Annotated in this window: 104 protein-coding genes, 2 tRNA genes, 2 pseudogenes and 1 riboswitch (1 of these 109 only partly in view); of the genes and pseudogenes, 55 read left to right on the top strand and 53 right to left on the bottom strand. The window is 70.9% G+C overall.

The window, feature by feature from the left end:
- The 3 genes from J3486_RS33635 to J3486_RS33625 all read left to right on the top strand — a co-directional run.
- Positions 1–577, top strand: the 3' portion of a protein-coding gene (locus J3486_RS33635; RefSeq protein ID WP_207827367.1) for a TetR/AcrR family transcriptional regulator. It extends 149 nt beyond the left edge of the window; only the last 577 of its 726 coding nucleotides appear in the window; its start codon lies beyond the left edge, outside the window; its stop codon occupies positions 575–577.
- A gap of 106 nt (positions 578–683) precedes the next feature.
- Positions 684–1,043, top strand: coding sequence for a hypothetical protein (locus J3486_RS45050; RefSeq protein ID WP_307805038.1), 360 nt, complete (start codon positions 684–686; stop codon positions 1,041–1,043).
- A 137-nt stretch (positions 1,044–1,180) separates the two neighbouring features.
- On the top strand, positions 1,181–2,317 hold the full coding sequence (locus tag J3486_RS33625) for a C40 family peptidase (protein WP_207827591.1): 1,137 nt from the start codon (positions 1,181–1,183) through the stop codon (positions 2,315–2,317).
- A gap of 516 nt (positions 2,318–2,833) precedes the next feature.
- On the opposite strand, the gene J3486_RS33620 is transcribed toward J3486_RS33625, so the two are convergent.
- From J3486_RS33620 to J3486_RS33600, 5 genes are read right to left on the bottom strand one after another with little or no spacing between them, the layout of a single operon-like run.
- Positions 2,834–4,090 (bottom strand): styrene monooxygenase/indole monooxygenase family protein, encoded by a 1,257-nt coding sequence (locus J3486_RS33620; protein ID WP_207827365.1) that lies wholly within the window; start codon positions 4,088–4,090, stop codon positions 2,834–2,836.
- A 34-nt stretch (positions 4,091–4,124) separates the two neighbouring features.
- Positions 4,125–4,754 carry an ATP/GTP-binding protein gene (locus J3486_RS33615; protein ID WP_207827364.1) on the bottom strand — a complete coding sequence of 210 codons (630 nt, stop codon included), beginning with the start codon at positions 4,752–4,754 and terminating at the stop codon, positions 4,125–4,127.
- Complete coding sequence (locus J3486_RS33610; protein ID WP_207827362.1) at positions 4,735–5,151, bottom strand: DUF742 domain-containing protein; 417 nt, start codon at positions 5,149–5,151, stop codon at positions 4,735–4,737. Before J3486_RS33610 ends, J3486_RS33615 begins: the two co-directional genes overlap by 20 nt.
- Entirely contained in the window at positions 5,148–5,642 is a 495-nt protein-coding gene (locus J3486_RS33605; protein ID WP_207827360.1) for a roadblock/LC7 domain-containing protein, read from the bottom strand. The genes J3486_RS33610 and J3486_RS33605 overlap by 4 nt, the downstream gene beginning before the upstream one ends.
- The gene (locus J3486_RS33600) at positions 5,639–8,371 is read right to left on the bottom strand and encodes a nitrate- and nitrite sensing domain-containing protein (RefSeq protein ID WP_374194802.1); all 2,733 of its coding nucleotides are present in this window, start codon (positions 8,369–8,371) and stop codon (positions 5,639–5,641) included. Before J3486_RS33600 ends, J3486_RS33605 begins: the two co-directional genes overlap by 4 nt.
- A 518-nt stretch (positions 8,372–8,889) precedes the next feature.
- On the opposite strand from J3486_RS33600, the gene J3486_RS33595 reads away from it, so the two are divergent.
- Complete coding sequence (locus tag J3486_RS33595) at positions 8,890–9,678, top strand: protein phosphatase 2C domain-containing protein (RefSeq protein WP_207827354.1); 789 nt, start codon at positions 8,890–8,892, stop codon at positions 9,676–9,678.
- Between the two features lie 12 nt (positions 9,679–9,690).
- Here the strand turns inward: J3486_RS33595 and J3486_RS33590 are convergent, their stop codons facing one another.
- On the bottom strand, positions 9,691–10,197 hold the full coding sequence (locus J3486_RS33590) for a MarR family winged helix-turn-helix transcriptional regulator (protein WP_374194805.1): 507 nt from the start codon (positions 10,195–10,197) through the stop codon (positions 9,691–9,693).
- 358 nt (positions 10,198–10,555) lie between these two features.
- Between J3486_RS33590 and J3486_RS33585 the strand changes: the two genes are divergently transcribed.
- The gene (locus tag J3486_RS33585) at positions 10,556–11,386 is read left to right on the top strand and encodes a lysozyme (protein WP_207827350.1); all 831 of its coding nucleotides are present in this window, start codon (positions 10,556–10,558) and stop codon (positions 11,384–11,386) included.
- 77 nt (positions 11,387–11,463) lie between these two features.
- Here the strand turns inward: J3486_RS33585 and J3486_RS33580 are convergent, their stop codons facing one another.
- Positions 11,464–14,316 carry a M4 family metallopeptidase gene (locus J3486_RS33580; RefSeq protein ID WP_307805037.1) on the bottom strand — a complete coding sequence of 951 codons (2,853 nt, stop codon included), beginning with the start codon at positions 14,314–14,316 and terminating at the stop codon, positions 11,464–11,466.
- A gap of 150 nt (positions 14,317–14,466) precedes the next feature.
- Between J3486_RS33580 and J3486_RS33575 the strand changes: the two genes are divergently transcribed.
- Positions 14,467–15,480 carry a helix-turn-helix transcriptional regulator gene (locus J3486_RS33575; protein WP_207827346.1) on the top strand — a complete coding sequence of 338 codons (1,014 nt, stop codon included), beginning with the start codon at positions 14,467–14,469 and terminating at the stop codon, positions 15,478–15,480.
- A gap of 88 nt (positions 15,481–15,568) precedes the next feature.
- On the opposite strand, the gene lon is transcribed toward J3486_RS33575, so the two are convergent.
- Positions 15,569–17,980 (bottom strand): endopeptidase La, encoded by a 2,412-nt coding sequence (gene lon / locus J3486_RS33570; protein WP_207827344.1) that lies wholly within the window; start codon positions 17,978–17,980, stop codon positions 15,569–15,571.
- A gap of 162 nt (positions 17,981–18,142) precedes the next feature.
- Between lon and J3486_RS33565 the strand changes: the two genes are divergently transcribed.
- Positions 18,143–18,796: a GNAT family N-acetyltransferase gene (locus J3486_RS33565; protein ID WP_207827341.1), complete on the top strand. Its 654-nt coding sequence runs from the start codon at positions 18,143–18,145 to the stop codon at positions 18,794–18,796.
- A 112-nt stretch (positions 18,797–18,908) separates the two neighbouring features.
- Positions 18,909–19,883 (top strand): annotated as a pseudogene (locus J3486_RS33560) (DUF3626 domain-containing protein); the annotation flags it as partial.
- Positions 19,884–19,911: 28 nt separating this feature from the next.
- Here J3486_RS33560 and J3486_RS33555 read toward each other — a convergent pair.
- Positions 19,912–20,712, bottom strand: coding sequence for a rhomboid-like protein (locus J3486_RS33555; RefSeq protein ID WP_374194801.1), 801 nt, complete (start codon positions 20,710–20,712; stop codon positions 19,912–19,914).
- A gap of 229 nt (positions 20,713–20,941) precedes the next feature.
- Here J3486_RS33555 and J3486_RS33550 point away from each other — a divergent pair, with 229 nt between their 5' ends.
- The 5 genes from J3486_RS33550 to J3486_RS33530 all read left to right on the top strand — a co-directional run bounded on the left by J3486_RS33550 (position 20,942) and on the right by J3486_RS33530 (position 27,897).
- Positions 20,942–21,628, top strand: a complete 687-nt coding sequence (locus J3486_RS33550) for a spermidine synthase (RefSeq protein WP_207827336.1) — start codon at positions 20,942–20,944, stop codon at positions 21,626–21,628.
- 94 nt (positions 21,629–21,722) lie between these two features.
- The gene (locus tag J3486_RS33545; RefSeq protein WP_207827334.1) at positions 21,723–22,460 is read left to right on the top strand and encodes a response regulator transcription factor; all 738 of its coding nucleotides are present in this window, start codon (positions 21,723–21,725) and stop codon (positions 22,458–22,460) included.
- Positions 22,457–23,599: a cell wall metabolism sensor histidine kinase WalK gene (locus J3486_RS33540; RefSeq protein ID WP_229379021.1), complete on the top strand. Its 1,143-nt coding sequence runs from the start codon at positions 22,457–22,459 to the stop codon at positions 23,597–23,599. The genes J3486_RS33545 and J3486_RS33540 overlap by 4 nt, the downstream gene beginning before the upstream one ends.
- Before the next feature lie 240 nt (positions 23,600–23,839).
- Positions 23,840–27,643 carry a multifunctional oxoglutarate decarboxylase/oxoglutarate dehydrogenase thiamine pyrophosphate-binding subunit/dihydrolipoyllysine-residue succinyltransferase subunit gene (locus J3486_RS33535; protein WP_207827333.1) on the top strand — a complete coding sequence of 1,268 codons (3,804 nt, stop codon included), beginning with the start codon at positions 23,840–23,842 and terminating at the stop codon, positions 27,641–27,643.
- Positions 27,644–27,711: 68 nt separating this feature from the next.
- Positions 27,712–27,897, top strand: coding sequence for a DUF6104 family protein (locus J3486_RS33530; protein WP_043224942.1), 186 nt, complete (start codon positions 27,712–27,714; stop codon positions 27,895–27,897).
- Positions 27,898–27,963: 66 nt separating this feature from the next.
- Here the strand turns inward: J3486_RS33530 and J3486_RS33525 are convergent, their stop codons facing one another.
- Complete coding sequence (locus J3486_RS33525; RefSeq protein ID WP_207827331.1) at positions 27,964–28,779, bottom strand: hypothetical protein; 816 nt, start codon at positions 28,777–28,779, stop codon at positions 27,964–27,966.
- A gap of 176 nt (positions 28,780–28,955) precedes the next feature.
- Here J3486_RS33525 and J3486_RS33520 point away from each other — a divergent pair, with 176 nt between their 5' ends.
- Both J3486_RS33520 and J3486_RS33515 read left to right on the top strand, forming a co-directional pair.
- Complete coding sequence (locus J3486_RS33520) at positions 28,956–29,855, top strand: DUF4097 family beta strand repeat-containing protein (RefSeq protein ID WP_207827329.1); 900 nt, start codon at positions 28,956–28,958, stop codon at positions 29,853–29,855.
- A gap of 1 nt (position 29,856) precedes the next feature.
- On the top strand, positions 29,857–30,879 hold the full coding sequence (locus J3486_RS33515; RefSeq protein ID WP_207827327.1) for a PadR family transcriptional regulator: 1,023 nt from the start codon (positions 29,857–29,859) through the stop codon (positions 30,877–30,879).
- A gap of 18 nt (positions 30,880–30,897) precedes the next feature.
- Here J3486_RS33515 and J3486_RS33510 read toward each other — a convergent pair whose 3' ends face one another.
- From J3486_RS33510 to J3486_RS33490, 5 genes are all read right to left on the bottom strand, one after another.
- The gene (locus J3486_RS33510) at positions 30,898–31,965 is read right to left on the bottom strand and encodes an SDR family NAD(P)-dependent oxidoreductase (protein ID WP_207827325.1); all 1,068 of its coding nucleotides are present in this window, start codon (positions 31,963–31,965) and stop codon (positions 30,898–30,900) included.
- 144 nt (positions 31,966–32,109) lie between these two features.
- A complete protein-coding gene (locus J3486_RS33505; protein WP_207827587.1) occupies positions 32,110–32,664 on the bottom strand; it encodes a Clp protease N-terminal domain-containing protein in 555 nt (184 codons plus the stop codon).
- The gene (locus J3486_RS33500; RefSeq protein ID WP_207827323.1) at positions 32,664–32,873 is read right to left on the bottom strand and encodes a helix-turn-helix domain-containing protein; all 210 of its coding nucleotides are present in this window, start codon (positions 32,871–32,873) and stop codon (positions 32,664–32,666) included. Before J3486_RS33500 ends, J3486_RS33505 begins: the two co-directional genes overlap by 1 nt.
- Positions 32,874–32,984: 111 nt before the next feature.
- A complete protein-coding gene (locus J3486_RS33495; RefSeq protein ID WP_207827321.1) occupies positions 32,985–33,947 on the bottom strand; it encodes a zinc-binding dehydrogenase in 963 nt (320 codons plus the stop codon).
- Positions 33,948–34,021: 74 nt separating this feature from the next.
- Complete coding sequence (locus tag J3486_RS33490) at positions 34,022–34,900, bottom strand: MBL fold metallo-hydrolase (protein ID WP_207827319.1); 879 nt, start codon at positions 34,898–34,900, stop codon at positions 34,022–34,024.
- Positions 34,901–35,074: 174 nt separating this feature from the next.
- Between J3486_RS33490 and J3486_RS33485 the strand changes: the two genes are divergently transcribed.
- Positions 35,075–35,503 carry a MarR family winged helix-turn-helix transcriptional regulator gene (locus tag J3486_RS33485; RefSeq protein WP_207827317.1) on the top strand — a complete coding sequence of 143 codons (429 nt, stop codon included), beginning with the start codon at positions 35,075–35,077 and terminating at the stop codon, positions 35,501–35,503.
- Between the two features lie 83 nt (positions 35,504–35,586).
- Here the strand turns inward: J3486_RS33485 and J3486_RS33480 are convergent, their stop codons facing one another.
- Complete coding sequence (locus J3486_RS33480) at positions 35,587–36,801, bottom strand: NADP-dependent malic enzyme (protein WP_207827315.1); 1,215 nt, start codon at positions 36,799–36,801, stop codon at positions 35,587–35,589.
- Between the two features lie 580 nt (positions 36,802–37,381).
- Between J3486_RS33480 and J3486_RS33475 the strand changes: the two genes are divergently transcribed.
- From J3486_RS33475 to J3486_RS33465, 3 genes are read left to right on the top strand one after another with little or no spacing between them, the layout of a single operon-like run.
- Positions 37,382–38,356: an ABC transporter substrate-binding protein gene (locus J3486_RS33475; RefSeq protein ID WP_207827313.1), complete on the top strand. Its 975-nt coding sequence runs from the start codon at positions 37,382–37,384 to the stop codon at positions 38,354–38,356.
- Between the two features lie 45 nt (positions 38,357–38,401).
- Positions 38,402–39,349 (top strand): amino acid ABC transporter permease, encoded by a 948-nt coding sequence (locus J3486_RS33470; protein WP_207827311.1) that lies wholly within the window; start codon positions 38,402–38,404, stop codon positions 39,347–39,349.
- Positions 39,350–39,363: 14 nt separating this feature from the next.
- On the top strand, positions 39,364–40,116 hold the full coding sequence (locus J3486_RS33465; RefSeq protein ID WP_207827585.1) for an amino acid ABC transporter ATP-binding protein: 753 nt from the start codon (positions 39,364–39,366) through the stop codon (positions 40,114–40,116).
- Positions 40,117–40,289: 173 nt separating this feature from the next.
- Here J3486_RS33465 and J3486_RS33460 read toward each other — a convergent pair whose 3' ends face one another.
- Positions 40,290–41,057, bottom strand: a complete 768-nt coding sequence (locus tag J3486_RS33460; protein WP_207827309.1) for a trans-aconitate 2-methyltransferase — start codon at positions 41,055–41,057, stop codon at positions 40,290–40,292.
- Positions 41,058–41,168: 111 nt separating this feature from the next.
- Here J3486_RS33460 and J3486_RS33455 point away from each other — a divergent pair, with 111 nt between their 5' ends.
- Positions 41,169–41,801 (top strand): ABATE domain-containing protein, encoded by a 633-nt coding sequence (locus tag J3486_RS33455; protein WP_207827307.1) that lies wholly within the window; start codon positions 41,169–41,171, stop codon positions 41,799–41,801.
- On the opposite strand, the gene sodX is transcribed toward J3486_RS33455, so the two are convergent.
- Positions 41,702–42,151 (bottom strand): nickel-type superoxide dismutase maturation protease, encoded by a 450-nt coding sequence (gene sodX, locus J3486_RS33450; protein WP_207827305.1) that lies wholly within the window; start codon positions 42,149–42,151, stop codon positions 41,702–41,704. The two genes, J3486_RS33455 and sodX, sit on opposite strands and share 100 nt — an antisense overlap.
- A gap of 156 nt (positions 42,152–42,307) precedes the next feature.
- Between sodX and sodN the strand changes: the two genes are divergently transcribed.
- The gene (gene sodN / locus J3486_RS33445) at positions 42,308–42,703 is read left to right on the top strand and encodes a superoxide dismutase, Ni (RefSeq protein ID WP_207827303.1); all 396 of its coding nucleotides are present in this window, start codon (positions 42,308–42,310) and stop codon (positions 42,701–42,703) included.
- Positions 42,704–42,713: 10 nt separating this feature from the next.
- On the opposite strand, the gene J3486_RS33440 is transcribed toward sodN, so the two are convergent.
- Complete coding sequence (locus tag J3486_RS33440) at positions 42,714–43,604, bottom strand: ATP-grasp domain-containing protein (RefSeq protein WP_207827301.1); 891 nt, start codon at positions 43,602–43,604, stop codon at positions 42,714–42,716.
- A 67-nt stretch (positions 43,605–43,671) separates the two neighbouring features.
- On the opposite strand from J3486_RS33440, the gene J3486_RS33435 reads away from it, so the two are divergent.
- A complete protein-coding gene (locus tag J3486_RS33435) occupies positions 43,672–44,511 on the top strand; it encodes a hypothetical protein (protein WP_207827299.1) in 840 nt (279 codons plus the stop codon).
- Between the two features lie 57 nt (positions 44,512–44,568).
- Here J3486_RS33435 and J3486_RS33430 read toward each other — a convergent pair whose 3' ends face one another.
- The 4 genes and pseudogenes from J3486_RS33430 to J3486_RS33415 all read right to left on the bottom strand — a co-directional run bounded on the left by J3486_RS33430 (position 44,569) and on the right by J3486_RS33415 (position 46,589).
- On the bottom strand, positions 44,569–45,009 hold the full coding sequence (locus tag J3486_RS33430) for a group II truncated hemoglobin (protein WP_207827297.1): 441 nt from the start codon (positions 45,007–45,009) through the stop codon (positions 44,569–44,571).
- A 61-nt stretch (positions 45,010–45,070) separates the two neighbouring features.
- Positions 45,071–45,622 carry a sugar O-acetyltransferase gene (locus J3486_RS33425; protein WP_207827584.1) on the bottom strand — a complete coding sequence of 184 codons (552 nt, stop codon included), beginning with the start codon at positions 45,620–45,622 and terminating at the stop codon, positions 45,071–45,073.
- A 54-nt stretch (positions 45,623–45,676) separates the two neighbouring features.
- Positions 45,677–45,976 (bottom strand): annotated as a pseudogene (locus J3486_RS33420) (DUF952 domain-containing protein); the annotation flags it as partial.
- A gap of 25 nt (positions 45,977–46,001) precedes the next feature.
- Positions 46,002–46,589 carry a dihydrofolate reductase family protein gene (locus tag J3486_RS33415; protein ID WP_207827295.1) on the bottom strand — a complete coding sequence of 196 codons (588 nt, stop codon included), beginning with the start codon at positions 46,587–46,589 and terminating at the stop codon, positions 46,002–46,004.
- A 121-nt stretch (positions 46,590–46,710) separates the two neighbouring features.
- On the opposite strand from J3486_RS33415, the gene J3486_RS33410 reads away from it, so the two are divergent.
- Entirely contained in the window at positions 46,711–47,301 is a 591-nt protein-coding gene (locus J3486_RS33410; RefSeq protein ID WP_207827293.1) for a TetR/AcrR family transcriptional regulator, read from the top strand.
- Positions 47,302–47,337: 36 nt separating this feature from the next.
- On the opposite strand, the gene J3486_RS33405 is transcribed toward J3486_RS33410, so the two are convergent.
- From J3486_RS33405 to J3486_RS33395, 3 genes are all read right to left on the bottom strand, one after another.
- A complete protein-coding gene (locus J3486_RS33405) occupies positions 47,338–47,949 on the bottom strand; it encodes a GNAT family N-acetyltransferase (protein WP_207827291.1) in 612 nt (203 codons plus the stop codon).
- A 342-nt stretch (positions 47,950–48,291) separates the two neighbouring features.
- Positions 48,292–49,362, bottom strand: coding sequence for a family 2 encapsulin nanocompartment cargo protein polyprenyl transferase (locus J3486_RS33400; RefSeq protein WP_207827289.1), 1,071 nt, complete (start codon positions 49,360–49,362; stop codon positions 48,292–48,294).
- A gap of 117 nt (positions 49,363–49,479) precedes the next feature.
- Positions 49,480–50,892 (bottom strand): family 2B encapsulin nanocompartment shell protein, encoded by a 1,413-nt coding sequence (locus J3486_RS33395; RefSeq protein ID WP_207827287.1) that lies wholly within the window; start codon positions 50,890–50,892, stop codon positions 49,480–49,482.
- A 291-nt stretch (positions 50,893–51,183) separates the two neighbouring features.
- On the opposite strand from J3486_RS33395, the gene J3486_RS33390 reads away from it, so the two are divergent.
- The 3 genes from J3486_RS33390 to J3486_RS33380 all read left to right on the top strand — a co-directional run bounded on the left by J3486_RS33390 (position 51,184) and on the right by J3486_RS33380 (position 53,111).
- On the top strand, positions 51,184–51,417 hold the full coding sequence (locus tag J3486_RS33390; RefSeq protein ID WP_207827283.1) for a hypothetical protein: 234 nt from the start codon (positions 51,184–51,186) through the stop codon (positions 51,415–51,417).
- Between the two features lie 157 nt (positions 51,418–51,574).
- Positions 51,575–52,165: an N-acetylmuramoyl-L-alanine amidase gene (locus J3486_RS33385; RefSeq protein WP_207827280.1), complete on the top strand. Its 591-nt coding sequence runs from the start codon at positions 51,575–51,577 to the stop codon at positions 52,163–52,165.
- A 25-nt stretch (positions 52,166–52,190) separates the two neighbouring features.
- Positions 52,191–53,111, top strand: coding sequence for a 1-aminocyclopropane-1-carboxylate deaminase/D-cysteine desulfhydrase (locus tag J3486_RS33380; protein WP_207827278.1), 921 nt, complete (start codon positions 52,191–52,193; stop codon positions 53,109–53,111).
- 339 nt (positions 53,112–53,450) lie between these two features.
- Here the strand turns inward: J3486_RS33380 and J3486_RS33375 are convergent, their stop codons facing one another.
- A complete protein-coding gene (locus J3486_RS33375; protein WP_207827276.1) occupies positions 53,451–55,049 on the bottom strand; it encodes a Na+/H+ antiporter in 1,599 nt (532 codons plus the stop codon).
- A 51-nt stretch (positions 55,050–55,100) separates the two neighbouring features.
- Between J3486_RS33375 and J3486_RS33370 the strand changes: the two genes are divergently transcribed.
- The 3 genes from J3486_RS33370 (at position 55,101) to J3486_RS33360 (ending at position 57,067) form a co-directional block, all read left to right on the top strand.
- Positions 55,101–55,361 (top strand): UBP-type zinc finger domain-containing protein, encoded by a 261-nt coding sequence (locus J3486_RS33370; protein ID WP_207827274.1) that lies wholly within the window; start codon positions 55,101–55,103, stop codon positions 55,359–55,361.
- A gap of 264 nt (positions 55,362–55,625) precedes the next feature.
- Positions 55,626–56,039: an anti-sigma regulatory factor gene (locus tag J3486_RS33365; protein WP_207827272.1), complete on the top strand. Its 414-nt coding sequence runs from the start codon at positions 55,626–55,628 to the stop codon at positions 56,037–56,039.
- Positions 56,039–57,067 (top strand): RNA polymerase sigma factor SigF, encoded by a 1,029-nt coding sequence (locus tag J3486_RS33360; RefSeq protein WP_229379018.1) that lies wholly within the window; start codon positions 56,039–56,041, stop codon positions 57,065–57,067. Before J3486_RS33365 ends, J3486_RS33360 begins: the two co-directional genes overlap by 1 nt.
- 79 nt (positions 57,068–57,146) lie before the next feature.
- Here J3486_RS33360 and J3486_RS33355 read toward each other — a convergent pair whose 3' ends face one another.
- Complete coding sequence (locus J3486_RS33355) at positions 57,147–57,599, bottom strand: hypothetical protein (protein ID WP_207827268.1); 453 nt, start codon at positions 57,597–57,599, stop codon at positions 57,147–57,149.
- Between the two features lie 146 nt (positions 57,600–57,745).
- Here J3486_RS33355 and J3486_RS33350 point away from each other — a divergent pair, with 146 nt between their 5' ends.
- Together J3486_RS33350 and J3486_RS33345 are read left to right on the top strand one after the other, a co-directional pair.
- Entirely contained in the window at positions 57,746–58,714 is a 969-nt protein-coding gene (locus J3486_RS33350; RefSeq protein WP_207827266.1) for a diacylglycerol kinase family protein, read from the top strand.
- A gap of 319 nt (positions 58,715–59,033) precedes the next feature.
- Positions 59,034–59,291 (top strand): WhiB family transcriptional regulator, encoded by a 258-nt coding sequence (locus tag J3486_RS33345; protein WP_016639615.1) that lies wholly within the window; start codon positions 59,034–59,036, stop codon positions 59,289–59,291.
- A 220-nt stretch (positions 59,292–59,511) separates the two neighbouring features.
- Here J3486_RS33345 and J3486_RS33340 read toward each other — a convergent pair whose 3' ends face one another.
- Together J3486_RS33340 and J3486_RS33335 are read right to left on the bottom strand one after the other, a co-directional pair.
- On the bottom strand, positions 59,512–60,978 hold the full coding sequence (locus J3486_RS33340) for a sensor histidine kinase (protein WP_207827582.1): 1,467 nt from the start codon (positions 60,976–60,978) through the stop codon (positions 59,512–59,514).
- 316 nt (positions 60,979–61,294) lie between these two features.
- Positions 61,295–61,936 carry a TetR/AcrR family transcriptional regulator gene (locus J3486_RS33335; RefSeq protein ID WP_207827264.1) on the bottom strand — a complete coding sequence of 214 codons (642 nt, stop codon included), beginning with the start codon at positions 61,934–61,936 and terminating at the stop codon, positions 61,295–61,297.
- Positions 61,937–62,032: 96 nt separating this feature from the next.
- On the opposite strand from J3486_RS33335, the gene J3486_RS33330 reads away from it, so the two are divergent.
- The gene (locus J3486_RS33330; protein ID WP_207827262.1) at positions 62,033–62,794 is read left to right on the top strand and encodes an SDR family oxidoreductase; all 762 of its coding nucleotides are present in this window, start codon (positions 62,033–62,035) and stop codon (positions 62,792–62,794) included.
- Positions 62,795–62,822: 28 nt separating this feature from the next.
- Here J3486_RS33330 and J3486_RS33325 read toward each other — a convergent pair whose 3' ends face one another.
- Positions 62,823–63,848, bottom strand: coding sequence for an SIS domain-containing protein (locus J3486_RS33325; RefSeq protein ID WP_374194804.1), 1,026 nt, complete (start codon positions 63,846–63,848; stop codon positions 62,823–62,825).
- A gap of 360 nt (positions 63,849–64,208) precedes the next feature.
- Between J3486_RS33325 and nagB the strand changes: the two genes are divergently transcribed.
- Positions 64,209–64,994, top strand: coding sequence for a glucosamine-6-phosphate deaminase (gene nagB / locus J3486_RS33320; protein WP_207827258.1), 786 nt, complete (start codon positions 64,209–64,211; stop codon positions 64,992–64,994).
- A 114-nt stretch (positions 64,995–65,108) separates the two neighbouring features.
- Here nagB and J3486_RS33315 read toward each other — a convergent pair whose 3' ends face one another.
- The 4 genes from J3486_RS33315 to J3486_RS33300 all read right to left on the bottom strand — a co-directional run bounded on the left by J3486_RS33315 (position 65,109) and on the right by J3486_RS33300 (position 69,826).
- Positions 65,109–66,605 (bottom strand): glycoside hydrolase family 3 protein, encoded by a 1,497-nt coding sequence (locus J3486_RS33315; RefSeq protein ID WP_207827256.1) that lies wholly within the window; start codon positions 66,603–66,605, stop codon positions 65,109–65,111.
- A 9-nt stretch (positions 66,606–66,614) separates the two neighbouring features.
- Positions 66,615–67,445 (bottom strand): carbohydrate ABC transporter permease, encoded by an 831-nt coding sequence (locus J3486_RS33310; protein WP_207827254.1) that lies wholly within the window; start codon positions 67,443–67,445, stop codon positions 66,615–66,617.
- A complete protein-coding gene (locus J3486_RS33305; RefSeq protein ID WP_207827252.1) occupies positions 67,442–68,446 on the bottom strand; it encodes a carbohydrate ABC transporter permease in 1,005 nt (334 codons plus the stop codon). The genes J3486_RS33310 and J3486_RS33305 overlap by 4 nt, the downstream gene beginning before the upstream one ends.
- A gap of 102 nt (positions 68,447–68,548) precedes the next feature.
- Positions 68,549–69,826, bottom strand: a complete 1,278-nt coding sequence (locus J3486_RS33300) for an extracellular solute-binding protein (protein ID WP_207827250.1) — start codon at positions 69,824–69,826, stop codon at positions 68,549–68,551.
- A 420-nt stretch (positions 69,827–70,246) separates the two neighbouring features.
- Here J3486_RS33300 and J3486_RS33295 point away from each other — a divergent pair, with 420 nt between their 5' ends.
- From J3486_RS33295 to J3486_RS33265, 7 genes are all read left to right on the top strand, one after another.
- The gene (locus tag J3486_RS33295; RefSeq protein WP_207827249.1) at positions 70,247–71,011 is read left to right on the top strand and encodes a GntR family transcriptional regulator; all 765 of its coding nucleotides are present in this window, start codon (positions 70,247–70,249) and stop codon (positions 71,009–71,011) included.
- A 105-nt stretch (positions 71,012–71,116) separates the two neighbouring features.
- A complete protein-coding gene (locus J3486_RS33290) occupies positions 71,117–73,270 on the top strand; it encodes a carbon starvation CstA family protein (RefSeq protein ID WP_307805036.1) in 2,154 nt (717 codons plus the stop codon).
- Entirely contained in the window at positions 73,263–73,442 is a 180-nt protein-coding gene (locus tag J3486_RS33285; protein WP_374194800.1) for a YbdD/YjiX family protein, read from the top strand. The genes J3486_RS33290 and J3486_RS33285 overlap by 8 nt, the downstream gene beginning before the upstream one ends.
- A 119-nt stretch (positions 73,443–73,561) precedes the next feature.
- Positions 73,562–73,834: a DUF3311 domain-containing protein gene (locus J3486_RS33280; protein ID WP_207827244.1), complete on the top strand. Its 273-nt coding sequence runs from the start codon at positions 73,562–73,564 to the stop codon at positions 73,832–73,834.
- The gene (gene mctP / locus J3486_RS33275; RefSeq protein WP_207827242.1) at positions 73,831–75,453 is read left to right on the top strand and encodes a monocarboxylate uptake permease MctP; all 1,623 of its coding nucleotides are present in this window, start codon (positions 73,831–73,833) and stop codon (positions 75,451–75,453) included. The genes J3486_RS33280 and mctP overlap by 4 nt, the downstream gene beginning before the upstream one ends.
- Before the next feature lie 119 nt (positions 75,454–75,572).
- Positions 75,573–76,553 carry a nucleoside hydrolase gene (locus tag J3486_RS33270; protein WP_207827240.1) on the top strand — a complete coding sequence of 327 codons (981 nt, stop codon included), beginning with the start codon at positions 75,573–75,575 and terminating at the stop codon, positions 76,551–76,553.
- Entirely contained in the window at positions 76,550–77,083 is a 534-nt protein-coding gene (locus tag J3486_RS33265) for a GNAT family N-acetyltransferase (RefSeq protein WP_207827238.1), read from the top strand. Before J3486_RS33270 ends, J3486_RS33265 begins: the two co-directional genes overlap by 4 nt.
- Here the strand turns inward: J3486_RS33265 and J3486_RS33260 are convergent.
- Entirely contained in the window at positions 77,073–77,873 is an 801-nt protein-coding gene (locus J3486_RS33260; protein WP_207827236.1) for a hypothetical protein, read from the bottom strand. The two genes, J3486_RS33265 and J3486_RS33260, sit on opposite strands and share 11 nt — an antisense overlap.
- Before the next feature lie 83 nt (positions 77,874–77,956).
- A riboswitch (cobalamin riboswitch) is annotated at positions 77,957–78,100 on the top strand.
- Positions 78,101–78,226: 126 nt separating this feature from the next.
- Here J3486_RS33260 and J3486_RS33255 point away from each other — a divergent pair.
- Genes J3486_RS33255 through J3486_RS33245 form a run of 3 tightly spaced genes read left to right on the top strand, consistent with a single transcriptional unit; the run spans position 78,227 to position 82,501 of the window.
- The gene (locus J3486_RS33255) at positions 78,227–80,590 is read left to right on the top strand and encodes a ribonucleoside-diphosphate reductase subunit alpha (RefSeq protein WP_207827234.1); all 2,364 of its coding nucleotides are present in this window, start codon (positions 78,227–78,229) and stop codon (positions 80,588–80,590) included.
- On the top strand, positions 80,590–81,615 hold the full coding sequence (locus tag J3486_RS33250) for a ribonucleotide-diphosphate reductase subunit beta (protein ID WP_207827232.1): 1,026 nt from the start codon (positions 80,590–80,592) through the stop codon (positions 81,613–81,615). The genes J3486_RS33255 and J3486_RS33250 overlap by 1 nt, the downstream gene beginning before the upstream one ends.
- A gap of 55 nt (positions 81,616–81,670) precedes the next feature.
- On the top strand, positions 81,671–82,501 hold the full coding sequence (locus J3486_RS33245; RefSeq protein ID WP_207827230.1) for a bifunctional 2-polyprenyl-6-hydroxyphenol methylase/3-demethylubiquinol 3-O-methyltransferase UbiG: 831 nt from the start codon (positions 81,671–81,673) through the stop codon (positions 82,499–82,501).
- On the opposite strand, the gene J3486_RS33240 is transcribed toward J3486_RS33245, so the two are convergent.
- Positions 82,483–82,641, bottom strand: coding sequence for a hypothetical protein (locus tag J3486_RS33240; protein WP_207827227.1), 159 nt, complete (start codon positions 82,639–82,641; stop codon positions 82,483–82,485). The genes J3486_RS33245 and J3486_RS33240 overlap by 19 nt on opposite strands.
- 94 nt (positions 82,642–82,735) lie before the next feature.
- On the opposite strand from J3486_RS33240, the gene J3486_RS33235 reads away from it, so the two are divergent.
- Positions 82,736–83,698 carry a GlxA family transcriptional regulator gene (locus J3486_RS33235; RefSeq protein WP_207827226.1) on the top strand — a complete coding sequence of 321 codons (963 nt, stop codon included), beginning with the start codon at positions 82,736–82,738 and terminating at the stop codon, positions 83,696–83,698.
- Here the strand turns inward: J3486_RS33235 and J3486_RS33230 are convergent, their stop codons facing one another.
- The 10 genes from J3486_RS33230 to J3486_RS33185 form a co-directional block, all read right to left on the bottom strand.
- Positions 83,699–85,090: a cytochrome P450 gene (locus tag J3486_RS33230; RefSeq protein ID WP_207827224.1), complete on the bottom strand. Its 1,392-nt coding sequence runs from the start codon at positions 85,088–85,090 to the stop codon at positions 83,699–83,701.
- Entirely contained in the window at positions 85,087–86,172 is a 1,086-nt protein-coding gene (locus J3486_RS33225) for a multidrug MFS transporter (RefSeq protein ID WP_207827222.1), read from the bottom strand. The genes J3486_RS33230 and J3486_RS33225 overlap by 4 nt, the downstream gene beginning before the upstream one ends.
- A 305-nt stretch (positions 86,173–86,477) precedes the next feature.
- Complete coding sequence (gene def, locus J3486_RS33220) at positions 86,478–87,128, bottom strand: peptide deformylase (protein ID WP_207827219.1); 651 nt, start codon at positions 87,126–87,128, stop codon at positions 86,478–86,480.
- Positions 87,129–87,270: 142 nt separating this feature from the next.
- Positions 87,271–88,251: a hypothetical protein gene (locus J3486_RS33215; RefSeq protein ID WP_207827217.1), complete on the bottom strand. Its 981-nt coding sequence runs from the start codon at positions 88,249–88,251 to the stop codon at positions 87,271–87,273.
- Positions 88,252–88,409: 158 nt separating this feature from the next.
- The gene (locus tag J3486_RS33210; protein WP_229379033.1) at positions 88,410–89,588 is read right to left on the bottom strand and encodes an HD-GYP domain-containing protein; all 1,179 of its coding nucleotides are present in this window, start codon (positions 89,586–89,588) and stop codon (positions 88,410–88,412) included.
- Positions 89,589–89,731: 143 nt separating this feature from the next.
- Positions 89,732–91,075: an HD-GYP domain-containing protein gene (locus tag J3486_RS33205; RefSeq protein ID WP_207827215.1), complete on the bottom strand. Its 1,344-nt coding sequence runs from the start codon at positions 91,073–91,075 to the stop codon at positions 89,732–89,734.
- A gap of 231 nt (positions 91,076–91,306) precedes the next feature.
- Complete coding sequence (gene rsrA, locus J3486_RS33200) at positions 91,307–91,597, bottom strand: mycothiol system anti-sigma-R factor (protein WP_207827212.1); 291 nt, start codon at positions 91,595–91,597, stop codon at positions 91,307–91,309.
- A complete protein-coding gene (gene sigR, locus J3486_RS33195) occupies positions 91,594–92,268 on the bottom strand; it encodes an RNA polymerase sigma factor SigR (protein WP_207827210.1) in 675 nt (224 codons plus the stop codon). Before sigR ends, rsrA begins: the two co-directional genes overlap by 4 nt.
- A 244-nt stretch (positions 92,269–92,512) precedes the next feature.
- Positions 92,513–93,160 (bottom strand): alpha/beta family hydrolase, encoded by a 648-nt coding sequence (locus J3486_RS33190; protein WP_207827201.1) that lies wholly within the window; start codon positions 93,158–93,160, stop codon positions 92,513–92,515.
- A gap of 174 nt (positions 93,161–93,334) precedes the next feature.
- On the bottom strand, positions 93,335–94,150 hold the full coding sequence (locus J3486_RS33185; RefSeq protein WP_207827199.1) for an SOS response-associated peptidase: 816 nt from the start codon (positions 94,148–94,150) through the stop codon (positions 93,335–93,337).
- Positions 94,151–94,203: 53 nt separating this feature from the next.
- Between J3486_RS33185 and J3486_RS33180 the strand changes: the two genes are divergently transcribed.
- The 4 genes from J3486_RS33180 to J3486_RS33165 all read left to right on the top strand — a co-directional run bounded on the left by J3486_RS33180 (position 94,204) and on the right by J3486_RS33165 (position 97,714).
- Positions 94,204–94,905 carry a M50 family metallopeptidase gene (locus J3486_RS33180; protein WP_207827197.1) on the top strand — a complete coding sequence of 234 codons (702 nt, stop codon included), beginning with the start codon at positions 94,204–94,206 and terminating at the stop codon, positions 94,903–94,905.
- A gap of 36 nt (positions 94,906–94,941) precedes the next feature.
- Positions 94,942–96,267 (top strand): 3-phosphoshikimate 1-carboxyvinyltransferase, encoded by a 1,326-nt coding sequence (gene aroA, locus J3486_RS33175; protein WP_207827194.1) that lies wholly within the window; start codon positions 94,942–94,944, stop codon positions 96,265–96,267.
- Positions 96,268–96,282: 15 nt separating this feature from the next.
- Positions 96,283–97,293: a ribosome small subunit-dependent GTPase A gene (gene rsgA / locus J3486_RS33170; protein ID WP_207827192.1), complete on the top strand. Its 1,011-nt coding sequence runs from the start codon at positions 96,283–96,285 to the stop codon at positions 97,291–97,293.
- A 97-nt stretch (positions 97,294–97,390) separates the two neighbouring features.
- The gene (locus J3486_RS33165) at positions 97,391–97,714 is read left to right on the top strand and encodes a multidrug efflux SMR transporter (RefSeq protein WP_207827190.1); all 324 of its coding nucleotides are present in this window, start codon (positions 97,391–97,393) and stop codon (positions 97,712–97,714) included.
- Positions 97,715–97,940: 226 nt separating this feature from the next.
- Here J3486_RS33165 and J3486_RS33160 read toward each other — a convergent pair whose 3' ends face one another.
- On the bottom strand, positions 97,941–98,531 hold the full coding sequence (locus J3486_RS33160) for a TetR/AcrR family transcriptional regulator (RefSeq protein ID WP_207827169.1): 591 nt from the start codon (positions 98,529–98,531) through the stop codon (positions 97,941–97,943).
- A gap of 154 nt (positions 98,532–98,685) precedes the next feature.
- Between J3486_RS33160 and hisN the strand changes: the two genes are divergently transcribed.
- Together hisN and J3486_RS33150 are read left to right on the top strand one after the other, a co-directional pair.
- Complete coding sequence (gene hisN, locus J3486_RS33155) at positions 98,686–99,483, top strand: histidinol-phosphatase (protein WP_207827168.1); 798 nt, start codon at positions 98,686–98,688, stop codon at positions 99,481–99,483.
- A 184-nt stretch (positions 99,484–99,667) separates the two neighbouring features.
- Entirely contained in the window at positions 99,668–100,069 is a 402-nt protein-coding gene (locus J3486_RS33150) for a cyclic nucleotide-binding/CBS domain-containing protein (RefSeq protein WP_207827166.1), read from the top strand.
- A 192-nt stretch (positions 100,070–100,261) separates the two neighbouring features.
- Here J3486_RS33150 and katG read toward each other — a convergent pair whose 3' ends face one another.
- Entirely contained in the window at positions 100,262–102,478 is a 2,217-nt protein-coding gene (gene katG, locus J3486_RS33145) for a catalase/peroxidase HPI (protein ID WP_207827157.1), read from the bottom strand.
- A 136-nt stretch (positions 102,479–102,614) separates the two neighbouring features.
- On the opposite strand from katG, the gene J3486_RS33140 reads away from it, so the two are divergent.
- The 4 genes from J3486_RS33140 to J3486_RS33125 all read left to right on the top strand — a co-directional run bounded on the left by J3486_RS33140 (position 102,615) and on the right by J3486_RS33125 (position 106,434).
- Positions 102,615–103,034, top strand: coding sequence for a Fur family transcriptional regulator (locus J3486_RS33140; protein ID WP_207827155.1), 420 nt, complete (start codon positions 102,615–102,617; stop codon positions 103,032–103,034).
- A 507-nt stretch (positions 103,035–103,541) separates the two neighbouring features.
- On the top strand, positions 103,542–104,300 hold the full coding sequence (locus tag J3486_RS33135) for an ABC transporter ATP-binding protein (RefSeq protein ID WP_207827153.1): 759 nt from the start codon (positions 103,542–103,544) through the stop codon (positions 104,298–104,300).
- Positions 104,297–105,187 (top strand): ABC transporter permease, encoded by an 891-nt coding sequence (locus J3486_RS33130; protein WP_207827151.1) that lies wholly within the window; start codon positions 104,297–104,299, stop codon positions 105,185–105,187. The genes J3486_RS33135 and J3486_RS33130 overlap by 4 nt, the downstream gene beginning before the upstream one ends.
- Before the next feature lie 122 nt (positions 105,188–105,309).
- A complete protein-coding gene (locus tag J3486_RS33125) occupies positions 105,310–106,434 on the top strand; it encodes an ABC transporter substrate-binding protein (protein ID WP_207827576.1) in 1,125 nt (374 codons plus the stop codon).
- 46 nt (positions 106,435–106,480) lie between these two features.
- Here J3486_RS33125 and J3486_RS33120 read toward each other — a convergent pair.
- From J3486_RS33120 to J3486_RS33105, 4 genes are all read right to left on the bottom strand, one after another.
- A tRNA-Met gene (locus tag J3486_RS33120) sits at positions 106,481–106,554 on the bottom strand.
- 254 nt (positions 106,555–106,808) lie between these two features.
- Positions 106,809–108,605, bottom strand: a complete 1,797-nt coding sequence (locus J3486_RS33115; RefSeq protein ID WP_207827149.1) for a tetratricopeptide repeat protein — start codon at positions 108,603–108,605, stop codon at positions 106,809–106,811.
- A gap of 272 nt (positions 108,606–108,877) precedes the next feature.
- Positions 108,878–108,951, bottom strand: a tRNA-Met gene (locus tag J3486_RS33110).
- A gap of 42 nt (positions 108,952–108,993) precedes the next feature.
- On the bottom strand, positions 108,994–111,963 hold the full coding sequence (locus tag J3486_RS33105; protein ID WP_229379031.1) for a UPF0182 family protein: 2,970 nt from the start codon (positions 111,961–111,963) through the stop codon (positions 108,994–108,996).
- 140 nt (positions 111,964–112,103) lie between these two features.
- Between J3486_RS33105 and J3486_RS33100 the strand changes: the two genes are divergently transcribed.
- Positions 112,104–112,646, top strand: a complete 543-nt coding sequence (locus J3486_RS33100) for a PPA1309 family protein (protein ID WP_207827147.1) — start codon at positions 112,104–112,106, stop codon at positions 112,644–112,646.
- Positions 112,647–112,689: the final 43 nt, after the last annotated feature.

Here is a 112,689-nt window from a genome sequence, read left to right as displayed (position 1 = left end):
CCGCCCCCTCGTCTACCGCTACTTCCCCGGCGGCAAGCAGCAGCTGTACGAGGCCGCACTGCGCTCCGCCGCGGACGAACTGGAGCAGTGCTTCGCCGAGCCCCCCGAGGGCTCGCTCACCGCCCGGCTGACCCGCGCCCTCGACCGCTATCTCGCCTTCGTCGACCAGCACGACATGGGCTTCGCGGCGCTGCTCCAGGGCGGCAGCGTCGTGGAGACCTCGCGGACCACGGCGATCGTGGACGAGGTGCGGCGGGCCGCGGCCGACCACATCCTGGACCACCTCGGCCAGGCCGAACCGGGCCCGCGCCTGCGGATGACCGTCCGGATGTGGATCACCGCGGTGGAGGCGGCCTCCCTGATCTGGCTCGACGAGGAGAAGCACCCGCCGCTGGAGGAGCTGCGGGACGGGCTGGTCGACCAGTTCATGGCGGTGCTCGTGGCCACCGCGGCCCGGGACACCCAGACCGCGGACGTCGTCCGCCACGCCCTCACCCTGGAGACCCCGGACGGTCCGGTCGGCGAGCTGGCACGGCGGGTGCTGCCCGTGGTGAGTGACGCGGCGCATCTGTTGTGACCACGGACGGCACTGCCACCCTCCAGGTCCACGAGACCGTCGCCGTCCCCGGGTACCTGACGGATCTCCTGGAGCCGTGACGGCGCCCACCGGGGACACTGGTGAGGTGAAGAGCGAAGACATCCCGTTCGTCGGTGGCCCCCTCGACGGGCGCAGCCTGCCCGTCCTGGTCACCGCCACCGGCAATCCGCCCAAGGTCTACAAGGTCCCGGTGCCGGATCCCGACGGCGGGACCGGCACCGTGCTCGTGTACGTGCGCGAGCCCGTGCCCGGCGGCAAGGCCGTGCAGCTCGTGAAGTGGCAGTACGCGTATCGGCCTGACGGCAAGGTCGAGCGGTCCGTGAAGTGGCCGTGGTCGAAGAAGGACGGGCAGGACCGGAAGGGCGAGGAAGTAGAGGAAGCAGGGGACCGCCCGGAGAGCGGGGAGAGCGCGGGGAGCGGGGAGGGCACGGGCGCCTCCGCGTAAAGGCGGCTCGCCGCGCGGCCCCCTCAAGGGATGCAGGTGTTGGGCCGATTCGCGCAGCCTTCCATGCGGACGGAGTGCCGCCGGTTCATGTTCACGGTGCGGGCCGGTACCGGGCCGCCCGCACCGGAGGTGACGTGGTGTCAGGCAGGTTGTTGCGGTGGGTGTGCACGGCGGCCGTCGCGGGGGCGCTGCTCGCGCCGGGGCCTGCGGGCGCGGCGCCCGAGCCGGGGCCCGACGGGGAGAACCGTTCCGTCGCCGAACTCCTGACGGAGCTTCAGGGGCTGTACCGCCAGGCCGAGGAGGCCACGGAGGCGTACAACACGACGGCCGAGGAGCTCAAGGGGCGCCGCAAGGAGGCCGACGCCCTGGACGGGAAGCTGGCGAAGGCGCGCGGCGCGCTGTACCGCAGCCGGCTCGCGGCGGGGCGGCTCGCCCGGCAGCAGTACCAGGGGCGCAGTGAGATCTCCCCCTACGTACAGCTGCTGCTGGCCCGCGATCCACAGCACGCCGTCGACCAGGGACATGTGATCCGGCGGGCCCAGCGCGAGCAGGAGGCGACCGTGGACCGCCTGGTGCGCGGGGAGAAGCAGGCCGACGAGCTGGCGACGCGGGCGCAGGGCGCGCTCGACGAGCAGTTGCAGCTCGCCGACCGGCAGAAGAAGGACCGGGACACGGTGCAGGCCCGCCTGAAGGAGGTCGAGGAGCTGCTGGCCTCGCTCAGCGCGGAGCAGCTCGCGCAGCTGACGCGTCTTGAGGACGCCGGGACGGCCGACGCGCAGCGGGCGTTCATGGCGTCGGGGGCGCTCAGTTCGGCGGGGCGGGCGCCGTCGAAGGCCGGGGACGCGGCGCTCGCGTACGCGGTCCGGCAGATCGGGAAGCCGTATGTGTGGGGCGCCGAGGGGCCCGCGTCCTTCGACTGTTCGGGGCTGACGTCGCAGGCGTGGGCGCGTGCGGGGCGGGTGATTCCGCGGACGTCGCAGGAGCAGTGGGCGCGGTTGCCGCGCGTGCCGTTGAGTGAGCTGCGGCCCGGGGACCTCGTCGTGTACTTCCCGAAGGCGACGCATGTGGCGATGTACCTCGGGGACGGGATGGTGGTGCAGGCGCCGCGGCCCGGGGCGCGGGTGAAGGTGTCGCCGATCGCCGCGAATCCGTTGCTCGGGGCGGTGCGGCCGGATCCGGGGGCGGTGGCGATGTCCGGGTACCGGGCGCCTGTCTTGCCTCCGGATGCCCTGTCGGGCCAGGACACGGGCTACGCCGCCGGCTCGGCCCCGTAGGGGGCGCGGGGCGGCGTGCGCCGAGGCCGTGGCGGAGCCGCGCGCCTCCAGAAACGCGGGGCCCCGTGCGCCGAGACCGCAACGCAGCCACGCGCCTCCAGAAACGCGGAGCCCCCTGCGACGAGACCGCAACGCAGCCACGCGCCTCCAGGGGGCGCGGAGCCCCCTGCGACGAGACCGCGACGCAGCCACGTACCTCCAGGGGGCGCGGAGCCCCGTGTGATGAGGCCGTGGCGGAGCCACGCGCCTCCAGGGGCGCGGGGAACTGCGCGACCAGCCCCCACCGGGCCCGCACCCGGCGATGGCGGGGCCGGGCCGAGCTGGAGGCCGGTTGGAGCGCTCACCCCGCGCCGGGGTGCCGCCTTGCCCACCCTGCCGCCCATGGCGGCAGATTGCCCAAGGCGGCCGGGGCGGGCGGCGGCGGACCGCCCAAGGTGGCGCGGGCGACCGGCGGCGGACCGTCCTAGGCGGCGGAGGCCCGACAGATTGCCCAAGGCGGCCGGGGTCGGCCGGGGGTCAGGCGGGGGTGAGGGAGGAGAGGTAGGCGCCCGTCTTCTCCGGGTCGTAGAAGAAGTTCTCGAAGTCCGCCGGGTTGTTGAAGCCGTTCGCGAAGCGGTCGGCGACGGGCTGGAGCTGGCCGGCCGCGCCGATCAGGTTGAGGACGTGCTCCGGCGGAGCCTGGAGCATGGTGTTCGTCCACTTGGTGACGTGCTGCGCGGTGTCCCAGTAACGGTCGAACGCGGACTGCATCCACTCCTCGTCGAACGGCTTGTCCCCGTGCTCGACGATCGCGGCGAGGTACGCCGCCGCGCACTTGGACGCCGAGTTGGAGCCCTGGCCGGTGATCGGGTCGTTGGCGACGACCACGTCGGCGACGCCGAGGACCGAGCCACCGGAGGGGAGACGCCCGATGGGGTTGCGGACCGTCGGGGCGTACCGGCCGGCCAGCGTGCCGTTGGCGTCGGTCAGTTCAACCTTCGTGGCGCGCGCGTACTCCCACGGCGTGAACTTCTCCATCAGCTCCAGCGTGAGCGCCAGGTGCTCGGAGGGGTTCTTGATGTCGCGGAAGGCGTCGAGCGGGCCGCCCGGGATGCCCTCCCAGAAGAGGATGTCGGCGCGGCCGGAGGTGGTCAGCGTCGGCATGACGAAGAGCTCGCCGACACCGGGGACCAGGTTGCAGCGGACCGCGTCGAAGTCGGGGTGCTCGGGGCGCGGGCCGAGCCCGTGGACGTAGGCGACGGCGAGCGCGCGCTGCGGCTCGCTGTACGGGGAGCGCTCCGGGTCGCGGGAGAACATGGAGACCAGCTCGCCCTTGCCGGCCGAGACCAGCACCAGGTCGTAGGTACGGGAGAAATAGTCGAGGTCGGAGACCGCCGCGCCGTGGATGACCAGCTGGCCGCCGCGCTGCGCGAACGTCTCCATCCAGCCCGCCATCTTCACGCGCTGGTCGACGGACTGGGCGAAGCCGTCGAGCTTGCCCACCCAGTCGATGGCGCGCTGCGTCGGGCCCGGGTCGTGCGAGCCGGGCGCGGCGACCGAGACGCCGAGGCCCTCGATCCGGGGGGCCTGGGTCTCCCAGAAGTTGAGCTGCAGATCGCGCTCGTGCTGCAGCGCCGTGTCGAACATGCACTGCGTCGACATGACCCGGCCGGAGCGGATCTCGTCGGCGGTGCGGTTGGACATCAGCGTGACCTCGTAGCCGTGGGACTGGAGCCCCAGGGCGAGCTGGAGACCGGACTGGCCGGCTCCGACGACGAGTATCTTCCGTGACATGGGTGGCCTCTAACTTGCTTATGAAGAAGGGGAGTTATACGGGGGTGGCGTCGAGGGCGTGGGCGACCAGGGAGAGCAGCGTCTCGATCACCGAGATCCGGCGCCGCGCGTCCATGATCAGAACCGGCACGTGCGGGGGCACGGTGAGCGCCTCGCGCACGTCGGTCGCGTCGAACTCCTCGGTCCCGTCGAAGTGGTTGACGGCGACGACGTACGGCAGCCCGCAGCTCTCGAAGTAGTCGAGGGCCGGGAAGCAGTCCGACAGGCGCCGGGTGTCGGCGAGCACGACCGCGCCGATCGCGCCGCGCACCAGGTCGTCCCACATGAACCAGAACCGCTGCTGGCCCGGCGTGCCGAACAGGTAGAGCACCAGGTCGTCGTCGAGCGTGATGCGGCCGAAGTCCATGGCGACGGTGGTGGTCGTCTTGTCCGGCGTGGCCGTCAGATCGTCGGTGTCCTCGCTCGCCTGCGTCATCAGCGCCTCCGTCTGGAGGGGCTGGATCTCGGAGACGGCGGTCACCAGGGTCGTCTTGCCCACGCCGAAACCGCCCGCGACCACGATCTTCGTGGCGATGGGGGCCCGGCTCTTGTCGGTCTGCCAGGCCTGCAACTGCTCCTCTTCGACGGGGAGTCCATCGAGGAGTTCAGAGACGGCGGAGTCCACTCAGCACCCTTTCGAGCAGCGCGCGGTCCGGCTGTCCCGGGCCGTGACCGGTTCCGTACACACGGATCTTTCCCTGGTCGGCGAGGTCGCTCAGGAGCACGCGGACCACGCCCAGGGGCATTTTCAGGAGCGCGGCGATCTCGGCGACCGTGCGCATGCGGCGGCACAGTTCGACGATGGCGCGCATCTCCGGCATCACGCCCGCGAGCGTGCCCTTGCCGAGCTCGAGGCGCTCGTCCGGCGCTTCGAGAGCCGCGACGAACGTCTCGACGAGGAGGACGTGCCCGAAGCGGGTGCGGCCTCCGGTCAGGGAGTAGGGGCGTACGCGGGCGGGTTTGCGGTCACCGCCGCGTACGGGGAGTTTGCTCGGGGCGGGGCCCGTACTGCCGGGTGTCATCGGGTGCTCTCCATCGACTGGCGCAGCTCGCTGCGGAGTTCGGGCGTCAGGACGTGCCCGGCACGGCCGACGAAGAGCGCCATGTGGTAGGCGATGACGCTCATGTCGCAGTCCGGGGTGGCGTGCACGCCGAGCAGGGAACCGTCGCTGATGGACATGACGAAGAGGCTGCCCTCCTCCATCGCGACCATGGTCTGCTTGACGCCTCCGCCGTCCATCAGCTTGGCGGCGCCGATGGTGAGGCTGCCGACGCCGGACACGATCGTGGCCAGGTCGGCGCTGGAGCCCTTGGGGCCGCCGCTGTGGTCGGTGGCCCCCTGCTGCCGGCTGTGGCCCGGGTCGGAGGAGAGCAGGAGCAGCCCGTCGGACGAGACGACCGCGACGGAGAGGAGTCCTGGCACCTCCTCCACCAGGTTGGTCAGCAGCCAGTGCAGATTGCGTGCTGCGGAACTCAGTGCAGGGTTGTTGAGTGCAGGGGTGGGCGCAGTCAACTGCTTGCCTCCTCGGCTGTGTCCCCCTTGGCTTCTCCAATACGTGCTGTGGTGTCGGCGATCTCGGCCTCCACGTCGCGCCGCCCCTCCTGGGCGCCCCGGTGGAAGCCGCCGAGCCGACGGCGCAGCGCCTCCGCGTCGACGGAGCCGGTGCGCGGCTTCGGAGCGGGGGCGGGAGCGGCGATCTTCGGAGTCCGCTTGGGCAGGCCCTTGTCCGTCAGGCGCTCCCGCTGGGGGGCGCGCTGGGCGGGCATGTCCTCGCTGCGAGCGGTGCCCGCGTCGGGCGTGCGCTCGTGGGAGTCGGGCTCGGGAGCGGGGGCCGGCGCACGCACGGGCAGGGGGGCGGGGACCGCCGGTGCGGCCGTCGCCTCCGGGACGGTGCGCTGGGGGTCCGGGACGGTGCGCTGGGGCTCCGGCTGGGCCGGCTCCGGCGGTACCGGCGCGACCAGCTCCATCGTCGTCTCGGACTCGGACTCGGACTCGGACTCGGACTCGGAGACAGGCGCGGGCTCGACCGCAGGCGCCGCTTCCTCCTCGGCCACGGCCTCCGCCTCCGCCACGCGTACGGCCTCTTCCGCGGCCTCGATCAGCGGATCACCCGACGACGGCTCCGGCGTCGAACGGCCCGCCAGGACGTTGGAGTTGGCCTCCGCCTCGGAGCCGGGCAGATGCACGGCGGGCGCACCGCCCGGGACCACCACGGCGGGCGGCACCGACGCGGCGGGCGCGGCGGCGAGCAGCGCGGTGGGCAGGACGGCGACGGCGGCGATGCCGCCCTGCTTCTGCTCCCGCAGCCGGACCCGGATCCCGTGCCGCGCCGCGAGCCGCGCGACGACGTACAGGCCGAGTCCGAGGCCGTCGGTGTCCTCCGGGTCGTGGGCCTGCTCGGGGCTGAACGCGGCGAGCCGGTTGTTCAGCTCCCGCATCCGGTCCTCGGCCATGCCGATGCCCTCGTCCTGGACGGAGAGCATGACCTCGCCGTTCTCCAGGAGCCAGCCGGAGACCTCGACGGCGGCGTCCGGCGGCGAGAACGACGTGGCGTTCTCCAGGAGTTCGGCCACGAGGTGGCTGAGGTCGTCGGCGGCGAACCCGGCGATGTGGGCGTGCGGCGGCAGCGCGGCGATGCGCACCCGCTCGTACCGCTCGATCTCGGAGACGGCGGCGCGCGCCACGTCGACGAGCGGCACGCTGCCCGCGTGCTGCTGGCCGTGCTCGGCGCCCGCGAGGACCAGCAGGTTCTCGCTGTGACGCCGCATGACGGTGGCGAAGTGGTCGAGCTTGAAGAGGGTGCTGAGGCGCTCGGGGTCCTGCTCGCGCTCCTCCAGGCCCTCGATGACGCCGAGCTGGCGCTCGACGAGGCCGAGGGTGCGCAGGGCGAGGTTGACGAACGTGCCGTGTATCGCGCCCTTGGCGCGCTCCAGCTGGGAGGCCGCGTTGGCGAGCTCGGCGCGCAGCGCGTCCCGGTCGTCGGCCATCCGCTGCCGCTCGCCGATCAGGTGCCGGCGGTCGGACTCCAGGGTGGTGACGCGCTCGTGGAGGGCGAGGACGTGCGCGTGCAGGGCGTTGACGGAGCGGACGACCTGGGCGAACTCGTCGTTGCGCCCGGTGAACTTGACCGGTTCCTCGGTCGTGGGCGTCTCCGCGAGCCGGGCGGAGCCGATCCGCAGCACGGCGAGCGGCCGGGTCAGCGAGCGGGCGGTGCCCATGGCCACGCCGACGGCGGCCAGCAGCAGGACGCCGACCAGGGCGATCCTGATCTCCAGGGCCGTCACGTCGTCGTCACGGAGCTGTTCGAGGCTCTTGAGCCGCTGGTCGCCGAGGGCCGACTCGGTGCCGCGCATCAGATCGATACGGGAGGTCAGCGCGGCGTCCATGCCGTCCACGGTCTTCTTGCTGTAGCCGAGCTCGGCGTCCGACAGGGTCGGGGCGTCGGTGAGCCGCTCCAGGTACGTCTCGGCCTTGGTGACGTCGGGTCCGGTGACCGTCGAGTCGTACGCGTCCACGGACGCCTTCGGGGCGGCTTCGTGGAAGTCGTCGAGGGCGGCCTGCTCGCGGACCCGGGCCTGCAGGGCGGCGGCGCTGAGCTCGTCGCGCCGCTTGCGGTCGGCGGAGGACTCGCCGCTGGTGGTCGCGAGGCCGGTGATCGGGTCGACGACGGTCCTCGGCTTCGGCACGGAGAAGGCGGCGAGCAGCAGCCCGCGTGCGGCGGAGGCCTGGTCGACCGCGCGGTCCAGATCGGCGAGGGAGCGGGCGCCCGCGCCGGCCCGCACCGGGATCCGGTCGGCCAGTTCCTCGGCCTGCCGGTGCAGTTCGGCGATGGTGTCGGAGTACGCGGTGTGCGCCTCCAGCGCGGACTCCTTGCCGGTGAGCGCGGCGCGGCGGACGGCGGCGACCTCGCCGAGGGTGCTCTTGAGGGCCCCGGTGGCCTCGGTGCGCAGCTCCTCCACCTGTCGGTCGACGCGTGCGCTGCGTCCCTCGCTCAGCCCCTGGCCCTCGGGCCGGCCGGCGGCGATGAAGGCGGTGACCTCGTCCCGCTCGTCGGCGAGCGCGTGCGAGAGGGCGAGCGCCTGCTGGGTGAGCGCGGCGTCGTCGACGAGTGTCTGGGAGTCCCCCACCTGGGAGGAGGCGGCCAGCACGGCGGGCGCTCCGGCTCCGGCGACGGCGGCGGCGACCACGGCGACGGCGACGATCAGCCGGTTGCGCACGCGCTTCCGCTTGCCGCGGGGCACCTCGGGAAGGGGCGCGGGGAGCGGCGCGCTCGGCCCGCGAGAACCATCAGAGGCCGAAGGACCCGCGACCACCCCGGACGGCACGCCACTCTCCGGCGAGCCCGAACCGTCCGACTCGCCCAACCCAGTGGACCCGTTCCCGCCGGAGGTGTTCCGCACTGATGCTCACATTCCTGACTCGTCCTACCCATGGGCCCAAGTGACATCCCGTCAACACACGGGCCCCTCTGGCATGGCTCCTGACCATTCCAGTGCCGGTGGGCAGGGGGCGCACATCACCTCGCCCGCCACCCGAAGGAGTGAACCTCGAACGGAAGTTGGGGAGCAAGTTCCTCCGGCACCGTCACCACCCCTCCACGGCACGCCGGTTGGACGTCCTTCACAGGCTTTGGCAAGATGCCCCGCCCCGCCCTCACCGGAGTTGATCATTCCGCCCCAAAACCGGCACCTGACCTGCTGGTGCAGGCCAATTGGGCAGCTTCCGTCAGCCTTGTGAAGGGCTCGTGCAGACTGGCTGAATGCGCATCGAACTGGCCACCGAGCCCGGCGACCCGGCCCGCCCGAACGAGGACTACGCATCAGTGGCACTTCCGGCCTCCGGGCAGGGCGGATCGCTCGTCGTGCTCGACGGCGTCACACCACCGCCCGGCGACGACGGCTGTCTCCATTCCGTCCCCTGGTTCACCGCCCGCCTCGGGGGCGCCCTGACCGAACTATCCGGTTCGCGGCGGGATATGACTCTGCTTGACATCCTGGCGGCGGCCATCGGCCGGACCGCCGACGCACACCGCGCGACCTGTGACCTTTCTCACCCGCGCACTCCGCAGGCAACCGTCGTGCTGGCGCGCTGGGACGCGGACCGGGTCGAGCATCTGGTGCTCTCCGACTCGGCGTTGCTCGTCGAGGCCCCCGACGGCACGGTCCGCGCCGTGCTCGACGACCGCCTGGACCGGGTGCCGCGCGCGAACCTGACCTCCGACGCCGTGGCCGACGCGACCGTGCGCAACAAGGAGGGCGGCTTCTTCACGGCGGCCGCCGACCCGTCCGTGGCGGCCAGGGCGGTGACCGGCGCCCTCCCCCGTGCCGAGGTCAGGGCGCTGGCCGCGCTGACCGACGGGGTCACGCGCTGGACGGAGAAGTTCCACGAGGGCGACTGGGCCGATCTGTTCACGCTCGTCCGCAAGGAGGGGGCGGAGGCGACGGTGGCGCGCGTCCGGGCCCTGGAGGACGCGGACGCCGAGACCCGCACCCACCTGCGCCGCGGCAAGACCCATGACGACGCGTCGCTGGTGTACGCGGAACTCTGAGCGAACCGGGCGTCAGGCCTGCTCGGCGCCCGCGTTCAACTGGTGCAGCAGCCTGGCCAGTTCGGCCACCTCCCGGCGGTCCCAGCCGGCCAGCTGCCGCACGTAGCGCATCCGCCGGGCATCGCGCACCTGCCGGAAGTTCTCCCGGCCGCGCTCGGTGAGGGAGACGAGCCAGGCCCGGCCGTCGGCCGGGTCGGGCTCGCGGGAGAGGAAGCCGAGGTCCTCCAGGGCGCGCAGCTGACGGCTCATCGTCGCCTTGCCGACCCCGATGTACCCGGCGAGATCGGTGGCCCGCTGGGCCCCGCACTCCTCCAGGCGCACCAGCAGCCCGTAGGCGGCCGGCTCCAGGTCGGGGTGGACCTCGCGGGCCATCTCCCCGGACGAGGCCCGCGCGCGCCGCAGGAAGACGGTCAACTCGCGCTCCAGGGAGAGGAATTCGTGGTCCACACCAGTCGGCGCGGCATCGGAATTCGTGGTGCGTTCCACGTTCCGCCGTCCGCCGTTCCCGTCTTCGTGCACGTCAGCACCCATGGCCAGAGTTTCCCCGGGTTTCGAGATTCTGAAAGTTTTCGCCAATCGCCGCCATTGCCGCAGCTCCGCCAGTATTTCGCAGGAGTAGACCAACGGCAGCACCCAGGCCCTCTTCCCTCCCCCAGGTCTACATGCGTAGCGTCACCCCTGGCATGTTCACACCAGCATCGCCTCAGTGACATGTCGACACCACAGGCACGTACAGGCACGTACACCCGCACGTACACCCGCACGTACGCAGATACGTACAGCAGCCAGGTACGCAGGCACCTTCACCGGCACGTCCCAGCACAGGTCCCTGATCAGCACTGCCCTGATCCCCCACGCGACCTTCGGAGGCACCCCAATGCCCGTGCACAGACCCGGAACCATCCGCTCCCGCCGTGCCCGCCTCGGTGTGGCCGGCACCCTCCTCGCAGCGCTCTCCCTCCTCGTCACCCTGCCGGGTGCGGCCGACGCCGCCGACACCCCCGCCCGCGGCCAGGCCCACATGGGCATCGGCGTCGCGGCGCACGACGGCGACACCGGCTCGGGCCCCTCGGGCAGCGTCACCCAGACCGAGGGCGTCGACGTCGCCAGCTACCAGGGCAACGTCGCCTGGTCCACGCTCTGGGGCAGCGGCGTGAAGTGGGCCTACTCCAAGGCCACCGAGGGCACGTACTACACCAACCCGTACTTCGCGCAGCAGTACAACGGCTCGTACAACGTGGGCATGATCCGCGGCGCGTACCACTTCGCGACGCCCGACACGACGAGCGGCGCCACCCAGGCCAACTACTTCGTGGACCACGGGGGCGGCTGGTCGAAGGACGGCAAGACGCTGCCGGGCGTGCTCGACATCGAGTGGAACCCGTACGGCGCGGCCTGCTACGGCCTGTCGCAGAGCGCGATGGTGAGCTGGATCAAGAGCTTCACGGCGCAGTACAAGTCCCGTACCGGCCGTGACGCCGTCATCTACACGGCGACCAGCTGGTGGACCCAGTGCACCGGCAACTCCAGCGCCTTCGGCTCCACCAACCCCCTGTGGATCGCCCGGTACGCCTCCGACCCGGGCACGCTGCCCGCGGGCTGGAGCTACTACACGATGTGGCAGTACACCTCGTCCGGTCCGACGGTCGGTGACCACAACAAGTTCAACGGCGCGCTCGACCGCGTCCAGGCGCTCGCCAACGGCTGAGCACCCGCGCACCTGAAGGAGAAAGCGGCCGGACACCCCCACGGAGTCCGGCCGCTTTCGTTCCTGGCGGGATCAGGTCAGCACTTGCCGGCCGGGCGCTCCCGCTTCACGAGGTTCGTGTAGCCGGTGGTGCCGTCGAGCCAGAGCACGCGCTGGCCGGTGTCGGCGGCCGCGTAGACCTGGTCGCCGCGGTTGCAGGACATGCGCTGCGGGGCGCTCTTGCCGTCGGCGGCCACCTGGTAGAGCTTCGGCAGCGTGTCGTTGGCCCACGACGTGGCCGGGGGCAGCGTGGTCACGGTGACCGCGTCGTCCGAGGCCGTCAGCGAGTAGGCGTACAGCGAGTTGTCGCCGGACTCCGGAGTGAGGGTGGTCAGACCCGAGCCGTCGAGCGCGGCGCGCTTGACCGCGGCCTGGCCCGTGTCGGTCATGTCGTCGTCCTCGATCCAGGTGACGCCGTCGTCGGTGAGGGTGGTCTGGCCGATACCCACCGCGTTCGAGTCGACGGGCATCAGCGTGGTCTTGCCGGTGGCGGTGTCGAGGACCTCGACACCCAGCTTGTACTTGTCGGACGCGGCGTCGTACCACATCTTCGCGTAGGCGATCTTGCCGTCACGGACCGAGGCCATCGTCGTGGCGACCGCGTAGCTCTGGTTGGCCTGGGTGGTCACACCGGTCTTGAGGTTGGTGTACCAGATGTGCTGGAGGCCGTAGTACGGGTCCGGCACGGAGTAGGCGAGGATGTCGCCGTCCAGCGCGAGCCCGGAGACGTTGGCGCCGATGCCGAAGACGACCTTGTCGACGCCGGTGCCGACCGAGCGCACGTGCAGGTTCGCGGCGGACGCGCCGTACTCGACCCAGGCGACGTTCTTGCCGTCCGTGACCGGGTAGACGTTGTAGTTGCCGTTGTTGGGGCTCTTCTGCTCGGGCGTGCCCTTGCCGCTGGTGTCGCCGACCCACACCGAGTACGGCTCGCTGCCGTCCTCGTTGGAGCGGGCGACGGCGTACTTGCCGTTGCCCGCGCCCACACCGGTACCGGACACGTTGACCTTGGACAGGACGGTGTCGGTGTCGATGCCGAGCGCCGTCTCCCAGCCGGGGACGATGCCGTGCGCGTCGAAGGCGCTCTTGACCTGCTTCAGCTGGGCCTTGGTGACGCCCAGCTCCTGCGCGGCGGCGACGACCGCGGCGCGGCCCTCGGTGAAGCCGTCCAGCGGGGTCATGTACGCGGTCAGGGCGCGGTAGACGATCTGGTCGGCGAGGTCGCCGCCGAGGTCCTGGCGGATGTCCCACAGGGCGCCGGAGAAGATCGTGGAGTTGAGGTGCACGCCGCCGTTGTCACCGCGGAAGGTGACGCCGATGAAGTTCTTCGACGTGGTGGCGCCGTCGTTGAGGTCGCGCAGCGCGCACTCGCGCGGGCTGAGCGTGGTGCACAGGTCCTCGCCGAGCAGGCCCGAGTCCGGGTCGTCCATCGACTGGCCGTTGGCCTCCAGGTCGATGGCGTTGCCGAAGTAGTCGGAGATCCCCTCGTTGATCGCGCCGGACTGGCCCGCGTAGACCAGGCCCGCGGTGTGCTCGGTGACGCCGTGCGTCATCTCGTGGCCGACCACGTCGGTGTCGGCGGAGAAGGTGCGGTAGTCGCCGCCGCCCTGGCCGTACACCATCTTCTGGCCGTCCCAGAAGGCGTTGTTGAACGGCTTGCCCATCGAGGTGACACCGACGAGCGAGTTGATGAACCCGTTCTTGCCGTCGATGCCGTCCCGGCCGAAGTGGTTCTTGTAGTACGCGTACACCTTGTTGGCCGCCCAGTGGGCGTCGACCGCACCGGAGTTGGTGGCGTCCGCGCCGAACTCGGTGGTGGCCGACGAGAAGGGCTTGATGCTGCTCGGCCAGACGCCGGACGCGGCCGAGACGTCGACACCGCGGGCGTCGTAGGTCTTCAGCAGGGGGCCGGAGTACGGGCTCTCGGCGGTCCGGAAGCCGTAGTCGAGCATCTGGTAGGTGCCGTCAGAGCCCTTGTACAGGTGGAGATCGACCTTGTTGCCGTTGTAGCGGGTGCCGGAGCCCACGACGTCGAACGGCGGGGTGGCCGTGGTGGAGGCGTCGTCCGTGCCCGCCGCCGCCTCGTCGGTGGCGCCGGTCGCGGTGGTCGTCGCGCCGAACGTCTGGATGTTGCTGTACTGCATCACCGCGAAGCCGGAGTGCGCGTCGACGTACACCTGCTGGTTCACCGGCGTGCCGTCGGCCGGGTTCACCCCGGTGACGGTGATCTGCCGGGTGAGCACGCCCTCGCCCTGCGGGAGGATCGTGACGCCGTCGGCCTTGCCGGAGAGCGTGCCCCCCTTGGTCAGCTTGTCGCCCTTGGCGGGGGCCTTCAGCAGGCCGCCGCCGAGCTGCTCGGTGACCGCGCCGATCGCGCGCTGGACCGCGGTCTTCTCGGAGACCTCCGGCGTGACCGAGGCCAGCTTCAGCTTGGTGAAGTAGTTGCCGGAGGTGCCGGTGACGGTGCGCTTGCCGTCCTTCTTCGTCATGCGGACCACGTACTGGCCGCCCATGACGTCGACGCCCTTGTACTTCTGCTGGAGACGGACCGTCTCCCTGCCGCCCTTCTCGGTGGTGGTACCGAGCGAGGTGAGGTCCTTCGCCGAGGTGTCGGCGATGTGGTAGCGGCTCTTCTTCTCCTTGAGGTGGCCGCGGGCGGCGTCGGCGGCGCTGGCGCCGGCGTCCGCCTCCTCGTTCAGCCCGGTGACGAGCGACGGGGTGTCGGTCTCGGCGCCCGCGGTCGTGGCGGCCGCTGTCGGAGCAGGGTCCGCGTGGGCGGCCGTCACTCCTGTCATCAGGAGGCCGGCGGCGGCGAGCAGTGCCGCCACTCCCTGGCCGACGGCTATGCCACCGGGCCTGTCTGCTCTGCTTCTGCGCACTGAGGTCCGCACGATCTTCCCTTCGCTGCCCATGGGCGGGTGAACGGATTCCGAATGCGGCCATGCAAATACCGGTGAGGGGTTGTGAACAATGAGTTGCCGGTGGCTACTTGTGTACGTGCACACTTGTGTGGCCTGTATACGCTGGGTGACAATCCGCTCGTGAGACCGGACGACGTGGCAGCTCAGTGGGAGGCTCTCGGACTCGGAGCCGACGGGCTCCCGGTCTACGAGGCCCTGTTGAACCTGCCCGGACGGCACGCGTCCCGTACCGCGCTCGCCCGCGACCTCGGTCTGCCCGTGCGCCGGATCACGGCCGCCCTGGACCAGCTCGCCGAACACGGCTTCACCCGGCCCGCCCTCGGGTCCGGCCTGCCGCAGGCCGTCGCGCCCGCCACCGCACTGCGCGGCCTCCTCCATCTGCATCAGGCCCAAGTGCTGCGCAGATCGGCCGAGTTGGAGGAACTGACGGGATCCGTGGACCGGATCTCCGCACAGCTGCTGAGCACCGTAGAGGACCCGCGGTCCATCGGCATCGAGACGGTCCGCGGCGGTCGGGCCATCGCGGAGCGGGTGGCCGCGCTGCTGGTGTCGGCGCGCGAGGAGGTCGCCCTGATCGACCGGCCGCCCTATGCCTCAAGCCAGCCGGACGGTATGCCGACCCCGCTGGACGTGGCGGCGCCGGTGCGGCGCGGGGCGCGGGTGCGGGCGATCGTGGACCGGGAGGGGCTGAGTTTCCAGGGGCGGGCCCGCGGCCTCAACGACCTGGCCGAACAGGGGGTCCAGATCCGGCTCGGCACGGACCTGCCCACCAAGTTGTTCACCGTCGACCGGCGGATCACGCTGCTCCCGCCTACCGACGCGGCCGATCCCACCGCGTCCGCCCTCGTGGTGAGTGACGCGCTGCTCGGCAATGCGCTGGTGCCGCTGTTCGATCTGCTGTGGGAGCGCGCGGTGCCGATCGGCTCCGCCGGGCAGGACCGGGTCACGGACGAGGACCGGGAGCTGTTGACGATGCTGGCGTCCGGGCTGAAGGACGAGGCGATCGCGCGGCGCCTCGACGTCCATGTGCACACGGTGCGGCGGCGGATGACGCGGCTGATGCAGGAGTTGAACGCGCAGACGCGGTTCCAGGCGGGGGTGCAGGCCACTTTGCGTGGGTGGCTGACGGTCTAGCGGGTGGGTGCGCGCTTCGCCGTGGCCGAGCGCGCAGTTCCCCGCACCCCTTTCGGGGCACGGGGAACCTGTATCCGGAACGCGTCCGTCACGCCGCGACCGGAACCTCCAACCCGGCCGGGGCCAGGGCCAGTTCGAGCACCTGGCGGACATCCGTCACCGGGTGCACGTCGAGCTTCTCCAGCACCTCGGCCGGGACGTCGTCCAGGTCGGCCTCGTTGCGCTTGGGGATGATCACGGTCGTGATCCCGGCCCGGTGCGCGGCGAGCAGCTTCTGCTTGACGCCGCCGATGGGCAACACCCGTCCGGTCAGCGAGACTTCACCGGTCATCGCCACGTCCGTACGGACGAGCCGCCCGCTCAGCAGGGACGCGAGCGCCGTCGTCATCGTCACGCCCGCACTCGGGCCGTCCTTCGGCACGGCGCCCGCCGGGAAGTGGATGTGCGCGCCGCGGTCCTTCAGGTCGCCGACGGGCAGCTCCAGTTCGGCCCCGTGCGAGCGCAGGAAGGACAGGGCGATCTGCGCGCTCTCCTTCATCACGTCGCCGAGCTGGCCGGTGAGGGTCAGACCCGACGCACCCGTCTCGGGATCGGCGAGGGACGCCTCGACGAAGAGCACGTCGCCGCCGGCGCCGGTGACCGCGAGTCCGGTCGCGACGCCCGGCACCGCCGTGCGCCGCTCGGCCGGGTCCTGCGCCGACTCGGGCACGTGGTGCGGCCGTCCGACCAGGCCGCGCAGATCGTCGGGCGTGACCGTGAACGGCAGCTCGCGCTCGCCGAGTTCGTGCTGCGCGGCGACCTTGCGGAGCACCCGGGTGACGGCCCGCTCCAGGTTGCGGACGCCGGCCTCGCGCGTGTACTCGCCGGCCAGCTTGCGCAGCGCCTCCTCGTCGATGACGACCTCGTCCTCGGCGAGTCCTGCCCGGTCCAGCTGGCGCGGGAGCAGGTGGTCGCGGGCGATGACGACCTTCTCGTCCTCGGTGTAGCCGTCGAGCCGTACCAGGTCCATCCGGTCGAGCAGCGCCTCCGGGATGGCCTCCAGGACGTTCGCCGTCGCGAGGAACACCACGTCGCTCAGGTCGAGTTCGACCTCCAGGTAGTGGTCGCGGAAGGTGTGGTTCTGCGCCGGGTCGAGGACTTCGAGCAGGGCCGCGGCCGGATCGCCGCGGAAGTCGGAGCCGACCTTGTCGATCTCGTCGAGGAGCACGACCGGGTTCATCGACCCGGCCTCCTTGACGGCCCGCACGATGCGTCCGGGCAGCGCCCCCACGTACGTACGGCGGTGTCCGCGGATCTCCGCCTCGTCGCGGACGCCGCCGAGGGCGACGCGGACGAACTTGCGGCCCATGGCGTGCGCGACGCTTTCGCCGAGCGACGTCTTTCCGACGCCCGGAGGGCCTACGAGCGCGAGCACGGCGCCGCCCCTGCGGCCGCCGACCACGCCGAGCCCACGGTCCGCGCGGCGCTTGCGCACGGCCAGGTACTCGGTGATCCGCTCCTTCACGTCGTCGAGCCCGAAGTGCTCGGCGTCCAGGACCTCGCGGGCACCCTTGATGTCGTACGCGTCCTCAGTGCGCTCGTTCCAGGGCAGTTCGAGGACGGTGTCGAGCCAGGTACGGATCCAGGACCCTTCCGGGGACTGGTCGCTGGAGCGCTCCAGCTTGTCGACCTCCTTGAGGGCCGCCTCGCGCACGTTCTCAGGCAGGTCCGCGGCCTCCACGCGGGCACGGTAGTCGTCGGACGCCTCGGCGGCGTCCTTGCTGTCGCCGTTGAGCTCACGCAGCTCCTTGCGGACGGCTTCGAGCTGGCGGCGCAGCAGGAACTCGCGCTGCTGCTTGTCGACGCCCTCCTGGACGTCCTTGGCGATGGTCTCGGCCACGTCCTGCTCGGCGAGGTGCTCGCGCAGCTGGGCGGTGGCGAGCTTGAGGCGCTCGACCGGGTCGGCGGTCTCCAGGAGCTCGACCTTCTGCGCGGTGGTCAGGAAGGGCGAGTAGCCGGAGTTGTCGGCGAGCGCGGAGACGCCTTCGATCTGCTGGACGCGGTCCACGACCTGCCAGGCGCCGCGCTTCTTCAGCCAGTTGGTGGCGAGCGCCTTGTACTCCTTGACGAGTTCGGTGACGGCGCCGGGCAGCGGCTCGGGCACGGTCTCCTCGACCGTCAGGCCCTCCACCCACAGGGCGGCGCCGGGCCCGGTCGTGCCCGCGCCGATGCGCACGCGGTCCCGGCCGCGGATGAGCGCGCCGGGGTCGCCGTCGGCGAGGCGGCCCACCTGCTCGACGGTGCCGAGCACGCCGATGTTCGCGTACGTGCCGTCGATCCGCGGAACAAGCAGCACCTTCGGCTTGCTGTCCCCGCTGGAGCGGGCGGCGGCCTGGGCGGCCTCCACCGCGGCGCGCACCTCGGTGTCGTTCAGGTCCAGGGGCACCACCATTCCGGGCAGCACGACCTCGTCGTCGAGGGGCAGCACGGGCAAGGTGAGCGGTGTGGACGTCGAAGCCATGATCTCCCCTTTGGCAGTCAAGTTGAGCTATGCAGACTCAATGCTCGGGCACCTCTGGATGTTCCCCGCACGGCGTTCGCTCTCAGCGATCACCTCTGCCGCACCTCCGCGCCTGCTAAGTAAGGTTCACCAAGCGCATTCGACTATTACCGGGGAGTTGTCATGGGGAGCGTGGACCACGTACGCGAGTGGGTCGACGGCTGGGTCGTCTCGCGCGGGGCGGCGCCGCCGGTGGCCGAGCCGTGGGGCTACACGATCCGCGGCGGGCTGATGCAGAGCCCGGGCCGGCATGTGCTCGGCGCGGCGGGCGACGCGGTGCGCGAGGACGACGTGCGCAAGGTCGCGGAGTCGACGCGCGGCCTCGACCTGCACCTGAAGGTCTTCGCCGACCCGGCGCGGGTGGTGCCGTGGCTCGGCGCGGGCTGGGAGCCGTACGGCTCGGGCGACTACCTGATGGCGACGGAGCTGCGCCCGGCACCGGTCCCCGACACCCCCGACGGCCATGTGACGCACCTCTGGTCGCGCGGCGGCGTCACCCGGATCCTGGTCACCGACGCCGACGGCACCTTCGCCGCCCGCGGCCAGGTGGCGCCGGTCGGCGCGAGCGCGGTCGTCGACCAGATCGAGACCTCGCCCGCCCACCGCCGCAAGGGGCTCGGCAGCCTCGTCATGCACACCCTGCACGCGGCGGCCCTCGCCCAGGGCGCCGTCCGCGCGGTCCTGGCCTGCACGCCCGAGGGACGACTGCTGTACGAGTCCGTGGGCTGGAAGATCGTGGCACCGCTGACCAACGCCAAGTACGTCGGCACGCCCTGAGCCCGTCTGCGCCCGCTCTGCGCCCGCCCTGGTCCCGTCCCGCCCGCGCGACCCCGGCTGACCGGGCGAAACCCCGTTGCCCGCCCCGGTCACGACACCCGATACTCCCCGCATGCTCACGACAGCACAGGACGCGGCCCTCGGCCATCTGCGGGCGGCAGGACACACGGGCCGCGCGGACGCCCTCGCCCGGCTGCGGGCCCACGGGATCGACGCCGCCGCGGCCGACGCCCTGGCCGAAACCCTGCGCACGCACGCCCGGGTGACCCTGAACTTCCACCCCGACCGGCCGCTCCCCGCCGATCACCGGGTCACGGTCGCCCACGGGCTCGCCGCCGACGGCCGGTACCGCGGCCAGTACGAGACGGGCCTGTCCAACGGCAGCCGCACCGCGCACCCCGGCGGGCTGCGCGACGGCTGGGAGCAGACGCTGTTCGGCGGGGCGTACGCGCGGGCGGCCGCGCAGGAGCGCCCCAAGTACGGGGCGCTCGACGTGATGCGGCACGCGGACGGCGCCGCGCCCCGGTTCGGGTCGTGCCATGTGCGGCTGCGGCCCGAGGTGAGCGCGCGGGCGACGTTCTGTTTCGGGGACAGCCATCTCGGCCCGGCCGACGTCGGCACCGCCGACGCGTTCCTGCCGGTGCTCGCCGGTCTTGTCGCGGACGCGGCGGCCGACGGGCAGTCGCTGGGGGTCGCGGGCGCCGACCCGGTAGCGGTGATCCGCGCGCTGCCGCACAGCTCGCCCGGGCCGCTCGGCCGCTCCCTCGACTTCTACGTGGAGGCTCAGGTGCACGGCGACGTGGACCTGCGCAGGGACGCGGAGGCGCTCGTCCTCGACCCGTCGTTCCGGGGGACGCCCACCGGCGAGCTGCTCGGCGGCATCGGCGTGCCCGTGGAGTGGCACGAGGGGTACGTCCTCGATCCCGCGGGCCGCGACGCCGAGCTGGCCGACTTCCGCGGGCCCGCACTGCCGTCGGTCGCGGCGCGGGTGGCGGAGCGGTACACGGACGACGGGCTCGTCGACGCGGCCGTCGTCGGGCGCGCGGCGGCCTCGGCCGTCCGCTCACCGCAGACCTGGGCCGCGTACGGCACTCAGGACGAGGTGCTGCAGTTCATCAAGCAGCTGTGGCACTGCGTCGTGGCGTTCGGGCGTCCCGCGCGAGAGCGGTCCGGCGCGCCGTACGCGTCCGCCAGCGGCGCACCAGCGGCCACGTGGCGACCCCGATGGCCAGGGCCAGCAGATGCCCCCAGCTCGTCATCGGGTCGGTGAACGCGATCAGGTCCTGGAGCAGCATCGCCCCGAACCCGGCGAGCACCAGCCAGCGCAGCCACGGGGTGAGCAGCCCGGCGAGCGCCCCGATGCTCGCGGCGACGCCGAAGCTGATGCCGTAGTCGAGGCGGTGCAGCGAGCTGTCGGGCAGATGGCCGACCGCCACCGAGAGCCCCACCGGGACCTCGGTCGCCAGCGTGGCCACGACATGGCCGAGCAGGAACACCACGGCCGTGCGCAGGCCGCCTATCCGGCGCTCCAGCGCGGTCAGCACCACGACGAACGCGATCACGAACGGTGACGTGATCCCGCCGGCGATCCACAGCGCGCTGGCCAGCAGGACGAGCACCGGGGACTGGGCCAGATGGGTGACATCGGTGCTCGATGCCCGGAGGGCGGCGGCCACCGTGTCCGGGTCGGCGAACTCCATGAACAGGGACGTGCCGAGGAGCACGCAGGCGTAGGTGTAGGTGAACGGCGTCCCGGTCGGCGTGGGCAGCAGCCGCCACGGCCGCAGCCGCCGGGGGCCGGTGGCCCGCACCGTCTCCAGGGCCGGGGGCCCGGGCTGCGCCGGGATGCCGTCGAGCGGGGCACGGCCGTGCAGGTCGACCGCCTCGCCGTCGGCCGTCACGCCTCCTGGTTCCACGGGGACACCCCTTTCACGCACATCCGCCCCACACTTCGCCCCATCCGGCGTTCCTGTCTATGACGGACGCCACGTGAGGCCCGATGCACAGCAACCTCACAGCCCCCGAACGCGTCCGCAACCCGCCGCCCCGGCGGCACCGGGCGCCATCGCCGTGGCCGGTGGCGCAGCTTCCCGGGCACGGAAAATTCCGCCGCCCGCCCGGCACCGCTGCGTCAAGATGGCCCGCATGAGCATCGCGCACCCGGAAGAAGCCCCCGTCGTCCTGGACCGCCGCGAGGGCCCCCACGGCGAAGTGGTCCTGCGCCGCCACGGCGCCCTGTTGCAGATCATCGCCAACGGCACGTTCCTGATGGACACGTCCGACGGCCGCTCCGAGCGGCTCCTCGTCGACGCCGCGCTCGGCGAACTCGGCCCGGACGCGGAGAAGCCGAGCGTGCTCATCGGCGGCCTCGGCGTCGGCTTCTCCCTCGCGCACGCCGCCGCGAACCCCCGCTGGGGCGCCATCACCGTCGTCGAACGCGAGCCCGCGATCATCGACTGGCACCTCACCGGCCCGCTGCGGTCGCTGTCCGCCGAGGCGGTCGCCGATCCGCGTACGGAGATCCTGCGAGCAGACCTCGTACAACATCTCCACACCGCGCCCCTCACGTACGACGCGCTCTGTCTGGACATCGACAACGGCCCCGACTGGACCGTCACCGAGGACAACGACGGTCTTTACTCAACTGCCGGTCTCCACGCCTGCAAAGCCCGTCTCAACCCCGGCGGGGTCCTCGCCGTGTGGTCCGCGCAGCCGTCCGAGCATTTCGAAGGAACCTTGTGGAATGCCGGATTCCGACGGGTCCGCACCGAAGAGATCCCGGTTGTCCGAGGCGTACCCGACGTGGTGCACCTCGCAGTACGGGGCGCGTAGCCGACCGGCGGTAACTCCCCGTACGCTGAGGCCCGAAACCCAGATCATTCAAGCGTCAAGCGCGTCACGGTGGCGCGCATTCAGGGGCGGGGCGATGGAGCAGACACACACCTCCCACAACGGCAGCACGGCGACGGCAGGGGCCCAGCGACGGGTCCTGGTCGTCGAGGACGACCCCACGATCGTGGACGCCATCGCCGCCCGGCTGCGTGCCGAGGGATTCCTGGTGCAAACCGCACAGGACGGTCCGGCGGCGGTGGACACGGCCGAGGCCTGGCAGCCCGACCTGCTGATCCTCGACATCATGCTGCCGGGCTTCGACGGCCTGGAAGTGTGCCGTCGGGTGCAGGCGCAGCGGCCGGTTCCGGTGCTGATGCTGACCGCGCGCGACGACGAGACCGACATGCTGGTCGGGCTCGGCGTGGGCGCCGACGACTACATGACCAAGCCGTTCTCGATGCGGGAGCTGGCGGCGCGCGTGCACGTGCTGCTGCGCCGCGTGGAGCGCGCCGCGCTCGCCGCGGCCACCCCGCGCAGCGGCATCCTCCGGCTCGGCGAGCTGGAGATCGACCACGCGCAGCGCCGCGTCCGGGTCCGGAGTGAGGATGTTCACCTCACGCCGACCGAGTTCGACCTCCTGGTGTGCCTGGCGAACACGCCGCGTGCCGTGCTCTCGCGCGAGCAGCTGCTCGCCGAGGTGTGGGACTGGGCGGACGCCTCGGGCACCCGCACCGTCGACAGCCACATCAAGGCCCTGCGCCGGAAGATCGGTGCGGAGCGCATCCGCACCGTGCACGGCGTGGGCTACGCGCTGGAGACGCCGACCCCATGAGCGTCGGGGACCGGGCCCAGCACGGCCGGCCGGCGCGGCAGCGGCCGCTGAAACCGCCACTGAACCCGTACTGGGCGACCGGCGGTCTGCGTCCGTTCTCGATCAAGGCGAAGCTCGGCACGCTCGTCGTGGTCTCCGTCTTCATCACCACGGGCCTGCTCATGGTGGCGATGTACACGGCGACCGAGCTGCGCTTCATCACGGTGTTCTCGATCATCGCGACCCTGCTCATCACCCAGTTCGTGGCGCACTCGCTGACCGCGCCGCTGGACGAGATGAACACGGTGGCCCGGTCGATCTCCAACGGGGACTACACCCGGCGGGTGCGCGGCGCGGATCGCCGCGACGAGCTGGGCGACCTGGCCGTCACCATCAACCGCATGGCCGACGAACTCGCCGCCCAGGACCATCAGCGCAAGGAACTCGTGGCGAACGTCTCGCACGAGCTGCGCACGCCCATCGCGGGCCTGCGCGCGGTCCTGGAGAACGTGGTGGACGGGGTGATGTCCGCCGACCCCGAGACCATGCGCACGGCGCTGAAACAGACGGAGCGGCTCGGCCGCCTCGTCGAGACCCTGCTGGACCTGTCCCGCCTGGACAACGGCGTCGTGCCGCTGAAGGCCCGCCGCTTCGAGGTGTGGCCGTATCTCTCGGGCGTGCTCAAGGAGGCCAACATGGCCGTCTCGCAGCGCGCCGGCATCGCCTCCGGCTCCGGTACCCACACGCGTACGGACGTCCATCTCCACCTCGACGTCTCGCCGCCGGAGCTGACCGCGCACGCGGACCCCGAGCGGATCCACCAGGTCGTGGCGAATCTCATCGACAACGCCGTGAAGCACTCCCCGCCGCACGGCCGGGTCACGGTGCGGGCCCGCCGCGGCCTGTACCCGGAGTCGCTGGACCTTGAGGTGCAGGACGAGGGTCCCGGCATCCCCAAGTCCGAGTGGCACCGCGTGTTCGAGCGGTTCAACCGCGGGGACATGAAGAACGGCGGCAAGGGCGACGGCGGCACGGGGCTCGGCCTCGCCATCGCGCGCTGGGCCGTCGACCTGCACGGCGGCCGGATCGGTGTGGCCGAATCCGCTCGGGGCTGCCGGATCAAGGTCACTCTTCCGGGAGAGCCCCGACCGCAAAGTTGACGTAGGGTTTCGGTCAGGCGGAGGTCAAGCCGCGCCGAGGCGTACCGGAAGGCGCCCGGCGCGCAATCAGCGCATGCAGAACCCCGGTTGTTTCCCGCCATTTCCAGGCCCGAAACACAGCTTCCAGTGTGACTTACGCGACGGATCACCGGCCCGGTCTGCACGTCCCGCTGATGGAGGCGTAGCCTTTATTCCCGCTGTCCATCACCTTGTGAGAAGCGGAAGAGGGCGGTTCACGCCGTGTCGCCACAGTCCCCCAGTAACTCGACCACCGAGACCGACCAAGCCGCGCAGGGCAAAAGCCCTGCCGCCGCCTTCGGTCCCAATGAGTGGCTCGTCGACGAGATCTATCAGCAGTACCTCCAGGACCCGAATTCGGTAGACCGAGCCTGGTGGGACTTCTTCGCCGACTACAAGCCCGGTGCCGCAGCCGCGGGGGCTGCGCCGACTGAGCCTGCATCGCAGCCGGCCCAGACGCCCGCCCCCGCCGCTCAGGCACCCGCCGCCCCGGCACCCGCCGCTCAGGCCCCCGCCGCGCCCGCCGCGAAGCCCGCAGCCGCAGCTCCCGCACAGACTGCCGCCGCGCCCGCCGCGCCCGCGCCGAAGGCCGCCGCTCCCGCGTCTCCTGCCACCCCTGCACCGAAGAAGGCTGAACAAGTGACGACCGAGGCCCCTGCCGGCCCCGAGTTCGTGACGCTGCGCGGTCCCGCCGCCGCCGTCGCGAAGAACATGAACGCGTCCATCGAGGTCCCCACCGCCACGTCGGTGCGCGCGGTCCCGGTGAAGCTGCTGTTCGACAACCGCATCGTCATCAACAACCACCTCAAGCGCGCCCGCGGCGGGAAGATCTCCTTCACGCACCTCATCGGGTACGCGATGGTGCAGGCCATGAAGGCCATGCCGTCGATGAACTACTCCTTCGCGGAGAAGGACGGCAAGCCGACCCTGGTCAAGCCGGAGCACGTCAACTTCGGTCTGGCCATCGACCTGGTGAAGCCGAACGGCGACCGCCAGCTCGTCGTCGCCGGCATCAAGAAGGCCGAGACGCTCAACTTCTTCGAGTTCTGGCAGGCCTACGAGGACATCGTCCGCCGCGCCCGCGACGGCAAGCTGACGATGGACGACTTCACGGGCGTCACCTGCTCGCTGACCAACCCGGGCGGCCTCGGCACCGTGCACTCGGTGCCGCGTCTGATGCCCGGACAGTCGGTCATCATGGGCGTCGGCTCGATGGACTACCCGGCGGAGTTCCAGGGCACGTCCCAGGACACCCTCAACAAGCTCGGCATCTCGAAGGTCATGACGCTCACGTCGACCTACGACCACCGGGTCATCCAGGGCGCCGCCTCCGGCGAGTTCCTGCGCATCGTCGCGAACCTGCTCCTCGGCGAGCAGGACTTCTACGACGAGATCTTCAAGGCCCTGCGCATCCCCTACGAGCCGGTCCGCTGGCTCAAGGACATCGACGCCTCGCACGACGACGACGTCACCAAGGCCGCCCGCGTCTTCGAGCTGATCCACTCCTACCGGGTCCGCGGCCACGTCATGGCCGACACCGACCCGCTGGAGTACCGCCAGCGCAAGCACCCGGACCTCGACATCAACGAGCACGGGCTCACGCTGTGGGACCTGGAGCGCGAGTTCGCCGTCGGCGGCTTCGCCGGCAAGTCGATGATGAAGCTGCGCGACATCCTCGGCGTGCTGCGCGACTCGTACGTGCGCACCGTCGGCATCGAGTTCATGCACATCCAGGACCCGAAGCAGCGCAAGTGGATCCAGGACCGCGTCGAGCGCCCGCACTCCAAGCCGGAGCGTGAGGAGCAGCTGCGCATCCTGCGCCGGCTGAACGCGGCGGAGGCGTTCGAGACGTTCCTGCAGACGAAGTTCGTCGGCCAGAAGCGCTTCTCCCTGGAGGGCGGCGAGTCCGTCGTCCCGCTGCTCGACGCCGTCATCGACTCCGCCGCCGAGGCCCGCCTCGACGAGGTCGTCATCGGCATGGCCCACCGCGGCCGCCTGAACGTGCTGGCGAACATCGTCGGCAAGTCGTACGCGCAGATCTTCCGCGAGTTCGAGGGCAACCTCGACCCGAAGTCGATGCACGGCTCCGGCGACGTGAAGTACCACCTGGGCGCCGAAGGCACCTTCACCGGCCTGGACGGCGAGCAGATCAAGGTCTCGCTGGCCGCCAACCCGTCCCACCTGGAGACGGTCGACCCGGTCATCGAGGGCATCGTCCGCGCCAAGCAGGACATCATCAACAAGGGCGGCACGGACTTCACGGTCCTGCCCGTCGCCCTGCACGGTGACGCGGCCTTCGCGGGCCAGGGCGTCGTGGCCGAGACGCTCAACATGTCGCAGCTGCGCGGCTACCGCACGGGCGGCACGGTCCACATCGTCATCAACAACCAGGTCGGCTTCACCGCCGCCCCGGAGTCGTCGCGCTCCTCCATGTACGCCACCGACGTGGCCCGCATGATCGAGGCGCCGATCTTCCACGTGAACGGTGACGACCCCGAGGCCGTCGTCCGCGTCGCCCGTCTGGCCTTCGAGTTCCGCCAGGCGTTCAACAAGGACGTCGTCATCGACCTCATCTGCTACCGCCGCCGCGGTCACAACGAGTCGGACAACCCGGCGTTCACGCAGCCGCTGATGTACGACCTGATCGACAAGAAGCGCTCGGTGCGCAAGCTCTACACCGAGTCCCTCATCGGTCGCGGCGACATCACCCTCGAAGAGGCCGAGCAGGCGCTGCAGGACTTCCAGGGCCAGCTGGAGAAGGTCTTCACCGAGGTCCGCGAGGCCGTCGCGGCCCCGGCCGAGGCGCACGTCCCGGACCCGCAGGCCGAGTTCCCCGTGGCCGTGCAGACCGCGATCTCCCAGGAGGTCGTCAAGCGCATCGCCGAGTCCCAGGTCAACATCCCGGACAACATCACCGTGCACCCGCGTCTGCTGCCGCAGCTGCAGCGCCGTGCGTCGATGATCGAGGACGGGACGATCGACTGGGGCATGGGCGAGACCCTCGCCCTCGGCTCCCTCCTTCTGGAGGGCACCCCGGTCCGCCTGTCCGGCCAGGACTCGCGCCGCGGCACCTTCGGCCAGCGCCACGCGGTCCTGATCGACCGGGAGACCGGCGAGGACTACACCCCGCTGCTCTACCTGTCGCCCGACCAGGCCCGCTACAACGTCTACGACTCGCTGCTCTCCGAGTACGCGGTCATGGGCTTCGAGTACGGCTACTCGCTGGCGCGTCCCGAGTCCCTCGTGATGTGGGAAGCCCAGTTCGGTGACTTCGTCAACGGCGCGCAGACGGTCGTCGACGAGTACATCTCGGCCGCCGAGCAGAAGTGGGGCCAGACGTCCGGCGTCACCCTGCTCCTCCCGCACGGCTACGAGGGCCAGGGCCCGGACCACTCGTCCGCGCGCGTGGAGCGCTTCCTCCAGCTCTGCGCCCAGAACAACATGACGGTCGCGATGCCCACGCTCCCGTCGAACTACTTCCACCTCCTGCGGTGGCAGGTGCACAACCCGCACCACAAGCCGCTGGTGGTCTTCACCCCGAAGTCGATGCTGCGCCTCAAGGCCGCCGCGTCGAAGGTGGAGGAGTTCACCACGGGCGGCTTCCGTCCGGTCATCGGCGACGACTCGGTGGACCCGGCCGCGGTCCGCAAGGTCGTCTTCGTGGCGGGCAAGCTGTACTACGACCTTGAGGCCGAGCGGAAGAAGAGCGGCAACACCGACACCGCGATCATCCGCGTCGAGCGCCTGTACCCGCTGCCGGGTGCCGAGCTCCAGGCCGAGATCGCCAAGTTCCCCAACGCCCAGAAGTACATCTGGGCCCAGGAGGAGCCGGCGAACCAGGGTGCCTGGCCGTTCATCGCGCTCAACCTGATCGACCACCTGGACCTGGCGGTCGGCGCCGACGTCCCGCACGGCGAGCGCCTGCGCCGCATCTCGCGGCCGCACTCCTCGTCCCCTGCGGTCGGCTCCGCGAAGCGCCACCAGGCCGAGCAGGAGCAGCTGGTGCGTGAGGTGTTCGAGGCGTAACCGCCCCGGCACGTCAGCAGGGCCGTACTCCCGACAGGGGGTGCGGCCCTGCCGCATATCCTGGTGCCATGTACTTCACGGACCGTGGCATCGAAGAACTGGAGAAGCGGCGCGGCGAGGAGGAGGTCACCTTCGAGTGGCTCGCCGAGCAACTGCGGACGTTCGTCGATCTGAATCCGGACTTCGAGGTGCCGGTCGAGCGCCTCGCGACCTGGCTGGCGCGCCTCGACGACGAGGATGACGACGACGCGTAGGGCCGACGAAGCGCAGGGCCCACGACGCGTAGGACCCACGACGCGTAGGGACTTCGGTCCGGTGCGTCAGTCGCGGGCCGCGCGCAGTCGGTCGTACGCGAGTCCCAGCGCGCCGTGCGCGAGCAGGATGGCCCCTGCCGTGGCCCAGCCGCCGCTGCGGCGGCGCAGGCCGTAGACGGTGAGCGGGACTCCGGCGGCGAGCTGGGCGACGGCCAGGCAGCGGGCCTTGGGGCCGCGCAGCCAGGGGCCGATGCTGCTGCTCTCGACGACGTCGAGCTCGGCGTGCACGGCGTCGCGCCAGCCCGACCATTCGATCCGTTCCGTGTCCGGCTGGACGCGGGCGACCTCGCGCAGCCGGTCGGCGGGTTCGCCCGGGGTCAGGCCCGCGGGGAGGGTGAGGCCGGTGCGGGTGAGGACCGCGAGCAGGCCGAGGAGCCGGGCCCGTGCGTCGGCCTCGGAGTCCGGCTCGGCCAGCGCCTCCAGGGACTGCATGTCGAGCACCGGGTCGAGCCCGAGGCGGGCGGCGAAGGTGCGCAGGGCCTCGTGCTCGCCGACCGGGGTGCCGTTGGCGAGCCACACGTAGCCGACGGGGCGCCGGAAGCCGGAGGCGAGGGTGAAGCCGGCGCGGTCGGCGTCCCACCACAGCGCGAGGACCGGCCAGGTGGTGCCGACGGCGATCGCCCCGGCCCAGCCGCCCAGGACCCGGTCGACGGGCTCCCCCGAGGTCAGCCAGGGCTTGCTCTCGGGGACGAGGACGCTCCATTCGTGTCCGGCCGCGGCCAGCAGCATCCGCTCGCGCAGAAGTTGCGCGGCGGGCCCTGCGACGGCGGGTTCGGCCCGGCACAGCAGCAGGGCACCGGCGGCGGATTCAGCGGACGACATGGCCCCACGCTAGGGCAATTCGCCCGAGTTGGACCACAAATAGCCGCCCTCGCGAGGGCGTCGGGCCCGAGCCGGACAGGACGGGCGTGCGCGACAGTCTTGACTTTCCGTATCCGCGATATATCGTGTTTGACAGAGAACGCGATATGGCGCGTTCGTCCGGAGGAGGTCGCACCATGCCCGAGTGGTCCGTCGCGGAGCCGCAGAAGCTCGACTTCGCCGAGCCGGTGACGACCCTGCACGTACGCATCGTGAACGGAACGGTGAACGTGGTGGGCACGGACGAGAGTTCCGCCCGCCTGGAGGTCACCGACATCGAGGGACCACCTCTGCGGGTCACGCAGGAGGACGGCACGCTCTCCGTGGTCTACGACGACCTGCCCTGGAAGGGCTTCCTCAAGTGGCTGGACCGCAAGGGCTGGCACCGCAGCGCGGTCGTCTCGCTCGCGGTCCCCACGGGCACCCGGGTCGAGGTCGGCGTCGTCGGCGCGGGCGCCGTCGTCTCCGGCATCGAGGGGCCCACGGAGGTCAAGGGCGTCACCGGCGACACGACCCTCGTGGGCGTCACCGGCCCGGTGCGCACCAGCACGGTCTCCGGCAATGTCGAGGCCCAGACGGTCACGGGCGACCTCAGGTTCAACTCGGTGTCGGGCGACCTGACCGTCGTGGAGGGCTCGGGGTCCTTCGTGAAGGCGGACACGGTGAGCGGCTCGATGATCGTCGACCTGGACCCGACGGGCCCCACGGACGTGGCGCTGACCAGCGTCTCCGGCGAGGTCGCCATCCGTATCCCGCACCCGGCGGACACGGAGGTGGAGGCGAACACGGCGAGCGGCGCGGTGTCGAACGCCTTCGAGGACCTGCGGGTCTCCGGCCAGTGGGGCGCCCATAAGATCACCGGGCGGCTCGGCGCGGGCACCGGCAAGCTGCGGGCGACGACGGTCACCGGCTCGATCGCGCTGCTGCGCAGGCCCCCGGGGGAGGACAGTCCGTTCGAAGCGGAGCCGCAGGACGCCCCGAAGGACAGCTCCACCGAGAGCTCCACCGAGAGCTCCACCGACAAGAAGGTGCTCTGACATGCCCCCGGTCTTCGCCCACGGACGCCTGCGCCTCTACCTGCTCAAGCTGCTCGACGAGGCCCCGCGCCACGGCTACGAGGTGATCAGGCTCCTGGAGGAGCGCTTCCAGGGGCTGTACGCGCCGTCGGCGGGCACGGTCTACCCGCGCCTGGCCAAGCTGGAGAGCGAGGGTCTGGTCACCCACACCACCGAGGGCGGCCGCAAGGTCTACGCGATCACGGACGCCGGCCGCGCCGAACTGGCGGACCGCAGCGGCGAGTTGGCCGACCTGGAGCTGGAGATCCGCGAGTCGGTGGCCGAGCTGGCGGCGGAGATCCGCGACGACGTGCGGGGCGCGGCGGGTGAGCTGCGCCGCGAGGTACGGGCGGCCACGTCCGGGGCCCGCAGCCGCCCCGGTGACACCGGCCGCTTCGGCGACCTGGGCGACTTCAAGGACTTCACGGACAAGGAGTCCTGGCGCGCCGCCAAGGAGGAGATGCGCCGGGCCAAGCAGGAGTGGAAGGAGCAGGCGCGGCGCGCGAAGGACGAGAGCCGCCGGGCCCGCGAGGAGGCCCAGCGGGCGCGCCGCCAGGCCAAGGAGGCACAGGAGCGGGTGCACCAGCAGGCGCAGGAGGAGTTCCAGCGCATGGCCCGGCGCGTCCAGGACCAGGTGCAGGACCACTTCACGCGCGGCGACTGGCCGACGGGGGTGCGCGAGGGCCTGACCGAACTGGCCAAGGAGTTCGGCGAGTTCGGCAAGAGCTGGGGCAAGGACGGCGGCCGCGCGGCGCCGGCGGCCGAGCCCCAGTACCGCCCGCCGTCGGACGCGGTACCTGCCGAGTACGTCCCCGCGTGGGCCGCGGAGGACTCCACCGGTGACCCGGCCCGCGACCTGGACCGTCTCCTGGACCGCTTCCGCGACGACATCCGGGACGCGGCGCGCGACCACGGGGTCACCGAGGACCAGCTCCGTTCGGCGCGGCGGCATCTGTCGGAGGCGGCGGCCCACATCGGCGCGTCCCTGCGCTCGCCCAAGGCGTGAACCCTGGGTGGGGTGCGGTCAGGGGGTGACGAGCTGCAGGGACAGCTCCCACAGGCGCCGCGCCCGCTCGGGGTCCAGGGCGTACGGCATGCAGTACCCGGACGGCATGGCACCGGTCCCGGTCCAGGGTTCGGCGACGGCGCACTGGTCGAGGCAGCGGCCGCCGATGCCGTCGAGATCGGGTGAGACCGCGGCCCAGACGGTGGTGGCCGCGCCCTGTTCCGGCGTCTTCCGGCCGGGCGGCGGCGTGGCCCGCCCCGCGTCGTCCGGCCGGCCCGGTTCCCGCTGTCGGGGGTCCGGGACGTGGCACTGGGGGCCGGTTATGACGCCGCCCGGCATCGGCGTGGCCCGCCCCGCGTCGTCCGGTCGGCCCGGTTCCCGCTGTCGGGGGTTTGGGGAGTGGCGCTGGGGGCCGGTCGTGGCGCCGCCCGGCATCAGGGAGTTGGCGGTCAGGCCGGCGCCCGCGTACCGCGCGGTGAACTCGACGGCGAACAGGGCGTTGGCCGTCTTCGACTGGCCGTACGCCTCCCAGGGGTCGTAGGCGCGGCGCTCGTAGTTCGGGTCGTCGAAGTCGATGTCGGAGTAGCGGTGCGCCCGGGACGAGAGCACCACCACGCGGGCCGGTGCCGCGGCGCGCAGTGCGGGCAGCAGGGCCTCGGTCAGGGCGAAGTGCCCCAGATGATTGGTGCCGAACTGCAGCTCGAAGCCGTCGGCGGTGCGCCGCAGCTCCGCGGTGGCCCTCACCGCGGCGTTGTTGATGAGCCGGTGCAGAGGGCGACGGGCGGCGAGGAAGCGCTCGGCGAAGGCGTTCACGGAGGCCAGGGACGCCAGGTCGAGGAGGTCGAAGTGCACGTCGTCGTTGGCGGTGGCCTCGCGTATGCGGTCCCGTGCGGCGATGCCGGCGACTTCGTCACGGCCCGCGACGAGGACCCGGGCACCGGCCCCCGCGAAGGTGCGCGCGGCGACCTCGCCGATGCCCGAGGCGCCGCCGGTGACGATCACGTCGGCGCCGCTGAGGTCGTGTCCGGCGATCACCTCGGCGGCCGTGCTGGTCGCGCCGAACACTCTGCGGTTCCTGGCTGCCATCTGTCGCTGTCCCCCCGGACCGGCCCGCGCATGCACATGTTCCACCCGCATATTCGGGCAACTCCTGCGCGACGGACGGGAGTTGGAGGACTCTTGGCGAAGTTGGCCAACCCTTTGCCTGCGCGGCGGGCGGCCCGCCCGGGTTCAGCCGGCGGCCCGCCCGTTCCCGTACAGGACCCGCTCCACCGCCTGGACGCTCACTCCGTGCTCGGCGAGCACCTCGCGGGCCGTGCCGGGCCGGGAGGCGAGGGCGAGCAGCAGGTGTTCGTCGCCGATGGCGCGGTCGCCGTGGGCGACGGCGACCCGCAGCGAGGACTCCAGGACCTTCTTGGCCTCCCGCGTCATGGACCGGCGCCCGCCGACCCTGCGCCCGCCGGAGAGCGCGCCGACGCCGTGGGTCTGCTCGACGCGCGCGACGATGTCGTCCACGTCGATGCCGAGTTCGGCGAGGGCCTCGGCGTCGGCCTGCGAGAGGCCGGCCCGGCGCCGGGCCGCGGCGACGGCCTGCGCCATCTCGGCGCGCCGCCCCTCGTCCGCCGCCCCGAGCGCGTCGAGGACGAAGGCGCCCCGGCTGCCGCGGCGCTCAAGCAGCGCGAGCAGCAGATGCCCCTCGTCGACCCGCTCGGCGCGCTCGTCCTCGGCGCGCACCACGGCGTCCTTGACGACGGCACGGGCCGCCTCGGTGAACCGTTCGAACATCATCGCCTCCCGTACTTCTTGTGCACGGCCTGTCGGCTGACTCCCAGCTCGGCCGCGATCTCCTGCCACGACCAGCCCTGATTGCGCGCGCTGCGCACCTGTACCGCTTCCAGCTGTTCGAGCAGTCGCCGCAGCGCGGCGACCGCCCGCAGGCCGACCCGCGGGTCGCGAGCGCCCGCCTGCTCGGCGAGATCCGTTGCCTCGGTCATGATGTCAATGTAGGTTGACATCGATGGAGCGTCAACCACAGTTGACACACAGGGTGCGGAAAAGGGCGCCCCGGACAGCCCGGGACGCCCTCGTCCGCGTAACGGCACAGGTCAGACGGTCAGCACGACCTTCCCGAACAGGTCGCCTCCGGCCATCTTCGCGAAGCCCTCGCGGGCCTGGTCCAGCGGCAGCACCTCGTCGATGACGGGCCGCACACCGGTGGCCGCGCAGAAGGCGAGCAGGTCCTCCAGCTCGTCCTTGGAGCCCATCGTGGAGCCGACGACCTTCAGCTCCAGGAAGAAGATGCGGTTGAGCTCGGCGGCGGGCGGGTTCGGGCCGCTGGTCGCGCCCGAGATCACCAGGGTGCCGCCCGGCTTCAGCGACTTCACCGAGTGCGACCAGGTCGCGGCGCCCACCGTCTCGATGACGGCGTCGACGCGCTGCGGCAGCCGCGCCCCGGACTCGACGGCCTCGACCGCGCCCAGTTCCAGGGCCCGCTTGCGCTTGGCCTCGTCCCGGCTGGTGGCGAAGACCCGCAGGCCCGCGGCCTTGCCGAGGGCGATCGCGGCGGTCGCGACACCGCCGCCCGCACCCTGCACGAGCACCGAGTCACCGGGGCGCACCCCGGCGTTGGTGAACAGCATCCGGTACGCGGTCAGCCAGGCGGTGGGCAGACAGGCGGCCTCCTCGAAGGAGAGCTCCTTGGGCTTCGGCAGGACGTTCCACTCGGGCACGGTGACCTGCTCGGCGAAGGTGCCCTGGTACTTCTCGGTGAGGATGGAGCGGCCTTCGCGCGGTCCGACCCCGTAGCCGGTCTGGCCGATCACGGAGTGCAGGACGACCTCGTTGCCGTCCTGGTCGATCCCGGCGGCGTCGCAGCCGAGGATCATCGGAAGCGCCTCCTCGCCGAGTCCGACCCCGCGCAGGGACCACAGGTCGTGATGGTTGAGGGAGGCGGCCTTGACGTTCACGGTGGTCCAGCCGGGCCGGTTCCCGGGGGCTGGCCGCTCCCCCAACTCCAGGCCGTTCAAGGGCTGATCACGGTCGATGCGGGCAGCGTAGGCGGCGAACATGACCTTGACCATAGGCGCCGCCCGAGGCTCGGGGAACCATCCCTCCCTGTGACACGCGTCGCTGCCCGCACTGGTCAGCCCAGGGGGCGCCAGACATGGCCGGCGCCGGCCGGCCCGACCGTCCCGAACACCACGTCGGCGAAGTGCCCGCCGAAGCCGATCGTGCCGGGGCGGGCCAACTCCGCGACGAGGGCGTGCCGATGCGCCGCGGCCAGCGCCGGATCGTGATCGAAGCCCGAGGACCACTCGGGGTGCTCGACCTGGAGCGGCGAGTGCAGCGCGTCCCCGAAGGCGACGAGCCGCCGGCCGCCCGAGGCGATCACGTACTCGGCGTGCCCGTGGGTGTGACCTGCGGTCACCCTGAGCCGTACGCCCGGGAAGATCTCCTCGCCGTCGGCGACCGTGCGGACCCTCGGCGCGAGCGCGGCGATCTCCTCGCCCAGGCCCTGCGCCGCGAGGGTCGCACGCTCGGCCCACTCCGGCTCGGCCACGAGATACGCGGCGCGATCGAACACGGGGGACGGACGGCAGGCCCAGCCGATGTGGTCGGGGTGCAGATGCGTGAAGGCGATCGCCTCGATCTCCTCGGGTCCGCGGCCGAGTGCGGCCAGGTTCTCCACCAGCGCGCCGCCCCGGATCGGGCCCTGGGGGCCGGTCTGCGCGGGTGGCCAGGACCGCGGGCCGAACCCGGCGTCGATCAGCAGCGCCCGGTCGCCGTGTTCCACGAGCAGCGCGCCGATGCTCCCCACCAGATGCCCGGCCGCGTTCAGGAACTCGGGCCGCCCCGCCCACAGTTCGTGGTCCGTGTCGGGCAGCAGCTCCGTCGGCCGCATCTCCACCGCACCGTCCGGCACATAGGAGATCCGCAGCTCACCCAGGTCGAGGGAGCGCATGCCCGCCTGCCGCCCCAGCCGCTCCCCCAGCCCCGCCCGCCCCGCCACCGCATGCGTCATGACAGCCCCTCACGTCGCGACTTCCGAGAACCCGAACCCCATCACCATAAGCATCAAGCTTGAATCAATCAAGCTTGAATCAGTCAAGCTCGAACCAGTGAAGCTTGAATCGATTGAGCTTGAATCAGTCAAGCTGGAAATGTTTCGACTTGATGAAGTTGCTAGGCTGGAGCCATGACGCGTTCCCGGATTCCCGCAGCCGTGGCCGAGCGCGAGGTCTGCGGCCTGGTCAATGGCCTCGCCCAGCAGATCGCCGACCATGTGCGCGAGCGCGCGGTCACCCTGGGGCTCACCGCGCCGCAGGCCACGGCGCTGCGCGAGATGACCGGGCCGATGACGATGCGGGAGCTCGCCGAGCGGATGAGCTGCGAGCCGTCCAACGCCACGTTCGTCGTCGACAAGCTGGAGAAGCAGGGTCTCGTCGAGCGCCACGCGCACCCCACGGACCGGCGCGCCCGGCACCTCGTCCTCACCGGGAGCGGGACCGAGCTGCGCGAGCGGCTGCTCCGACTCCTCGCCCAGGACTCCCCCCTGGGCCGGCTGAGCCAGAAGCAGCAACGCGCCCTCCAGGAGCTGTTGGAGCAGGCGATCGTCCACCCCTGAGCCCCGCCCGAGGCCCGTGACGGGCCCGCCCCACGGAAAAGGCCCCGCCGAAGCGGGGCCCTGACCGGAACGAACGCGATCGGTCAGCGTCGGGCGACGCCCTCGGCGCGCGCCGCGGCCGCGACGGCGGCGGTGACGGCCGGCGCCACCCGCTCGTCGAACGGCGACGGGATCACGTAGCCCGCGGAGAGCTCGTCGCCCACCACGGCGGCCAGCGCGTCCGCGGCGGCGATCTTCATGCCCTCGGTGATCCGGGAGGCGCGCACCTGGAGGGCGCCCGCGAAGATGCCCGGGAACGCGAGCACGTTGTTGATCTGGTTCGGGTAGTCCGAACGCCCGGTCGCCACGACGGCCGCGTACTTGTGCGCGATGTCGGGGTGCACCTCGGGGTTCGGGTTCGCCATCGCGAAGACGAAGGCGCCCGGCGCCATAGAGGCCACGGCGGGCTCGGGGACCGTACCGCCCGAGACGCCGATGTAGACGTCGGCGCCCGCGAGGGCCTCTTCCAGGGAGCCGCTCAGCCCGGCCTTGTTGGTGATCTCGGCGATCTCGCGCTTGACCTCGGTGAGGTCCTCGCGGTCCCGGCTGACGATGCCCTTGCGGTCGGCGACCGCGACGTCGCCGAGGCCGGCCTCAAGGAGGAACTTGGCGATCGCGATGCCCGCCGCACCGGCACCGGAGATCACCGCCCGCAGTTCGCCGAGCCCGCGGCCCGACAGCTTCGCCGCGTTCTTCAGCGCGGCCAGCGTCACGACGGCCGTGCCGTGCTGGTCGTCGTGGAAGACCGGGATGTCGAGCCGCTCCTGGAGCTTCCGCTCGATCTCGAAGCACCGCGGGGCGGCGATGTCCTCGAGGTTCACACCGCCGAAGGAGGGCGCGAGGCGCACCACGGTGTCCACGATCTCGTCGACGTCGGTCGTCGCGAGCGCGAGCGGCACGGCGTCCACGCCGCCGAACTGCTTGAAGAGAATGGCCTTGCCCTCCATCACCGGGAGGGAGGCCTCGGGACCGATGTCCCCGAGTCCGAGCACGGCCGTGCCGTCCGTCACGACGGCCACGACGCTCGACTTCCACGTGTAGTCGTGGACGAGCTCCGGCTGCTCGGCGATCGCGCTGCACACCTTCGCGACGCCCGGCGTGTACGCCAGGGACAGGTCGTCCTTGTCGCGGACCGGCACGGTGGCCTGCACGGCCATCTTGCCGCCACGGTGCAGTGCGAAGGCCGGATCGAAGGGCTCGTCAGCGCCTTCGTTGCCGAGATTCGCGTCGCTGCGAGGATTGACGATCTCCGCTGCCACTTGTCTGACCCCTTAAGTCTTGTTGCATCAGTTGAGGGTGGGTCCGCTCCTGGTGAGGAGCGGGCGGGGACGCGTACGACCCAGCCGGGTCCGTTTGTGACCGGCTGTGCGGGTGCGTACACGACGGGCGCGCCGCACGCGCGCCCTGAGAGCCTGAGCTCTGCCCCGGATGAGGGGTGTAAAGAACCTTCTTACCTGACGGAGCGGTTCACGGACGAGCCCATTCGTGATCGATCACGCCGCGGTGACATGACTCATAACCAAATATGTGGACACGTGGTCCGGCCGGGCTCGAACGGCACTGAAGCGACCGCCCGAATAGTGAGACCGCGGCCGGTTCGCCGGAGATCCTCCGGCCGATGGGCGATACGTCCGCAGATGATGTGGGACCCATGCACCTTGATGTACGGGCATGTTGGGCATCTTGCGTCACCCGTTATCCGATTTTGACATCGGCGGGCCCCTGAACGACCCAGTCCGAATGGCAAGATGCCGTAACCACGCGAGGTCGCGACACCCGAAGGTGTGTGCCAAGGCGACCTGTACGGCAACTCCCACACCCATGCCGGAGGACCCCACCATGACCGCAAGCACCACCCGTCGCTCGACCGCGAAGGCCGGGCAGGTCACGAAGTCCCGGATAGCCGCGGCCGGCGCGATCGCGGTCGCGGGCACGCTGCTGCTGACCGGCTGCGGCGACCAGACCAAGGACAACTCGTCCTCCGCCTCGAAGAGCTCCACCAAGGCCGCCCCGCTCGCCGACAAGCTCCCCAAGGAGATCCGCGACAAGGGCGTCGTCCGGGTCGGCTCGGACATCGCGTACGCGCCGGTCGAGTTCAAGGACAAGTCGGGCAAGGCCATCGGCATCGACCCCGACCTGGCGGACGCGCTCGGCAAGCAGCTCGGCGTGAAGTTCGAGTTCCAGAACGGCACGTTCGACACCTTGATCACGGGTCTGCGCTCGAACCGCTACGACATCGCCATGTCGGCCATGACGGACACCAAGGACCGTCAGGACGGTGTCGACTCCGACACCGGCAAGAAGGTCGGCGAGGGCGTCGACTTCGTCGACTACTTCAACGCCGGTGTCTCGATCTACACCCCGAAGGGCAAGACCCAGGGCATCAAGTCCTGGGACGACCTGTGCGGCAAGAAGATCGTCGTCCAGCGCGGCACCGTCTCGCACGACCTCGCCAAGGCGCAGGCCAAGAAGTGCCCGTCCGGCAAGAAGCTCGGCATCCAGGCCTTCGACGACGACCAGCAGGCCCAGACCCGACTGCGTTCGGGCGGCGCGGACGCCGGCTCCTCCGACTTCCCGGTCGCCGCGTACGCGGTGAAGACCTCGGGCGGCGGCAAGGACTTCGAGATCGTCGGCGACCAGGTCGAGGCCGCCCCGTACGGCATCGCGGTCGCCAAGGACCAGTCGCAGCTGCGTGACGCGATCAAGGCCGCGATGGACGCCATCATCAAGAACGGCGAGTACGACAAGGTCATCGCCAAGTGGGGCGTCGAGGCCGGTTCCGTCAAGGAAGCCACCGTCAACGGCGGCAAGTGACCGCGTAGCACGCGCAGTTGAAGTCGTTGAAAGAAGGCAGTATCCGTGTCGGTTGACATAGAGAAGACGGGCGGCGGCCCCGAGGACACGCCGCCGCCCGCGGCCCCGCCGGAGACCATCAGGGCGATCCCCGTCCGGCACTACGGACGGTACGTCGCGGCGGTCGTCGCCCTGGCCGTCCTGGGTTCGATCGTCTACGCCTTCGCGCAAGGCAAGATCAACTGGGGTGCGATCCCCGACTACTTCTTCGACGACCGGGTGATCTCCGGCGTCGGGAAGACCCTGCTCCTCACCGTCCTGTCGATGGTGATCGGCATCGTCGGCGGCATCATGCTCGCCGTGATGCGGCTGTCGAAGAACCCGGTGACCAGCTCCATCGCCTGGTTCTACATCTGGTTCTTCCGCGGCACCCCGGTCCTGGTCCAGCTCTTCGTCTGGTTCAACCTGGGCCTGGTCTTCGAGTACATCAACCTCGGTCCGCTCTACAAGGACTACTGGTCGTCCTTCATGACGCCGTTCCTGACGGCGCTGCTCGGACTCGGCCTGAACGAGGCCGCGTACATGGCGGAGATCTGCCGCGCGGGCCTGCTCTCGGTCGACGAGGGCCAGTCGGAGGCCTCGCACGCCCTCGGTATGAGCCACGCCAAGACGCTGCGCCGGGTGATCATCCCGCAGGCGATGCGCGTGATCGTGCCGCCCACGGGCAACGAGGTCATCAACATGCTGAAGACGACCTCGCTCGTCTCGATGGTCCAGTACACGGAGCTCTTCCGGGTCGCCCAGGACATCGGCCAGCAGTCCGGTTCCCCGGTCGAGATGTACTTCCTGGCCGCGGCCTGGTACCTGATCATGACCTCGGTGCTCAGCGTCGGCCAGTACTACATCGAGCGCTACTACGCCCGTGGTTCCAGCCGTCAGCTGCCGCCCACCCCCTGGCAGAAGCTGCGTGCGAGCGTCTTCTCCGTGGGCCGCCCGAAGGGAGCCCTGCGATGAGCGACCCGCAGTTCATGGTCAAGGCCGAGGGCGTCCACAAGTCCTTCGGCAACGTCGAGGTCCTCAAGGGCATCGACCTGGAGGTCAGGCAGGGCGAGGTCTTCTGCCTGATCGGCCCGTCGGGCTCCGGCAAGTCGACGTTCCTGCGGTGCATCAACCACCTGGAGAAGATCAACGCCGGCCGGCTCTACGTCGACGGCGAGCTGGTCGGCTACCGGCAGCAGGGCGACAAGCTCTACGAACTCCGGGACCGGGAAGTCGCGTTGAAGCGCCGGGACATCGGCATGGTCTTCCAGCGCTTCAACCTGTTCCCGCACATGACGGCTCTGGAGAACGTCATGGAGGCGCCGGTCCAGGTCAAGCGCCAGTCCAGGGCGCAGGCCCGCACCCGCGCCGAGGAACTCCTGGAGCGGGTCGGCCTCGCCGACAAGGCGGGCAACTACCCCTCGCAGCTCTCGGGCGGCCAGCAGCAGCGCGTCGCGATCGCGCGGGCGCTCGCCATGGACCCGAAGCTGATGCTGTTCGACGAGCCGACGTCGGCGCTCGACCCCGAGCTGGTCGGTGACGTTCTCGACGTCATGCGCGACCTCGCCGAGTCCGGCATGACGATGGTCGTCGTCACGCACGAGATGGGCTTCGCCCGCGAGGTGGGCGACAGCCTGGTCTTCATGGACGGCGGCGTGGTGGTCGAATCCGGCCACCCGCGCGACGTCCTGACCAACCCGCAGCAGGAGCGCACGCAGTCGTTCCTGTCGAAGGTGTTGTAGCCCTCAGGGGAGCGCGCGAAGGGGGCGGCGGGGTGCATCACCCCGCCGCCCCCTTTCACCGTTCCCGGGGGAGGCTGTGCGAAGTGCATGCCTCAGGGGCGCGGGGAACTGCGCGAAGCAGGACCACCGGGGGGGCACCCGGCGAACCACCGCGCCCGGCAGACGGCGCACCGTCACTTCAAAGCCAGCACCATCGCGTCCGACGGCGACCCCCACACCGCCCGGGCCTCCCCGAACCCGGCATCGCGGAGCGCCCCCGCATGCCAGGCCGCCGACGGGGTCTCCCCGTCCGCGTGCTCCCCGTAGATCTCGAACCGCCGCGCCGTGGGCTCCGCGAGCACCGGGTCCGCCGCGGCGAGCGCCCACCATTCGGCCCAGTCCACGGCGCCGCCGGCCTTCGCCGCGTCCATCCGCGTGTGCCGCAGCGCCCGCTCCGCGGCATTGATCCGCGGCGTCGACTGGTCGATCATGTGGTCCGCGTTCATGAACACACCCCCGTCCCGCACCAGCGGGGCGAGTTGACCGTAGAGGACGGCGAGAGGCTCGGCGTGCAGCCAGTGCAGGGCGGTGGCGGTGAGCACGGCGTCGTACGAGTCGTGCGGCAGCGCCCGCGTCCACTGCGGGTCCTTGAGGTCGGCGCCGACGAAGGCGACCCGCTCGTCCCCCTCGAACGTGCCGCGTGCGATGGCGAGCAGCGCCGGGTCGAGATCGACGCCCACACTCGTCGCCTCCGGGAACCGCTTCAGCAGCCGGTCCGTGATACTTCCCGTACCGCACGCGAGGTCGAGCACCCGGGGCGCGGTCCCGACGCACGCCTCGACCATGTCGAGCATGACGCGGAACCGCTCCTCGCGGTCGGGCATGTACCACTCCTGCTGCCGGTCCCAGCTCTCCTGCCAGGAGCGCCAGTCGGTGGCGGTGGTCTCGGTCTCGTACGTCATGGAAGGCCTCCCGCACAGGCACCGCTCCCCGCGGTGCGTAATACCCTGAAAGCAGAAGTGAGCATTACGCTCACTTCGGACGACGATAGCCCGCCCCGGTAAGGACTACAAGTGGAACTGGCCTATTACTCGGACTATGCAGTGCGCCTGGTCAACACCGAGGAGCCGGGCCGTGGCAAGGACTCCCTGACCACGGTCGACGCGGTGCGCGAGCTCTTCGGCCCCAGCCAGGACGCGGCACGCCGGGCCACCGACGCGGACCTGACGCGGTTCAGGAGCGTACGAGGACGGCTGCGGGCGGTGTTCGAGGCGGCGGACGGCGGCGACGAGGAGCTCGCCGTGAACCTGCTGAACTCGCTGCTCCTGGAGTTCCCGGTGAGCCCGCAGATCTCCGGACACAACCACCGCGACGACGACGGCCGCCCGCTGTGGCACATGCACCTGGCGGACCACCCGTCGAACGCGACGGCCGGTTACGCGGCGATCGCCGCGATGGGCCTGGCCTTCCACCTCACGGAGTACGGCGTGGACCGGCTCGGCCTGTGCGAGGCGGCCCCGTGCCGCAACGCGTACCTGGACACCTCCACCAACCGCTCGCGCCGCTACTGCTCCGACCGCTGCGCGACCCGCGCCAACGTGGCCGCCTACCGCGCCCGCAAGCGCCTGGAGGCCGAAGAGCGCACGGCGCGCACGGGACGCACGGCGGACAGCAGCCAGGACAGCACGGCGCCCGCGGAGCGCTGACCCTCGCCCTCCGCCCAGGGCTTGCGGCGCCGCAGCCGCCCGCGCACCTTGGCGAGCACGAGGTCGTCCGGTACGACGCCGTAGACGGTGCTGTCGCCGCCGGCCGCGGCGTTGTCCCCGAGGACCCACCAGCCGCCCTCGCGCCGCTCCGCGATCCGCTTCACGACGAGCAGATCCTGCTGGAACGGATGGCGCAGGATGATCACGTCGCCGGGCCGCACCCGGGCGCCGTGCTGCACCAGCATCCAGTCACCCGGATAGAGGGTGGGCACCATGGAGGGCCCCTCCACCTCGATGAGCTGGAACGGCACCCTGCTCTCCCGCACTTCTTCCGCCGCCGTCTCGGGCATCAAGACAACCTCCCCGGTCCCTCGCGGTCCCATCCTCCACCAGTCCGAGTGTGACCCCGGACTTTTGTCCTAAGCCCCCGGGGGCACCCGAGAAAACCCGTCCTGCACGGAGTAATGTCCCACCTGAGAAGACGATCACGAGGAAGGAACAGCTACATGCTTTCCCGCCTGTTCGCCCCCAAGGTGAAGGCCAGCGCTCACTGCGACCTCCCCTGCGGCGTGTACGACCCGGCCCAGGCCCGCATCGAGGCCGAGTCGGTCAAGGCCGTCCAGGAGAAGATGGCGGCCAACGACGACGCCCACTTCCAGGCGCGCGCCACGGTCATCAAGGAGCAGCGAGCCGAGCTCGCCAAGCACCACGTCTCGGTGCTGTGGAGCGACTACTTCAAGCCCCCGCACTTCGAGAAGTACCCGGAGCTGCACCAGCTGGTCAACGACACCCTGAAGGCCCTCTCGGCCGCCAAGGCGTCGAAGGACCCGGCCACGGGCCAGAAGGCGCTGGACTACATCGCCCAGATCGACAAGATCTTCTGGGAGACCAAGAAGGCCTGAACCGTCTGAGTCAGGCTCGCTCGTACCCGACCGGCGGGCGGTGCACCCCCGCAGGTCGGTGAGCATCCCGAAGGGGCCCGGTGGAATCTCCGCCGGGCCCCTTCGGCCTGTCTCGACGCGCCCGGCGGAACGGCCGGTCCCGGTCCGCCAGCCGGTCCGCGGGGCCCGCGGCGCGCAGCACCACGTCGAGCGCGGCCGCGGGGTCGGCGGCGTACACCGTGCTGAACCAGGCCATGTTGGCCTCGACGACGCCCCACCGTCCCGCGCGGTCGCCGCCCAGCAGTCCGATGTCGAGGACGACCGCGCCGGGCAGGGTGTGCGCGTGCGCCGCGAGCAGCCGGCCGGCGAAGTCGAGGGCCTCGTCGCGGCGGTGGTGCCCGGCGAGCGGGGCGGTGTCGAGGCGTCCGTACGTGGCGTACTGCGATCCCGTGCGCACCGCGCCGTCGAGCACGAAGAGCCTGAACTCGGCGGCCCAGTCGACGACTTCGGCGATCTGCACGGGGGTGTCCGGCGCGATTGCGGCCGGCAGCGCGCCACCGTCGGCGTAGACGGCGGCCGGGAAGGACTTGTCCGTCGGGGGCTTCACGAAGGCGGGCCCGCTCAGTCGCCGGGCCCCGGCCACAGTGGACTGCCGCACGGCACGGCCGGTGAACTCCTGCGGCAGCTCCGTGAGCCAGGTGTCGGTCGGCTCCAGCAGGGCGACGCCCAGGTCCGCGGCGACGTACGAGGCGAGGGCCGGGCCGCCGTAGTAGTGCCCGCCCGTGCGCCCGCGCAGCGCGGCGGCCCCGTCGCGCCCGGCGAGCTCCGCCACCTCCATGCCGCGCCGGACCGCGGCCGCGGCGAGCAGGTCACGGGTCGGGGTGGGGTGCGCGGTCACGGCCAGGAAGCTCATGGGTCCCATTGCACCAGCCGCCGGCCGAACGGGAGAGACTGGAAGGACGTCCGCACCCGTCCCAGGAGCACCACCCGTGTCACGCAGCAGCCACCGTCCCCGCGTCCTGTACGTCACCGATCTCGCGTACGAGGCCCGTGGCCGCCGCTACTGCGACGAGGACATCTTCCTGACCTCCCGGCTGCGCGCCTCCTTCGACCTGGCCCTGTGCCACCCGCTGGACGCGGCCGGGCTGATGGCCGCCTTCGACCTGGTCGTGGTGCGCAACAGCGGTCCGGTGCTCGGCTACCAGGAGGCGTACGAGGCGTTCCGGGCCCGCGCGCTCGAAGCGGGCACCCGCGTCTACAACCCGCTGTGCGGCCGGGCCGACATGGCGGGCAAGCAGTACCTCCTGGAGCTGACGGAGGCCGGGTACCCGGTCATCCCGACCGTCGACCGGCCCGAGGACCTGGACCGGCTGCCGGCGGCGCCCGGGTACGTGGCGAAGCCGAAGCTGGGCGCGGACTCGATAGGGCTGCGCCGCGTCGCCCCGGCGGATCTCCCCGAACTGCCGTACTCCGACGGCCTGTTGGTCCAGCCGCACATCGACTTCCGCTACGAGGTCTCCTTCTACTTCGTCGACGGCGATCTCCAGTACGCCCTGTACGCCCCGGACCCGGCCCGCCGCTGGGAACTGCGGCCGTACGAAGTCACCGACGCGGACCGGGAGTTCGCCCGCTCCTTCATCGACTGGAACACGCTCCCGTACGGCATCCAGCGCGTCGACGCCTGCCGCACCCGGGACGGCGAACTGCTCCTCGTGGAGCTGGAGGACCTGAACCCGTACCTCTCGCTCGATCTGCTCGACGAGGCGACGCGGGAGGCGTTCGTGACGGCCATGGCGGACTCCGTACGGGCGGCCGCCACCGCGGACTAGGGAGTGCGTGCCAGGCGTCGCGGGGCAGGCGGGACTTTCGGCACCCGCCCTAGCCGCTCACCACTGCCACTTGGGCACCTCCCGCAAGGGGTGCAGCTCCTCCTCGCTCCTGGCGTGCGAGTTCTGCTGGGCGACGCGGCTGCCGAAGTCGATGTGGGAGCGGACGGCCGCGCGGAACGCCGCGTCGTCCGGGAGTCCCGCCTCGTCGAGCGCCGCCTCGTACAACTCGGCGAACCGCGCGCGCTGTTCGTCGGTGATGGCGAGATCGCGGTGCACGTCGATGAGGTGCCGGAAGCCGAGTTCCCGGGTGAACCGGTCGGGCCCGCCGAGCGACTCCGCCGTGAACCAGGTCAGATGCTCGACGTGGTGCGGACGGCGGTGCGGGAAGAGGGACTTGAGCAGCGGGTCGGCCAGCACCTTCCCGTAGAAGACGTCCTCCAGGCGGTGCAGGGCCTGCGCACCGCCCGCATGGTCGTAGAGGCTCTCGCGTTCCGGCATGTACGGCACCTCCCCGGTGCGGCAGACCGTGACATGCCGCAACGTAGCGGACTCCCGGCCGTCAGGGAACGTCCGCCGTGTCGAGCCGGCGGACGACCCGCGCGGGGCTGCCCACCGCCACCACGTCCGGCGGCAGGTCGCGGGTGACGACGGCGCCCGCGCCGACGACGGTGTTCGCCCCGATCGTGACGCCGGGGCAGACGATGACGCCGCCGCCCAGCCAGACGTTGTCACCGATGGTGACGGGCCGCGCCGCCTCCCACTTGGCGCGGCGCGGTTCGGGGTCCAACGGGTGGGTGGGCGTGAGGAGTTGGACGTTCGGCCCGATCTGCACGTCCTGCCCGATCCGGATCGGCGCGACGTCCAGCATCACCGCACCGCAGTTGACGAAGGTGCGCGCCCCGATGCTGATGTACTGCCCGTAGTCGACGCTCAGCGGCGGGCGCACGACGACGTCCTCGCCGACCTCGCCGAGCAGTTCACGCAGCAGGGCCCGGCGGGCGGGCAGGTCGGTGACGCTGCTCGCGTTGTACCGCTCGCCCAGTTCGGCGGCGCGCAGGGCGTCCGCCTCCAACTCGGGGTCGTCGGCCAGGTAGAGGTCACCGGCGAGCATCCGCTCCTTCTGGCCACGGTCCTCGGGGCGCGGCCAGTCGCGGACCTCGGTCACCGCGGACACCGGGAGCGGGCCGTACAGGTGCGGGAACTGCTCGCCGCCGGGCTTCATCCCCTCGACCCGCACCTCGACGCCACCGAGGCGGCGCGGGTCGACGACGAGGACCACGAGCTCGCCGGGGGCGGGCTCGGTCCCGTACAGGAGTTCCGCGACCGTGCGCACCTGGTGCGGGAACGAGAGGTGGATGAAGCCGACGTCGCCCAGCGTCTTGCCGCGGGTCGACATCGCGTACTCCCCCGCGGCCTCGGCGCTCTCCCACAGGCGTCGCTCGGTGATGTGCAGCAGTTCGATCATTCCCCCACGTTACGGGGCTTCCGGGTCACCGCGTCCTGGTGAAGCGGCGGACCGTGACGCCGTTGCCGAAGACCCGGTGTTCGGCCAGGTCGAACCGGTCCAGGGCGTAGGAGCGGCCGGCGAACATCGGCATGCCGCCGCCGAACACGACCGGGTACGTCTTGAGCACGAGCTCGTCGATCTCGTCGGCGAGCAGCCCGGCGAGCTGCGCGCCACCGCACAGCCAGATGCCCGACTCGCCCTCCTCCGCCTTGAGTTCGCGCACCTTGCCGATGACGTCGTCATGGATCAGCTCGACGTTCGGGTCCGGCGACTCGGCGAGGGTGCGCGTGGCGACGTACTCGCGCAGGTGCCCGTACGGGCTGGTGATGCCGAGGTCGAGGCCGACCTGATAGCTGCGGCGGCCCTGGAGGACGGTGTCGAAGTTCTTGTTCGGGACGCCTTCGAGGCCGAGCGCCTTGCGGCCCTCGACGGAGATGGTGTCGGGGTACTCGCTCGTGAGGTACGCGAGGAACTCTTCGTCGACGAACGGCATGAACATGGTGCCGTCGCCGGTCTCGTCTCCGATGAAGCCGTAGATGGACACGGCCACGAAGTACGTGAGCTTGCGCAAGCTGGTCTCATTCCGCAGGGGACAGGGGAGGTGGGGGCGTCCCGCCCCCAACCACTTCAGTTATAGTGCTTCACCCGTAGTGGTTACAAGAGGTTTTCGAGTGCTCCTGGAGGTACGGAGGATGGTGCGGAACCCGGAGCGCAGGGCGGCCCTCGTGGACGCGGGCGTCGAGGTGCTGGCGGCCGAGGGCGCCCGCGGGCTGACCTTCCGCGCGGTGGACACGGCGGCGGGCGTGCCGACGGGCACGTCGTCGAACTACTTCGCCAACCGCGACGATCTGCTCCACCAGATCGACGCCCGGCTGCACCAGCGGCTCGCGCCGGACCCGGCCGCCGTGGAGAAGCTGCTGGCCAGGCCGCGCGACCGGGCCCTGGTCACCGCGTTCATGCACGACCTCATGGGCCGCGCCCAGCGGGACCGCACCGGGTTCCTCGCCCTGCTGGAGATGCGCCTTGAGGCCGGCCGCCGCCCGGAGCTGCGCGCGTCCCTGACGACGTCGCTGCGCGGCGATCTCGACGAGGGCATCGCCTTCCACACCCGGGCCGGGCTGCCGGGCGGCGCCGAGGAGGTCACCCTGATCTATCTGGGCATGCTCGGGCTCATCCTGGAACACCTGACGATGCCGGGGATGCTGGACGGCGCGATCCCCGGGGCGAGCGTGCCCGACGGGGTGGTGGCCCGGCTGGTGGAGCGGATCCTGCCCGGGGAGTGACGCGCCACCGGCCGGCCGGTGGCGTGACGGGCGGAGTCAACCCGCCTGCGGCTCCCGCCACATGGGCCACATGGTGGGGCCGTCCGGCAGCTCGATCGCCGTGCCGGTGAAGGCGAAGCCGAGGCGTTCGTACAGGGCGCGGCTGCGGGCGCTGCTGGCCTCCAGGTAGGCGGGGCGGCCCTCGCGGTCGCAGCGTTCGAGCACCGGCGCCATCAGGGACGTACCGAGCCCCTCGCCCTGGCGTCCGGGTGCGACGCCGATCATCCAGAGGTAGGTGTGGGCCCGGCCCTGCGGGTGCGTGCGGTCCAGGGTGCGGGCGATCTCCTCGATGCGCGCGTTGTCCGGGTCGACGGCCTCCCGCACCTGGGCCGGGCCGTTCTCCTCCGCGTCCGGGTCGGCGTCGGCGTGCGGGTGGTCCGGGACGTCCATCCACAGTGCGACGGCCGAACCGTCCTCCAGCAGATCGGCGTACCCCTCGGCGAGCGTCGCGTCCGTGAACACACCCATCAGGCCCGCGTGCCGGGCCCGCCGGTACTCCTCACCGGGGAAGACCCAGCCGCTGACCGGGTCGTCCATGAACGCGGTGTCGAGCAGCCGCACTATGCGCTCTCTGTCGCCCTGCTCCGCCCGCCGGATCCGTACACCCACGACCGACCACCCTCTGCTCAACTCGCTTACTGCGCCTGGCCGTTGGCAGCCTAAACGATCAGGCGGAGCGATGCGGGACGAGCACGGGCCAGGCGCCGCGCACGGATCGCACGGCAGGCGGGGGCGGACGGGAGCCCCAGGAAGCGGTCCAGGGCGCGTGTCGAAAGTCCCGTCGTCCGCCCGGAGCGCGGGCCTCGCGGCGTCTGGTGAGTGCTGCGTGCTCTCAGGGGTCCCCCGGCCGGAGGCTGGAGGAGTGCCGGGCGCGCCCGGCACGGTGAACCGTCGCGGGGCCGGGGGCACCTCCCAGTGGCAGCTGGGGGGGAGGGTCTTTCGACACACGCCCTAGTAGCCGCGCCGGGTCACGAACTCGGCCAGGGACAGCAGTCCGTCGGCCGCCTCCGGTTCCGGTACCGCCCGCTGCAGTTCGTCCACCGCGCGGGCCATGTGGTCCGCCGCCTGGGCCTGCGCCCAGTCGCGGCCCCCGGCCCGCTCGACCGCGAGCGCGATCGCCTCCAGGTCGGCCGGGTCCTCCCTGCCCGGCCCCGGCGGTCCGTACCGCGCGGCCAGGTCCCGCGCCTCGGGCCCGCCCGAGGACAGCGCCGCGACGATCGGCAGGGACTTCTTGCGCACCGCGAGATCGGCGCCTGCCGGTTTGCCGGTGCGGACCGGGTCGCCCCAGATCCCGATCACGTCGTCGATCAGCTGGAAGGCGAGGCCGGCCGCCCGCCCGAACGCGTCCAGCGCCGCGACCTCCTCCTCCCCCGCGCCCGCGTAGAGACCCCCGATCGCGCACGCGCAGCCGAGCAGCGCCCCGGTCTTGGCCTCCGCCATCGCCAGGGTCTCCTCCAGCGAGGTCCGCGTCGGCTCGCGCCGCTCCAGCGCCACGTCGATGGACTGCCCCGCGCACAGCTCCACGACGCAGGCGGCGAGCCGGGCCGCCGCGGCGGACGCCGCCGGGTGCCGGTCCTCGGCGAGCAGCCGCTGCGCCTGGGCCTGCAGCGCGTCACCGGCGAGGATCGCGTCCGCGTCGCCGAACACGGTCCACGCGGTGGGCCGGTGCCTGCGGGTGGTGTCCCGGTCCATCACGTCGTCGTGCAGCAGGGTGAAGTTGTGCGTCAGCTCCACGGCGGCCGCGGCCGGCACCGCCCGCTCGGTCCGCCCGCCCAGGGCCCGCGCCGCGGCGAGCACCAGGGCGGGCCTGACCGCCTTGCCCGCGTGGCCCGCGGCCGGTGTGCCGTCCGCGTGCTCCCATCCGAAGTGGTACAGGGCGACGCGGCGTATGGATCCGGGCAGGGCCTCGACGGCCCCGCGCAGCGCGGGGTCGACCGACGTCCTGGCCTGCGCCAGGATCGCCTCCGCCTCGTGGGCCTCAGAGGGTTGCACCGTGCTCGCGGTCTCCGTCGTCTGTGTCATGGGCTCACCCCGGAACGGGAGAGGGTGCGGCCGGTGGCGGATCCGCTGGAGCTGGGCGCGTACCCCTCCGGTGTACCCGCCCGGGTGGGCGGGGACACGACATGCCAAGGCGGTTCGTCACCGCCACCGGCCGATCTCGACGTTCTCCAGGACGCCCAGCGCGTCGGGCACCAGGACCGCCGCCGAGTAGTACGTGGTCACCAGGTACGAGATGATCGCCTGCTCGCTGATGCCCATGAACCGCACCGACAGGCTCGGCTCGATCTCGTCCGGAATACCGGACTGCCGCAGACCGATGACGCCCTGCTCCTGCTCGCCGGTACGCATGCAGATGATGGACGTGGTGCGCGCGTCGGAGATCGGGATCTTGGCGCACGGGTAGATCGGCACCCCGCGCCAGGCCGGGATGCGGTGCCCGCCGACGTCGATGCTCTCGGGGACCAGCCCCCGCTTGTTGCACTCACGGCCGAACGCCGCGATCGCCTTGGGGTGCGCCAGGAACAGCTTGGAGCCGCGCCGCCTGCTGAGCAGCTCGTCCATGTCGTCGGGGCTGGGCACGCCGTCGTGCGGCTGCAGCCGCTGGTCGTACTCGCAGTTGTTGAGCAGGCCGAACTCCCGGTTGTTGACGAGCTCGTACTCCTGGCGCTCCTTCAACGCCTCGACGGTGAGCCGCAGCTGATGCTCCGTCTGGTTCATCGGCTGGTTGTAGAGGTCGGCCACGCGCGTGTGGATGCGCAGCACGGTCTGCGCGACGCTCAGCTCGTACTCGCGCGGCGCCGCCTCGTAGTCGACGAACGTCCCCGGCAGGACCGCCTCGCCGACGTGTCCCGCGGAGAGGTCGATCTCCTTCTCGCCGTACTTGTTGGACCGCTGCGCCGGCATGGTGCGCAGCTGCTGCAGATGGGTGCGGAGCGCCTCCGAGCGCTCGGCGACCTGCTCCAGGTCCTGGCGGGGCAGCGCGAGCACGGTGCACGCGGTGACCGCGCGGGTGGTGTACTCCCAGATGGACTCCGCGTCGAGCAGCGCCTGGTCGCCGAAGTACGCGCCGTCGGCGAGCACACCGAGCACCGCGTCGTCCCCGTACGGGCCCGTGCCCACCTTCTCGACGCGGCCGTGCGCGAGCAGGAACACCGCGTCGGCGGGGCTGCCGAACGAGGTGAGCACGTCACCCGGCGCGTACTCGCGCTGCGTACAGCGTGCGGCCAGCTCGCCGAGGACGTCCTGGTCCGCGAAGTCCCGCAGCGCGGGCAGCTCCCCCAGCTCGGCCGGGATGACCCGGACGTCGTCCCCCGTCTTCACAAACGTGATGCGGCCGTCTCCGACCGTGTAGCTCAGCCTCCGGTTCACCCGGTACGTGCCGCCCTGGATGTCCACCCATGGCAGCGTCCGCAGCAGCCAGCGGGAGCTGATCTCCTGCATCTGTGGGACGGACTTGGTGGTGGTGGCCAGATTCCGCGCGGCGGATGTACCGAGGCTCTTCTGCGACCCCGGGCCCGACTGCTCCGCGCGGACCTCTTCGCCTACCGACATGACAATGCCTCCCGATCATGAACTGACCTGCGCGAGCAAGCCTTTCAGCACGATTCGTGGCGGCGCCATTACACAAAAGAGGGGGAATGGATCTCCCGGACGCGGGGCATTGGTCACACTTTTCGTACGCCTCGTCGCCCTCCGGCACCGATTTCCGGAACTCGAAGATCCCGGCGCGCGTTGATCGGGAAACAGCTTCCGAGACTTTCGGTACTCCCGAGACCTCCGAGGCCTCCGAGACTTCCGAGACTTCCGAGACTTCCGAGACTTCCGACAGAAAAGGTGACCACCATGGCGGGCTTCCTGGACAAGGCCAAGGAGCAGGCGCAGCGAGGGCTGACGCAGGGCAAGCAGAAGCTGGACGAGGTGCAGGCGCAGCGCGCGGGCGGCGACCTGCTGAAGAAGCTGGGCGCCGCGTACTACGCGGAGCGCTCGGGCAGCGGCAGCCCGGAGGCCACCCAGCAGGCACTGCACGCGCTGGAGGCTCACATCGCCACGAACGGGGACGCGTTCCTGCGGGCCTGAGCGAGCGCGCCGGCCGCCGCGCCGCACCGTACGCCGCTGTCCGGAACGGCTCGCACGGAATACGAACGAGTAGTCCCTGTGCGCCAGTTCCGGGTACAAGCTGCGGTACGAGACGGCGCGCGCCAGGCGGCCGTCGCCCTCCGTGAAGGAGACGGCCATGGCCCCACCCATGTCCGCGGACAGATTTCTCGACGCTCTGCGTGCGGAAGGCCTGACGGTGGTCGAGGTCGGCGACTGGCGGCATCACAACCGTAATCACAAGGGCGCCTGGGGCCCGGTGCACGGCGTGATGATCCACCACACCGTGACACAGGGCAGCGAAGCGACCGTCCGCATCTGCCGCGACGGGCACGCGGACCTGCCGGGGCCGCTCTGCCACGGAGTGATCACCAAGGACGGCCGCGTCCACCTGGTCGGCTACGGCCGGGCGAACCACGCCGGTCTCGGTGACGACGACGTGCTGCGCGCGGTGATCGCGGAGAAGGCGCTGCCGCACGACAACGAGGCGAACACGGACGGCAATCGCTGCTTCTACGGTTTCGAGTGCGAGAACCTCGGCGACGGCAAGGACCCGTGGCCCGAGGCCCAGCTGGAGGCCATCGAGAAGGCGGCGGCGGCGCTCTGCCGGGTCCACGGGTGGACGGAGCGCTCGGTGATCGGCCACCTGGAGTGGCAGCCGGGCAAGATCGACCCGATGGGCTTCACGATGGCGTGGCTGCGCGAGCGGATCGGGGAACGCCTCAAGTAGGCGCGACACGCGGGCACCCGGACACATGTCCGACAATGGCCGGGTGACCCGCCCGCTCACCGCCGACCTGCGCCCGCGTCTCCCCTCCCCGCTGACGGAGGTCGACGACGAGCGCTTCGCCCGCCACGGGGTGCGCCTCCTCCTCAAACGCGACGATCTGATCCACCCGGATCTCATCGGCAACAAGTGGCGCAAGCTCGCCCCGAACATCGAGGCGGCGACGGCGGTGCCGGGCCGCCCCCTCGTCACGTTCGGCGGCGCCTACTCGAACCATCTGCGGGCCACGGCCGCGGCGGGCCGCCTCCTGAACGTCCCGACGATCGGCATCGTCCGCGGCAACGAACTGGCCGGCCGCCCGCTCAACCCGTCCCTGGCGCGCTGCGCGGCCGACGGTATGCGCCTGCACTTCGTCGACAGATCGACGTACCGGCACAAGCACGAGCCCGCCACTCAGGCCGCGCTCCTCGAAGCGGCCGACGCCCGCGACGCCTACGTGATCCCCGAAGGGGGCAGCAACTCCCTCGCCGTACGCGGCTGTACGGCCCTGGGCGAGGAGCTGCGGGGCCGGGGCGACGTCGTGGCGCTCGCCTGCGGCACGGGCGGCACCCTCGCGGGTCTCGCGGTCGGCCTCGATCCCGGCCAGCGGGCGCTCGGCGTCGCGGTCCTCAAGGGCGGCTTCCTGACGGCCGAGGTCCGCGCGCTCCAGGAGGCGGCGTTCGGCGGCGTCCGCGGCACCTGGCAGGTCCTGGACGGCTTCCACTTCGGCGGCTACGCGCGCGTGCCCGCCGAACTGACGTCGTTCGCCGACGACTTCACCCAGCGCCACGCGGTCCCGGTGGAACACCTCTATGTGGCCAAAATGCTGTACGCCCTGCTGACACTGACGGAACGCGGCGAGTTCCCCCGAGCCACCACCCTGACAGCCATCATCACAGGCACCCCTTGACCACCCGCCCCACCCACCTCGAACAACCCACCACCCACCCCGGCCGCCCCGAGCAATCCGTCACAGCCCACCCCACCCGCCTCGGGCAATCTGCCGCCCACCCCACCCGCCATGGGCCATCCACCGCCCACCCCACCCGCCATGGGCGATCCGCCACCGGTCACCCCCACCCGCCTTGGGCAATCTGCCGCCAAGGGCGGCAGGGTGGGCAAGGCGGCACCCCAGCGCCGGGCAGGCGCTACAACCGGCCCCCGCCCACGACCCCACCCGGCAAGCACAGCCCAGAGCCACAGCCCGGCCCCCGAGCCCCAGCCCGGAGCCACACCCCAGCCCGGCCCCTCACTCATCGACCTCCCGATAAGCCGCGGCCTCCTCCAGATCCAGCTTGCGCAGCAGCGTCCGCATCATCTCGTCATCGATCCGCCGCTCATCACGCATCCGCACGAACACCTCCCGCTCCGCCGCGATCGCCTCCCGCGCAAGCCTCCGGTACGTGTCGTCCGCGGACTCCCCCGTCACCGGATTGGGATGCCCGAGCCGCTCCCACACGGAGTTGCGCCGCCGTTCGAGCACGGTGTGCAGCCGGTCCTGGAGCGCCTGCGGCAGACAGTTCCGCTCGTCCTCCATCAACGCGTCCACCCGCTCCTCCGCGGCCGTCGACGCCGCGTTCTGCGCCTGCGCCTCGGCCAGCGTCTCGGCCTGCACATCGCGCCCCGGCAGCTTCAGCGCCTTGATCAGCGGCGGCAGCGAGAGCCCCTGTACGACGAGCGTCCCGATCACCGTCGTGAAGGTCAGGAACAGCACCAGGTTCCGCGCGGGGAAGTCCTCCCCGCTCTCCGTCACCAGCGGGATCGAGAACGCGATGGCCAGCGACACCACCCCGCGCATCCCGGCCCAGCTCACGATGAGCGGCTTGCGCCAGTCCACGTCGTCCTCGCGCTCCCTGACGCGCGGCAGCAGCCACCAGGGCAGATACGTGGCCGGGTACGACCACACGAAGCGCATCGCGACCACGAAGAAGAAGACCCCGACCGCGTACCAGACGGCCTGCGCGACGCTGTACTCGCCGAGCCCCTCGAGGACGAATCGCAGCTGGAGCCCGATGAGCGCGAAGACCGACGACTCCAGGATGAACGCGACGACCTTCCACACCGCGGCCTCCTGGAGCCGCGTCTCGAAGTCGACCTGCCAGGACCGGTGCCCGAGGTACAGCGCCACGGTGACGACGGCGAGCACCCCGGAGGCGCCCACCTGCTCCGCGGCGGCGTACGCGACGAACGGGATGAGCAGCGACAGCGTGTTCTGCAGCACCGCCTCCTTCAGATGCGTGCGCAGCCAGTGCAGCGGCACCATCAGGAGCAGCCCGACACCGACCCCGCCGACGGCCGCCACCAGGAACTCCCGGATGCCGCCCGCCCAGCTGGCCCCCTCGCCCACGGCGGCGGCGAGCGCCACCTTGTAGGCGGTGATCGCGGTCGCGTCGTTCACCAGCGACTCGCCCTGCAGGATCGTGGTGATCCGCGAGGGCAGCCCCACGCGCCGGGCGATCGCCGTCGCCGCCACCGCGTCGGGCGGCGCGATCACCGCGCCGAGCACGAGCGCGGCGGTCAGCGGCAGGTCCGGGATCAGCTCGTACGCGAGCCAGCCCACCGCCACCGTGGCGAACAGGACGTAGCCCACGGACAGCAGCGCCACGGGCCTGAGGTTGGCCCGCAGATCCAGGTACGAGCTCTCCAGGGCCGCCGTGTGCAGCAGCGGCGGCAGGATCAGCGGCAGCACGATGTGCGGATCGAGCGTGTACTCGGGGATCCACGGCACATAAGAAGCCATGAGCCCCGCGGCGACCAGCAGCAGCGGCGCCGGAACCGGCGTCCTGCGCGCCGCCCCCGCCACCGCGGCACTCGCCGCGACCAGTCCCACCAGGGGCAATACGTCCATGACCTGCCTTCCGCCCTACGTGATCACGCCACCCGTCGTAACCTGGCCATCATGAACGAGTGCCTGCACGTCGACGCGCTGCCGCACCCCGAGCCCGCGCCGCTGAGCGAGACCTGTCTGGAATGTCTGGCCGTCGGCAGTCACCCTGTGCAACTGCGCCTGTGTCTGGTCTGCGGCCACGTCGGCTGCTGCGACTCCTCCCCGTACAAGCACGGAACGGAGCACTACAAGGAGACCGGTCACCCGGTCATGCGCACCTTCGAGCCTGGTGAGAGCTGGCGCTGGTGCTTCGTGGACGCCGCCCTCGTCTGATCCGGTCGATCCGGAGCGCCATCGGGGTTCGATCGGTGGGCACCTGGGTACGTCAACCCGGCGCCCGCTCTTTCCAATTGAGCCCGCACACCCCCTAGCCACTGTCCGTGCCCGTGGGCTTACTATGAGTGACAGCAAGGGCCGGGGGTCCCCGGGACAGGAAAGTCGGGCGCGCGGTAGCGTCACCGCAGATATATGTGGCGCGTCACCCGGGGGACGACACCTCCGGAGCCCGAAAGTGCTTGTACCACCTTGGAGGTGAGGGTGTCCCAGTTTGCAGGCGAGCCCGGGAATCAGGACTTCGTGGAAGTCCGACTGCCGGCTGCGGGTGCCTACCTGTCGGTGCTGCGGACGGCCACGGCCGGCCTCGCGGCACGTTTGGACTTCACCCTCGACGAGATCGAGGACCTGCGCATCGCGGTCGACGAGGCCTGCGCGATCCTGCTCCAGCAGGCCGTCGCCGGCTCCGTGCTCAGCTGCGTGTTCCGTCTCGTCGACGACTCCTTGGAGGTGACGGTGTCCGCGCCGACCACCGACGGCCGGGCCCCGGAGCGCGACACCTTCGCCTGGACGGTGCTGTCGGCCCTCGCGGGCCAGGTCGACTCCTCCGTGGCCGAGGACAACACCGTCTCGATCAGCCTCTACAAGAAGCGTGGCGCGGGCCCCGGCCCGGCGTGATGACAGGGGACGGTCCGGTGCGGGACGACAAGCGCGGCACACGGGATCTCCCGGCCGACGGCACGGGGGGAATGCGGCTGACCACCGGCATTCCCGAGCAGCAGGCCCGGCCGCACCCGGAGGACCGGGTGGACGCGGCGGCCACGGCTCCACAGCAGGCAGCGCCGACCACCGGGGCCGACGTTCGCGGGGGCTCAGGGGGATCGGACGCGCGACGGGCGGGATTGATGAGCGACCACGAGCGACGCGGTGAGCAGCACGACCGGCACGATCCACGGGATCGCAGCGGTGCGAAGGCGATGTTCGTCGAGCTGCGCACCATGAAGGACGGCAGCCCGGAGTACGCGGAGCTGCGCAATCAGCTCGTGCGCATGCACCTGCCGCTGGTCGAGCACCTGGCACGCCGCTTCCGCAATCGCGGCGAGCCGCTCGACGACCTCACGCAGGTGGCGACGATCGGCCTGATCAAGTCGGTCGACCGGTTCGACCCGGAGCGCGGCGTGGAGTTCTCCACGTACGCGACCCCGACGGTGGTCGGCGAGATCAAGCGGCACTTCCGTGACAAGGGCTGGGCGGTGCGCGTCCCGCGCCGCCTCCAGGAGCTGCGCCTCGCCCTGACGACGGCGACGGCCGAGCTGTCCCAGATGCACGGCCGCTCCCCCACGGTCCACGAGCTGGCGGAGAAGCTCGCCATCTCCGAGGAGGAGGTCCTGGAGGGCCTGGAGTCGGCCAACGCGTACTCCACGCTGTCCCTGGACGTCCCGGACACGGACGACGAGTCCCCGGCGGTCGCCGACACCCTGGGCGCCGAGGACGAGGCGCTTGAGGGCGTCGAGTACCGCGAGTCGCTCAAGCCGCTCCTGGAGGATCTGCCGCCGCGCGAGAAGCGCATCCTGCTGCTTAGGTTCTTCGGGAACATGACGCAGTCGCAGATCGCCCAGGAGGTCGGCATCTCCCAGATGCACGTCTCCCGCCTCCTCGCGCGCACCCTGGCGCAGCTGCGGGAGAAGCTCCTCGTGGAGGAGTGAGCGGCTCCTCGTACAGGTCTACGTAGATGAAGGCGCCCGGTGCGGAGATCGCACCGGGCGCCTTCATCTACGTAGCGACCTATTTGGATTCCTGTGCGCTTCCCGGCGTGCGGATGCCGAGCGCGCGCGTGGTCTCCCGATTGACGAGCAGCACGAGGGAGACGACCGCCACCGCGCCCAGCACGATCCCGGCGCCGATGGCCGCACTGTCGGCCTGCATCAGCGTGTAGGCGACGGGCAGCGCCATGATCTGCGTGATGATCGCGGGGCCGCGGCTCCAGCTCTTGCGGGCCAGCAGGCCGCGGGCGGCGAGCAGCGGCAGCAGTGCGAGCACGATCAGCGTGACGCCGCCGGTGATCGCCTGCTCGGGATTGTCGGGGTGTCCGCCGAGCCCGGCGACCAGCATGTAGCCGCCGCCCGCGACGAGTGCGGCTCCCTCAAGCCCGGCCAGGGCCGCGGCGGCGGTCAGCCGGCCCGGGCGCGGGCCGTCTTCTGCGGGGGTCCCGGGGGCGGGATTCTGCTCTGAGGTCACCTTTGCAGAGTAGCCCCCGCGCGCGGGCGGGACGCAGGGCGCACCCCACCGCACCCCACCGCACCCCCCGCTCGGGGCCGCCGCGTCCTTACCCGACTCCTACCTCGGTCTGGGCGCGATCAAGGCGGCTGGGTACTCTGCCTTGCATGCGTGCACTTCTCGTGGTCAATCCGGCGGCAACCACCACCAGCGAGCGCACGCGTGACGTGTTGATCCACGCCTTGGCCAGTGAGATGAAGCTGGAGGCCGTCACCACCGAGTACCGCGGCCACGCCCGCGACCTCGGCCGGCAGGCCGCGGAGAGCAAGGACATCGAGCTGGTCGTCGCCCTCGGCGGCGACGGCACGGTCAACGAGGTGGTGAACGGGCTGCTGCACCACGGCCCCGACCTCGACCGCCTGCCGGGCCTGGCCGTCGTCCCCGGCGGCTCCACCAACGTCTTCGCCCGCGCCCTCGGCCTGCCGAACGAGCCCGTGGAGGCCACAGGACAGCTCCTGGACGCCCTGCGGGAGGGCCGGGAGCGCACGGTGGGCCTCGGCCTCGCCGCGGGCACTGCGGGCACGGAGGACGAGGCGGTGCCGCCGCGCTGGTTCACCTTCAGCGCGGGGCTCGGCTTCGACGCCGGAGTGGTCGGCCGGGTCGAGCAGCAGCGGGAGCGGGGCAAGCGTTCGACTCACGCTTTGTATGTGCGACAGGTCGTACGCCAGTTCCTCGGGGAGCCGGACCGCCGGCACGGCACGATCACGCTCGAACGGCCGGGCGAGGACCCGGTCACGGATCTGGTCGTCTCCATAGTCAGCAACACCTCCCCGTGGTCGTTCCTGGGCAACCGGCCGCTGTATCCGACCCCCCAGGCGTCCTTCGACACCGGCCTTGACGTGCTCGGACTCAAGAAACTGTCGACTCCGGCGGTGACCCGCTACGGCACCCAGCTGCTCATGTCGACGCCCGAGCGCGGCCCCCGCGGAAAGAACGCGGTCACGCTCCACGACCTCACCGACTTCACCTTGCATTCGAAGGCGCCTCTGCCCCTTCAGATGGACGGTGACCACCTGGGGCTGCGCACCAGCGTGACGTTCACAGGCGTACGCCGTGCACTGCGTGTGATTGTGTGAGTGGAAGGGCCCAAAGTCCTTTATCTCGAACGTTTGGGCTGGGCTCCACCCCATGGAAGTACGGCTGTGACCTAGCCGACACCGAGGAATCAAAAAAAACTTTCCTGAAGGGGTTGTATCCGCCGCCGAGGTTTGCGAATCTCTACATGGCGCTCGGGACGGCCCGCAACATCGGCCCCACAGAGAGCCCGAATCCCCTCCTCAAAGCAACGGACCACCGTCGCGTACGTGACGTTCGGCCCTTCACTTGTTGAGGGATTCGTGAAAGCGTTCACATTCACAAGCAACCTGCACGTAATACCAAGGAGAGGTAGCAGCCATGGACTGGCGTCACAACGCCGTTTGCCGCGAGGAAGACCCCGAGCTCTTCTTCCCCATCGGCAACACCGGTCCTGCGCTGCTGCAGATCGAGGAAGCCAAGGCCGTCTGCCGCCGCTGCCCCGTCATGGAGCAGTGCCTGCAGTGGGCGCTCGAGTCCGGCCAGGACTCCGGCGTCTGGGGTGGCCTCAGCGAGGACGAGCGCCGCGCGATGAAGCGCCGCGCCGCTCGCAACCGGGCCCGTCAGGCCTCCGCCTGATTCCCCACCCCTTCACGAGCCTGAGCCCGGCGGCGCGTACAGCGAGTACGCATCTCCCGCCCCCGAGCCGCAGCGCGCAGTACCCCCGATGCTCCCCCCAGGCTCAGCCCGGGACATGACCCGAGCACGCGAGTATGGAGCCCCGGACCGTTCCACGGTCCGGGGCTCTCTGCTGTCCGCGCCCGTACGTGTTTGCGTACGCGTACGGGGCCGGGCCCGGCTACTTCTGTGAGCGCACCGGGATGTCGAGGATGACCTGGGTGCCGTGCTCGGGTGCGGGCACCATGTCGAACGTTCCGCCCAGCTCGCCCTCCACCAACGTGCGTACGATCTGCAGGCCCAGGTTGCCGGCCCGCTTCGGGTCGAAGCCCTCGGGCAGTCCGACGCCGTCGTCCTGGACCGTGATCAGGAGGCGGGCCTCCTTGCTGGTGCCGCCGCGCACCGCCGAGACCTCGACCGTGCCGGTGTCGCCCTGCCGGAAGCCGTGCTCCAGGGCGTTCTGCAGCACCTCGGTGAGGACCATGGAGAGCGGGGTCGCCACCTCGGCGTCGAGGATGCCGAAGCGGCCGGTGCGGCGGCCCGTCACCTGGCCCGGGGAGATCTCCGCGACCATGGCGAGGACCCGGTCGGCGATCTCGTCGAACTCCACGCGCTCGTCCAGGTTCTGGGAGAGCGTCTCGTGCACGATCGCGATCGAGCCCACGCGCCGGACCGCTTCCTCCAGCGCCTCGCGCCCGCGGTCCGACTCGATGCGCCGGGCCTGGAGCCGCAGCAGGGCGGCGACGGTCTGGAGGTTGTTCTTCACCCGGTGGTGGATCTCCCGGATGGTGGCGTCCTTGGTGATCAACTCCCGCTCGCGACGGCGCAGTTCGGTGACGTCCCGGAGCAGGACCAGGGAGCCGATGCGGGTGCCCTTGGGTTTGAGCGGGATCGCGCGCAGCTGGATCGAGCCCTCCTCGCCCTCGACGTCGAACTCGCGCGGGGCCCAGCCGCTGGCGACCTTGGCGAGGGCCTCGTCCACCGGGCCGCGGGAGGGGGCGAGTTCGGCGGTGGTCCGTCCCAGGTGGTGGCCGACGAGATCGGCCTGGAAGCCCAACCGGTGGTACGCGGAAAGGGCGTTGGGCGACGCGTACTGGACGATGCCGTCGGCGTCGAGCCGGATCAGGCCGTCGCCCACGCGCGGGGAGGCGTCCATGTCGACCTGCTGGTCCGGGAACGGGAACGATCCGGCGGCGATCATCTGCGCGAGGTCCGAGGCCGACTGGAGGTAGGTCAGCTCCAGTCGCGAGGGCGTGCGCACGGTCAGCAGGTTGGTGTTGCGCGCGATGACGCCGAGGACGCGCCCCTCCCTGCGGACGGGGATGGACTCGACGCGGACCGGTACCTCCTCGCGCCACTCCGGGTCGCCCTCGCGCACGATCCGGCCCTCGTCGAGGGCGGCGTCGAGCATGGGGCGGCGGCCGCGCGGGACCAGGTGGCCGACCATGTCGTCCTGGTAGGAGGTGGGCCCCGTGTTGGGACGCATCTGCGCGACGGAGACGTACCGCGTGCCGTCGTGCGTGGGGACCCACAGGACGAGGTCGGCGAAGGAGAGGTCGGAGAGCAGCTGCCACTCCGAGACCAGCAGATGGAGCCACTCGAGGTCGGAGTCACCGAGGGCGGTGTGCTGGCGTACGAGATCGTTCATGGAGGGCACGAGTGCGAGCGTACCCGTCACCCGAAGAGGGCCCGAACAGACCGACGGGCCGCGGCGCCGGGGGTCGGGACCCTCAACCCTTTCCCTGGCACCGCAGCCCTTCAGGTGCATCGGCTTCCAGGTGTGCGGTCCCAGGCGCCGATCGAGGATCCGTCGCAGTCAGGGCAGAGAGCGGCGGTTCCTCTGTCCGTCCTCCTGTGCGGGGAGGGCGGAGGTCTCCGTTACGCATTGTGGACTAGACCATTCTCCGATGTCCATGCGTCGGCGGGGGTTTGTTGTCGTCTCTTCCTCCGACACCCCGCCGTTGTTACTCCAACGTACGTCCTTCACCACGGGCATCGGAACCCACTGGTTCATTTCGAGGCCAGACCGTGAGCGCCAGCTCGACGACGGCCTCCAGGTCGGCGCGGCTCGCACCGTCGCGGGCCTGCTGGGACATGCCCTGGAAGACGGCTCCGACGAGGCGGGCGAGGGCGCGCGGATCGGTCCGCTCGGGCAGCTCCCCCGTCGCCACGCCCTGGCGCATCTTGTCCTCGATCGCGGCGAGCGCGGTGTTGCGCTGGTCCCGCAGGGCCTGCTCGACCTCGGGCGTCGTGCAGTTCGTCGCGGCGTGGATGACCAGGCAGCCGCGGGGATGCGCGGGGTCGGTGAAGGTGTCGGCCGCCTCGCGCAGCAGCCGCTCGACGGCGCCGCGCGCCGTGGGCTCCTCGGCGAGGGCCCGGCCGGGCCCGGCGCCGTGCGTGACCCCGTAGACCCGCACGACCTCCTCGAACAGGGACCGCTTGTCCCCGAAGGCGGCGTACAGGCTCGGGGCGCCGATGCCCATCTCGCGGGTGAGGTCGGAGACGGAGGTCGCCTCGTACCCGTCCTCCCAGAAGGCCCGCATGGCCTTCTCCAGGGCGGTGTCCCGGTCGAAGGAGCGGGGGCGTCCGCGCTGCTTGGTCGTCATGGAGTGAATTCTATAGCGCCCACTAGAAAACGGGGCCGGATCTGCGCTACGGTCATTTCACTAACGATCGCTACAGATTGATGAAAGGGGTCGGCCATGGCTGAACAGGGAGTTCTCGCGGGGCGGACGGCGCTGGTCACCGGTGCGAGCCGGGGCATCGGGCGCGCCATCGCCGAGCGGCTCGGGAGGGACGGGGCCCGGGTCGCCGTGCATTACGGGACGAACGAGGAGGCGGCGAAGGAGACCGTGGCCGCGATCGAGGCGGCGGGCGGATCGGCGTTCGCACTCCAGGCGGAGCTCTCGGCACCGGAGGCGCCCCGGACCCTGTGGGAGCGGTTCGACGCCCGCGCGGACGGCCTGGACATCCTCGTGCACAACGCGGGGATCGGCGCGTCGGCCGGGTTCGAGGGCATCGGCGAGGCCGAGTACGACCGCCTCTTCGCCGTGAACACCAGGACCCCGTTCTTCGTCACGCAGCTCGCGGCGTCACGGCTGCGCGACGGCGGCCGCATCATCACCGTGTCGTCCGGCGCCGCGCGGACGACGATGATGCCGGAGCTCATGCCGTACGCGATGACGAAGGCGGCGCTCGATGTCTTCACCCGCTATCTGGCCCGGCTGCTCGGACCGCGCGGCATCACGGCGAACACGGTGGCCCCGGGCATCGTCGACACGGACGTGAACGCGCAGTGGCTGCGCGGCGACGACGAGGCCTGGGCCGGCGCGGCGGCCCTCTCGGTCCTCGGCAAGGTGGGCATGCCGGCGGACATAGCCGACGTGGTGGCGTTCCTCGCGTCGCCGGACGGCCGCTGGGTGACCGGTCAGTGGCTGGACGCGACGGGAGGGTCACTGCTCTGAGGGCGGGCTCGGGAGGGTGTCGGCCCGACTATCGGGTCTGGGTGACCTTGGCGAGGGCGCGGGGGGCGTCCGGGTCCTGGCCCCGGGCGATCGTCACCTCGTAGGCGAGGAGCTGGAGCGGCAGGATCTCCAGGATCGGCTGGACCTCTTCCGCGACTCCGGCGGTGGGCAGCACGAAGCCGGCGGAGGCCTCGGCGACCTGGGCCTCGGGGCCGACGACCATCAGGTCGGCGCCGCGGCCGCGCAGCCGGTCGAGGACGGGCTGCAGGGCGAGCCCGCCGCGGCCGTCGGTGACGACGGCGATGACCGGGGAGACGTTGTCGACCATGGCCAGGGGGCCGTGCAGCAGGTCGGCGCCCGAGTAGGAGAGGGCGGGGATGTAACTGGTCTCCATCAGTTTCAGGGCCGCTTCCTTGGCGGTCGGGTAGCCATAGCCGCGGGAGGTGATCACCATGCGCCCGGCGAAGCGGTAGCGGGAGGCGAGGGTGCGGATCTCGTCCTGGCGGGTGAGCAGCCCGGCGGCGAGACCGGGCAGGACGGCCGCGGCGCCCGTGCCGTCCGCGCCGCGCAGTCCCTCGACGAAGAGATAGAGGGCGAGCAGCGAGGCGGTGTACGTCTTCGTCGCGGGCAGCGCCTTCTCCGGTCCGGCCATGATGTCGATGTGGTGCTCGGAGACCGCGGCCAGCGGGGAGTCCGGGTTGTTGGTCACCGCGAGGGTGATCGCGCCGGCCTCGCGGGCGGCCTTCGTCGAGGCGACCAGGTCGGGTGAGCCGCCGGACTGGCTGACCGTGACCACGAGGACGTCGCGCAGATCGGGCCGGGCACCGTAGGCCGTCGTGGTGGACATCGAGGCGAGGCCGCACGGCATGCCGAGGCGGATCTCCAGGAGGTACTTGGCGTAGAGCGCGGCGTTGTCCGAGGTGCCGCGGGCGGTGAGCAGGACGAAGCGGGGGCCGCGGGCGGCGACCTGGCGGGCCACGTCCTGGATGCGCCCGGCACCGGTGTCCAGCAGGCGGCGCAGGACGTCGGGCTGTTCGCGGATCTCGCGGGACATGATCCGCCCGGGGCGCTCCTGTTCCTGTGCGGGGGTGAGGGTCACGGGGGTACCTCCGGTGAGGGGTGGGCGCGGCATGGGCCGGTGCTTCCACTGTGGCCGCCCGGGGTGGGGCTCGCCCACCGGGAGGCGGCTCCTTTCGCGCGCCGGTGGCCGCCGGCCGGGGTCGGCCGCGTCGTTCCCCGCCCCTCCTCCGGGGCGCCTCGACGTGCCGTCCCCCCGCTCTGCGCCGAGCATGGACATGAGGCCCCGAGGGCCTGACCGGCAGGGCCCTGCTCTGATAGATTGGTCTATACCACATGCGTTTTCGGTGTGACCCCGGTTCACCCCGTCCCCTCTGACCAGAACGGCAGGCCCAGCGTGGAAGTTGTGATCGTTCCGGACGCCAAGGCAGGTGGCGAGCTGATCGCCGAGGCCATGGCCCAGCTGCTGCGGCGCAAGCCCGACGCATTGCTCGGTGTGGCCACCGGCTCGACCCCGCTGCCCATCTACCAGGCGCTGACGGCCAAGGTGCGGGCCGGCGAGGTGGACGCGTCGCGGGCGCGGATCGCCCAGCTCGACGAGTACGTCGGGCTGCCGACCGGGCACCCGGAGTCGTACCGGGCGACCGTGCTGCGCGAGGTCGTGGAGCCGCTCGGGCTCGGCGAGGGCTCGTTCATGGGGCCCGACGGCAGCGCCGACGACGTGCAGGCGGCCTGCGAGGCGTACGACAAGGCGCTGGCCGGGGCCGGGGGCGTCGATCTGCAGCTGCTCGGGATCGGGACCGACGGGCACATCGGGTTCAACGAGCCGTGTTCGTCGATCGCGTCGCGGACCCGGATCAAGACGCTGACCGAGCAGACGATCACGGACAACGCGCGGTTCTTCGACGGTGACCTGAGCCAGGTGCCGCGGCATGTGATCACTCAGGGCATCGGCACGATCCTGGAGGCGCGGCACCTGGTGCTGCTCGCCACCGGTGAGGGCAAGGCCGACGCGGTCGCCGCCACCGTCGAGGGGCCGGTGGCCTCCGTGGTGCCCGCGTCCGCGCTGCAGTTGCACCCGCACGCGACGGTGGTGGTGGACGAGGCGGCCGCGTCGAAGCTGAAGCTCGCGGACTACTTCCGGCACACGTACGCCAACAAGCCGGAGTGGCAGGGGCTGTAGATCGCCCGTCGCTCGCCAGGCCTCAGGCCTCAGGCATGAACAGTGCCGGTCACCCGTTCTCCGGGTGACCGGCACTGTTGTCTGTGGGGGTACGACGGGGGCCGGCCGCCGTGGTCAGTTCCCCGTGATCACCTCTGCCGCGGCCACCCCGCAGACCCTCGCCGCGCCGTGTGTCGCGATGTGGAGGGCGCCTCGGGGGGTGGACTGCGGGACGCCCATCTCGACGACGACCGTGTCGGGGCGGGCCGCGAGCAGGGTGTCGAGCGCGGCCGCCATCCACGCGTGGCGGTGTTCGTCACGGACCACGGCGACGATGCGCCGCTCCCCCGCCGCGGCGAGGGCCGCGGTGCCCGCGTCCGGGCCCGTGTAGGAGCCGGTGGTCGTGCCGGGCAGCAGGCGTTCCAGTTCGGCGGCGACGCCCCAGGGGGTCTCGTCGCCGACGGCGATGTTGGCGACCGGGGAGAAGGCGGCCACGTGCAGCGGGGCGGAGTTCCCGGCCGGCGCGACGGGCTCGGCGCGGGTGACCGTGAGCGCGCGGCGGGCCGCGATCAGGCCGATGTCCGAGGCCGCCGGGCCCGACGCGCCCCCCGACGCGCCGCGCACCGACGTCCACGCGGCGAGCGCCCGCACCCGGGCGGCGGCGTCGGCGAGCCGTTCCTCGGACAGTTCGCCGGAGCGGACCGCGGAGACGAGGGCGTCGCGCAGCCGGGTCACCGTCCCGTCGTCGGCGAGCCCGCCGCCCACGCAGATGGCGTCGGCGCCGGCCGCGATGGCGAGGACGCTGCCGCGCTCGATGCCGTACGTCGCGGAGATGGCCTGCATCTCCATGCCGTCGGTGACGATCAGCCCGTCGTAGCCCATCTCCTCGCGGAGCAGGCCGGTCAGGATGCGGTGGGAGAGCGTCGCCGGGCGGTCCGGGTCGAGCGCCGGGACCAGGATGTGCGCGCTCATGACCGCCCGCGAGCCCGCCTCGATCGCCGCGCGGAACGGGGCGAGGTCACGGGCGTGCAGGACGTCGAGGCCGACGTCGATGCGGGGCATGTCGTGGTGCGAGTCGACGCCGGTGTCGCCGTGGCCCGGGAAGTGCTTGGTGCAGGCGGCGACGCCCACGGACTGGAGCCCGGTGACGTACGCCGCCGTGTGCCGGGCGACCAGGTCGGTGTCCGCGCCGAAGGAGCGCACGCCGATCACCGGGTTGTCCGGGTTGGCGTTGACGTCGGCGGACGGCGCCCAGTTCAGGTTCACGCCGCACTCTGCGAGGCGGCGGCCCAGCTCCGAAGCGACCTGCCGGGTCAGCTCGACGTCGTCGACGGCGCCGAGGGCGTGGTTGCCGGGGAACGAGGAGCCCGTACGGACTTCGAGGCGGGTGACGTCGCCGCCCTCCTCGTCGATGGCGACCAGGATGTCATCGCGTTCGGCGCGCAACTGGGCGGTGAGTGCGGCCAGTTGCGCGGGCGTGGCGATGTTGCGCCCGAAGAGTCCGACCGAGGCGAGGCCCTCCCCCAGGCGCCGCAGCAGCCAGTTGGGGGCGGTGGTGCCCGTGAAGCCGGGCTGCAGGACCGTCAGAGCGTCCCGCGTGAGCGTGTCCGTGCCGGGTGCAAGTGTCGTCATCAGGTGGCGTTATCCCTTCACGGCGCCGGAGGTGAGGCCGCTGACGGCCTTGCGCTGCAGGAAGATGAAGAGGATCAGGATCGGGACGGCGAAAAGCGAGGACGCCGCCATCGTCGCACCCCAGTCGTCACCGAAGGCGGTGCGGAACTGGGAGATCCACAGCGGCAGCGTCTGCTTCTCTACGGCCTTGTTGAGGATCAGGACGAGCGGGAACTCGTTCCAGGCGGTGATGAACCCGAACAGCGAGGTGGCCATCAGGCCCGGCGCGAGCAGCGGGAAGATCACCTTGACGAAGGCCTGCGGCCGGGTGCAGCCGTCGACCATCGCGGACTCCTCCAGCTCCTTGGGCACCGCGGCGACGTAGCCGCGCAGCGTCAGGATCGTGAAGGGCAGCACCATCATCATGTAGAAGACGGTGAGCGGGACCAGGCTGTCCAGCATGTCGTTGTCGCGGACCAGCATGTAGATCGCGATGACCATGACCTCCCACGGGGCCATCTGCGCGATCATGAAGACGATCAGGAAGCCGCGCCGGCCCCGGAACCGCATCCGGGCCAGGGCGAAGGACGCGAACAACGCGATGACCAGGGAGAAGACGACCGCCAGGACGGTCACGGTGAGCGAGTTGCGCACCATCGTCCAGAAGTGGTCGGCGTGGACGGCCTTGTCGAAGTGGGCGAACGTGATGTTCGTGGGGAACCAGACCGGGTCGTCCGTGACGATGTCGTTGGTCGGCTTGAAGGCCGTGGCGAACATCCAGTAGACGGGGAACGCGAACACCACGAAGAGGACGACCGCGGTCACGTTGGGCCACAGGCGGCCGAAGATCGAGCGCTTCACAGCTCGGACTCCTCTTCCTCTTCCTGCTTCATCACAAGGCGCAGGTAGTACGACGTCAGGACGAGCAGCACCAGGATGGTCAGGAAGGCGATGGCGGAGCCCATGCCGAAGTGCTGGTTGCCGAAGCCCTCGATGTAGGCGTAGATCGGCAGGGTCTCGGTGAGCCGGTCGGGGCCGCCCTCGTTCATCGCGAAGATCTGCGGGAACGCCTTGAAGATCCAGATGACTTCGAGGAAGGTCGTGGCCAGCAGGAACGGCTTGAGGAACGGGAAGGTCACCGAGGTGAACGACTTCCAGGTGCCGGCGCCGTCCAGCGACGCGGCCTCGTACAGCTCCTTGGGGATGGTGGTCGTGGCGGCGTAGAGGTTGATCGCCACGAAGGGGATGGACTGCCACACGATCAGGATCGTGACCACGGAGAACGTGGACATCTGGGTGGCGAGCCAGTTGTGGTCGGCCATCGAGTGCCAGCCGAGCGAGTCGAGCACGGAGTTGATCACGCCGAACCGCTGGGCGAACAGCCACTGGAAGACCGTGGTGGCGGCGAGCACCGGCATCGCCCAGGCGAGCACCAGGCCGAGCAGCAGGAACAGCCGCATCCGCTTGCCGAGGCGGGCGAGCAGCAGGCCCACCAGGGTGCCGAGCACCATGGTCAGCACCACGTTGACCGCGGTGAAGATCACCGTGCGCTCGACGACCTTCCAGAAGTCCGAACCGGTCAGGACTTCCTTGTAGTTGTCGATCCCGTTCCACTCGGTCAGGTGGAGGATCAGCTGCCGCGGGTTGAGGTTCTGGAACGACAGCATGCCGTTCTTGACCAGCGGCCAGCCGAGCAGGACGGCCGTGACCACCAGAGCGGGCAGCAGGAGGAGGTACGGGGCCGCGCCCTTGCCTCGTTTCTCACCGGAGCCGGACCCCGTCGGCCGGCGCGGGGGCGGCGCCTCGGTCTTGCGGACACCGGTCACCCCGGCCGTGCCCGTGCCTTCGGTCTGCACTGACATGACTCGCCATCTCTTCCGTGGCCGTACCGAACAGTCGACGCGTACGGTCGACACGCCTGTGCCGGGGGCACCCCCTCAGGGGGCGCCCCCGGCCGAGGGTGATCAGTTCTTCTGCGCGAGGCGCTTGTTGATCTCGCCCTCGACCGCCTTGGCGGCGGCCTCCGGCGACTTACCGTTGAGCACGGAGGTCATGTAGTTCTTGATCGGGTTCGGGGTGTTCTCCACCGCGGCCCACTCGGGGATCAGCGGGGTGGTGCCACCCACGGCGGCGCCCGGCGCGGCGGCCTCGGCGACGGCGTTGCCCTTGAGGTTGGTCTCCAGCGACGTCTTGTTCGGGATGACGCCGTTCTCCTTGGCGAGGGCGCCCTCGAACTTGTCGGACAGGGCCATCTTCAGGAACTCCTTGGCGAGCTCCTGCTTCTTGCTGCCCGCGGCGACGGCGAAGTTCGAGCCACCGAGGAAGACGCCCTCGGGCTTGTCGGCCGTCTCACCCGGGATGGTGAAGTAGCCGATGTCCTTCTCGATCTTCTTGTTGGCGGCGATGGCCGTGCCGGCCTCCCAGCCCATGCCGATGAAGGCGCCGACGTCGCCCTTGGCGAAGACCTCGGCCTGCTGCGGGGTGGCCTCGTCCTTGTCCTTGGGGGCCTTGGAGTAGGAGGCGTACTTCTTGTAGATCTCCATGGCCGCGGTGACCTTCGGGTCATCGAGGTTGGAGACGTACTTGCCGCCTTCCTTCTTCACCAGGTCGGCGCCCTGCCCGATGGTCAGGCCGTCGAAGAAGTACCAGTTCTGGCCGGGCAGGTAGAGCGGCTCGGCCTTGGTCTTCTTGCCGATGGTCTCCAGGTCCTTGTAGAACTCGTCGCGGGTCTTCGGGGTGTCCTTGATGCCCGCGTCGGCCCAGACCTTCTTGTTGTAGATGACGACGCGGTTGGCGAAGTACCACGGCGCCGCGTACTGCTTGCCCTCGTAGACGGAGGACTTGGAGACGGACGGCGTCCAGTCGGCGCCTATCTCCTTCTTGAGGTCGCTCAGGTCGGCGAGGCCGCCGGTGGCCGCGTACGCCGGGGTCTGGGTGTTGCCGACCTCGATGACGTCCGGCGGGGTGGACTCGGAGAGCGCGGTGGTGATCTTCTGCTGAATGCCGTCCCACTTCTGGGTCTCGAACTTCAGCGTGGCGCCGGTCTTCTTCTTGAAGGCGGCCTGCAGGTCCTTGGTCCAGTTCGGCGGCGTGGAGCCGTCCATCGCCCAGACCGTCAGGGTCTCCCCCTTGAAGCTCTCGGGTCCCGCCTTCTTGCCGTTGTTGTCGTCGTCGCTGCCACAGGCCGCGATCGAGACCAACATGCCCGCGACGCCGATGGCCGCAATGAGCTTGCGCTTCACGTCACCCTCCTCAGGGATGCCAGCAACCCCCCACCCACAGCGACGCATCAGACGAGTAGTGCACGTGGGACTGGGACCCGGTCTTCGTTAATGGTGTAGACCAGTACGGGGAGCTTGGCCCAGACCAATAGGCGTGTCAAGGGTGGCCGAGAAAGGTCTGTGCGTCCGTTACCGGAACGACACCCGCCCGGCGGGGCAAGGGGGTTGGACCCGCGGCGCACCACTTGCCCGGGAACGCTCCCACCATTCGGTGATGTGGACTAGACCAGACGGTCAGCGGGCGGTATAAGGAGGGATCACGGAGCGTGCGGGCCTGAAGAGGGGTCCGGTGGAGCGAGCCGTGCCACGATGTGAACCGTGGAGCCGTGACCGCCGGCCTGGGCGTCGGTCGCATCGGCACAGGAGCCGGGAAGGCGGAGCATGAGCACCGACGTCAGCAGTGCGGAGAACGAGAGCGGGGCGCCTGTCCGTACCGCGCGCGTGCCCAAGTACTACCGCCTGAAGAAGCACCTGCTCGACATGACGGAGACGCTCCCGCCCGGCACCCCGGTCCCGCCGGAGCGCACGCTCGCCGCGGAGTTCGACACCTCCCGCACCACGGTCCGCCAGGCCCTCCAGGAGCTGGTCGTCGAGGGCCGCCTGGAGCGGATCCAGGGCAAGGGCACCTTCGTCGCCAAGCCGAAGGTCTCGCAGGCCCTCCAACTCACCTCGTACACCGAGGACATGCGGGCCCAGGGGCTCGAACCGACGTCGCAGCTGCTCGACATCGGCTACGTCACCGCCGACGACACCCTCGCCGGGCTCCTCGACATCACGGCCGGCGGCCGCGTGCTGCGCATCGAGCGGCTGCGCCTGGCGAGCGGCGAGCCGATGGCCATCGAGACCACGCACCTGTCGGCCAAGCGCTTCCCGGCCCTCAGGAGGAGCCTGGTCAAGTACACGTCCCTGTACACGGCGTTGGCCGAGGTCTACGACGTTCATCTCGCCGAGGCCGAGGAGACCATCGAGACGTCCCTGGCCACGCCGCGCGAGGCGGGCCTGCTCGGCACGGACGTAGGTCTGCCGATGCTGATGCTGTCGCGGCACTCGATCGACGGCTCGGGGCAGCCGGTGGAGTGGGTGCGCTCCGTCTACCGCGGCGACCGGTACAAGTTCGTGGCGCGACTCAAGCGCCCCACGGACTGACACCGGCCCAACTCGCCCTGCAGCGAGCCGTGTTCGCCCTGTAGCGCGCATCACATTTCTGCCCTACGGTCCTCCCGTCGCCGCATGGACGGGAGGGACCACCCCGTGCGTACCGCATCTCCTCGAACCCCTGTCGCCCGCTGGGCCACCTGGACGCTCGTCGCCCTGGTCGGAGCCGCCGGCTGGACCGTGCTCGCCCTCGCGCGCGGGGAGGACGTCTCCGCCGCGTGGATGGTGGCCGCCGCCCTGGGCACGTACGCCATCGCCTACCGCTTCTACGCGAAGTTCATCGCGTACCGGGTGCTCAAGGTCGACGCCGGGCGGGCCACCCCCGCCGAGCGCCTCAACAACGGCATGGACTTCCATCCGACCGACCGGCGCGTGCTGCTCGGGCACCACTTCGCGGCGATCGCCGGGGCCGGGCCGCTGGTCGGTCCGGTGCTCGCCGCACAGATGGGGTATCTGCCGGGCACCATCTGGATCATCGCGGGCGTCGTCTTCGCGGGCGCCGTGCAGGACATGGTGGTGCTGTTCTTCTCGACCCGGCGCGACGGCAGGTCGCTCGGCCAGATGGCACGCGAGGAGATCGGCCCGTTCGGCGGGGCCGCGGCCCTGCTCGCCGCCTTCGCCATCATGATCATCCTGCTCGGGGTGCTCGCGCTCGTCATCGTGAACGCGCTCGCCGCCTCCCCGTGGGGCACCTTCTCCATCGCGATGACCATCCCGATCGCCCTGTTCATGGGCTTCTACCTGCGCGTCCTGCGCCCGGGGCGGGTGTCCGAGGTCTCGCTCATCGGGGTCGCGCTGCTGCTGCTCGCGCTCGTCGCCGGGCGCTGGGTCGCCGAGTCGTCCTGGGCCGACACCTTCACCCTGAAGCCCTCCACGCTGGTCGTCTGGATGGTGGCGTACGGGTTCGTCGCGTCCGTGCTGCCGGTGTGGATGCTGCTCGCGCCGCGCGACTATCTGTCGACATTCATGAAGCTGGGCACCATCGCGCTGCTCGCCGTCGGCGTCGTCGTCGCGCTGCCCACGCTGAAGATGGACGCGGTCACCCCCTTCGCCTCGCGCGGTGACGGCCCGGTGTTCGCGGGGTCCCTGTTCCCCTTCGTCTTCATCACCATCGCGTGCGGCGCCCTGTCCGGGTTCCACGCGCTCATCTCGTCCGGTACGACGCCGAAGATGATCCAGAAGGAGACGCAGGTCCGGATGATCGGCTACGGCTCCATGCTGATGGAGTCGTCGGTCGCGATCATGGCCCTGGTCGCCGCCTCGATCATCGATCCGGGGCTCTACTTCGCGATGAACGCGCCCGCGGGCGTCATCGGCGACAGCGTCCAGTCCGCGTCGCAGGCCGTCGCGCACCTCGGGTACACGATCTCGCCGGGCGACCTCGCCCGGGCCGCGAAGAACGTCGAGGAGTCGACCCTGCTGTCCCGCACCGGCGGTGCGCCCACCCTCGCCGTCGGTGTCTCGGAGATCTTCTCGAAGGTCACCGGGGGCGGGATGCGGGCCTTCTGGTACCACTTCGCGATCATGTTCGAGGCGCTGTTCATCCTGACCGCGCTCGACGCCGGGACGCGCGTGGGCCGCTTCATGCTCCAGGACATGCTGGGCAACGTCATCAAGCCGTTCAAGAACGTCAGCTGGAAGCCGGGGCTGCTGATCACCAGCGCCGTCGTCGTGGGCCTGTGGGGCTACTTCCTCTGGGTCGGCGTGCACGAGCCGCTCGGCGGGATCAACCAGCTCTTCCCGATCTTCGGCATCTCCAACCAGCTGCTCGCCGCCGTCGCACTCGCGGTCTGCACGACGCTGCTCGTGAAGTCCGGTCGGCTCAAGTGGGCCTGGATCACCGGGATCCCGCTCGCCTGGGACGCCACGGTGACGCTCACCGCGAGCTGGCAGAAGGTGTTCTCCTCGGACCCGAAGGTCGGCTTCTTCCAGCAGCGCGCGAACTACCAGGACGCGATCGACGCGGGCAAGGTGCTGCCGCCCGCCAAGTCCATGGACGACATGCACACCGTCGTCACCAACTCCACGGTGGACGGGGTGCTTTCGGCGGTGCTCGCGGTGCTCGTCGTCGTGGTGATCGCGGACGCGGCCCGGGTCTGCGTCCGGCACGTACGCGATCCGCGGTCGTCGAAACTCAGCGAGGCCCCGTACGTGGAGTCCACTCTGGTGGCACCGGCCGGCCTCTTCCCCAGCCGGCAGGAGAAGGAGGAACTCCGTGACACTGGTGTCGGCAGTTCTGCGCGTGGGTAGACAAGTGCGCTGGTACGTGCGGGAGTTGACGGACGAGGCCGCGTACGACCGGTACGTGACGCATCTGCGGTCCGCGCATCCGGAGGCGTGCGTGCCCTCGCGCAGGGAGTTCGAGCGGATGCGGACGGACCGGCAGGAATCAGATCCGCGCCAGGGGTTCCGCTGCTGCTGACTCCCTTACGGGGCGCGTCCGTTATGCGGACGGGGGTTCCATAGATCAAGACTCTCGCTTAGATTTCCCGCACGTTAAAGATGAGATAAGTGGGATCAGCGAGGGGACGGAGCCGCGTCATGTCCGATGCGCCGAAAGCGCCTGAAGTGAGACAGCCGGTGATCACGCCGGTGCGCGTGATCATCGCCATCTGTTTGGCCGCGCCCTTCGTGGCGATGCTCTGGGTCAGCTCCTACGCGAAGATCGACCCGACCTTCATCGGGATCCCGTTCTTCTACTGGTACCAGATGCTCTGGGTGCTGATCTCCACCGCGCTCACGATGACCGCGTACAAACTGTGGCAGCGCGACCAGCGCGGCCGCAAGAACTCCCGGGAAGGGGCGGGCGCGTGAACGGCGGCGTCAACGGTGTCGCGCTCACCGTCTTCATCATCTTCTTCCTGGCCGTCACGGTCATGGGCTTCCTCGCCTCGCGCTGGCGGCGGGCCGAGAACGAGGCGTCGCTGGACGAATGGGGCCTGGGCGGCCGCTCGTTCGGCACCTGGATCACCTGGTTCCTGCTCGGCGGCGACCTCTACACCGCGTACACCTTCGTGGCCGTCCCCGCGGCCATCTACGCGGCCGGCGCCTCCGGCTTCTTCGCGGTGCCGTACACCATCCTCGTGTACCCGCTGATCTTCACGTTCCTGCCGCGGCTGTGGTCGGTCTCGCACAAGCACGGGTACGTGACGACGTCCGACTTCGTGCGCGGCCGGTTCGGCTCGAAGGGCCTGTCGCTCGCGGTCGCGATCACCGGCATCCTCGCGACGATGCCGTACATCGCGCTCCAGCTCGTCGGCATCCAGGCCGTCCTCGACGTCATGGGCGTCGGCGGCGGCGAGGACACCAACTGGTTCGTCAAGGACCTGCCGCTGCTGATCGCGTTCGGCGTGCTGGCCGCGTACACGTACTCGTCCGGTCTGCGGGCGCCGGCCCTGATCGCCTTCGTGAAGGACACCCTGATCTACATCGTGATCGCGGTGGCCATCATCTACATCCCGATCAAGCTGGGCGGCTTCGACGACATCTTCGCCGCGGCCGGCAAGAAGTTCTCGCAGCTCAACCCGGCGACCGGCAAACCCGTGGGCGCCCTCGCCCCCGGCTCCGCCGGGACCTGGACGTACGCGACGCTCGCGCTCGGCTCGGCCCTCGCGCTGTTCATGTACCCGCACTCGATCACCGCGACCCTCTCCTCCAAGAGCCGCAACGTGATCCGCCGCAACACCACCATCCTGCCGCTGTACTCGCTGATGCTGGGCCTGCTCGCACTGCTCGGATTCATGGCGATCGCGGCCGGGGTCAAGGTGCAGAACGGGCAGCTGGCGATCCCGCAGCTGTTCGAGGACATGTTCCCCGACTGGTTCACCGGCATCGCGTTCGCCGCGATCGGCATCGGCGCGCTGGTGCCCGCCGCGATCATGTCCATCGCCGCGGCGAACCTCTTCACGCGCAACATCTACAAGGACTTCATCAAGCCCGACGCGACGGCCGAGCAGGAGACCAAGGTCTCCAAGCTGGTGTCGCTGCTCGTGAAGGTCGGCGCGCTCGCCTTCGTCCTCACCATGGACAAGACGGTCGCGATCAACTTCCAGCTGCTCGGCGGCATCTGGATCCTGCAGACCTTCCCGGCGCTGGTCGGCGGCCTGTTCACCCGCTGGTTCCACCGCTGGGCGCTGCTCGCCGGCTGGGCGGTCGGCATGGTGTACGGCACGCTCGCCGCGTTCGGCGTGGAGTCGCCGACGCAGAAGCACTTCGGCGGCTCGGCGGCGGAGATCCCGGGCATCGGCCAGATCGGCTACATCGGCATGACGGCGTTCGTCCTGAACGTCATCGTGACGGTCGTCCTCACCTTCGTCCTGAAGGCCATGAAGGCCCCGGAGGGCGTCGACGAGACCTCGCCGCAGGACTACACGGCCGACGCGGGCGACAAGGGCGTCCAGGTGGAGCTGCCCACCGTGGGGGCCGGTCACTAGGACCGCCCGCGATGTGTCCGTCTGACGAGCCCCTCCGGTCCGGAGGGGCTCGTCCCGTTACGGTGAGACCCAGGCTCTGCCCCGGTACCACCCGCACCGCCCGCCTTGGAGGAAGCCCCATGCCCGCCCCGATCGTTCTCGACAGCGACCCCGGTATCGACGATGCCGTCGCGCTCCAGTACCTGCTCGGCACCGGGCTGTGGGACCTGAAGGCGTACACGACGGTCGGCGGCAACGTGCCGGCCGAGCAGACCTTCCGCAACGGCCGGGCGCTCGCCCGGGTCTTCGGCATCGACGGGGACGTGTCCGTGCACCGGGGCGCGGGCCGCCCGCTCACCCGGCTGCCGTACTCGGCGGCGGGCGAGTTCCACGGCGCCTGCGGGCTCGGCGCCGAGACACTGCCCGACTCGGCCGCGCCCGAGCAGACCGAGTCGTCCGCGCAGGCCCTGCTGCGGCTCTCGCGCGCGTACGAGGGCGAGCTCACCGTCTGCGCGACGGGGCCGCTCACCAACGTGGCGCTCGCGATCGCCGAGGACCCGGGCTTCGCGCGCCGCGTGAGGAAGCTGGTCTTCATGGGCGGCGCCGCCGACGTGCCCGGCAACATCACCCCCGTCGCCGAGTTCAACGCGTGGGCCGACCCCGACGCCGTCGACCTCGTGGTCTCGTCCGGCATCGCGTACACGATGGTCGGCCTCGACGCGACGCACGGCTGGCGGTTCACCACCGACGACCTGGCCACGCTGCAGGCGGCCGGCGAGGGTCAGGCCCTGAGCGCCCGGCTCATGGACTTCTACCTCGGCGCGTACCGCGAGGCCGGCGGCTCCCCGCTGCACGACCCGCTCGCCGTGGGCGTCTGCGCCGACGAGTCGTTCGTGACCGCCGCCGAGGGCACCGTCGTCGTGGAGTGCGCCAGCGAACTCACCCGCGGCAAGACCGTGTTCATCCCCTACGACGCCGACTACCCGCGCGAGTACTACGTCGAGTCGCCGCTGGTGAACGCCCGCACCGCGCGCCGCGGCCGGGTCGCCCTCGGCACGGGTCCGCGCAACTTCACGGAGGACTTCGTGAACACCCTGCTCAAGCAGCCGACGGTCGCATGACGGTCACCGTGCGCGTCGCGCGCCCCGCCGACTTCGGCCGTCTCGGCGAACTCAGCGCCGCCGCCTACCTGGACAGCGGGCTGCTCGCGTTCGGCGAGAGCGACTGGTACGCGGGCGAACTGCGCGACGTCGCCCGGCGGGCCCGCGAGGCCGAGGTGCTCGTCGCGGTCGGACCGGGCGGAGAGATCCTCGGCGGCGTCACGTACGTCCCCTCGCACGACCACCCGTACGCCGAGGTGGCGCGGGCGGGCGAGGCCGAGTTCCGGATGCTCGCGGTGGCCGCCGAGGCGCGCGGGAAGGGCGCGGGCGAGGCGCTGGTGCGGGCGGTGATCGAGCGGGCGCGGGCCGCCGCCCGTACCGCCGTCGTGCTGTCCACCCAGCCCGTCGCGACCGCCTCGCACCGGCTGTACGAGCGTGTGGGGTTCCGCAGGGCACCGGAGCGGGACTGGGCGCCGGTGCCCGAAGTGACGCTCATCGGCTACGAGTTGAGGCTCACGGAGGCCGCGGACGCCACAGGGCTCACGGACTGACGTCGTAGAGCGTGCGGCCCGCGTGTTCGGCGAGCCGGGACGCAGCGCTCACCGTCTGCTCCTCGGTGGCGTCCTCGCCGCCGGTGAACGTGATGAGGACGCCGCCGACCCGGGCGTGCACGATGAAGGTGGTGAACTCCTCGTTGCCATTGCGCAGCCGGGACGTCTCCAGGTACGCCTCGTCGCCGAGGTCCGCCAGCGGCCGCGTCCGGCGCGTCCAGTGCGCCGTGCCGGCGTCCGCGTCCCCCGCGTACGACCGACAGTGCCCGAGGATGGCCAGGTCGAGGCGGTGGGAGTCGCGGGCCGCGGCGACGGTCAGGGACTTCAGCATCTGGCCCGCCACCCGGTGCCCCCGCGGCGGGCGCTTCGTGCGGTCGACCCGCATCATCACCCCTGACACGGCGGTCCCCCGGTAGGTCGCCGTCCCCAGCCAGGAGGCGTCCTTGTCGGCGGACCGGCAGTCCGTCCAGGTGCCGTCGCGCTGGGCCGGAGTGTCCTCGAACGGCCCCTCGTGCGCCTCGATGCGCTCCGTGCCCTTGCCGAACGCCGCGGGGGACAGCAGGGCCCGCTTCAACTGGCGTTCGGTGAAGACCTGTTGCGGCGGCGCCTGACCGTCGCGCCCCGGAACCTTCACCACGGGCGGCACCTCGGTCGGACTCGGCGACGCCGCGGCCGTGCTCCTCGACGCCGACGGGGACACCGGCGCCGCCGCCTCCCCGTCCCGCCCGCCGCACCCGGCCGCAAGACCCGCCAGCAGCCCCAGCGCCACGCACGCCGCCGTTCGTCTCATCCGCACCGCACATCCCTCCCCGAGATGGCCCGCCCCATGATCAGCGTCACCCTAGCCGACACAAGATATGGGGGTGCGGCGAAGCACCAGCACAACATGTATGCTCGCTCTCGCTGTCGTCGCAGGGGAATCCGGTGGAAATCCGGAACTGTCCCGCAACGGTGAACGTAAGCCCATGAAATGCGCGTACGTGAGTCCGAGGACCTGCCGACGGTACGCGCCCGAGCCGTCCGGCCCGGGTGTCGACGACGTCCGGGCCTCGTGGAGTGGGCCGGTGACGCGGGCCCACTCCTGTGCGCCCCCGCTGCCCTTCCCTCCCCGTGGCCCCGAGCCGAGCGAGGGAGAGCCCCACCGTGACCATCGCGCCCACTGATCCTGCCTCAGTGGTGGCCGAGACCGAGGCCGCTGTTGACGCGCCCGGCACTGCGCTGCTGCGCACCCTGACCGAGCTGACCGCCGACCTCCCCGACGCGGACCCCGGCCGGGTCGCCGCCGGCGCCCTGCGCGGCCGCAGCGCCCGCGCCGACGAGGCCGAGCTGCGCGAACTCGCCACCGAGGCCGCGGCCGGGCTGATCTCGGAGGACCCCGCGTACTCCCGGCTCGCCGCGCGTCTGCTCACGATCTCCATCGCCGCGGAGGCCGCCTCGCAGGGCGTCACCTCCTTCACCGAGTCGGTCGCGGTCGGCCACCGCGAGGGCCTGATCGCGGACCGCACCGCCGAGTTCGTGCGCGTCCACGCCGACCGGCTCGACGCGCTCGTCGACGTACGGGCCGACGACCGCTTCGGCTACTTCGGCCTGCGTACCCTGCACAGCCGTTATCTGCTGCGCCACCCGATCACCCGCAAGGTGATCGAGACGCCTCAGCACTTCATGCTGCGGGTCGCCGCCGGTCTCGCCGAGGACGACAGCGTCCGCGCGCTGGACGAGGTGGCCGCCCTGTACGGCCTGATGAGCCGTCTCGACTATCTCCCCTCCTCCCCGACGCTCTTCAACTCCGGCACCCGCCACCCGCAGATGTCGAGCTGCTACCTGCTCGACTCGCCGCTCGACGAGCTGGACTCGATCTACGACCGCTACCACCAGGTGGCCCGGCTGTCGAAGCACGCCGGCGGCATCGGGCTCTCGTACTCCCGCATCCGCAGCCGGGGTTCGCTGATCCGCGGCACGAACGGGCACTCCAACGGCATCGTCCCGTTCCTCAAGACCCTCGACGCCTCAGTCGCCGCCGTGAACCAGGGCGGCCGCCGCAAGGGCGCCGCCGCCGTCTACCTGGAGACGTGGCACGCGGACATCGAGGAGTTCCTGGAGCTGCGCGACAACACGGGTGAGGACGCGCGCCGCACCCACAACCTGAACCTGGCCCACTGGATCCCGGACGAGTTCATGCGCCGGGTCGCCGCCGACCAGCCGTGGTCGCTGTTCTCCCCCGCCGACGTGCCGGAGCTCGTCGACCTGTGGGGCGAGGAGTTCGACGCCGCGTACCGCAGGGCCGAGGCGGAGGGGAAGGCGCAGAAGCAGATCCCCGCCCGCGACCTGTACGGCCGCATGATGCGCACGCTGGCGCAGACCGGCAACGGCTGGATGACGTTCAAGGACGCCGCCAACCGCACCGCCAACCAGACCGCGGAGCCGGGCCACACCGTCCACTCCTCGAACCTGTGCACCGAGATCCTGGAGGTCACGGACGACGGGGAGACGGCGGTCTGCAACCTGGGCTCGGTCAATCTGGGCGCCTTCGTGGCCGATGGTGAGATCGACTGGGAACGGCTCGACGCGACCGTCCGCACGGCCGTCACCTTCCTCGACCGCGTCGTCGACATCAACTTCTACCCGACCGAGCAGGCGGGCCGTTCCAACGCGAAGTGGCGCCCGGTGGGCCTCGGCGCGATGGGCCTCCAGGACGTCTTCTTCAAGCTGCGGCTGCCCTTCGACTCCCCCGAGGCCAAGGACCTGTCCACGCGGATCGCCGAGCGGATCATGCTCGCCGCGTACGAGGCGTCGGCGGACCTCGCCGAGCGGGGCGGCCCGCTGCCCGCCTGGGAGAAGACCCGCACCGCGCGCGGTGTCCTGCACCCCGACCACTACGGCGTGGAGCCGGCCTGGCCGGAGCGCTGGGCGGCGCTGCGCGAGCGCATCGCGTCGGTCGGCATGCGCAACTCGCTGCTGCTCGCCATCGCACCGACCGCGACGATCGCCTCCATCGCGGGCGTGTACGAGTGCATCGAGCCGCAGGTCTCCAACCTGTTCAAGCGCGAGACGCTGTCCGGCGAGTTCCTTCAGGTCAACTCGTACCTGGTGCAGGAGCTGAAGGCGCTCGGCGTCTGGGACGCGCAGACCCGTGAGGCGCTGCGCGAGTCCAACGGCTCGGTGCAGGGCTTCACCTGGGTGCCCGAGGAGGTGCGCGACCTGTACCGCACGGCGTGGGAGATCCCGCAGCGCGGCCTCATCGACATGGCGGCGGCCCGCACCCCGTACCTCGACCAGGCCCAGTCGCTGAACCTGTTCCTGGAGACGCCGACCATCGGCAAGCTCTCCTCGATGTACGCGTACGCCTGGAAGTCGGGCCTGAAGACGACGTACTACCTGCGCTCGCGCCCCGCGACGCGGATCGCCCGCGCGGCGGCCCGCGCCACCGTCCCCGTACAGACCGTGGCCGACCCCGACGCGGTCGCCTGCTCCCTGGAAAACCCCGAGTCCTGCGAGGCCTGCCAGTAATGACCCCTTCTTCCGAGTCCTCCGAGAAGAACCTGCTCGACCCGGGCTTCGAACTGACCCTGCGCCCCATGCGGTACCCGGACTTCTACGAGCGCTACCGCGACGCCATCAAGAACACCTGGACCGTCGAGGAGGTCGACCTCCACTCGGACGTCGCCGACCTCGCGAAGCTGTCGCCGGGCGAGCAGCACATGATCGGCCGTCTGGTCGCGTTCTTCGCGACGGGCGACTCGATCGTCGCGAACAACCTGGTCCTCACGCTGTACAAGCACATCAACTCCCCCGAGGCGCGCCTGTACCTCTCGCGCCAGCTGTTCGAGGAGGCCGTGCACGTCCAGTTCTACTTGACGCTGCTCGACACCTACCTCCCCGACCCGGAGGACCGCGCGGCGGCGTTCGCGGCCGTCGAGAACATCCCGTCCATCCGCGAGAAGGCGGAGTTCTGCTTCAAGTGGATGGACTCGGTCGAGCAGATGGACCGCCTGGAGTCCAAGGCGGACCGCCGCCGCTTCCTCCTCAACCTGATCTGCTTCGCCGCGTGCATCGAGGGCCTGTTCTTCTACGGTGCCTTCGCGTACGTCTACTGGTTCCGCTCGCGCGGCCTGCTGCACGGCCTCGCCACGGGCACCAACTGGGTGTTCCGCGACGAGACGATGCACATGTCGTTCGCCTTCGACGTGGTCGACACGGTCCGCAAGGAGGAGCCTGACCTCTTCGACGACGCGCTGGAGCAGCAGGTCACCGACATGCTGCGGGAGGCGGTCGAGGCAGAGCTGCAGTTCGGCCGCGACCTGTGCGGTGAGGGCCTGCCGGGCATGAACACCGAGTCCATGCGGCAGTACCTGGAGTGCGTCGCCGACCAGCGTCTGCAGCGTCTGGGCTTCGCTCCGGTGTACGGCTCGGAGAACCCGTTCTCGTTCATGGAGCTCCAGGGCGTCCAGGAGCTGACGAACTTCTTCGAGCGCCGCCCGTCCGCGTACCAGGTGGCGGTCGAGGGCTCGGTCGGCTTCGACGAGGAGTTCTAGGGCTGCCGGAAATCGGGATGCCTCCGTCACCACCTGTCGCCCACACTGGACCGGCATGACGGCACCCCAGGTAGCGGAAGAAGTCCTCGCCTACTACACCGACCGGTTCGACGAGCACGCCCGGCTGCACACCTCAGCGGCGGGCGTGCTCGAACTCGTCCGTACGCAGGAGCTGTTGCGGCGCCATCTGCCCGCGGCGCCCGCCTCGGTGCTCGACGTCGGCGGCGGTCCCGGCGCCCATGCGCGCTGGCTGGTCGAGGACGGGTACCGGGTCCATCTCGTCGACCCGGTGGAGCGGCACGTACGGGAAGCGGCGGGCGCCGGTTGCACGGTCGAGGTCGGGGACGCGCGGGCGCTGAGCGCCGCCGACGCCTCGTACGACGTCGTGCTGCTGCTCGGGCCGCTCTACCATCTGCCCGAACTCGCCGACCGGCGGCGGGCGTTGGCGGAGGCGCTACGGGTGGTGCGGCCCGGCGGGACGGTCGCCGTGGCCGGGATCCAGCGGCACGCGGCGCTCTTCGACCACGTGAGTCAGGGGCGGCTGCACCTCGACGGGCGCGCGGAGCGCACCGGGCGGGTCCTGGCGACGGGGCGCAACGAGGGCAGGGAGTTCACTTTCGCCTACTTCCACCACTCCGCGGCCCTGGCGGAAGAGGTGGCGCAGGCCGGGTTCGAAGGTGCCCGGGTCTACGGGGTGGAGGGTCCCGGCGACGCGCTGGTGAAGGCCGCCGAGACCGTGGCGGGTGAGCAACTCGCGGTGGAATCGGACCTGTTCAGGTCCGCCTTGCTGGCGGCCCGGCTCGCCGAGCCGTATCCGGAGCTCATGGTCGCGAGCTCGCATCTGCTGGCCTTCGGGCGGCGGCCGGGTCAGGCCACGGCCGAGTAGCGGGCGCGCTGCTCCTCGGCGGCGCGGGCCGCGCGGATCTGCCGGTCGACACGGCGGTCGTGGACCATCCCGTACAGGGAGGGGGCGGCGAGGAGGAGGAGGACGAAGAGGACGGTGAGGTAGTTCATCGCTGTGTTCATGTCCTCCACTCTGCCGCCGCCCGCCCGCACCCGACAGTGGCAGGACTGTCAGCACCCCTCGAATTACTGCCATCCCTGCGGCACACTGGCAGACATGCTGAAGAACGTGGCCGCGGTGCTGCTCGACGGAGTCCATCCCTTCGAACTCGGCGTCGTCTGCGAGGTGTTCGGCCTCGACCGCAGCGACGCGGGACTGCCCGTGTACGACTTCGCGGCGGTCTCCTTCGAGGGACCGAGCCTGTCCACGCACGTACCGGGCATGACGATCTCCACCTCGTACGGGCCCGAGCGCCTGGAGGAGGCCGACCTCATCGCGATCCCCGCGGCCGGCGGACCCAGCGACGGCTATCCGCCGGAGCTGCTCGACGCGCTGCGCCGCGCGGTCGACCGGGGCGCGCGGGTGCTCAGCGTCTGCTCGGGGGTGTTCGTGCTCGGCGAGGCCGGGCTGCTCGACGGGCGGCGCTGCGCGGTGCACTGGCGGTACGCGCGAGAACTCGCCGTCCGCTTCCCGCGCACCCGGGTCGACCCCGACGTGCTCTACGTCGACGAGGGGCCGGTCATCACCTCCGCGGGCACCGCCGCGGGCATCGACGCCTGTCTGCACATCGTGCGCACCGAGCACGGCGCCGAGGTCGCCAACGCGATCGCACGGCGCATGGTCGTGCCGCCGCACCGCGACGGCGGCCAGGCCCAGTACGTGGAGCGGCCGCTGCCGCCGGCGCGCTGCGACACCGTCGGCGACGTCCTGAGCTGGATGGAGCGGCACCTGGACGCGCCGGTGACCGTGGAGGAGCTGGCGGCACGCGCGCACATGTCGCCGCGCACCTTCGCCCGGCGCTTCCTCCAGGAGACGGGCACCACCCCCTACCGCTGGCTGCTGCGGCAACGGGTGCTGTTCGCCCAGGAGTTGCTGGAGGGCACGGACGAGACGGTGGAGGCGATCGCCGGGCGCGCCGGGTTCGGCAACGCCGCGGCGATGCGCCACCAGTTCATGAAGGTGCTCGGGACGACCCCGAACGCCTTCCGCAGGACCTTCCGGGTCCGCCTGGCCGGATGACTACGTCCTGGCCTCCACCCGCAGCAGCGGCAGCCGCGGCTGGAGCGTGATGCCCAGCTGCGGGGTGTGATCCGACTCCGGCACCTGCACGAACCGCCACCGGGCCACCAAGGTGCCCAGGATCAGCGCGAGTTCGGCCATGCTGAAGTGGTCCCCGGGGCACTTGCGGTTGCCGGTGCTGAACGGCTGGTGCGCCTTGTGCGCGGCGTCCGTGGCCCGCTCCGGCAGCCAGCGGTCCGGGTCGAAGACGAGCGCCTCCTGGAACGAGCGGGGGTCGCGCTGCATCGCGTACGGGCTGTAGACGATGTCCGTCCCGGCCGGTATCCGGTACCCGCCGAGCGTCGTGTCGACCGCTGCGACCCGGGTGAATATCCAGACGGCAGGCCGAATCCGCATCGACTCGGTGATGAGATTCCGCATATATGCGAGCTCTTTCAGGTCGTCGAAAGCGACCGGCGCGCCACCCGTAACGGATTCAACTTCTTCGTGCAGCCTCCTTTCATGCTCGGGGTGTTCGGCGAGGAGCTGCAGGGTCCATGTCAGCGTCTTCGCCACATTCTCGCCACCGGCGACGAGGAGGCCGATGACTTGGTCGTGGACCTCTTGTTCGTCGACCGGTTCGCCGTTCTCGTCGCGGGCCTGAAGCAATGCAGTCAAGAGGTCGTCCGCATTGTCCTCCGCCGTTCCTCCCGCGGCCCGCTGCGCCCTTCGGTCGTCGATGATCTCGTCGACCAGACGATGCAAATCGGCCAATGCCCGCTCGAAACGCCGATTGGCCGGAAGGGGCAGCCGGTAGAGCGGTCCTACGGAGAGGATCATGCGCCGGTACAGGCCGCTGAAGACGGTCCCGAGGGCCGTGCACAGCCGCTCGGAGCGCTCGTCGAGCGCCTCCATGTGCAGCAGCGTCCGGGCCGTGATCCGGGTCGCCACACGGAACATCTCGCCCGCCGGGTCGAAGGTCCGCCCCGGCCGCAGCCGGTCGGCGGCGAGCTGTGCCTCCTCGGTCATCACCGCGCCGTACGCGGCGATCCGGTCGGCCCGGAACGCGGGCTGCACGGCCCGGCGCTGACGTCGGTGCCGCGGCCCGTTGCTGGTCGCCACGCCCTGGCCGAGCAGTACGCCCAGGGTGTCCCACAGAGCCCCGCCGACCAGGAAGTCCGGGCTCCGCAGGAGCTTCTCGACGAGCTCCGGGGAGTTCACCGCGAAGGCTTCCTTGGGGCCGAGCCCGATGCGCACCACCTCGCCGCCGTCGCGCAGCGACGAGAGGAAGGCGAGCGGGTCGCGCAGCAGGCTCCAGGCGTGGCCGAGGAGCGGCGCGCCGCCGGGGGCGGGCGGCGGCAGCTCCGGCTCCGGCGCGCGCGCCGGATGCGAGAGGATGGATTCGATGGTCATGCTCGTTCACCCACCTGATCTGTCCGGGGTGTGTCCGTGATGTACGGCGGGGTGGCCCGGTCGTCCCAGGTGTCGACCTGATAGCGCCCCGATTCATGGTGGAACCAGTACACGGAACTGAACCAGTTCCGCATGTTCTCGACGCACGACCTGATGGCCGCCGCGAGTTCTTTTCCGTGCGGTCCGATGTGTTCCGCCGCGGCCGCGGTCTGCTCGATCTCGCGCTCCGCCGAGAGGAATTCCTCTATGGTTCCCTCAACCCGTCGATGGACTTCTTTGACGGCTTCCCGCACGGAAATTCCCTCATGCTTGATGAGGCTTATCCCGAGATTGTGCAATTCTTTTCCCGCGAGTTCCTTGGGGAGCGAGCACAGGTCGTTGTACCAGGCTGAGAAATCCTGGGTGGCGAGCGCGGCCCGCATGAATGCCTCGTTTTTCCGCACCCACGTGGGGAGTTCGTACTGGGCGACCGGCTCCAGCAGGTCTATCCAGATCCAGTGGGCAAAAGTGCGCCGCCGCAGGGCGATGTAGTCGTCGACCGTCGGCACGGTCCCGGCCATGCGGTTGTGGAACTCCTCGTCGTACGCGTCGATCACCACGTGGAAGTGACGGGCGAAGCGTGCGTCCCAGGACCGGCTGAGCCGGCCGTAGAACCGCCGGAAGCAGTCCGCGAAGGCCGCGACCAGGGGATCCGTGTGGTTCAGGTGAAGCTCTGGGGCCTCGGTCGCCGCGTGCAGCTGGACGGCGAGCCGCCGCCAGCTCGCCGACCTCCCGTGGATCACGTCCCGGTCGTGCCGGTCGTCCCAGGCGAAGAACCACGCGCTGAAGTCGGCGATCGCCGCCAGCAGCTCATCGGGCGCGCCCATGTAGTAGCCCGCCACCAGGTCCGTGTAGCACAGACCGTCGGCGTACTTCTCCACCTTGTCGGCGGGCATGAGCCGCTTTTCGAGCAGCCAGGTCCGCGTCTTCCCCTGAAGCTTTGGCCAATACGGATGCAGTGTGCGAGGAAACGCGTCCTCGATCACCGGCAGCGCCAACGCCGGTGGAACTGCCGCATGTGGAGCATGTGGATAGGCAGGCACGAACAAGCCCCTCTCTGTCGGCCGAAGGCGTACACCCCTCCCGCAAGTGCCGGGCGCGCGCCGTTGCGTATCCCCGCGCTTTCTATTCAGCACTACAACTGACCGTTCTGGGAACGGATTTGCTCCCCTCACTACCCCGAGTCACCAGATTCGTCCCCTTACATGACCGGATCTGAATCACGTCAGGCCGATCCTGTTCGCACACGCGGGCGCACGCGGGGTGTGCGGGGTGGGAACGCGAACGGCGCCTGGCCGGAAACTTCCGTACCAGGCGCCGCTCTCAGCGCTCAACTGTCAGACGGTGCTCAGTCGTTGGGGACCACCGGGTAGCGCGGCGTGCCCTCCGCCATCTGCTTCAGGGCGTTCTTGCGCTCGCGCTTCGAGAGCCGGTCGATGTACAGGTACCCGTACAGGTGGTCCGTCTCGTGCTGGAGGCAGCGGGCGAAGTAGCCGGTGCCGCGCACCTTGATCGGGTTGCCCTTCTCGTCCTGCCCGGTGACCTCGGCGTAGTCGGGCCGGGCGAGCTCGGCGTACGCGGTCGGGACGGACAGGCAGCCCTCGTTGGAGTCGTCGAGGCGGCGGCGCTCGGCGGGCAGCTCCTGGAGCACCGGGTTGACGACGACACCGGTGTGGCGCACGCCCTCGTCGTCCGGGCAGTCGTAGACGAAGACCTTCCGGTCGACACCGATCTGGTTGGCGGCGAGGCCGACGCCCTCGGCGGTCCGCTGGCTGGCGAACATGTCGTCGACGAGCCTGGCCAGTTCGTCGTCGAACTCGGTGACGTCCTTGCACTCCTTGTGCAGCACCGGGTTCCCCACGACGGTGATCGGCCGCGACGTCCCCCGCTCCCGGTAGGCCGCCTCACGCGCCTCGCAGTCCTCGGTGTCGACGACGAACCCCTCGTCATCGACGGGGAGCACGCCGTCGTGCTGCTTCTCGGTCTCCTGCTGCGCCATGACGGACGTAAGCCTTCCTGGGAAAACGGGGGGGGTACTTCTACAGGGTACGGGGGCCACGGCCCTGCCAGCGGCGCGGGGAACGGCGCGGGCAACCCGCCCTCACCGTCACCCGGCGACGCACGCGCACGCCGCCCGGCGCCTAACAGACCTCTTCGAGATCCCGCCAGTCCCGGGAATCGGGGCTGTCGGCGACCCATCCGTCGAGCAGCCCCCGCACCAGAGACGCCGGCGCGGCCACGCCGCACTCCCGCTCCGGCACCCACAGCTGCCCGTCGGTCCGGTGGCCGAGCGGCCCGGGATGCCCCGGCTCGCTGTGATCGTGCGGGTCGAGGTGCTCGCCGTCGCCCTCGTCGGACGGCATCCGCGACTCCGAGCACGTCCGGCACAGCAGCCGCACCGACGACGACCAGTCCTCCGCCGCGAACCCGGCATCGGCGGCGAGCCGCTCCAGCGCGTCCCGGTCGGCCTCGGTGGCGGCCTCAAGGAGCACCACCCACGTCGGCACCGGCGACGGCGCCCACAGCTCGATCTCGTCGAAGACCGGGTACGCGTGCCCGGCGGCGATCGTCCGCTCCCCGTGGGGCACCCCGTCGTGCAGCACGACCTCGCCCCAGCGCCGCCCGGACGACGGCAGCGGAATGGAGAGCACCTCGATGCGCGCGGGGTCCAGCCTGCGCCCCCACACGACCTCGGCCTCGCCCTCCGGCGAGAGCCGCACGGCCGCGCTGCCGAGCTCCATGCCCGTGGGCTCGCCGGCCGCGGTGGCCCCGCCCGGCACCCGGAGCCCGTACGCCTGCCAGGCCCGCCGCGCCAGCGGCCAGTCCTGCAGCGCGGTCGCGGCGATCCCGACGTTCCACCAGTCCGGGGCGCCGGTCTCCCGGTCGAGCAGCGCGACGGCCCGCAGTCCGGCGGTGCGCGCCTGCTCCCAGTCGTGCCGGAACTTGTGCAGCAGCGCGAGGTTGAACCAGGACTCGGAGAGCCAGGGCTCCAGGTCGGCGGCGCGGGTCAGCAGCGCTCCCGCGTCCTCGTACCGACCGTCGCCGATGAGCGTGAACGCGCGGTCCGTGGCCTGCCGCCACGAGGCGGAGGGCCGGTGCCGTCCCTTGCCGAAGATCCTCACGATTCCCGCCTGCCGATACTCGGGGCCTGTACCCCCGGACACCCATTTCCGTCGCTCCTTCGCATCCAACCACGGACGGTCGGAGACCCGCTCATTACCCATGGGTTACCCAGCCGACCCCAGGCGCAGACCAGGGCCCGACCGTCTCCCCCACCGCCCTACCTGAGGCCCTTCGGGCCGCCCCTGCATTCCACCACTCGCGCGAGCGCCTCCACGACCTCCGGCTGGTACTCCTTCCCTGTGGCCAGACGCAGTCCCTCCAGGGCCGCGAGGGGCCCCTGGGGGCCTGCTCCCCTGGCCATCTCGTCGTATGCGTTCGCTGTCCGCACAATCCGCGCGGTGAGCGGCTGTTCACGGTATGGATCGGCCAGCCGCTCGACGACGACGGCGACCTGTGAGTCCACCCCGGTCTGCCGGACGACGGCGCCGCCCAGCAGCGCTATCCGCCGCTGCTGGGCGAGCGGCAGGCCCGCGGTGGCCCCGTCCCTGACCGGGTCGACGAGCGAGAGCTGCCCGATGTCGTGCATCAGCGCCGCGTATTCCAGGACGGTCAGATCGGGCCCGGACAGCCCCAGGTCACGCCCTATGGCACGGCTCAGCGCCGCGACCCGGTGGGCGTGCCCGTGCGGGGTGTACCCGGCGATCTCGGTGGCGCGGGCCAGCGAGGCGATGGTCTGCCGGTACGTGGCCTTGACCGCGGAGTACCGGCGGAACGCCAGCTGGGTCAGGAGCAGCGGCAGGCTGATGACCGGCAGCGCCCACAGCCCGGCGACGGCGACGGCGAGGGCCATCACGGCGCCGGTCGCGCACACGGCGGAGCCGATGCCGAGCATGGACCGCATCTCGTCGCGCAGCAGCGGTCCGAAAGGCCAGCCGGTGCGGGCGTGCGCCATGGCGGCGGCGAGCACGGCGTCGCACAGGCCGGTCAGCGCGAGCAGTCCGGCGATGAGCAGCGCGTAGTACGCCCCGTCACCGAACCACTCCGCCAACTTGCCCTGGTTGTACAGCGGCTGGAAGCAGGCGGCGGCGAACCAGACGGTCAGCACGCGCCGCGCCATGTGATCCGGCGAAGGCCCTCTGCCGCGCGCCACGTGCGGTACGCAGCCGACGAGCGCACCCGCGACGGCGACCGCGACGACCTGGAGCACCCCGTGGTGCGTGCTGTCGCCGGCCTTCGCGCCGAGCAGCGCGTACGCCAGCGCCCCCGCGGCCCCGAGCGGCGCCGGCTCCCGGTCCTCGCCCCCGCTCCACCGGGCCAGCTCCCCCACGGCGACCAGCAGCCCGAAGGCGACGGCGACGGCGGCGTCGTCGAGCCCGCGCGCCACGGTGTACAGCAGCGCGACGCCCGTGACGACGGCGGCGACGCAATAGACCCCCACGACGAAGGCGGCCGGAGCCTTGGGCGATCCGCCGCCCCGGCCGCCGGGGTGGGCGAGGCGGCCCCGAGCGCGGCGCGCCTTCCGGCCGGACCCGCGCCCCGTCACCGGGGGGCCGACCCCGGCACCGGCACCGCCGCGGCCCTGGGCACGGGCACCCCCGTACCTCCCGTGCCGCCCGCGCCTGGCGCACCCGCCTCGTCCGCGGTCACCACCGGCCGCCACCCCTCCCGGGCCAGCGCCCGCACCAGCGCGCCGACCATCACCGGATCGAACTGCGTCCCCGCACACCGCTCCAGCTCCGCGACGGCCACCTCGACGGGGCGCGCCCGCGAGTACGTACGCGTGGACGTCATGGCGTCGAAGGCGTCCGCCACGGCGACCACCCGCGCGAACTCCGGGATCTGCGTCCCCACGAGCCCGTACGGATAGCCGCTCCCGTCGAGCCGCTCGTGGTGGTGCAGGATCGCGGCCCGCGCCTCGCCGAGGAACCCGATGCCGCGCACCATCTCGTGCCCGTACTCGGGATGCAGCTGAATGACCTCGCGCTCCTCGGGCGTGAGCGGCCCGTCCTTCCGCAACAGCCGTGTCGGGACGCCGAGTTTGCCCACGTCGTGCAGGATCCCGGCGAACCGGAGGACCTCGGCCCGCTCGTCCGGCATGCCCAGCTCCCGGGCGATCATCATCGAGGCCTGCCCGACGCGCTCGCTGTGCCCGCGCGTGTAGCCGTCCTTGATGTCGACGGCCTGGACGAGGGCCCGGATGGTCGCCTGGTGCGCGGCGCGCTCGCGCTGGTACTGGGCGAACACCCAGCAGGAGACGTACATCGGCAGCAGCACGAGCAGCGCGGCCACCGGCCCGTACGAGCTCGCCCACAGGACCGCCATCATGAGCCCGGCGAGCCCGTGCACGGCCACCGGCGCCAGCGAGCGCAGGAAGAGCCCGCGCCAGGCGGTGCGCAGCGGGACGCGCTCGGCGGCGGCGAGGATGCCCCCGTCGAGCACCGTGAGCGCCGCGCAGAAGGCGAGCACGGCGCCGCCGCAGGGCAGCAGCGCGTACGGGAAGCGGGGCCCGGAGACCGCGCCGGGACCGCCGAGCGCGGCGAACACCTCGGCGGACGCCCAGACCGCGAGGGCGAGTTGGGCGGGCCGCCAGACCCGGCGCAGCCACTGGGGCCGCTGCTCGACACGGCCGAGCACGGCGCCGGGGACGGCGACGAGCGCGGCGGCCGCGGGCGGCAGCAGAAACGCTCCTGCGAGGAGTACGGGGAAGAACGTACCCATGCTCCGGGACGCCCGGCCCGCCTGGCCGCATCCCACGTACGCGCAGGCGAGCAGCACGACGGCCGGCCAGGAGGTGGCGGAGAAGAACGCGGGCGCGGCGCAGAAGGCACCGGCACCCGCCGTCAGGAGCACATACGAACCGGCCATCGGCGGAACCGACCGCATGCCCAACTCCCTCCCCGTGGCGTTCCGTTCACGGAGACCAGAGAGTAGGCCGCGCGGCGTGCCGCTCGGGCGGCATCACATCGAATACCGGGACAGAAGGCCCCGGATTAGCACGATCGAGTGAACCGAGCGGCGAACGCACGCTCAACTCCCACCTCAGATGCGGGAGTTGGTCACAGCTTTATCAGTCACAGCCGGCACAGCCGTCATGGCTGTCACAGCTGTGACACGTCAAGCGAGCGGGGTGCCCTCTTCGGGCACGCCCTGGCCGGAGCGGATCACTTCGATCCGCCCCATGACCTTGGCCCGCAGGTCACTGGGCACGTCGTCCGAGCCGCAGCACCGCTTGACCAGCTTCTTCACGGCCTGCTCCAGGCCGTACTTCTCCAGGCACGGGGAGCACTCCTCGAAGTGCACCTCGAACTTGGTGCAGTCGGAGTCCGGCATCTCGTGGTCGAGAAACTCATAGAGATGGTCGAGGACTTCCGCGCAGTCCGTCTCGTGCGGCTCTCCGCAGCTCATGAGCCCGAGCCTTTCGCTTCGTTCGACTCTCCGGCGCCGGCCGGGACGAGCCCACGGTCTCGGGCGTAGTCCTCCAGCATGCCGCGCAGCTGGCGGCGGCCCCGGTGGAGCCGGGACATCACTGTCCCGATGGGTGTCCCCATGATGTCCGCGATCTCCTTGTACGCAAAGCCCTCTACGTCGGCCAGATAGACCGCGATGCGGAATTCCTCGGGGATCGCCTGCAGCGCGGACTTCACGTCCGAGTCCGGCAGATGGTCGAGCGCCTGCGACTCGGCGGAGCGCAGCCCGGTCGACATGTGCGACTCGGCGCGCGCCAGCTGCCAGTCCTCGATCTCCTCGGCCGCACTGCGCTGAGGCTCGCGCTGCTTCTTGCGGTACGAGTTGATGAAGGTGTTCGTGAGGATCCGGTACAGCCACGCCTTGAGGTTGGTGCCCTCGCGGAACTGGTGGAAGGACGCGTACGCCTTCGCGTACGTCTCCTGCACCAGGTCCTCCGCATCGGCCGGATTGCGCGTCATACGCAGCGCGGCCGAGTACATCTGGTCGAGGAACTCCAGCGCGTCCCGCTCGAAGCGCGCACTGCGCTCGGCAGCGGTCTCCGCCGGCTCGGGCCGTCCGTCGGGCTGGCCGTGTTCGGTCCCTGCGTCGGTCCCTGTGACCGGACCCACCTCCTCAAACGACGTCGCGGAGCCAAGAGAGACCCCACTCGAATCGGAGGATAGACGACGATCCGGTCCGCCCGCCGCCCGAATAGGAGCGGTCTTGGGTGCGTGCAGCACGCTCCACTCCAGGTCAGGAGCGGTGCTGCGCTGCGGGCAGATGGTCGAGCCCATGCGGCGGACTTCCTCTCGTACGAACTGTGTGCACCGACAGTCCGCACAACAGTCGTCCCGCCCTCAACATTCCCCGCGGCTATCGGAGTGACCCGGCCCACTCGGAGACGGCTCCCGTGATGCGCGCCAGAGCCTCGTCCTGGGTGATGACGGCCCGCTTCGGCACCGCGAACCCGTGATCCCCGTACGGCACTTCGACGATCTCGTACGCGGGCGAGGACAGGGTCACGTCCGGGAACTCCGCGGGCTTCCCGAAGGGGTCGTTGCCGCCCTGCACGACGAGCGTCGGCACCCCGGTGCCGAGCAGCTCGTCCGCCCGGGACTTCTCCGGCCTGCCCGGCGGGTGCAGCGGAAAGCTCAGCGCGAGCACGGCGGCGGCACCCAGCTCCTGCGCGGTCCTGCAGGCGACGCGGGCCCCGGCGCTGCGCCCGCCGGCGATCACGGGAAGCCCGGGTCCGGCCACGGCGGCCCACACCCCGCGCCATCCGGCGTCGAGCGTCTTCGGCGCGGGCGCCACCTTCTTCCCGGCGACCCGCCACGGCTGCTCGACGAGCGCGACGCTCACCCCGTGCTCCGGCAGCACCCCGGCGAGGGCCTGCAGATCCCGCGCCTCGACGCCCCCGCCCGCCCCATGGCTGACGGCGAGGACGAGGCGGGGATCGGCGGCGGGATGCCAGGTGATGCGGGCGTCCCCGGTCTCGGTGGAAACGATCTCGGTTCGTGTCACGGCCCCATGGTGCCCCGTGGGGGGCGCGGGGCTGTGTCGATCAGCGGCTCCGCCGCGGAGCGCGAGCCACCCGTCACACGCCGCCGACCGGCGACCGGCGACCGGCGACCGGCGACCGGCGACCGGCGACGAAACGTCCCAAGAGGGTCCGGGGCGCGGCCCCGGGGGCCGGCCTCAGAACAACGTCCCCACCTCGGGCCCCTCCAGCTCCTTCACCAGCTCGGGCCCGTTGTTGCGCACGTTGCTGACGGCCGTCGACACCGGATAGGCCCGCATCAGCCCCTCGGGCGGCGGCGCGAGCAGCCCCCGCACGTCCTCCACGTCCGTCCGCGCAGGATCCAGCCACGCGTCCCACCGCTCCGGCGTCAGCATCAACGGCATCCGGGGATGAATGTCGGCGAGCGACCGCGGCCCCTCCTTCGGCGCCACCCCGAGCGGCGAGGTCTCCGCCTCAAGGGTGATCACGGAGCACGTCACCCACCAGGCCAGCGGATGCTCGTCCGGCAGCGTCCGGTCCCGCCAGAACTCGTAGAGCCCCGCCATCGCGAACACCGACCCGTCCGCGGGCGTCACGAAGTACGGCTGCTTGCGCGGCCGCTTCTTCTTCCCCTCGACCTCCAGATCGCGCTCGGCGGCCGCGGTCACCCACTCGTAATAGCCGTCGGCGGGGATGATGCAGCGGCGGGCGGCGAAGGCCCGCCGGTACGAGGGCTTCTCGTGCACGGTCTCGCCCCGCGCGTTGATCATGCGGGCGGCCCCCTCGGGCGACTTCGCCCAGGACGGCACCAGCCCCCACTTCAGCTTGCGCAACTGGCGAACCGGACGGGGGTCCTCAGCGTCTTTCAGGGGACGATCGAGGACCGCGTAGACCTCTTTCGTGGGAGCCACGTTGTAGTCGGGCTCATACGCCTCTTCCGGCTCCCACTTCTCGACCTCAAAGATTCCTGCGAGATCCTCGGGCCTACGACTCGATGCATACCGTCCGCACATACGTGCCACAGTGCCAGAAACAAGCACCCCACCGAACGGGAGCCCGGAAAGACATGGACGCCAGCCTCTGGGACCGGATCTTCGGGACCCAGTCCGACCCCGACCAGTGGGTCGTGATCGCCACCGGCGTGGTCGCGCTCGCCGCGATCGTCCCGCACAACGTCTGGCGGCTCTCGCGCAACGCCATCACCATCGCCCACGAGGGCGGCCACGGCCTGATCGCGCTGCTGATGGGCCGCCGGCTCGACGGGATCCGGCTGCACTCGGACACCAGCGGCCTGACCGTCAGCCGCGGCAAGCCGCACGGCCTCGGCATGATCCTGACGGCGGCCGCCGGGTACACGGCCCCGCCGCTGCTCGGCCTCGGCGGCGCCGCGCTCCTCGCGGAGGGCCACATCACGCTGCTGCTCTGGCTGGCCACGGCGCTGCTGGTGGCGATGCTGGTGATGATCAGGAACGCGTACGGGGTGCTGACGGTCGTCGTGGCCGGTGGCGCGTTCGTGCTGGTCTCCTGGCTGGCGGGCCCGCAGGTGCAGGCGGCGTTCGCGTACGCGGTGGTCTGGTTCCTGCTGCTGGGCGGGGTCCGTCCCGCCTTCGAGCTGCAGAGCAAGCGGCGCCGGGGAGGGGCCGGGGACTCGGACGCGGACCAGCTCTCCCGTCTCACGCACGTCCCGGCCGGCATGTGGCTGTTCTTCTTCCACGCCGTCTCACTGTGCTCACTGCTCGGCGGCGGCCGCTGGCTGCTGGGCCTGTGAACAGGTGGCTCCGCATGGGCCCACTAAAGTAAGGGCATGACCTCGAACCCCGCGCACACCGCCCTGTGGCCCGCCCCTCTCGCGAGCGGAGCCGTCGACGCGACCGTCCAGGTGCCGGGGTCCAAATCCGTCACCAACCGGGCACTGGTGCTGGCCGCGCTGGCCGCCGAGCCCGGCTGGCTGCGCCGCCCGCTGCGCTCCCGTGACTCCCTGCTGATGGCGGGCGCGCTGCGCGCCATGGGCGTCGGCATCGAGGAGGGCGTTGGCCCCGACGGTTCCGGTGAGGCCTGGCGCGTCATCCCGTCCGGGCTTCAGGGCCCGGCCACGGTCGATGTCGGCAACGCGGGCACGGTCATGCGCTTCCTGCCGCCGGTCGCGGCGCTCGCCGACGGCCCGATCCGGTTCGACGGCGACCCCCGTTCGTACGAGCGTCCGCTGCACGGCGTGATCGACGCGCTGCGCGTGCTCGGGGCCCGCATCGACGACGAGGGCCGCGGCGCCCTCCCGCTGACCGTGCACGGCGGCGGCGCGCTGGACGGCGGCCGGGTCGAGATCGACGCCTCGTCGTCCTCCCAGTTCGTGAGCGCCCTGCTGCTGTCGGGCCCGCGCTTCAACCAGGGCGTCGAGGTCCGCCACACCGGTTCCTCCCTCCCCTCCATGCCGCACATCCGGATGACGGTCGACATGCTGCGCGCGGTCGGCGCCCAGGTCGACACCCCGGAGTCGGGCGGCGAGCCGAACGTCTGGCGGGTGACCCCGGGCGCCCTGCTCGGCCGGGACATCACCATCGAGCCGGACCTCTCCAACGCCCAGCCGTTCCTGGCCGCGGCGCTGATCACCGGCGGCAAGGTCGTCATCCCCGACTGGCCGGCCCACACCACGCAGCCCGGCGACGCGCTGCGCGACATCTTCACGCAGATGGGCGGCGGCTGCGAGCTCACCGCCAAGGGGCTCGAGTTCACCGGTTCCGGCTCGATCCACGGCATCGACGTGGATCTGAGCGAGGTCGGCGAGCTGACCCCCGGCATCGCCGCCGTGGCCGCCCTCGCGGACGGCCCGTCCACCCTCCGCGGCGTCGCCCACCTGCGCCTGCACGAGACGGACCGCCTCGCCGCGCTCACCAAGGAGATCAACGAGCTGGGCGGTGACGTGACGGAGACCGCCGACGGTCTGCACATCCGCCCGCGCCGGATGCACGGCGGGATCTTCCACACGTACGACGACCACCGCATGGCGACGGCGGGCGCGATCATCGGCCTCGCGGTCGACGGCGTCCAGATCGAGAACGTCGCGACGACGGCCAAGACCCTGCCGGACTTCCCCGACATGTGGACAGGGATGCTCGGGGCGGACAGGCCGTAGGGAACAGGTACCGCGATGCGCCGCTACGGCAAGAACACCGACGAGGACGACATCCGCCAGCGCCCCAACCGCAAGGGGAACCGGCCGCGGACGAACATCCGCCCCAAGCACGAGGACGCGGCGGACGGGATGGTCCTCACCGTCGACCGGGGGCGGCTCACCGTTCTCATCGACGACATCCCCGTGACGGCGATGAAGGCCCGCGAGCTGGGCCGCAAGGCGGCTGTCGTCGGCGACCAGGTCTCGGTCGTCGGCGACCTGTCCGGCAAGAAGGACACCCTCGCCCGTATCGTCCGGATCCAGGAGCGTTCCTCGGTGCTGCGCCGCACCGCGGACGACGACGACCCGTTCGAGCGTGTGGTCGTCGCCAACGCGGACCAGCTGGCCATCGTCACCGCGCTCGCCGACCCCGAGCCGCGCCCGCGCATGATCGACCGCTGCCTGGTGGCGGCGTACGACGGTGGCCTCTCCCCCCTCCTCGTCCTCACCAAGTCGGACCTGGCGAAGCCCTCCAAGCTCCTCGATCTCTACGGCGACCTGGACATCCCGTACGTCGTCACCAGCCGAGAGGAGCTGGAGGACGGCACGGCCGTCGCCCGCGTCCGCGAGCAGCTGGACGGCAAGATCACGGCGTTCGTCGGCCATTCCGGCGTCGGCAAGACGACGCTGGTGAACGCCCTGGTCCCGGACGACAGGCGCCGCTCGACGGGCCATGTCAACGCGGTCACGGGCCGCGGCCGCCACACCACGACGTCGGCCCTGGCCCTGCCCTTGTCGGGCGACGCGGGCTGGGTGATCGACACCCCGGGCGTTCGCTCGTTCGGCCTGCACCACGTCGACCCGTCGCGCGTCATCCACGCCTTCCCCGACCTGGAGCCCGGTACGGAGAACTGCCCGCGCGCGTGCAGCCACGACGAGCCGGACTGCGCCCTGGACGCCTGGGTGGAGGAGGGCCACGCGGACCCGGCCCGGCTGTACTCGCTGCGCCGTCTCCTGGCGACACGCGAGCGCCGCGAGGGCGACTGACCTCCCAGTTGTTTGCTGCCGCTGCGCCCAGGTAAAGGCATAATCGCACCAAGCCGGACGCAAGATCGGGATCGGTCGGGATCGGGAGGCGCTACAGATGGCGTGGTTGCTGGTCGTCGTCGCGGGGCTGCTGGAGACCGGATTCGCGGTCTGCCTGAAGCTCTCGCACGGCTTCACGCGTCTGTGGCCGACGATCGCGTTCGCCTGTTTCGCGCTCGGCAGTTTCGGGCTGCTGACCCTGTCCCTGAAGAAGCTCGACGTGGGCCCGGCGTACGCGGTCTGGACGGGCATCGGCGCGGCGGGCACGGCGATCTACGGCATGATCTTCCTCGGCGACGTCGTCTCGACCCTGAAGATCGTCTCGATCAGCCTGGTCATCGCAGGCGTGATCGGCCTCCAACTATCGGGCTCCAGCCACTAACCACCCCACCCCCGCCCCACCCGCCTCGGGCGATCCGCCACCGGCCACCCCCACCCGCCTTGGGCAATCTGCCGCCGGTCACCCCCACCCGCCTTGGGCAGTCTGCCGCCTGGGGCGGCAGGGTGGGCAAGGCGGCACCCCGGCGCCGGGCAGGCGCTGCAACCGGCCCCCGCCCACGGCCCCACCCGGCAAGCACAGCCCAGAGCCACAGCCCGGCCCGTAACAACTACGCGCGCGACCGCCCCAGCGCCTCCCGCACCAGCCGCCCGACCCCTCCATCCCCGGCCGGCGCCATCACACACGACAAAGCGAGCCGCACCGCCACCTCACAGTCCCGCGCCAACGCCTCGGCCTCCACCTTGGCCGCCCCCGCCACCCCCAGCGCCCCGAGCGCCCGGTCCCGTACCGCCGAGACGAAATCCCCCGGCCCCGGCAACGGCCCGTCGGCCCGCCGCTGTGCCGGCACGGCGGAGGACGACGGCACCGCGGACAACGTCGGCGACGGCAGCCGCTCGTTCCAGCACCCGGTCAGCGCCGCCCGCACCAGCGGATTGCGCCGGGCGCAGCTCACCGTCCATTCGGCGACCACATCGAGCCCGCCCTCCTTGAGCGCCCGGTCGACCCCGGCGAGATACGCGTCCGCCTCCCGCCGCACCAGCGCCCGCGCCAGCCCTTCCTTGCTCCCGAACTCGTTGTAGAGCGTCTGCCGTGACACCCCGGCCACGGCCGCCACGTCGACCATCCGGACCCCGCCCCACGGCCGTCGCGCCAGCGCCGTGTACGCCGCGTCCAAAAGGGATTCCCGCGCTGCAGGCATCGTCGCCTCCCCGGGCCGCCGTATGTCCGTACGGCTTGTTTCGCCAGAGTTGACGGGCTTGTCCGCACTGTCAATAGCCCGCACGCCCCCACCGTGGGGGTTACGGCCACGGGCCCTGTGGCCGTGGACCGATCACGATCGATACTGTGCAGGCATGCCCGATTACCACGATGATCTGCGCCTCGCCCACGTCCTCGCCGACGCTGCCGACGCCGCGACCATGGACCGCTTCAAGGCCCTCGACCTGAAGGTCGAGACGAAGCCGGACATGACGCCGGTGAGCGAGGCCGACAAGGCCGCCGAGGAACTGATCCGTGGCAACCTCCACCGGGCGCGGCCGCGCGACGCGATCCTCGGCGAGGAGTACGGCCTCGAGGGCACGGGCCCGCGCCGCTGGGTGATCGACCCGATCGACGGCACGAAGAACTACGTACGTGGCGTCCCCGTCTGGGCGACGCTGATCTCCCTGATGGAAGCGGGCGAGGGCGGCTACCAGCCGGTCGTCGGTGTCGTCTCCGCCCCCGCGCTCGGCCGCCGCTGGTGGGCGGCGAAGGGCGCGGGCGCGTACACGGGCCGCAGCCTGACCTCCGCGACCCGGCTGCACGTCTCGAAGGTGGGCCGGATGTCCGACGCCTCCTTCGCGTACTCGTCGCTGAGCGGCTGGGAGGAGCAGGGCCGGCTGAGCGGGTTCCTGGACCTGACCCGTTCCGTCTGGCGCACGCGCGGCTACGGCGATTTCTGGCCGTACATGATGGTGGCCGAGGGTTCGATCGACATCTGCGCGGAGCCCGAGCTCTCCCTGTGGGACATGGCGGCGAACGCGATCGTGGTGACCGAGGCGGGCGGTACCTTCACCGGCCTCGACGGCCGTCCGGGCCCGCACAGCGGCAACGCGGCGGCGTCGAACGGTCTGCTCCACGACGAGATGCTGAGCCACCTCACCGCGCGCTGAGCGGGCCGGCCGGGGCGCTCGCCGGAGTTCATGCGATCGGCAAGCGCCCCTGAACTCGCTTCACGCGCCCCCTTGTTGACACTCCCTTTACCTGTAACCCTGAGAGTCCCCCCACTTGTGAACTTGTGAATCGCTTCTTGTTGAGCGGTTCAACAGGTGCCCACACAGGAAGGTGGCTCCATCCATGCTCGTCCGTGACGCCATGAGCACGATGGTCCTCACCATCGGCCCCTCCCACACCCTGCGCCAGGCGGCCCGGCTGATGTCCAGCCGGCGGGTCGGCGCCGCCGTGGTCCTCGATCCCGACGGCTGCGGCATCGGCATTCTCACCGAGCGCGACATCCTCAACTCGCTCGGCCTCGGCCAGAACCCCGACCTGGAGGCCGCGGCCTCCCACACCACCACGGACGTCGTCTTCGCCGCGCCGTCCTGGACGCTGGAGGACGCGGCCGACGCGATGACGCACGGCGGCTTCCGCCATCTGATCGTGCTCGACGGCATCGAGGCCATCGGCATCGTCTCCGTGCGCGACATCATCCGCTGCTGGGCCCCGGCCCGGCGGCAGGCCGCGGCCCTCACGGTCTAGGTACGACGGCCTGAGTACGACAAGTGCAACAAGCACAACGGGTACAACGGGTACAACACGTGCGACAAAGAGGGCCGGCTCCCCGAGGGGAACCGGCCCTCCTGCTCTCGGCAGGCGCCAGGGTCAACTAGCCGCGAAGGGCCATGATCACGGCCTCCGGGCGCGAACCGAAGTCACCGGTACGGGACGGGTTCAGCGCAGGTCGAACCGGTCGAGGTCCATGACCTTGCTCCACGCCGCGGCGAAGTCCTTGACGAACTTCTCCTTGGCGTCGTCGCTCGCGTACACCTCGGCGAGCGCGCGGAGCTCGGAGTTCGAGCCGAAGACCAGGTCGGCACGGGTGCCGGTCCACTTCACGGCGCCGGAGGCGTCGCGGCCCTCGAACTCGTCCTGGGCGGACGACGTGGACTTCCACGTGGTGTCCATGTCGAGCAGGTTGACGAAGAAGTCGTTCGTCAGCGTGCCCGGACGGTCGGTGAGGACACCGTGCTTCGAGCCGCCCGCATTGGCACCGAGGACGCGCAGGCCGCCGACGAGGACGGTCAGCTCGGGCGCGCTCAGGGTCAGCAGGTTGGCCTTGTCGAGCAGCAGGTACTCGGCCGGCAGGCGGTTGCCCTTGCCCACGTAGTTGCGGAAGCCGTCGGCGGCCGGCTCCAGCGCGGCGAACGACTCGACGTCCGTCTGCTCCTGCGAGGCGTCGACGCGGCCCGCGGAGAACGGGACCTCGACCGCTACGCCGCCGTCCTTGGCCGCCTGCTCGACGGCCGCGGTGCCCGCGAGGACGACCAGGTCGGCGAGGGAGACCTTCTTGGCGCCCTGGGCGTTGAAGGACTCCTGGATGCCCTCCAGGGTGCGCAGCACCTGGGCGAGCTCGTCCGGGTTGTTGACCTCCCAGCCGCGCTGCGGCTCCAGGCGGATGCGGCCGCCGTTGGCGCCACCGCGCTTGTCGCTGCCCCGGAAGGAGGAGGCGGCGGCCCAGGCGGCGGAGACCAGCTGCGCGATGGTCAGGTCGGTGCCGAGGATCTGCTCCTTGAGGGAGGCGATGTCCGCGGCGTCGACGGTCTCACCGGTGGCGGCGGGCAGCGGGTCCTGCCACAGCAGCTGCTCGCTGGGGACCTCCGGGCCGAGGTAGCGCACGGCCGGGCCCATGTCGCGGTGCGTCAGCTTGAACCAGGCGCGGGAGAAGGCCTCCGCGAACTCCTGCGGGTTCTCGTAGAAGCGGCGCGAGATCTGCTCGTAGACCGGGTCGAAGCGGAGCGACAGGTCGGTGGTGAGCATCGTCGGCTTGTGCTTCTTCGAGGAGTCGAAGGCGTCCGGGATGGTCTCCTCGGCATCCTTGGCGATCCACTGGTGGGCGCCCGCCGGGGACTTCGTGAGCTCGTACTCGTACTCGAAGAGGTTCTTGAAGAAGCCGTTGCTCCACCGGGTCGGGGTGGAGGTCCAGGTGACCTCGAGGCCGGACGTGATCGCGTCCTTGCCGACGCCGGTGCCGTGGCTGGACTTCCAGCCGAGGCCCAGCTGCTCCATGGGGGCGGCCTCGGGGTCGGCCGCGACGTTGTCCGCCGGGCCCGCGCCGTGCGTCTTGCCGAAGGTGTGGCCACCGGCGATGAGGGCGACGGTCTCCTCGTCGTTCATCGCCATGCGGCGGAACGTCTCACGGATGTCGCGGGCCGCGGCGATCGGGTCCGGGTTGCCGTTGGGGCCCTCCGGGTTGACGTAGATGAGGCCCATCTGGACGGCACCGAGCGGGTTCTCCAGCTCGCGGTCGCCCGTGTAGCGGCCGTCGCCGAGCCACTCGGTCTCGGGGCCCCAGTAGACGTCCTCCTCGGCCTCCCAGACGTCCTCGCGGCCGCCGGCGAAGCCGAAGGTCTCGAAGCCCATGGTCTCCAGCGCGACGTTGCCCGTGAGGATCATGAGGTCGGCCCACGAGATGTTCTTGCCGTACTTCTTCTTGACCGGCCACAGCAGACGGCGGGCCTTGTCGAGCGAGGCGTTGTCCGGCCAGCTGTTGAGTGGCGCGAAGCGCTGCTGACCGGCACCGGCGCCACCGCGGCCGTCGGAGATCCGGTACGTGCCGGCGGAGTGCCAGGCCATACGGATCATCAGCGGGCCATAGTTGCCGAAGTCGGCCGGCCACCAGTCCTGCGAGGTGGTGAGCACCTCGGCGATGTCCTGCTTGACGGCGGCGAGGTCCAGCGAGTTGAACGCCTCGCGGTAGTCGAAGTCCTCACCCATCGGGTTCGCCACCGCGGGGTTCTTCGCGAGGATCTTCAGGTTCAGCCGCTCGGGCCACCACTGGCGGTTGCCCCCGCCCTGGGTCGGGTGCGCCGCACGTCCGTGCGCGACCGGGCAACCACCCTCCCCCTCCGTCTTCGGGTCAGTGACGATTGCTTCGTGATTCTCGGACATTGGGGGCCCTTCCGGAGTCGTCCTGTCGCTTGGCCTGAGCCGATTGTGATCCTACAATGGACAATGTCTAAGTCAAGTAAGGCTCCAAAGTCACACCCGATCGGGACCTGGTCCCCTGGCTGTTAGGCTGGTCTTTATGAGTGACCTGTTGGAACGACTGCGCGGACGCGGCTGGCGGATGACCGCGCAGCGCCGTGTCGTGGCCGAGGTCCTCGACGGGGACCACGTTCATTTGACCGCCGACGAGGTGCACGCGCGCGCAGTGGCGAAGCTCCCCGAGATCTCCCGGGCCACCGTCTACAACACGCTCGGCGAGATGGTGTCCCTCGGCGAGGTCATCGAGGTCGCCACGGACAAGCGCGCCAAGCGCTACGACCCGAACGCGCACCGCCCGCACCAGCACCTGGTCTGCGCCCGGTGCGGCCAGATCCGCGACGTGCACCCGACGGACAATCCACTGTCCGCCCTCCCCGACTCGGAGCGCTTCGGCTTCACGATCTCCGACGTGGAGGTCACCTACCGCGGCCTCTGCCCCAGCTGCGCCACCACGGCATAACCCCGTACTACCCCCACAGGGCCCGCCCCGAAAGGCGCGGGCCCTGCGCCATTTCCCCCGCACCCAAACCGCACCCCCGTGCCTCCACCCCGCGGCCCGACCCGCCCCGGCCGCCTCCCCGGACAATCCGTCACCGCCCACCCCCACCCACCTTGGGCAATCCGTCACCACCCGCCCCCACCCGCCCTGGGCGATCCGCCACCGGTCGGCCCACCCCGCCTTGGGCAATCTGCCGCCAAGGGCGGCAGGGTGGGCAAGGCGGCACCCCAGCGCCGGGCAGGCGCCCCCGCAGGCCCCCGCCCACGGCCCCACCCGGCAAGCACAACCCAGAGCCACAGCCCGACCCCCGAGCCACAGCCCAGAGCCACGACCCAGAGCCCAGAGCCCAGAGGTCACAACCCAGCCCAACCCCAGCCCGGCACACCACCCCCACCCCTTCCACAATCTGACGACCCGTCATATTCTCGCGGGCGCCCACCACATCCCAGCCGCACCCCGGAGGGCCCCGTGCAACCCAAACTCCGCGCCACAAACCTCACCCGCACCTTCAACACCACCCACGCCCTGGGCCCCGTGAACCTCACCGTCGCCCCCGGCGAATTCGTCTGCGCAGTAGGCCCGTCGGGCTGCGGCAAATCCACCCTGCTCCGCATAGCCGCAGGCCTGACCCGCCCCTCCACCGGCACCCTGGAGATCCGCACCAACAGCCCCCGCCCCGCCGCGATGATCTTCCAGGACTACGGCATCTACGACTGGAAAACGGTCCTGGCCAACGTCCGCTTCGGCCTCGACATCCAGAAGACCCCGCGCCGCGAGGCGAACGCCCGCGCCAAGGAGTGGCTGACCCGCATGGGCCTGGCCGACTTCGCCGACGCCTACCCGGCCACCCTCTCCGGCGGCATGCGCCAGCGCGTCGCGATCGCCCGGGCACTGGCCGTGGAACCCGAGATCCTCCTGATGGACGAGCCGTTCGCCGCCCTCGACGCCCAGCTCCGCACGATCCTCCAGGACGAACTCCTCGCCCTCACCCAGTCCACCCGTACGACCACCCTCTTCATCACCCACAGCCTGGAAGAGGCGATCGTGCTCGGCGACCGCGTCCTGGTGATGTCGGCCCGCCCGGGCCGGATCATCGCCGAACGCCGCCCGCCCTTCTCCCGCCCCCGCACCGGCGACATCCGCTCCACCCCCGAATTCACGGAACTCAAGGGCGAGTTGTGGGACCTGCTGCGCGGCGAGGTGCACCAGGAGGCGATCCCGGCATGACGACGACCGCTCCCGAGAAGCCCGGGAAACCCGATGAGCCCGAGAAGGACGAGTCCGTACTCGTCCGCTCCCCCGGCCCCCAGGAACTCCACCCCGCCCGCACCCGCCGCAGGCGGCACGCCCTGGAACTCTCCCTCGCGATCGCGGTCCCGCTGCTCCTGGTCCTCCTGTGGCAACTGGCGGCGTCCCGGTCCTGGATCGACGACCGCGTCTACCCGGCCCCCTCCGCGATCCTCGCCGACGGCTGGGACCGGGCGACGGCGGGCGACCTGTGGCCGGACGTGCGGGCCACCCTCAAACGCGTCCTCGCCGGGTACGCGATCGGTACCGTGACCGGCTACGCCCTGGGTCTCCTCATGGGCTCGGTCCGGCTGATCCGGGCCGCCCTGGAACCGCTCCTCGACGCCCTCTACGTCGTACCGAAACTCGCCCTGCTCCCCGTCTTCCTGAACATGTTCGGCCTGGGCGAGGGCCCCCAGATCGCGCTCGTCGCCGCGACCGTCTTCTTCTTCGTGTGGATCTCGACGATGGCGGCCGTCGTCTCGGTCCCCTCGGGCCACCGCGACGCGGGCCAGGTCTTCGGGGCGTCCCCCTGGCAGATGTTCCGCCACGTCCTGCTGCCGGCCTCGCTCCCCGCGGTCCTGGTCGGCGCCCGCATCGCGGCGGGCGTGGCCGTCCTCGTCATCGTCGCCTCGGAACAGATCGCCGCGACGGACGGCCTCGGCCACCTGATCTTCGACGCCCGCGCCCTCTTCCAGAACGACGTGATGTTCGTCGGCATCGTCTGCGTCGCCGTCCTCGGCGTCGTCTTCTCCGAACTAGTGCGCCTGGCGGGCCGGTTCCTCACCCCGTGGGCCCCGCGCGACCGCGGCCGCGGCCAGTCCTGACGCACCCCCTCCCCCGCTCCCTACGTACGTACGTGCACGGAGGCCCCATGCGCACCCACCACACCACGGACCGCACCACGGACCGCACCACCAGACACAGCACACGCCACAGCACACGACACATGGGTACGACCCTGCTCGTGGCCGGCGCTCTCCTCCTCTCCGGCGCGGCCTGCGCCAAGAACGACACCGGTTCCTCGGACACGGCGTCCGAACCCCGCACGATCAAGGCGGTCGACGGCTGTGGCAAGGGCAGCTGGACCGATCCGTCCGACCTGTCCCCCGACCGCACCCCGGCCCGCTGCTCGTCCGGCACCCCGGCCCCCGTCAAGCTCGCCAAGACCCGCAAGATCACGATTGCGACGGGCACCCTCAGCGCCGAGTACGTGGCCCCGCTCGAAATGGCGGTCAAGAAGGGCGAGTTCAAGAAGGAGGGCCTGGACGTGACGCTGAAGGTCCTCCCGACCCCCGACGCGCTCCCCCTCCTCGCGAAGGGCGACATCGACGCGCAATGGGCCGCCCCCGAAGCGGCCGTCATGAACGGCATCCTCGGCGGCTTCGACATCAAGTGGGTCGCCGGCAACTTCTCCCCCGACCCGAAGTCCAAGTCCGGCCTGTGGGTACGCCTCAAGGACGGCCAGAGCGCGGCCCAGGTCTCGATGGCCGGCCGCAAGATGGGCACGATGATCGGCAAGGGGTCCGTGATCTCGTACCCCATGAACACCGCCCTGAGGAAGCACGGCGGCGGCCTCGACAAGATCCAGTTCCAACAGCTCGGCTCGGCGGACGTGCTGACCGCGCTGCAGAACGGCGGCGTCGACTCGGCCTGGCTGCTCGACCCGGTCTGGCGCAAGGTCGACGGCGACAAGCACTACGCGTTCCTCGGCGGTCAGCCCCAGGGCGAACCCCTCGGCGGCCTGCTCTTCGGCCCGAACCTGCTCTCCAAGGACCAGGACGCGGGCGTGGCGCTGCTGCGCGCGTACATCCGCACCGTGAACACGTACTTCGCGGGCGACTACAAGAAGGACCCGAGCTTCGTCTCGGAACTGGCGACCGTCCTGAAGACGGACAAGACCATCCTCGAATCCACGCCGTCCCTCCGCATGGACTGGGAGATCCGCGGCGGCACGACGGACCGGTTGCAGGAGGCGTACAAGGCGGCGGGCGTCTCGAAGGGGGACCCGCTCCCCGAGTCCAGGACGGTGGACCGACAGTTCTACGAAGAAGCGGTGGGCCACAAACCGTAAACAAACCAAGGGCCGGAATCTCACGATTCCGGCCCTTGGCCTTCAGTAGCGGGGACAGGATTTGAACCTGCGACCTCTGGGTTATGAGCCCAGCGAGCTACCGAGCTGCTCCACCCCGCGTCGGTGAACCCAACACTACGCGACGCCCCCCACCAGCGCAAATCACTTCCCCCCCCCCGCCCACCCGCCTTGAACAATCCGCCGCCCAGCCCGGCCGCCTTGGGCAATCTGCCGCCAAGGGCGGCAGGGTGGGCAAGGCGGCACCCCAGCGCCGGGCAGGCGCTGCAACCGGCCCCCGCCCACGGCCCCGGCCCCCGAGCCACAACCCAGAGCCACAACCCAGCACGGCCCCACAAAGAGCACCCCTACGCTCCCTACGCCGACAACTCCTGCCGAAGCGCATCCCGCAACCGCCCAGCCCGCTCAGCCACCTCAGCCGGCCCGAGCTCCACAGCCCGAGACGCCCACTTCTGCCCCTCGGCAAGATCCCCCCGCCGCGCACACAGCAGCGCGAGCCGAAGCGCGGCCCGCCCATGCCCCGCATCAGCCGCCCGCGTCCACCACAGCGCCGCCTCCGGCTCGCTCCCCTCCCGGGCGAGCAGCAGCCCGAGATTGAACGCCCCGTTCCGCGACCCGGCCTCGGCCGCCTCCCGGTACCACCGAGCGGCCTCGACCACATCACCCCGCGCCGACGCGAGCATGCCCACCCGCACCTGCGCCCGCCGATGCCCGTGCTCAGCAGCCCGCTCGTACCACTCCTCGCACTCGGACTTCACCGTCACCGGCTCCCCCAGCTCGTGCCGGGGCGGAGGCGGCGTCCGTACGTCGAGCAGCGAGGCGAGCCGGTACGCGGCCTCCGCGCTGCCACCACCCGCGGCGCACCGCAGATGCCGCTCGGCGGTCGGCTCGTCGCCCTCGCGCAGCCGCGCGATCCCGGCCTGCAGCGCGGCCTCGGTGTGCCCGCCTGCGGCGGCCCGCTCGTACCACTGGAGCGCGGCGTCCTCCTCCTCGCGACCCGCGTAGAGGATGCCGAGATTGAAGGCGGCGTCGACACTGCCCGCCTCGGCCGCCTTGGAGAACCAGGGCTCGGCCCCGACCGCGTCCCCGTTCTGCAGCAGCAGCACCGCGAGCGCGTTGGCCGCTTCCCGGTGCCCCGCGTACGCGGCACGCCGGTACCAGCCCTCGGCCTGAGCGGTGCGCTTCTGCTCGGCGCACAGCAGACCGAGGTTGTACGCGCCGTTGTTGTCGCCCGCGTCCATCGCGGCCCGGTACCAGCGCTCCGCGGTCTGGGTCTCACCGCGCCCGGCGTGCAGCGCGCCCAGCGCGTTCGCCGCGTTCCCGTCGCCGTCCTGGGCGGCGCGCAGCCACCACACGGCGGCGCTCTCCTCGTCCCCGGCGTCGCGCAGCAGGAACGCGAGGGCGCACGCGGCGCGCGGCTCGCCGTCCTTGGCGGACGTCAGGTACCAGCGCCCGGCCTCCTTGAGGTCGCCGCGCTTCTCCAGGATCGCGCCGAGGTGCAGCGCGGCCCTGCGGTGCCCGCGGGCGGCGGCCTGCCGGTACCAGGACTCGGCCTCCTCGGCGGGGTTCTTGACGTCCTTGGTGACGAGGACGTCGGTGCCGCCCTTGCGGTCGAGCGCGCGGGCGAGCCGGTACGCGGCCTCGCGGTGCCCGCGCTCGGCGGCGACCAGCATCCAGCGCTCGGCCCCGACGTCGCTGCGGTGCTCCAGGAGGTCGGCGAGGGCGTAGGCCCCGAGGGTGTGGCCCTGCTCGGCGGACTGCCGCAGCCAGTACTCGGCGGCGGGCTCGTCACCACGCTCACGGTGGTGGCGCCCCAGAGCGTGGGCAGCGGCGGCGGAGCCGGCGACGGCGGCGACCCGCCACCATCCCGCGGCTTCGTCGGCGTAGCCCCGCTGATGCAGCAGCACACCCAGATTGTTGGCGGCGGCGCGGTCGCCCGCGCTCGTGGCGTTACGCAGCAGAGGCTCGGCCCCGTCGAGATCACCGCGGCGCAGCAGCATGGCGCCGAGGACGCTCATCGCCTCGACGTCGCCGGCCTCCGCGGCCAGCCGCTGGCGTGCTTCCTCGGCAGCCTCACCCGGTTCGTCCCGATCTGTCGGCTGCACAAACCGCCCTGTCTCCAACAGAGTTGCCTTGTCCCCCATAACGTCCATCGTCGCACCACCTGCCACCTGGGTACACCTCGTATACCGCAGCCAGTGAGGTCACTTCAGCGTTTTGTCGACATGCCCACAGAGAGATAAGTGAAACACAGATTCCCCAACTCTCCCCGGGCGGAGCACTCTTCGCACGCACATAGGACGCAGCTGATACGTCTCTGGTACGCGGCAGGTACGTGACTCGCACATGCCAGCGGCTCATGACACCCGGGGCACCGACGCACCGAAGGCCCGGAAGCCATAGCTTCCGAGCCTTCGATCATCAGTAGCGGGGACAGGATTTGAACCTGCGACCTCTGGGTTATGAGCCCAGCGAGCTACCGAGCTGCTCCACCCCGCGCCGTTGTGTTCAAACCGTATCACGGCGCGGGGCTGCTCCCGGTCAGCCGCCGGACGCCTCCTTGTCGCTGCTCTGGTCGGTGCTCTGGTCGGTGCTCTTGTCCGCGCTCTTGCCGTCGCCGCTCGATCCGCCGCTCTTGTCGGCGTTCTTGTCGGCGTTCTGCTTGGCCTCCTTGTCGGCCGCCGTCTGGGCCTTCTCGGCGCGCTGCAGAGCCTCCTGGAGGTCGTCCTGGGCCTTCCCGTAGGCCGCCCAGTCGCCGTCCTTCATGGCCTTCTCGCCCGCCTCGAACGCCTTCTCGGCGTCCGCGAGGGCTTCCTTGACCGTGGAGTTCGCCGGCGTGGTCGTGTCCCCTCCCGGCTGCGTCGGCTCGGTCGTGGAACCGCCGTCCACCTCGAAGGCATCGTTCAACGCCTCCGAGAGCGAGCCGGCGAAGCCCATTCTGTCGCCGTACGAGACCGCGACCTTGCGCATCAGCGGGTACTCGGAATTGCGCCCCTGTGCGTAGATCGGCTCGACGTAGAGGAACCCCTTGTCGAGCGGGACCGTCAGCAGATTGCCGTACAGGACCGTCGAGTCGGCGCCCTTCATGTCGCGCACCCAGTTCGCCACCGGATCCCAGGAGTTGAGCTTGTTCTGCACCTGCTCGGGTCCCTGGACCTTGTCCTCGGTGACTCTGAGGAGCTTTATGGCGCCGTAGTCCTTACTGGTCGCGTCGGCGTCCACCGCCATGAAGGCGCGCAGGTTGGGCCTGCCGCTCGGCGTGAACGTCGTCGTCAGCGAGAACTGCTGGCTGGTCTGACCCGGCATCTTCATGGACAGGTAGTACGGCGGGACCGCGCTGTTGTCCTTCTTGGTCGGGTCGTTCGGCACCTGCCAGGCGTCGGACGCGTTGTAGAACTGGTCCGAGTCCTGGACGTGGTACAGGCTCAGCAGCTCGCGCTGGACCTTGAACATGTCCTGCGGGTAGCGCAGGTGCTCCTTCAGGTCGGCCGGGATGGCGCTCTTGGGCTGGACGGTTCCGGGGAACGCGTTCTCCCACGTCTTCAGGACCGGGTCGCTCTCGTCCCACGCGTAGAGCTTGACCTCGCCCGTGTACGCGTCGACGGTCGCCTTCACCGAGTTGCGGATGTAGTTGACCTGGTTCTGCTGAGCCACCACGGAGCGCTGGCTGTCCGCCTCGTTGAGCGAGTCGGCCGTGGTGTCGCCGAGCGTCGTACGCGACGCGTACGGGTACCCGTTCGACGTCGTGTAGGCGTCGACCACCCACTTGATCTTGCCGCCGACGACCGTCGGGTAGGCGTCGCCGTCGATGGTCAGCCACGGCGCGACGGCCTCGACGCGCTCCTTCGGCGTGCGGTTGTACAGGATCCGCGACCCCTCGCCGATGGCGCCGGAGTAGAGGATCTGCGGCTCGCTGAACGCCACCGCGTAAGCGGCCCGGTTGATCGGGTTCGAGAGGTTGACGCCGCTCTTGCCCGTGTAGCTGGTGGTCTTCTGCGTGCCGTCTTCCTGCTCGTAGTCCAGCTCCTTCTGCGGCCCGCCGACGATCGAGTACTGCGTCGTCTTCTCGCCGTAGTAGATGCGCTGGTTGTAGTTCCCGAGGTCACCGCTGGTCGGCAGGCCCGACTCGGTGAACTGCGGGGCGCCCTGCGAGGTGGAGGTGCCCTTCGCCGTCACGGCTCCGTAGCCGTGCGTGTAGACGAAGTGGTCGTTGATCCAGTTCCGCTTGTCCAGCTTGCCCAGGTTCAGCTCGCGCAGGCCCACGACGGTGTCCTGGCCGTCGTAGCGGTCCACGTCCAGGGTCGTCGGGAACTGGTAGTACTTCCGCTGCTGTTCGAGCTGCTGGAAGGTCGGCGAGACGATGTTCGGGTCGTTCAGCCGGTAGCTGGCCGCCGAGTCGGCCTCCGAGCGCTGCTTCTTGGTCTCCTTGTCGGAGCCCTCGCCGCTGTAGTCGTCGACCGTCGCCCTGTCGATGCCGTACGCCTTGCGCGTGGCCTCGATGTTCTTCTGGATGTACGGCGCTTCCTTGGACTGCTCGTTCGGCTGCACCTGGAACTTCTGGACGATGGCCGGGTACAGGCCGCCGATCAGGATCGCCGAGAGCACCATCAGGCCGAAGCCGATGACAGGCAGCTGCCAGGTGCGCCGCCACAGGGTCGCGAAGAACAGCAGGGCGCAGATGACGGCGATGCAGAACAGGATCGTCTTCGCCGGCAGATACGCGTTCGCGTCGACGTACCTCAGGCCCGTCCAGTTGTTCGTCGCCTTGAAGTCGCTCGACTTCACCGCGAGCCCGTACCGGTCGAGCCAGTACGCGACCGCCTTCAGCGCGACGAACACACCCAGGAGGACGGACAGATGCCCCGTCGCGGCCGCCGTGGCACGCGCGCCCGGGCTGGTGATGCGCAGTCCGCCGTACAGGTAGTGCGTCAGTGCGGCGGCGACCAGGCCGATGACGGCGGCCGCGAACCCGAAGCCGAGCAGGAACCGGTACCACGGCAGGTCGAAGGCGTAGAAGGACACGTCCAGGTGGAACTGGGGGTCCTTCTGGTGGAACGGCACCCCGTTCACGTACAGCAGCCACGTGCGCCACTGGCTCGCCGCCGAGGCGCCCGCGATCAGGCCGACGAGCGCGGTGATGCCGATCAGGAGCCACTTCTTGAAGGGCGCGATGCCCATCCGGTAGCGGTCGAGGCTCTGCTGCTCCTGGGACATGGCGCTCAGCGGCGGGCGCAGCCGGTGCGCCAGCCACACGTTCACACCCACGGCGAGCGCCATGAGCAGGCCGAAGACGAAGAAGAGCCCGATCTTCGTCCAGAGGGTCGTCGTGAACACGGACGAGTAGTCGACCGACCGGTACCAGAGCCAGTCCGTCCAGAACCCGGAGAACATGACGAAGGCCATGCCCAGCACGGCCAGGACGCCCAGCGTCAACAGCAGCGTCCGGGCACGCCGGGAGGGGCGTCCCACTCTGATCCGCGGCCCCGTCGGGCCCCCGCCCCGGTCCGGCATCTGGAAAGCCAAGGTGCGCACCTCGAAAGTTCAGTAATCGATCTGTCAGGCCCCCGAGATCGCGGACCTCTCACCTATGCAACTTACTCAGGCTTTACTCAGTTCCCGGTTCGGGGGAGGAACGAGGCAGGATTGTGACCATGTCCAACACCCCCATGGCTGCCAGCCCGCTGACCCGCGCCGTTCTCGAGATCGACGAGTACGCCTCGGGCATGGGCTGGGACCAGCCCGCCCGCCTCTTCGCCCTCGTCGACACCGGCGCCCTGCGCGCGCAGGAACCCGCTCTCGCCACCCAGCTCGGCCTCGACACCGAGGGCGAGGTGTCCGGCTTCACCCCGATCCTCCAGGACGAGATCCCGGCCTCGAAGCCGCTGGACGAGTTCCTCGGCACCATCGCCTGGCCCGACGCCGTCGCGGGCTGCGCCCTGACGGTGGAGCGCCTGATGCTGCCGCCGTCCGCCGAGGCGTCGGTCCCCGAGGGCCTGACCGGCAAGAAGCTCACGAAGTGGGTCGCCGAGCACCCGGACCGCCAGGAGGTCCGGATGACCGTCGCGGTGCTGCGCGACGGCACCCGCGACTCGGCGATCCGGCTGCGCGAGAAGGACTCGCCGACCGAGGTCCTCACCGGTCCCGACCTGGTGCCGGGTCTCGCCGACGCGCTCGGCGCGACGTTCGCCGAGTGACGTCCGTGTCCTGTCCTACGGAGAGGGGCGGGGCCGGGGTACC

The sequence above is a fragment of the Streptomyces sp. VRA16 Mangrove soil genome (genome assembly GCF_017377775.1).
Taxonomy (GTDB): Bacteria; Actinomycetota; Actinomycetes; order Streptomycetales; family Streptomycetaceae; genus Streptomyces.
This window is presented reverse-complemented; position numbering and strand designations above follow the sequence as displayed.

Excerpts from the sequence above, each read along its gene's own strand:
- J3486_RS33620 (WP_207827365.1), bottom strand. The coding sequence starts at position 4,090 with ATGTCACGGAAGATACTCGTCGTCGGAGCCGGCCAGTCCGGTCTCCAG.
- J3486_RS33610 (WP_207827362.1), bottom strand. The coding sequence starts at position 5,151 with ATGACACCCGGCAGTACGGGCCCCGCCCCGAGCAAACTCCCCGTACGC.
- J3486_RS33595 (WP_207827354.1), top strand. The coding sequence starts at position 8,890 with ATGCGCATCGAACTGGCCACCGAGCCCGGCGACCCGGCCCGCCCGAAC.
- J3486_RS33585 (WP_207827350.1), top strand. The coding sequence starts at position 10,556 with ATGCCCGTGCACAGACCCGGAACCATCCGCTCCCGCCGTGCCCGCCTC.
- lon (WP_207827344.1), bottom strand. The coding sequence starts at position 17,980 with ATGGCTTCGACGTCCACACCGCTCACCTTGCCCGTGCTGCCCCTCGAC.
- J3486_RS33565 (WP_207827341.1), top strand. The coding sequence starts at position 18,143 with ATGGGGAGCGTGGACCACGTACGCGAGTGGGTCGACGGCTGGGTCGTC.
- J3486_RS33550 (WP_207827336.1), top strand. The coding sequence starts at position 20,942 with ATGAGCATCGCGCACCCGGAAGAAGCCCCCGTCGTCCTGGACCGCCGC.
- J3486_RS33545 (WP_207827334.1), top strand. The coding sequence starts at position 21,723 with ATGGAGCAGACACACACCTCCCACAACGGCAGCACGGCGACGGCAGGG.
- J3486_RS33540 (WP_229379021.1), top strand. The coding sequence starts at position 22,457 with ATGAGCGTCGGGGACCGGGCCCAGCACGGCCGGCCGGCGCGGCAGCGG.
- J3486_RS33530 (WP_043224942.1), top strand. The coding sequence starts at position 27,712 with ATGTACTTCACGGACCGTGGCATCGAAGAACTGGAGAAGCGGCGCGGC.
- J3486_RS33525 (WP_207827331.1), bottom strand. The coding sequence starts at position 28,779 with ATGTCGTCCGCTGAATCCGCCGCCGGTGCCCTGCTGCTGTGCCGGGCC.
- J3486_RS33520 (WP_207827329.1), top strand. The coding sequence starts at position 28,956 with ATGCCCGAGTGGTCCGTCGCGGAGCCGCAGAAGCTCGACTTCGCCGAG.
- J3486_RS33515 (WP_207827327.1), top strand. The coding sequence starts at position 29,857 with ATGCCCCCGGTCTTCGCCCACGGACGCCTGCGCCTCTACCTGCTCAAG.
- J3486_RS33510 (WP_207827325.1), bottom strand. The coding sequence starts at position 31,965 with ATGGCAGCCAGGAACCGCAGAGTGTTCGGCGCGACCAGCACGGCCGCC.
- J3486_RS33505 (WP_207827587.1), bottom strand. The coding sequence starts at position 32,664 with ATGTTCGAACGGTTCACCGAGGCGGCCCGTGCCGTCGTCAAGGACGCC.
- J3486_RS33500 (WP_207827323.1), bottom strand. The coding sequence starts at position 32,873 with ATGACCGAGGCAACGGATCTCGCCGAGCAGGCGGGCGCTCGCGACCCG.
- J3486_RS33495 (WP_207827321.1), bottom strand. The coding sequence starts at position 33,947 with ATGTTCGCCGCCTACGCTGCCCGCATCGACCGTGATCAGCCCTTGAAC.
- J3486_RS33490 (WP_207827319.1), bottom strand. The coding sequence starts at position 34,900 with ATGACGCATGCGGTGGCGGGGCGGGCGGGGCTGGGGGAGCGGCTGGGG.
- J3486_RS33485 (WP_207827317.1), top strand. The coding sequence starts at position 35,075 with ATGACGCGTTCCCGGATTCCCGCAGCCGTGGCCGAGCGCGAGGTCTGC.
- J3486_RS33475 (WP_207827313.1), top strand. The coding sequence starts at position 37,382 with ATGACCGCAAGCACCACCCGTCGCTCGACCGCGAAGGCCGGGCAGGTC.
- J3486_RS33465 (WP_207827585.1), top strand. The coding sequence starts at position 39,364 with ATGGTCAAGGCCGAGGGCGTCCACAAGTCCTTCGGCAACGTCGAGGTC.
- J3486_RS33460 (WP_207827309.1), bottom strand. The coding sequence starts at position 41,057 with ATGACGTACGAGACCGAGACCACCGCCACCGACTGGCGCTCCTGGCAG.
- sodX (WP_207827305.1), bottom strand. The coding sequence starts at position 42,151 with ATGCCCGAGACGGCGGCGGAAGAAGTGCGGGAGAGCAGGGTGCCGTTC.
- sodN (WP_207827303.1), top strand. The coding sequence starts at position 42,308 with ATGCTTTCCCGCCTGTTCGCCCCCAAGGTGAAGGCCAGCGCTCACTGC.
- J3486_RS33440 (WP_207827301.1), bottom strand. The coding sequence starts at position 43,604 with ATGGGACCCATGAGCTTCCTGGCCGTGACCGCGCACCCCACCCCGACC.
- J3486_RS33430 (WP_207827297.1), bottom strand. The coding sequence starts at position 45,009 with ATGCCGGAACGCGAGAGCCTCTACGACCATGCGGGCGGTGCGCAGGCC.
- J3486_RS33425 (WP_207827584.1), bottom strand. The coding sequence starts at position 45,622 with ATGCTCGCCGGTGACCTCTACCTGGCCGACGACCCCGAGTTGGAGGCG.
- J3486_RS33410 (WP_207827293.1), top strand. The coding sequence starts at position 46,711 with ATGGTGCGGAACCCGGAGCGCAGGGCGGCCCTCGTGGACGCGGGCGTC.
- J3486_RS33400 (WP_207827289.1), bottom strand. The coding sequence starts at position 49,362 with ATGACACAGACGACGGAGACCGCGAGCACGGTGCAACCCTCTGAGGCC.
- J3486_RS33395 (WP_207827287.1), bottom strand. The coding sequence starts at position 50,892 with ATGTCGGTAGGCGAAGAGGTCCGCGCGGAGCAGTCGGGCCCGGGGTCG.
- J3486_RS33390 (WP_207827283.1), top strand. The coding sequence starts at position 51,184 with ATGGCGGGCTTCCTGGACAAGGCCAAGGAGCAGGCGCAGCGAGGGCTG.
- J3486_RS33385 (WP_207827280.1), top strand. The coding sequence starts at position 51,575 with ATGGCCCCACCCATGTCCGCGGACAGATTTCTCGACGCTCTGCGTGCG.
- J3486_RS33380 (WP_207827278.1), top strand. The coding sequence starts at position 52,191 with ATGTCCGACAATGGCCGGGTGACCCGCCCGCTCACCGCCGACCTGCGC.
- J3486_RS33375 (WP_207827276.1), bottom strand. The coding sequence starts at position 55,049 with ATGGACGTATTGCCCCTGGTGGGACTGGTCGCGGCGAGTGCCGCGGTG.
- J3486_RS33370 (WP_207827274.1), top strand. The coding sequence starts at position 55,101 with ATGAACGAGTGCCTGCACGTCGACGCGCTGCCGCACCCCGAGCCCGCG.
- J3486_RS33360 (WP_229379018.1), top strand. The coding sequence starts at position 56,039 with ATGACAGGGGACGGTCCGGTGCGGGACGACAAGCGCGGCACACGGGAT.
- J3486_RS33350 (WP_207827266.1), top strand. The coding sequence starts at position 57,746 with ATGCGTGCACTTCTCGTGGTCAATCCGGCGGCAACCACCACCAGCGAG.
- J3486_RS33345 (WP_016639615.1), top strand. The coding sequence starts at position 59,034 with ATGGACTGGCGTCACAACGCCGTTTGCCGCGAGGAAGACCCCGAGCTC.
- J3486_RS33340 (WP_207827582.1), bottom strand. The coding sequence starts at position 60,978 with ATGAACGATCTCGTACGCCAGCACACCGCCCTCGGTGACTCCGACCTC.
- J3486_RS33335 (WP_207827264.1), bottom strand. The coding sequence starts at position 61,936 with ATGACGACCAAGCAGCGCGGACGCCCCCGCTCCTTCGACCGGGACACC.
- J3486_RS33330 (WP_207827262.1), top strand. The coding sequence starts at position 62,033 with ATGGCTGAACAGGGAGTTCTCGCGGGGCGGACGGCGCTGGTCACCGGT.
- J3486_RS33325 (WP_374194804.1), bottom strand. The coding sequence starts at position 63,848 with ATGTCCCGCGAGATCCGCGAACAGCCCGACGTCCTGCGCCGCCTGCTG.
- J3486_RS33315 (WP_207827256.1), bottom strand. The coding sequence starts at position 66,605 with ATGACGACACTTGCACCCGGCACGGACACGCTCACGCGGGACGCTCTG.
- J3486_RS33305 (WP_207827252.1), bottom strand. The coding sequence starts at position 68,446 with ATGTCAGTGCAGACCGAAGGCACGGGCACGGCCGGGGTGACCGGTGTC.
- J3486_RS33295 (WP_207827249.1), top strand. The coding sequence starts at position 70,247 with ATGAGCACCGACGTCAGCAGTGCGGAGAACGAGAGCGGGGCGCCTGTC.
- J3486_RS33280 (WP_207827244.1), top strand. The coding sequence starts at position 73,562 with ATGTCCGATGCGCCGAAAGCGCCTGAAGTGAGACAGCCGGTGATCACG.
- J3486_RS33270 (WP_207827240.1), top strand. The coding sequence starts at position 75,573 with ATGCCCGCCCCGATCGTTCTCGACAGCGACCCCGGTATCGACGATGCC.
- J3486_RS33265 (WP_207827238.1), top strand. The coding sequence starts at position 76,550 with ATGACGGTCACCGTGCGCGTCGCGCGCCCCGCCGACTTCGGCCGTCTC.
- J3486_RS33260 (WP_207827236.1), bottom strand. The coding sequence starts at position 77,873 with ATGAGACGAACGGCGGCGTGCGTGGCGCTGGGGCTGCTGGCGGGTCTT.
- J3486_RS33250 (WP_207827232.1), top strand. The coding sequence starts at position 80,590 with ATGACCCCTTCTTCCGAGTCCTCCGAGAAGAACCTGCTCGACCCGGGC.
- J3486_RS33245 (WP_207827230.1), top strand. The coding sequence starts at position 81,671 with ATGACGGCACCCCAGGTAGCGGAAGAAGTCCTCGCCTACTACACCGAC.
- J3486_RS33240 (WP_207827227.1), bottom strand. The coding sequence starts at position 82,641 with ATGAACACAGCGATGAACTACCTCACCGTCCTCTTCGTCCTCCTCCTC.
- J3486_RS33235 (WP_207827226.1), top strand. The coding sequence starts at position 82,736 with ATGCTGAAGAACGTGGCCGCGGTGCTGCTCGACGGAGTCCATCCCTTC.
- J3486_RS33230 (WP_207827224.1), bottom strand. The coding sequence starts at position 85,090 with ATGACCATCGAATCCATCCTCTCGCATCCGGCGCGCGCGCCGGAGCCG.
- def (WP_207827219.1), bottom strand. The coding sequence starts at position 87,128 with ATGGCGCAGCAGGAGACCGAGAAGCAGCACGACGGCGTGCTCCCCGTC.
- J3486_RS33205 (WP_207827215.1), bottom strand. The coding sequence starts at position 91,075 with ATGCGGTCGGTTCCGCCGATGGCCGGTTCGTATGTGCTCCTGACGGCG.
- rsrA (WP_207827212.1), bottom strand. The coding sequence starts at position 91,597 with ATGAGCTGCGGAGAGCCGCACGAGACGGACTGCGCGGAAGTCCTCGAC.
- J3486_RS33185 (WP_207827199.1), bottom strand. The coding sequence starts at position 94,150 with ATGTGCGGACGGTATGCATCGAGTCGTAGGCCCGAGGATCTCGCAGGA.
- J3486_RS33180 (WP_207827197.1), top strand. The coding sequence starts at position 94,204 with ATGGACGCCAGCCTCTGGGACCGGATCTTCGGGACCCAGTCCGACCCC.
- aroA (WP_207827194.1), top strand. The coding sequence starts at position 94,942 with ATGACCTCGAACCCCGCGCACACCGCCCTGTGGCCCGCCCCTCTCGCG.
- rsgA (WP_207827192.1), top strand. The coding sequence starts at position 96,283 with ATGCGCCGCTACGGCAAGAACACCGACGAGGACGACATCCGCCAGCGC.
- J3486_RS33165 (WP_207827190.1), top strand. The coding sequence starts at position 97,391 with ATGGCGTGGTTGCTGGTCGTCGTCGCGGGGCTGCTGGAGACCGGATTC.
- J3486_RS33160 (WP_207827169.1), bottom strand. The coding sequence starts at position 98,531 with ATGCCTGCAGCGCGGGAATCCCTTTTGGACGCGGCGTACACGGCGCTG.
- hisN (WP_207827168.1), top strand. The coding sequence starts at position 98,686 with ATGCCCGATTACCACGATGATCTGCGCCTCGCCCACGTCCTCGCCGAC.
- J3486_RS33150 (WP_207827166.1), top strand. The coding sequence starts at position 99,668 with ATGCTCGTCCGTGACGCCATGAGCACGATGGTCCTCACCATCGGCCCC.
- katG (WP_207827157.1), bottom strand. The coding sequence starts at position 102,478 with ATGTCCGAGAATCACGAAGCAATCGTCACTGACCCGAAGACGGAGGGG.
- J3486_RS33140 (WP_207827155.1), top strand. The coding sequence starts at position 102,615 with ATGAGTGACCTGTTGGAACGACTGCGCGGACGCGGCTGGCGGATGACC.
- J3486_RS33130 (WP_207827151.1), top strand. The coding sequence starts at position 104,297 with ATGACGACGACCGCTCCCGAGAAGCCCGGGAAACCCGATGAGCCCGAG.
- J3486_RS33125 (WP_207827576.1), top strand. The coding sequence starts at position 105,310 with ATGGGTACGACCCTGCTCGTGGCCGGCGCTCTCCTCCTCTCCGGCGCG.
- J3486_RS33115 (WP_207827149.1), bottom strand. The coding sequence starts at position 108,605 with ATGGACGTTATGGGGGACAAGGCAACTCTGTTGGAGACAGGGCGGTTT.
- J3486_RS33105 (WP_229379031.1), bottom strand. The coding sequence starts at position 111,963 with ATGCCGGACCGGGGCGGGGGCCCGACGGGGCCGCGGATCAGAGTGGGA.
- J3486_RS33100 (WP_207827147.1), top strand. The coding sequence starts at position 112,104 with ATGTCCAACACCCCCATGGCTGCCAGCCCGCTGACCCGCGCCGTTCTC.